Origin of the sequence: Lentzea sp. NBRC 105346, from assembly GCF_030269605.1 — a bacterium.
GTDB lineage: Bacteria > Actinomycetota > Actinomycetes > Mycobacteriales > Pseudonocardiaceae > Lentzea.
In genome coordinates, this window is sequence record NZ_BSTQ01000023.1 from 1 (window position 1) to 115,343 (window position 115,343).

Genomic DNA, 115,343 nt, shown 5'->3' on the forward strand with positions numbered 1-115,343 from the left:
GGCAGACTATGAGCCACGGCCACCACTTGTCATGATCGAGTTCTTTGGACGGAACCCGAAAATGATCAAGCGGTGGCCGTGCCCATGTCAAAGATCAGGAGCTTCCCGGTTAAAACACCAGCAAGCGCTGGGCGCTTGGAAAGCTCCCCCCATAGCAACAGCACTATCCGAAAAGGACTAATCCTCGAAGTCGCCGGCCGCGCGCCGGACCTTCGACAGCAGGTCGGTGAGCTGCTCGGTCTGCCGGTCGGTCAACCCCTTCAACCCGAGGTTGACGGAGATGACGGCCTCGGTGGCCGCTTCCCGGCGTTCCCGCCCCGCGTCGGTGATCTCGACGAGCGTCGTGCGCCGGTCGGTCGGATGCGGGATGCGCTTGACCAGCCCGTCGGACTCCAGCCGGTCGACGATGTTGGTCACGCTCGTGGGGTGCAGCTGCAACCGTTCGCCCATGACGCGCATGGGCAGGCTCCCAGCCCGTGAGAAGTACAGCAGCACCAACGCCTCGAAGCGGGCGAACGTCAGGCCGTGCGGTTTGAGGGCGGCGTCGACAGCGGACTGGATGATCTGCTGGACTCGCATCACGCTCGTGACGGCGGCCATGGCGCCGGAGGGGCCGACGCGCTCGTCCCACAGCTCCGCCGCGCGGGCGATGGGGTCGAACGGCAGCGGCTGTGACGTCATGAGGCCCAAAGCTACCAGTGGGTACCAGGGAGGCAGTTGTGCTCGTCGCGTTCAGTGTCAGCCCGCTCGGCGGGGAGTCCGACGGGGTGGCCGAGGCGGTCGCGGAAGCGGTGCGGGTGGTCCGGGAGTCCGGGCTGCCGAATGAGACGAACGCGATGTTCACTTTGATCGAGGGTGAGTGGGACGAGGTGATGGCCGTCGTGAAGCGCGCGACCGAGGTTGTGCAGGCCACGGCCCCGCGGGTGGCCCTCGTGCTCAAGGCGGACATCCGTCCCGGCCACACCGGACAGATCAAGGCGAAGGTGGAACGACTTGAGGCGCACCTGAACGACACGCCATAGTGCTGTGCCGTACTTTTAGGCCAGCCGCCGCCGTCGGGAACGTTGACGTGCGGAGGTCCCCGTGAGACTCGTGGCAGCCCTGCTGCTCACCCTGCTGGTCATCGCGCCGAAGGCGCAGGCGGCGCCCAAGTGGGAGAACATCGGTCCCAATGGGACGGGTGGGCGCCTGGCGTTCAGCAAGTCCCGTGTGTACGTCCTGCCGGGGGCGGGACAGCACGTCTTCCGGTCCGACGACCGCGGCCGGTCGTGGAGCCAGGGCGGCTACTTCCCCGGTGACGGGCTGCGTGGCAACGCGATCACGGCCGATCCGAACCAGCCGGACATCGTCTTCGTGGCCGGGTACGTCGGTGGCGGTGGCGCGGGGGCGATCCTGCGCAGCGCGGACGGCGGCCGGACGTTCAAGTCCGTGTTGGACACGCCGTCCGGTGTGGAGGACGTCGCCGTCGGGGCGGTGTCGTACGCGTCGGCCGAGGAGGGCGTGTACCGCAGCACGGACGGCGTGAAGTGGGAGCTGATGCCCGGTTCGCCGCCGAAGTCGGGCGACCTGCAGCTCGTCGGCGCCGACCTGTTCGTGGCGGCCGGTGACCTGTACGTGCTGCGCGACGGGGTGTGGGCGAAGTCCACGACCGCGACCGACTACGTGAGCGCGCAGAAGGACAACGTGCTCGCGCGCGACTTCAGTGCGGGCGTGCAGCTGTCGACGGACCGCGGGCGCACGTGGCGGGACGTCAAGGGCCCGTGGTCGGGCTGGACGATCTTCGCGGGGCTGACCGCGAACGGGCAGATCCAGGTGCAGACGCTCGACGGGCACTTCGTCAGCCGTGACCTCGGCAAGACGTGGCTGCGCACGACCGCGCTGGAGACCGTCGACGTCTACGACGACCTCGGCAGCTTCACCGACGACCCGTCGATCCAGGTCGTCGCGGCCGCGGGTGGCGTCTACACCACGCGCGACGCGTTCACGTTCACCCGCATCGGCGTGCCCGGCACCGACGTGTTGTCGCTGGCCGCCACCGGCTCGAAGCTGATCGCGGGCACGACTGTCGGGTCGTTCCAGACGACGCTGCCCGGCTCGCGGCAGGAGTGGGGTTTCGACGGCAAGGCGCCCGCGGTGATCGGCAACAAGATCGGTGCGCTCGCGGTACAGGCGCCCGGTGTGGTGCTGCGCGGCCGCAATGCCTACAAGGGCTCGCAGGACTACATCTACCTGGAGAAGTCGGTCGACTCGGGCAAGACGTGGACCACGCTGACCTCGGTCGCCGGCAACACGCGATCCATCTCCATCGACCCGGTCAAGCCGAACCGCGTGTACGTCGGTGCCTATCTCGTCGACTGCTTCTACGTCTCCGAGGACGGCGGGCTGACCCTGCTGCCGCGCATCCACCGGTTCCTGCGCGGCGTGAAGTCCGTCGCGGCGGACTCCGGCGGCGTGTGGGTCGGTGACGTCGGCGGGCTCTACCGGAGCACCGACGGCGGCGTCACGTTGACGAAGGTCCTCGACGCAGGAGTCAACGCCGTGCTGGTCGACCCGCGCGACGCGCACCACGTCGTCGTGCTCGGCAACACGTCGGTCTTCACGTCGTTCGACGGCAAGACGTTCACCGAGACGCGCGACGTGACCAAGGAGCGGCTTGCGGCGGTCGCGATCGCCTCGAACGGCGTGCTGTACGCGGCGTCGCGGACGTTCTCCGGCACGACCGGGCCCGGCGTGCTGCGTTCGGTGAACGGCGGGCGCACGTGGTCGTCGCTCGGCGGCCCGAACGAGGGCATCGACTCGCTGCTCGTGTCGCCGGACGGCCGGTGGCTGTTCGCGGGAACCCAGTCCGGAAGCGTGCATCGGCGTGCGTTGAGGTGAATCATCGCGGGGGTGGATCCCCGTCAGATGTGGTTTCGCTACGAGCCTTATCACGACGTCACGTACTTCACGCCCGAGTCGCGTGCCGCGACCGACGAGCTGGGGTGCAAGGGCGGATGGATGGGCTATTTCGGGATGCGGGCCGCACCCCTGGGTGCGGCCTCGCCCGAGCTCGTGACCGCGGTCTTCTACAACTTCGCGCCGCGCATGGTGCACCGTGCGCTACCTGACGCCTGGGCGGTCGCGTCTCCCGACGAGTTCCTGGAGACGCGGCTGCTCGGCGCCGACCGCGCGTTGCGACGGATGCTGGGTGACGTGTCGGGCCTCGAGGAGGCGGCCTCGCTCGCGCGTGAGGCCGCGCTGCTCGCCCCGATCGCCGGACGGCCGCTGGCCGCGGCGAACCGGGCCCTGCCGTGGCCGTCCGAGCCGCACCTCGTGCTGTGGCACGCGTGCACGATCCTGCGCGAGTCGCGCGGCGACGGTCACGTGGCCGCACTGGTCGCCGCCGGCATCGGCCCGCTGCAGGCGTTGGTGCTGTACGCGGCCGCGCACGGCCTCGATCCCGCGTACATGCGCGCGGCCCGTGGTTGGACGGAGGAGGAGTGGGACGCGACTTCTTCTTCGGGTGACCTGGCGGTCGTGGAACGTGCCACGGACCTGGCCGCCCGCGAGCCGTGGGACACCTTCGGCCACGACAGGACCGTGCGGCTGGCGAAGCTCCTGGAGCCGCTGGCACTGCGAATCGCGTCGCAGAACGAGGCGATGCGGGTTAACCCGATGGCCCTGGACCCGGTCCGGGAACTGGCCGTGCCAGGATGGAACACGTGACAAGGCCTGACCCTCGCAAGACCGCAGCTCTGTCCGCCGCGCTCTCCGGTGCCGTCGACCTGGGCGCACTGAAGGCCCGCGCCGAGGCCGCCGCGCGCCAACCGGCCGCCTCCGCCTCTGCCTCGAACGGTGCCGCCGCCGGCCAGGTGCCGTGGATCGTCGACGTCACCGAGGCCACGTTCCAGGCCGTGGTGGAACAGTCGTTGCAGGTCCCGGTAGTCGTGCACCTGGGTGCGTCGTACAGCCCCGAGTCGCAGCAGCTGGCCACCTCGCTCGAGAAGCTCGCGCAGGTCAGCGGTGGCGCGTGGATCTTCGCGCGCGTCGACCTGGAGCAGGCGCCGCGCATCGGCCAGGCGTTCGGCGTCCAGTCGGTGCCGACCGTGGTCGCCATCGCCGCCGGTCAGCCCATCGACGCCTTCGCGGGCCCGCTCGGCGACCCCGAGCTCAAGCAGTGGATCGCCCGCCTGCTCGACGCCCTGCGCGACCGCCTGCCGGGCATCCGTGCCGGTGAGGCCAACGCGGGCGCCGTCCCGGCCGACGAGGAGCCGCCGGAGGACCCGCGTTTCGTGGCCGCCGAGGAGGCGTTCGAGCAGGGCGACTACGCCGGTGCGCAGGCCGCCTACGAGCAGATCCTCGCCTCGGAGCCGTCCAACGAGCTCGCCAAGGCAGGCCTCGCCCAGGTCAAGTTCGCGGCCCGCGCCGAGGCCGTCGACCCGTCCGTGGTCGCGTGCGCCGACGCCGCCCCGGACGACATCGACGCGCAGCTCGCGGCCGCCGACGCGCAGATCGCCGCGCAGCAGGTGGAGGAGGCGTTCAAGCGTCTCGTGGACACCGTGCGGCGCGTGTTCGGCGATGATCGTGACCGCGTGCGCGAGCACCTGGTCGGGCTGTTCGAGCTGTTCCCGTCGGACGACCCACGCGTCGCGGCGGCCCGGCGCAACCTGGCGAGCGCCCTGTTCTGAGTTCCGGCCGATGCGGTCCAGGTCGACTCCGTTGACCTGGACCCTTTGGGCTGCGCCCCCCGGTTTCCAGCCTACCGATGGGGTCTGACAGTTCCGCGAGTCGTACGTTCCCGCCCCGTGTGTCGTACGTTCCCGCCCCCTGAGTTGTACGTTCCCGCCCCCCGATCGTGAGCTCCCAAGTCCCGATCGTGCGTTCCCACCCAGACCCGCGGGCCCGAACGGACAGTTCAGAGGTGTCGAGTGGGCAACTCACCAGGGCTGAATGTCCCACTCGCGCCAGGTGGGACCCGCCGGACAAGTAGGGTTCGGCCCCATGGGGTTCGTTCGTCTCACCGCGGCGGTGGCCGCGCTCTCGATGCTCTGCGCGTGCAGCTCGGTCGTCGAGGGCACACCGAGAGGCGAGCGGCCCGACCCGACGAAGGTCGCCGGACTGGACATCACCACGGGCGACAGCGGACCGAAGAAGGGCGTGCCCGACGCCGACCTGCACGTCGAGAACGGCGACGGCGGCGAGATGGACCGGCTGGCGATCAACACGCTCGCCGACGTGCAGGAGTTCTGGACCGCGGAGCTGCCCGCGCAGTTCGGGGGTAAGGCGTTCGAGCCGGTGAAGCGGCTGGTGTCGTACGACTCGACGGGTAAGGGCGTCGAAGTCTGCAAGATCGACACCGCGGGCGTCGCGAACGCGTTCTACTGCTCGCTCGACGACAGCATCACGTGGGATCGCGGCGATCTGCTGCCGATGTTGAACGACTCGTTCGGCCCGCTCGCCGTGGTGACCGTGCTGGCGCACGAGATGGGCCACGCCGTTCAGTACAAGCTCGGGTCCGCCTCCGGCATCACGCAGAACACGCCGTCGATCGTGAAGGAACAGCAGGCCGACTGCTACGCGGGCACGTTCTTCCGGTGGATGGCGGAGGACAAGGCCAAGCACTTCCAGATCTCGACCGGGCCGGGGCTGAACAAGGTCCTGCAGACGATGTTCTTCATCCGCGACTCGGCCGGCCAGTCGTTCGAGAAGCAGGGGGCGCACGGCAGCGCCTTCGACCGCGTGTCGGCGTTCCAGTTCGGGTTCGCGCGCGGCGCCAAGAGGTGTGCCGACATCGACGAGGCCGAGATCCAGCAGCGCATCACCGAGCGAAAGTTCGACCCCAAGGACACCGACACCGGGCAGGGGCGCGGCAACGCCAAGGTCGACAGCGAGCAGTACCTGCAGGCGCTGGAACGGAGTCTGCGCGAGGCCTACAAGTCGTCCGGCGCCACGTTCCCCGCCCTCGACCGGGCCGGCACCAACGAGTGCAACGACGCCAAGACGACGAACCCCGCGTCCTTCTGCCCGGCCAGCAACCAGGTGGGGCTCGACCTTCCCGGACTGGTGCGCGTCGGCACGCCACCGAAGAAGGGACAGAAGGGCGGCATCGGCGACTTCGCCGCGTTCGCCGTCATCGCGTCACGCTTTTCGCTGTCCATTCAGAAGGCGACCGGGTTCCGGCTCGACGACGAGGCCGCCGGGCAGCGGACCGCGTGCCTCACCGGGGCGTGGGCGGGCGAGACGAACAAGCCGACCGCGGAGCTCAAGCTGTCGCCGGGTGATCTGGACGAGGCGGTCGCGGAGTTGCTGGCGGACAACAGTTTGATCGCTGCGGACGTCAACGGGCAGACCGTCCCGTCGGGCTTCGCCCGGGTCGAGGCCTTCGGGGACGGGTTCTTCGGCGGGTCCAGCACCTGCGTGCGGAAGTACTCGAACTAGGACACACCGCACTTCTTGGCGCCCTCGAAGACGCCCACGCGGAACACGGCCACGCGCTGGAACCCCGGCTCCAGCGCCGAACCACCGGAGCTGTCCCGCGCCGCGAAGTTGTACTCCAGCAACACGTTCACGGCCTCGTCCATGTCACCGGGTGACAACCCGAAGCCGTCCTTACGCGCCAGCACCGTGCCCGTGTAGGCGCCGGCCAGGCACAACGCCGAACGAGCGGCCTCGTCTCCGGAGACCGGCTTGCCCAGCACGGCCAGCTCGGCCATGCCGTAGCGGGACGCGAGCAGCACGCCGGTCGCGTAGTCGCCCAGTTCCTTGTGCAGCTCGGGCAACGTCTGCTTCACGTCGACCTTGATGGTCTTGTCGGACGGGCAGTACGCGACCGGTCCTTGATCACCGGAACAGGTCGGCTCCTCCTGCGACGCCTCCGCCTTCGGTGCGGTGTAAGTCTTTCCGAGCTGCTGGGCCAGCGCTTCGTAGAACTTGTTGAGGTCCGGCGTGATCGACTCGAGCATGTCGGAGAACGGCAGGTTGCCGCCGCGCGCGCGGTCGTCGATGTTGGTGAACGCCGCCTGCGTGAAGACCCGGTTCTGCACGGTCATCGCGGCGCAGAACTTCGAGCCCTGCTGGTAGCCGTCCTGGAACGCGGCCACGCGGTCGAACGCGCTGCCGTGCGCCTGCGCGTCCGTGGGCGAGGTGCCGACCGGGTCGCGGAACGTGATCAGCGCGCCGAGCGCCGAGTCGAGGGTGTCGCTGCCGATGTCCAGGTGCGGCGCCTGGCCGTCGTTGACCCACTTGATGAACGAGCCGGCGAAGCAGTCGGCCATGGCCTCGGTGAGGATCGTCGGGAACCGGTCCGGCTCGCGGCGTTCCGCCTCGGGCGTGATGCCCATGCGGCGCTGCACGGCGTGGCCCATCTCGTGCGCCAGCACGATCACGACCGCGGCCTGGCCGAACTTGTCCTCCAGTACCGGCAGCAGCGCCGTGCGGTCCCACGCGATCGCGTCCGCGGCGGGACAGTAGAAAGCGTTGCCTTCGACGTCCGAGGCTTTCTCCGTACACGGTGGGGGTTTCGCCGAATTGTCCGAAGTGTCGACCGAGTAGTAACCGCCGGTCAGCTTCTGCCACGGTTTGCCGAAGGTCGACTTGAAGGCGTCCGTCCAGTACTGCTCGATGTCCGTGAGCGCCGTCGCGGCCAGCTGGTCGATCCGGCCGCCGTCGGTGCCGCGCACCTCGGTCGTGCTCGAGCCCTCGTTGCGCACGACCTTCGCGGCGGTCGGCCGCCCTGGTATCGCGGTGGAGCATCCCGCGACGACGAGTGCCAGCACGACCAGCAACGCGATCTTCGACTGCCGCATCACCCTATTGTGCAGTGTGCGGCCCGGCCTGGCTGGTGTGTTCGGCGGCATGTTAGGGCCAACGTGTCCGGCGTCGCTCCGGTTCACCGCCACGGGTGATGACGATCGTCGGAACCTCACTCAGTGCGTTGTCTGAACCTTTGCGCGGTCTTGACGCGATAAATCCGATCGCAGGCGCGGTCGACGAACGAATTCACTCGGCTGGGTATCACCCGTAACGGGGATGAACGCGCGGGTAATGCGCTCACTTCAAATATATGTTTCACGTCCCATTTTCGTTGTTCCCACCGGAGCAGGGAGTCCTCCTGTGAAGAGATTGCTGTCCACAGTGGTCACGACCGCGCTCGTCGCCGGAGTAGCCCTGTTCGGTGCCGCCGCGACAGCGGTCGCCGCACAAGATCCGCCGGCCGGCTGTGTCGGCGGCGTCCTGTCCAATCCGAGCGTCGACCAGACGACGACGGGATCCGAGGGCGGCGCGCCGACCGGTTACACCTTCGTCCCCGCGGCCAACGTGCCGAGCGGGACGCCGAACAGCAAGAAGCCTCGGCTGTACACGGACGACACCTACACCCAGGACGGCTCCTTCTACGCGCTGATCGCCACGCCGGACAACCAGGTGTCCATGGCGTACGAGGAGGCGCCCGCGATCCCCGGCGGCGTCTACGACCTCTCGGTGTGGACCGGCACGCACGACACCGGCCAGGACAACATCACCGGCATCAAGTTCTACGACGCCAACGGTGTCCAGGTTGGACAGACCTACAGCCAGCAGGTCACCCACGACGTCGACGACGACCGGAAGCTCGGCCGGCAGAACCTGTACGGCATGGTGGCGCCCGCGAACGCCGCCAAGGTCCGGTTCTACGCCCAGACCAACTTCAACTGGATCAAGTGGGACTGCGTGTACCTCCGCGTCTCCGCCTACACCATCCTGAAGGAGGTGCAGGACCCCGCGACCGGCAACTGGCTGGACGCCGACGCCGTCGCGGGTTCGCCGGGCAGCAACAACCCGGCGCCGGCCGCGATCCCGGCCGGTGGCACGGCCAACTACCGGATCACGGTGAAGAACGTCGGCACCGAACAGCTGACCGGAATCACCGTCAACGATCCGTGGTGCACCGCGGGACTCGACACAGCCGCGTTCTCGTTGAACGGCGGCGCGAGCAAGGTGCTCACCTGCAGCCACGCAGGGGTACAGGTAGCGGACAGCGGGCACATCAACACGGCGACCGCGTCGAACGTGAAGTACTGGAACGGAAATCTGCCCAACAAGTCCGAGACCGCCGCGATCACGGTGACCCCGCCGCCCGCGAACAACAAGGTCGGCGACTACGTCTGGGTGGACACCAACAACAACGGTCTGCAGGACGATGGCGAGCCCGGCGTCCCGAACGTCACGGTGAAGCTGAGCGACGGCAAGACCACGACCACGGACGCGAACGGCAAGTACCTGTTCGACCAGCTGCCGGACGGCAAGTACTCCGTCTGCTTCGACCTCGGCACTCTGTCCGGCCAGTACGCCGGGTACGTGCCGACCAAGCCGGACGCGGGTGACGACGCCAAGGACTCCGACGCGGACGCGAAGGGCTGCACGCCGGAGACGACGCTGGGGCCGGACAAGCGCGAGGACCTGACGCTCGACCTGGGCATCGTGCCGCCGGTCAACAACAAGGTCGGCGACTACGTCTGGGTCGACAACAACCGCAACGGTCTGCAGGACGCCGACGAGCCGGGTGTCGACGGCGTGCCGGTGAAGCTGAGCACCGGCGCGACCACGACGACCGCGCAGGGCGGCAAGTACCTGTTCGACAAGCTGCCCGACGGCAAGTACTCCGTCTGCTTCGACCTGAAGAACCTTCCGGCGCAGTACGCGGGTTACCTCGCGACGAAGCCTGATGCGGGCGACGACACCAAGGACTCCGATGCGAATGCCGACGGCTGCACGCCGGAGACGACGCTCGGACCGGACAAGCGCGAGGACATGACCCTCGACGCCGGTATCCGCCCGCCGAACCGCCTCGGTGACTTCGTGTGGGTGGACAACAACCGCAACGGTCTGCAGGACGCGGACGAGCCCGGCGTTCCCGATGTGACCGTCAAGCTGAACACCGGCGCGACGACGAAGACGGACGCGAACGGCAAGTACATCTTCGAGAAGCTGCCGGACGCGACCTACACGGTCTGCTTCGACCTGGCCAACCTGCCCGCGCAGTACGCGGGTTACCTGGCCACGAAGCCGGACGCGGGATCCGACGACGCAAAGGACTCGGACGCCGGAGCCGACGGCTGCGCGCCCGCGACGTCGCTCGGCCCGGAGAAGCCCGAGGACCTGACGCTCGACGCGGGTATCCGGCCGCCGAACAAGCTCGGCGACTACGTGTGGATCGACACCAACAAGAACGGTCTGCAGGACGACGGCGAACCGCCGGTGCCCGGCGTGACCGTGAAGCTCGGTGACAAGACCACGACCACCGACGCGCAGGGCAAGTACGTCTTCGACAAGCTGCCCGACGGCGACTACACGGTCTGCTTCGACCTGAAGGCGTTGCCGCAGCAGTACGCGGACTACGTTGCCACGAAGACGAATGCGGGAGATGACGCCAAGGACTCCGACGCCGACCCGGCCACGGGTTGCGCGCCGAAGACCACGCTCGGCATCGACAACCCGGAGGACCTGACCATCGACCTCGGTCTGGTTCCGCCGGTGAACCGCCTCGGCGACTACGTGTGGGTGGATGTCAACAAGGACGGCTTGCAGGACGCCTCTGACATCCCGGTCGAGGGTGTCACGGTCAAGCTGAACACCGGCGCGACCACGACGACCGACGCACAGGGCAAGTACCTGTTCGACAACCTGCCCGACGGCTCGTACTCGGTGTGCTTCGACATCAAGAACCTGCCCGCGAAGTACGCGGACTACGTGGTGACGAAGCAGAACGCCGGTGACGACGCCAAGGACAGTGACGCGGACCCGGCCACGGGCTGCACGGCGACCACGACGCTGGGCGTCGGCAAGCGTGAGGACCTGACGCTCGACCTGGGTCTCGTCGCGCCGCCGAACAAGCTCGGCGACTACGTGTGGGTCGACCTCAACAAGAACGGTGTGCAGGACAACGGCGAACCCGGTGTCCCGAACGTGCCGGTCAAGCTGAGCGACGGCAAGACCACGACCACCGACGCCAACGGCAAGTACGTGTTCGACAACCTGCCGGACGGCAAGTACTCGGTGTGCTTCGGACCGATGCCCGCGCAGTACGCGGACTTCCAGTTCACCAAGCCCAATGCGGGTGACGACGGGGTGGACTCGGACGCCGACCCGGCGACCGGGTGCACGCCGGAGGTCGAGTTGGGTGTCGGCAAGCGGGAGAACCTGACGCTCGACGCGGGTATCTCGGCCCCGGTGAACCGCCTCGGCGACTACGTGTGGGTGGACAGCAACAAGAACGGCCTGCAGGACGCCGGCGAGAAGCCGGTGCCCGGTATGCCGGTCAAGCTGAACACCGGCCAGTCGACGACGACGGACGCCGGCGGCAAGTACCTCTTCGAGGACCTGCCGGACGGCACGTACACCGTCTGCTTCGGACCGATGCCAAAGGACTACGCCGACTACGCGTTCACCAAGCCGAACGCGGGCGATGACACCAAGGACTCCGACGCCGACGACAAGGGTTGCGCGGAGCCGGTCACGCTGGGCGTGGGCAAGCGGGAGAACCTGACCGTCGACGCCGGCATCGTGGCGCCGCCGAACAGGATCGGTGACCTGGTGTGGTTCGACAAGAACCGCAACGGGCTCCAGGACGACGGCGAGCCCGGCGTCCCCGGTGTCACCGTGAAGCTCAGCGACGGCACCACCACGAAGACCGACGCCGACGGCCGGTACCTGTTCCCGGACATCCCGGACGGCACCTACAAGGTGTGCTTCGACATGAACGCACTGCCAGGTGAGTACGCCGGGTACCTCGCGACGAAGCCCAACGCCGGCGACGACGCCAGGGACTCCGATGTGGACGGTGCGACCGGGTGCACGCCGCCGGTGACGGTCGGTGTGGGCAAGCGGGAGAACCTGACCCTGGATCTCGGCATCGTGCCGCCGACGAACCGCCTCGGCGACTTCGTCTGGTACGACGACAACTCCAACGGGATCCAGGACCCGAAGGAGCCCGGTGTGCCGAACCTGCCGGTGTACCTGCAGGACGGCAACGGCAAGCCGGTTGCGTCCACCAAGACCGACTCCGACGGCAAGTACCTGTTCACCGACCTGCCCGACGGTGAGTACAAGGTCTGCTTCAACGCCGACCCGAGGTCGGGCCTGGTGGCCGGTCGCAAGCTGACCAAGGCCAACGTGGGCGAGGACGGCCGCGACTCCGACGCCGACCCAGCGACCGGATGCACGCCGGTCGTCAAGCTCGGCAAGGACAAGCGGGTGGACCTGACGCTCGACGCGGGTCTGCTGCCCAAGCCGCTCGCCGCCACGGGCGCGTCGGTCTGGGGCCTCCTCGCGGCGGGGCTCGCCCTGCTGCTGGGTGGTGCGGCTCTGGTCCTGACGGGACGTCGCCGCCGCGAGTCCTGATGTAGGTGCCGTCATGGCCACCTTCACGGACCTCAGGTCCGTGAAGGTGGCCATAACGGTCTTCTCACCCGAACGGTGGGCACCGGCGTGGGTGAGTGTCCACTGTGTACTCGCGGGTTGGCGACTCTCCGTTGATGACGACGCCGCTAATGTGTGGCGTGTCGATCGGACATATCGCACTCTCATTTACGGAATGTGGTTATTGCTTGTGGTAAACGGGTGGGTTTGAGGCAGTTAATTCACCCGTTGTAGTGACAATGCGTTATCCCTCAGTGATCGCGAACCTTCGATAGTGCAAATAAAGTGTCGTTTTGCGAAATTCCCGCAGTGAGTCCCCGTCCTGCTGCACAAGGAGCGTCTTCTCGTGAAACGACCACTTGCCGCCGCGCTGGCAGCCTTGGTGGCCGCCTCGTCCGCGGTGGCGATGCCCGTCCAAGCGAACGCCGGACCAGGCGACGGCACGCTGACTGTCAAAGTCGTGCGTGACGTCAACGGCAACGGGACGTACGAGCAGGCGCTCGAGGTGGGTGTCGCCGGCGCGAGCGTGCTCGTGACAGACCCCGCGGGCGCCACCGCGGCCGGCACCACCGACGCCGCCGGTTCGGTGGCCGTCGGCCTCGGCTCGGTCACCGGCGGCAAGTACCGGGTGCAGGTCAGCCCGCCCGCCGGCAGTGTCCTGCAGCCCGCCCCCGCGGGCGCGGGGCTCGAGAGCAACACGATGTTCGTGGACGTCTCCGGCGGCAAGAACGTCACCGTCACCACGGGCCTGTGGAACCCCGCCGATTACTGCCAGGCCAACCCGACCCTGGTCACCGCCTGCCAGCGCGCCACCCGCAAGCGCGACGGCAGCAGCAACGTGGACAACGGTTCGCGCTCGCTGGTGAGCTTCCCGTTCACCCAGCGCGGCGACGCCGACGCGACGCAGATCGCGAACCAGGGCCAGACCGGCTCGGTCTACGGCATCGGCTACCGCAAGCAGGACAAGCGGATCTTCTCCGCCGCGTTGGCCAAGCGGCTCACCAACTACGGTCCCGCCGGACCGGGTGGCATCTACGTGACCCCTGCGGGCGGTGGTGCCACGACGACGTTCGCCACCGTGCCCAACGCGGGCACCGGTGCGCATAACCACGGCACCAACTTCGACGGGCCGTTCTTCCCGTTCGTCGGCAAGCAGGCGCTCGGTGACCTCGACGTCACCGAGGACGGCAGCGAGCTCTACGTCGTCAACCTGAACGACAAGAAGCTCTACGCCTACGACGCGACCGGCGCGACCGCCAGTGCCCCCAAGGGTTCCTGGGCGATCCCCGGCACCGCGTGCGCCAACGCCGCCGACTGGCGGCCGGGCGCGCTCGGCATCCGCGACGGCAAGATCTACGTCGGTGGTGTCTGCTCGGCGCAGTCGTCCCGCAACGTCGCCGACCTCAAGGCGGTCGTGATGACGTTCGCCGGTGGCACGTTCAGCGCGCCGGTGCTCGCCAAGACGCTGAACTTCCAGCGCGGCATGGCCAAGGAAACCCGGCCGAACAGCAACAAGTGGTACCCCTGGACGGACAACTGGGACCAGACCGAGGTCGACGACAAGCACGAGACCTACCCGTCGCCGTTCCTGACCGACATCGGCATCGAGAACGACGGCGACCTGGTCCTCGACTTCCGCGACCGGTTCGGCGACCAGGGTGGCTACAAGATCCCCGCGCCGGACGGCTCCGGCGGCGAGCACGAGACCATGACCGGCGGTGACCTCAACCGGGCGTGCCTCGTCAACGGCGCCTTCGTCTGGGAGGGCACCTCTGCGGCCTGCCCGGACAACCAGACCGCCTCCAACGGCGGCAGCGAGCCCGCCAGCGTGGTCGAGTACTACCCCGGTGAGTTCTACGCGAACTCGGAAGGCCTCGGTCAGCACCAGGAGACCTCGCAGGGTGGTCTCGCGCTGGTCTACGGCCAGCAGCGGATGCCCGCGATCGTTCTCGACCCGGTGGCCGTGCGGTCCGGCGGTGTCGGCTGGTTCGATCGCACCACGGGTGACATGCAGAACCCGCAGCACAGCAACAGCTACCAGATCTCCAAGCTGGAGAACGACCCCGAGGGCTGGGGCAAGGCGAACGGCCTCGGCGACCTCGAGGCGCTGTGCGACCTGGCCCCGGTGCAGATCGGTAACCGCGTCTGGTTCGACACCGACGGCGACGGCATCCAGGACGGCGACGAGCCCGCGGTCGCGGGTGTGAAGGTCACCGCCACGCCGTGTGCCGGTGGTGCCGCACTGGGCACGAAGACCACGAACGCCAAGGGTGAGTACTACTTCGGCGCCGCGGACGGTCTGAAGGCCGAGACCTGTTACAACCTCGCCTTCGACTACAGCGCGGTGAACACGGCGACACTGCCGGGCGCTCCGGCCGCGGCCGATCTCAAGTGGACGGTCAAGGAGGCCGGGCCCGACCGGGTTCCGGACTCCAATGTGGACGCCGCGGGCAAGGCCTCGGTGACCACCGGCAAGGCCGGCACCGCCGACCACACCATCGACGCCGGCATCGTCGCGAAGATCACCAACAAGCTCGGTGACTTCGTGTGGATCGACACGAACCGCAACGACGTGCAGGACTCCGGTGAGCCGGGCGTCCAGGGCGTGACCGTGGTGCTCAAGGACGGCAGCGGCAACCCGATCGGATCGCCGAAGCAGACCGACGCCTCCGGCAAGTACCTGTTCGACCAGCTCGCGGACGGCACCTACAAGGTGTGCTTCGACCTGTCGACGCTGCCCGCGCAGTACGCCGGGTACGTCTACACGACGAAGGACGCACCGAGCGACGACGCCAAGGACTCCGACGCCGATCCGGCGGACGGCTGTACGCCGCCGACGACGCTCGGGCCGCAGAAGCGCGAGGACCTGACGCTCGACGCGGGTCTCGTGCCGCCGAACAACAAGCTCGGCGACTACACGTGGGTCGACAACAACCGCAACGGCCTGCAGGACGACGGCGAACCGCCGGTGCCCGGCGTGACCGTCACGCTGAAGGACGGCACGGGCGCCACGGTCGGCTCGCCGAAGACGACGGACGCGCAAGGCAAGTACCTGTTCGACCAGCTGCCGGACGGCACCTACCAGGTGTGCTTCGACTTCTCGACCGCACCGGCCGAGTTCCAGGACTACCTGCTGACGAAGCCGAACGCCGGCGATGACGCGAAGGACTCCGACGCCGATCCGGCGACGAAGTGCAGCGCCACCACCACACTCGGCCCGAACAAGCGTGAGGACCTCACGCTCGACGCGGGCATCCGGCCGCCGAACAAGCTCGGCGACTACGTGTGGATCGACACCAACAAGAACGGTCTGCAGGACGACGGCGAACCGCCGGTGCCCGGTGTGACCGTGAAGCTGAGCGACGGCAAGACCACGACCACCGACGCGCAGGGCAAGTACGTCTTCGACAAGCTGCCCGACGGTGACTACACGGTCTGCTTCGACATCGCGAACATGCCGGCCCCGGTGGCCGACTACCAGGTGACGAAGCCCGCCGCCGGCGACCCGGCCAAGGACTCCGACGCGGACCCGGCCACGGGCTGCGCGCCGAAGACCACGCTGGGCATCGACAAGCCGGAGGATCTGACCATCGACATGGGTCTGATCCCGCCGGTGAACCGCCTCGGCGACTACGTGTGGATCGACGTCAACAAGGATGGTCTGCAGGACGGCTCGGACATCCCGGTCGAGGGCGTGACGGTGAAGCTGAACACCGGCGCGACCACGAAGACGGATGCCCAGGGCAAGTACCTGTTCACCGACCTGCCGGACGGCACCTACACGGTGTGCTTCGACATCGCGAACCTGCCGGACGCGGTGAAGGACTACAAGGTCACCACGAAGGATGCCGGTGACGACGCCAAGGACTCCGACGCCGATCCGGCGACGGGTTGTGTGCCGCCCACGACGCTGGGCACCGGGAAGCGTGAGGACCTGACCCTCGACATGGGTCTGGTCTCCCCGCCGAACAAGCTCGGTGACTTCGTGTGGGTCGACGCCAACCGCAACGGTGTCCAGGACGCCGGCGAAGCGCCGGTGCCGGGTGTCTCGGTGACGTTGAAGGACGGCAGCGGCAACCCGGTCGGCCAGCCGGTCGTGACGGACGCGCAGGGCAAGTACCTGTTCGACAACCTGCCGGACGGCACGTACTCGGTCTGCTTCGACATGGCGAAGCTGCCCGCGCCGTACACGGCGTACCTGCCGACGCGTCCGGACGCCGGTGGCGACGACGCGAAGGACTCGGACGCGGGTGCCGACGGCTGCACGCCGCCGACCTCGCTCGGGTCGGCCAAGCGTGAGGACATCACGCTGGACGCGGGTATCCGGCCGCCGAACAAGCTGGGCGACTTCGTGTGGGTCGACACCAACAAGAACGGCATCCAGGATCCGGGCGAGCCGGGTGTGCCGGGTGTGACCGTGAAGGTGGGCGACAAGACCACCACCACGGACCCGAACGGCAAGTACGAGTTCCCGGACCTGCCGGACGGCGAGTACCAGGTGTGCTTCGACATCGCCAACATGCCCGCGCAGTACGCGGACTACCAGGTGACGAAGCCGAACGCCGGTGACGACGGTGTGGATTCGGACGCGGACCCGGCCACGGGCTGCGCGCCGAAGGTCACGTTGAACGTGGACAAGCCGGAGGATCCGACGATCGACATGGGTCTGATCTCGCCGGTGAACCGCCTCGGTGACTACGTGTGGATCGACGTCAACAACGACGGTCTGCAGGACGCCACCGACAAGCCGGTCGAGGGCGTGACCGCCAAGCTGCTCGACGGGACGGGCAAGGAGCTCGGTACCACCAAGACCGACGCTTCGGGCAAGTACCTGTTCGACAACCTGGCGGACGGCACCTACAAGGTCTGCTTCGACCTCAAGGCGTTGCCGGCCGCGGTCGCCGACTACAAGGTGACCAAGCAGGACGCCGGTGACGACGCCAAGGACTCGGACGCGGGTGCGGACGGTTGCACGGCGACGACCACGCTCGGGACGGGCAAGCGTGAGGACCTGACGCTGGACATGGGTCTGGTCTCCCCGCCGAACCGCCTCGGTGACTACGTGTGGGTCGACACCAACAAGAACGGTGTGCAGGACTCCGGCGAGCCCGGTGTGCCCGGTGTTCCGGTCAAGTTGAGTGACGGCAAGACGACGGTTACCGACCCGCAGGGCAAGTACATCTTCGAGAACCTGCCCGACGGCAAGTACTCCGTGTGCTTCGGTCCGATGCCGGCGCAGTACGCCGACTACCAGTACACGAAGCCCAACGCGGGCGACGACGGTGTGGACTCGGACGCCGATCCGGCGACCGGCTGCACGCCGGAGGTCGAGCTGGGCACCGGCAAGCGCGAGAACCTGACGCTCGACGCGGGTATCTCGGCCCCGGTGAACCGCCTCGGTGACTACGTGTGGATCGACGCCAACAAGAACGGGCTGCAGGACGCCGGTGAGAAGCCGGTGCCCGACGTGCCCGTGAAGCTGAGCAACGGCGCCACGACGAAGACGGACGCTTCCGGTAAGTACCTGTTCTCGGATCTTCCGGACGGGACTTACTCGGTCTGCTTCGGCCCGATGCCGGCGGCGGTCGCCGACTACACGTTCACCAAGCCGAACGCGGGCGCCGACGCGACCGACTCGGATGCCGATCCGGCCACCGGGTGCACGCTGACCACGACCCTCGGTGTGGGCAAGCGTGAGGACCTGACGCTGGACGCGGGCATTTTCGCGCCGGAGAACTACATCGGCGACCTGGTGTGGTCGGACAAGAACCGCAACGGTCTGCAGGATCCGGACGAGCCCGGCCTGCCGGGTGTGCCGGTGCGCCTGTACGACCCGTCCGGCAAGCCGGTCGGCGACCCGGTGAAGACCGGGCCGGACGGCAAGTACGCGTTCGACGACATCCCGGACGGCACCTACAAGGTGTGCTTCGAGATGGGCGCGCTGCCTGGTGACTACGCCGGTTACCTCGCGACCAAGCCGAACGCGGGTGACGACGCGAAGGACTCCGATGTGGATCCGGCTTCCGGGTGCACGCCGCCGGTGACGGTCGGCGTGGGCAAGCGGGTCGACCACACCGTGGACCTGGGCATCGTCTCGCCGATGAACCGCGTTGGTGACTTCGTCTGGTACGACGACAACTCCAACGGTCTGCAGGACCCCAACGAGCCGGGCGTGCCTGGTCTCCCGGTGTACCTGCAGGACGGCAACGGCAAGCCGGTGGCGTCCACCAAGACCGACAAGGACGGCAAGTACCTGTTCACCGACCTGCCCGACGGTGAGTACAAGGTCTGCTTCAACGCCGATCCGAAGACGGGCCTGGTGGCCGGCCGCAAGCTGACCAAGCCGAACGCCGGTGACGACGGTAAGGACTCCGACGCCGATCCCGTCTCGGGCTGCACGCACGTCGTGAAGCTCGGCCGGGACAAGCGGGTGGACCTGACGCTCGACGCGGGTCTGCTGCCCAAGCCGGTCACGGCCCAGCCGCCGCTCGCCTCCACGGGTGCGACGATCTGGGGCTTCCTCGGGGCCGCGCTCAGCTTGTTGCTGGCCGGTGCGTTCCTGCTCCTGATGGGCAGGCGCCGCCGGGAGTCCTGATTTAGTGCCGTTAAGGCCACCATCACTGCGCTCAACGCAGTGATGGTGGCCTTAACGGTGTTTCAGCCGAGCGGTTGTGAGTTGAGGGCCAGGTCGAAGTCCTCGGAACCGGGGTTCGACTTGACCACGCACGCGTGGAACAGGAAGTTGCCCGACGGCGGCACCGTCTGGCTGACGTTGCGCCCGGTCGTCTGGAAGACGAGCTGTGGCGCGCTCTGTGAGGACACCGAGAAGACCTGCCAGGTCAGGTCGGCGTTGCCGTTGGTGAAGCCGGAGATCTGCACGCCCTCCGCACTGCTCGGGGAGAGTGGGCCCACACACGTGGTGGCGCCCCGCACGATGGTGCCGAAAGCGCGTTTCTGGTCGATGGACGTAGTGGTCTGCGCGGAGGCGACCGCGGCGCTGCCGGTGAGCACGACGCCGACGACCGCCAGCCAGCTGGCCAGTCGTTTCACCGTTACCCCCTCGGGGAGTTCGTGTCGGCGCCTCGACGCTAGACCCGCGCGATTGGGCTGTTGGTGGGACGTTCGGCCGATCTCCAGGCACCCGTTGGCCTTTCGGTGCGACTCTGATTGGAGGGAGCGCAAACGGAGGGGGAATCCACATGCGTTATCGACCGATGGACACCGACCCTGCTGACCCGCGTCTTGGCCGGTATGTGCCGGACGACTGGCGTCACGTCGACAGCTATCCGCTGAGTGCCCTGGAGGCGCCGCCGACCCGCGTGCCCGTGGTGATCGGCGTCAACTGGTACGCCGAGATGGACAAGCCGGCGAAGGACGAGCGGTCCGGTGAGCTGTTCCTCGCGCGGGACAAGAAGCTGAGCCGCATCCGGGGCGGGCACTGCGTGTGCCTCGAGCCCGGCGAGGGACCGGACCAGACGGAGTGGCAGAAGTTCTACGACCAGGGGCAGGAGGGCGCCTGCGTCGGGTTCGGGTGGTCGCGCGCCATGTCGATCCTCAACGGCGGGAAGTACGCCGCGCGCTGGTTGTGGTCGCGGGCAAAGGAGAAGGACGAGTGGCCGGAGACCAAGCCCGGTGACAACGAGGGCACGTCGGTGCGCGCGGCCGGCGAGCAGCTGGTGGCGCTCGGGCACGTGCCGTGGCAGGAGTCGTATGCGGCGGACGACTACCAGAAGCGGTTCGGGTACAAAGCCGAGGCACAGCACGGGATCGCGGCGTTCCGGTGGGCCAAGACCGTGGACGAGGTGCACGCCGTGCTCGGCAACAAGCGGGCTGACGAACTCGGTGCCGTGCCGATCCTCAACTCGTGGGGCACCGGTTACCCGATCCGGGTGTGGCTGCCCGACGAGGTGTTCGCGCGGTTGATCAGCGAGGACGGCGAGATCGCCGTCCCCACCGACCGCTAGCGAACGTGACGTTCGGGGACATAGAAGTCCCTGAACGTCACGTTCGCTGGTCGGTCAGATCGCTTCGGTGGGTTTGTCGGTGGCGGACCGAGGTGGCTCGGGGCGGGCGATTTCGGAAGGGGCGGGCCGCTCGGCGCCGGTGCCCAGTGGCTCGGCCTCGGCGATCTCCGAGGGGTCGGGCCACTCGGCCGCCAGGGCCTCCTCGGCCGCCGCCGGGGTTGCCTCGACCGTGGGCGTGGGCTCGTGCTCCGGCATCAGGTAGAGCACGCCGGCCGGCGGGAGCTGCAGGACCGCCGACGCCGGGCGGCCGTGCCACGGCTTCTCCTCGGCGACCACGCCGCCCATGTTGCCGACCCCGGAACCGCCGTACACCGCGGCATCGGTGTTCACGACCTCGCGCCAGCGTCCGGCGAGCGGCAGACCCACGCGGTAGTCGTGGTGTGGCATGCCGGAGAAGTTGGCGACACAGGCGAGCACGGAGCCGTCCTCGCCGATCCGCAGGAACGACAACACGTTGCCGCCGGAGTCGTTGGCGTCGATCCACGAGAACCCGTGCGGCGTCACGTCCGCGGAGTACAGCGCGGGCGACGAGCGGTACACGGAGTTCAGGTCGCGCATCAGGGACTGAATTCCGGCGTGCAAAGGCTGATCCGTGAGGTGCCAGTCCAGCGAACGCGACTCGGACCACTCCTGCTGCTGACCGAACTCGCCGCCCATGAACAGCAGCTGCTTGCCGGGGTGCGCCCACATGAACGCCAGCAACGAGCGCACGCCGGCGGCCTTGTTCCAGTCGTCGCCGGGCATCCGGCCCCATAGCGAGCCCTTGCCGTGCACTACCTCGTCGTGCGACAGCGGCAGCACGAAGTTCTCGCTCCACGCGTACACCAGCGAGAACGTCATCTCGTTGTGGTGGTACGACCGGTGAATGGGTTCGCGCGACAGGTAGTGCAGCGTGTCGTGCATCCAGCCCATGTTCCACTTGAAGCCGAACCCGAGGCCGCCCAGGTGCGTCGGCCGCGTCACGCCGGGCCACGCGGTGGACTCCTCGGCGACCATCACGACACCGGGGTGGCGCCGGTAGACGGTCGCGTTGAGCTCCTGCAGGAACCGCACCGCGTCGAGGTTCTCGCGGCCGCCGAACTCGTTGGGCAGCCAACCGCCGTCCGGGCGGGAGTAGTCGAGGTAGAGCATCGACGCGACGGCGTCCACGCGCAGGCCGTCGAGGTGGAACTCCTCGATCCAGTACAGGGCGTTGGCCACGAGGAAGTTGCGGACCTCGTTGCGGCCGAAGTCGAAGACGTACGTGCCCCAGTCGAGCTGCTCGCCGCGGCGCGGGTCCGCGTGCTCGTAGAGCGGCGTGCCGTCGAACCGCGCCAGGGCCCACTCGTCCTTCGGGAAGTGCGCGGGCACCCAGTCGACGATCACGCCGATTCCGGCCTGGTGCAACGTGTCCACGAAGTGCCGGAAGTCGTCCGGCGAGCCGAAGCGGGACGTCGGCGCGTAGTACGACGTCACCTGGTAGCCCCACGAACCGCCGAACGGGTGCTCGGCGACGGGCAGTAGCTCCACGTGCGTGAAGCCCAGGTCCTTCACGTACTCGGCGAGCTGAACGGCCAGCTCCCGGTACCCGAGACCGGGCCGCCACGAGCCGAGGTGCACCTCGTAGATCGACATCGCCGCGCCCGCCCACTGCGTGGCCTCGCGCCGCGTCTCCCACTCCGCGTCGCGCCAGCGGTAGGTCGACTGCGTCACGACCGACGCGGTCGCCGGGGGAGTCTCGGTGGCGAACGCCAGCGGGTCGGCCTTCTCGTGCCAGCGGCCGTCCTTGCCGAGAATCCGGAACTTGTAACGGGATCCGACCGGCACGTTCGGGATGAAGATCTCCCAGACGCCCGAGGAACCCATGGAGCGCAACGGGTTCGCGCGGCCGTCCCAGCCGTCGAAGTCACCGGTGACGCGCACGCCGTTCGCGTTCGGCGCCCACACGGAGAACGAGACGCCCGAGACCGCACCGGTCGGTGTGTCGTACGTGCGCACGTGCGCGCCCAGTACGTCCCAGAGCCGCTCGTGACGGCCCTCGCCGATCAGGTGCAGGTCCAGCTCGCCGACGGTGGGCAGCCAGCGGTACGGGTCGTCGACCTCGACGAGGTTGCCGTGGTAGTCGATCTCCAGTCGGTAGTCGCCGGGATGTTCGGGCAGCTCGCCCTCGAACAGGCCCTCGCGCAACCGGGAGAGCTCGATGCGCTTGTCGCCGGCCAGCACGGCGACCGACGCGGCCCCCGGCCGGAACGCGCGGGCGACGACCTTGTCGCCGACGTGGTGCACACCCAGCACCGAGTGCGGGTCGTGGTGCGATCCCGCCAGGATCCGATCCAGGTCGTTCACGTCACTCGCCTCCACTGGTGATCCGGGCGATCGACGACAGCGGGATCGTCAACCACTCCGGCCGGTTCGCGTGCTCGTACGCGACCTCGTATACCGCCTTGTCCAGCTCGAACGCCTTCAACAGGTACTCGTTCGCGCGCGGGTCGGCGGCCACCTCCGCGTAGCCGTCGCAGAACGCCGTGCGGTTGCGCTTCGCCCACTCCAGCGCGCGGTAGGCGAGCTGGTCGTCGTCCTGGCCCACCAGCATCTGGTGTGCCGCGTAGTCGAAGGATCGCAGCATTCCGGCCACGTCGCGCAACGGCGAGCGCATCGCCAGGCGTTCGGACATCGGCGCCGCGGGCTCGCCCTCGAAGTCGATCAGCAGCCAGCCCTGCACGGTCCGCAGCACCTGACCCAGGTGCAGGTCGCCGTGGATGTGCTGGATCGGCACGTCGCCGATGTGCTCGCGGGCCTGTTCGAACGTCGCCCGCAACGCGGCCTCGTGCTCGCCCAGCTCCGGCACCGACCGCAGCACACTGTCCAAACGGGACTGCATGCCCGCGATGGCAGCCGCGATCTCCTCGGCCCCCGCGGTCTGGGTGCCGAGCGCGCGTGCCAGGTCGGCGTGCACGGACGCGACCGCGTTGCCGAGGCGGCAGGCCTCGGCGGCGAAGTCGCCGCCGACCTCGTCGGCGTGCAGGTCGGCCTCGGCCATCAGGTCGCGCACGCTCGTGGTGGCCATGGCCCAGCCCTCGACGGCGTCCGGCATGTACTCCTGCAGCATGCCCAGCGTCACCGGCGTGCCGTCGAGATCGGTGCTGATCGACCCGAGCGGCTGCGCGATGTGCGTGCTGCCCGCCTGCCGCAACGCGCGGTGCAGCACCAGGTCCGGGTTCTCGCCCGGCGACAGCTTGCGGAACAGCTTCAGGATGTACTGCTGGCCGTAGATCACCGAGGTGTTGGACTGCTCGACGCCGATCGGCCGGCCGCGCAGTTCCGTGCGCAGCTCGGTGTCCGGCTCGTGCGCGAACACGAGGTCGCCGACGCGCTCGCCGCGCGCCATCAGGTCGAGCAGCACGCCGTTGAGCTCCGGGTCGGCCGCCGAGTCGAACTGCTCGGCGTGCTCGGACACCAGCAGCTGGTACGGCGAGGACCGGTCGTCCTGCTCGACCTCGACGATCACGTGCACCAGGTCGTCGCTCAGCACCGTCGTCCGAAGTGGACGGACGGCGGTGACGTGCCGGTCCTTGCCCCCGAACCAGCGCAGGTTCGGCAACAGGTCGGGCAGCGCGGTGACCAGCTTCTCCACGAGTTCCGTCGGTTCGATCATCCGCATCACCTAGACCTCGGTTCGGCGTCGTCTCCCGCTTCGACCAGCTGGAACCAGTAGAAGCCGTGGCCGGGCAGGGTGAGCAGGTAGGGCAGCTCGCCGACGGTCGGGAACCGTACGCCACCGGTCAGCTCCAGCGGCGTGCTCTCCCGGTGCTCGGACAGGTCCAGCTCGACCGGTTGCGGGAACCGGGACAGGTTGTTCACGCACAACACGATGTCCTCGCGCCCGTCGGGCCGCTTCCACCGGCGTTTGTACGCGAGCACGCTCGGGTTCGAGCCGCCCAGCTCACTGAAGTCGCCCTCGGCGAACGCATGGTGCTGCTTGCGGATCCCGATCATGTGCCGGGTCCAGTTCAGCAGCGACGACGTGTTGTTCAGTTGCGCCTCGACGTTGAGGCCCTGGTACCCGTACACCGGGTCCATGATCACCGGCAGGTAGATGCGGCCGGGGTCGCAGTTGGAGAAACCGGCGTTGCGGTCCGGTGTCCACTGCATCGGTGTGCGCACCGCGTCGCGGTCACCGAGCCAGATGTTGTCGCCCATGCCGATCTCGTCGCCGTAGTACAGGACGGGCGAGCCCGGCAGTGACAACAGCAGCGCGGTGAACAGCTCCTGCTGGTTGCGGTCGTTCTCCAGCAGCGGGGCGAGCCTTCGGCGGATGCCGATGTTCGCCTTCATCCGCGGGTCCTTGGCGTACTCCGCGTACATGTAGTCGCGCTCTTCGTCCGTGACCATCTCGAGCGTCAGCTCGTCGTGGTTGCGCAGGAAGATGCCCCACTGGCAGTTCTCCGGGATGGCCGGCGTCTGCGCCAGGATCTCCGAGATCGGGAACCGCGACTCGCGCCGCACCGCCATGAAGATGCGCGGCATCAACGGGAAGTGGAACGCCATGTGGCACTCGTCGCCGCCGACCTCCGCGTCACCGAAGTACTCGACGACGTCGGACGGCCACTGGTTCGCCTCGGCGAGCAGCACGCGGCCGGGGTACTCGTCGTCGACGACCTTGCGGCAGCGCTTGAGGAACTCGTGCGTGCGCGGCAGGTTCTCGCAGTTCGTGCCCTCCTGTTCGAACAGGTAGGGCACGGCGTCGAGCCGGAAGCCGTCGATGCCGAGGTCCAGCCAGAACCGCAGCACGTCCAGCATCGCCTCCTGCACGTGCTGGTTCTCGAAGTTGAGGTCCGGCTGGTGGCTGAAGAACCGGTGCCAGAAGAACTGGCCGCGCACCGGGTCGTAGGTCCAGTTCGACGTCTCGGTGTCGACGAAGATGATCCGCGCGTCGGCATAGCGCGAGTCGTCGTCGCTCCACACGTAGTAGTCGCCGTAGGGCCCGTCCGGGTCCTGCCGCGACTGCTGGAACCACGGGTGCGCGTCGCTGGTGTGGTTGAGCACCAGGTCGGTGATCACGCGGATGCCCCGGCGGTGCGCCTCCTCCAGCAGGTACACGAAGTCGTCGACGGTGCCGAACTCCGGCAGCACCGCGCGGAAGTCGCTGATGTCGTACCCGCCGTCGCGCAGCGGCGAGGCGTAGAACGGCGGCAGCCACAGGCAGTCCACGCCGAGCCACTCGAGGTAGTCCAAGCGGCTGGCGAGCCCTCTGAGGTCGCCGGTGCCGTCACCGTTCGAGTCGCTGAACGCGCGGACCAGCACCTCGTAGAAAACGGCGCCCTTGTACCAGCTCAGGTCGCGCGGGACGGCCTTCGCGGACTGGAAGTCCTCCGCCTGCGGCTCGGTCAGCAGACCGCCGGCCGTGATCGCCTCGCCGGTGTGCGGGATCCCCTCCAGGCCGAGGGCAGCGTCGGGACGGGTTTCATCGACCATTGTGTTCCCACCTCGTCGGGGGCGGTTTGTACACCTAGCTGAATCGGCGCTGCAGGCTCACGACATGTGCCACGGCGCGCCACGGTTCGAGGCGGATGTAGTTGGCCTGGCCCCAGTCCCACGCCTCACCGGTGACCTCGTCGTGCGCGATCAGGCGTTCATGCCAGTCGAAGCCGAGGTCGGGCAGGTCGAGCCACAGGGTGCCCTCCTGTGGTCCATGGGGGTCGAGGCTGACCACGACGACGACGGTGTCGCCGGTCTCGGGGTCGCGTTTGGAGTACGCGATCAGCGCGTCGTTCTCGACGTGCTGGAACTTGAGCGTGCGCATCTGCTGCAACGCCGGGTGCGCGCGCCGGACGTGGTTGAGCTTGCGCAGCCACGGTTCCAGCGACCGCCCGTCGTGCAACGCCCGCGCGAAGTCCCGCGGCCGCAGCTGGTACTTCTCGGAGTTGAGGTACTCCTCGCTGCCCGGCTTGACGGCCTCGTGCTCGAACAGCTCGTAGCCGGAGTACACACCCCATGACGGCGCCATCGTCGCGGCGAGCGCGGCGCGGATCGCGAACATGCCCGGCCCGCCGTGCTGCAGCGACTCGTGCAGGATGTCCGGCGTGTTCACGAAGAGGTTCGGCCGCGCCTCGTCCCAGTGGTCGCGGTGGTCCTCACCGAACTCGATCAGCTCCTGCTTGCCCGTCCGCCACGTGAAGTACGTGTAGCTCTGGGTGAAGCCGAGCTTCGCGAGGCCGTAGAGCCGCGCCGGCCGGGTGAACGCCTCGCTGAGGAACAGCACGTCCGGGTAGGCGTCCTTGACCGTCCAGATGAGCCACTGCCAGAAGTCCGGCGGCTTGGTGTGCGGGTTGTCGACCCGGAAGATCCGCACCCCGAGCTCGACCCAGTGCAACACCACGCGGAGGATCTCGTTGTAGAGGCCCTGCGGGTCGTTGTCGAAGTTGATCGGGTAGATGTCCTGGTACTTCTTCGGCGGGTTCTCCGCGTACATGATCGTGCCGTCGGGCCGCGTGGTGAACCACTCCGGGTGCTTGAGCACCCACGGGTGGTCCGGCGCGCACTGCAGCGCGAAGTCCAGCGCCACCTCGAGCCCGAGTTCGGTGGCCTTCGCGACGAACGCCTCGAAGTCCTCCTGCGTGCCGAGGTCCGGGTGGATCGCGTCGTGCCCGCCCTCGTCCGCGCCGATCGCCCACGGCGACCCGACGTCGTCCGGCCCGGCGACGAGCGTGTTGTTGGGCCCCTTGCGGTTCACCCGGCCGACCGGATGGATCGGCGGCAGGTACGCGACGTCGAACCCCATCGCCGCGACGCGCTCGAGCTCCTTGGCGGCCGTGGCGAACGTGCCGTGGATGGCCTGCCCGGTCTCGTCGATGCCGCCGGTGCTGCGCGGGAAGAACTCGTACCAGGACCCGAACGCCGCGCGCTTGCGGTCGCACCAGATCTTGTGCGTCTTGCCCTTGGTGATGAGCTCCCTGACGGGGTGCTCGAACATGATCTTCTGCACGTCGTCGGCGAGGGCCGGGGCGACGCGCTCGTTGAGCGGACGATCTTCGTCCCGCAGTGCCGTCGCCGCGTTCGTGAGCAGTGCTCGTTCCTTGCGGCGGTCGGGCCTGCGAGCGACACGGTCGAGCAGCCGCGCGCCGATCTCCAGGTCGTTGGCGAGCTCACCGGGCCCCTGCCCGGCCGCGATCTTGACCTCGACGGCGTGCCGCCACGTGCCCCACGGGTCGCTCCACGCGTCCACGCGGAACGTCCACGGCCCCTCGGCGTCCGGAACGATCACCGCGCCCCAGCGGTCCAGCCCGATCCCGACCTCGCTCATCCGGGTCTGTCTCGCGACCCGGTCGTCCGGCCCGCGCCACGTGACCGTCGCGGCGAGCTTGTCGTGCCCCTCGCGCCAGACCGTCGCCTGAACCGGAACGTGTTCCCCGACAACGGCTTTGGCCGGATACCGGCCTCCGCTGACCGCGGGGGAGACGTCGTCGATGCCGAGCCGTCCGCTCATGCGCAGCGCCCCTCTCGCCGTGTTTGTGCCAATCCTGCCTTGCTCGATCCAGCAGGCCTTCATCGGGGGAGGCCGTCTTCTGTTCGTACCCCGTCCTAGTCGATCGCACACCCTTGGTCGTCACGTGTCCAGGGGAGGTCTCGAAAACTGGTGACGACGATTCCGGAGGAGGGGCGGAACGTGCGAGATCCTCATGTCAGGCGTGCGGCCGAAGATCGCCCCGGAGCAGGCGTGGGGGCGGTACCGTGCCGGTGTGGACGAGTCGCGGGACGTTGATCGACGGCGCCTTCAGCGCGACGAGCTGCTCGCGTCGATCGTGGCCGAGGACGCGGACCTCCTCGAACGCCTGGCCCGGTGATCGATCCGCCCCTCAGAGGCGGCGTGCGGCGCGCAGCACCAGCCCCGTGTCGTCGGTCAACGCCGGCCCAGCCGTCTTCTTCCGGCTGGCGATCAAACTCGGCCGCCCGGCCCGATCGAGCCCGGTGAAGATCCCGACCAGGTCAGCCTCCCCCTGCCCCCGCACGGACACCCCGAAAAACAGCAGGTCACCGGGCTGCAGCACGAGCCGCTCGGGCGCCACAGCCGTCCCGAGCGAGGCCATCTCCTTGAGCGACCGAGGCAGCCCCGGCCCGGACGAACCGCGCAACGGATACCCGAGCCGATACCCGTAGACGAGCCGCACGAACCCGGCCGGATCGACCGTCCCGTACTGGTCCGGCGCAGGAGTGGCGGTCGTCCCGTCCGGGAAGGTCCAGTTCACCCCGAGGTAGTCGGTGAAGTCGCCCTTGCCGAACGCCGCGTCGCCGCGGAACCGCACGGCCTTGCCGTCGGTGGCAGAAACCGCGCCCTCGAGGTACTGGGCCGCGACGGCGAGTACGTCGTCGGAGCGGTCGGCGAGCGCGCGGTCCAGCCAGGGGCGGAACCAGTCCTGTTTGTCCAGGTCACGCTGCCACGGCTGGGGCAGTAGCCGGACCCACGACGGGGTCGTGGCGACCGCGCGGGGGCGGGCCGGTTCGGCGAAGGTGCGCGCCGGTCCGATGAGGACGGCCGTGCGGGCGCCGTCGGTGAACGTCGCCACGATCGCGCCGCGGTCGTCGCGGACGACTGTGCGTGCGGGGGCGGTCAGGCGTTCGTAGCGGTAGGCCCTGGCCGGTTCGGGCAGGCTGCGGATGCGGGCGACGGCCTCGTGCCCCGACCGTTCCTGGTCGTGGGTGACGGCGAGGTAGCCGACGGCCGCGCCGGATGAAGCGATCACCACAGAGACGACGGCCAGGTGCAGCAGACGCATGATGAAACCCCTCAGACCGTCGGGACCATGCCGACGAGCACACCGCTCACCAGCACGCCGTAGGTGACGAGGCTGACCGCCCCGGTCGCGATCACGGTCGCGGCGGGCGGTTGCCGCACCAGTTGGTAGGCGATCAGGCCCGGCACCACGAACCCGAGCGTCTCGTGCACGTAGAGCAGCGGGTAGTCGTTCTGGATGAGGATGAACAACGAGGTCTGCAGCAGCACGCTCAACAGCACCACGGCCGCGAACAGGCGCTTGCCGTAGAGGATCACGGCGCGCTGCAGCCCCTTCGTGCCGACGTAGGTCAGCGCGGTCATCAGCACCACGATCGCCGCGCGCCGGTAGTCCTCGACCATCGTCAGCGCCAGCCAGCCCGGGGTGATCATGCCGCCGGGCGAGAGGTTGGACGTGAGGTAGCACGTCAGCGAGAACAGCAGGCCCAGCGCCAGGCCGAGTGCCGCCACCTCGGGCTGCAGGCTGCCACTGATCATCGGGTACTCCCCAGTCGGTCGAGCTCCGCCAGCAGCACTTCGCCCTGGCCGTGGATGTTGCCGATGGCGGCGAGCGACACGTCGGTGCCGCCTTCCAGCACCCCGCGTAGCAGCTCAGCAGGTGGACGCCGGCCGCCCAGATCGAGCACGCGGTCCTGCCACTCGCCGGGGATCGCGGCGAACGCGCTGCGCGTCGGCTCGCCGATGAGGATCACGCGGGCGGGGTCGAGTCGCGGGATCAGCGCGCCCATCTGGCCGTTGCGTTCCACCCGGTCCGGGCGGCAGTTGATCACCACGTGCAGCGGCTGGCGGATGGCGCCGCGGGAGAGTAGGAGCTCGATGTTCATCAGCGTCGACTCGGGGTCGTTGGCCGCGAACACGTTCGCGAACCGCACCTGCCGGTCCTCGACGGCGTACCGGTGCACCCGCAGCACGCCGGGGTCCGGCGGCGCGGCCCACATGCCCGCGATCGCGTCCGCCCGCGACACCCCGCACAGCGAGGCCACGGCGATCGCGATCGCCACGTTCTCCTTGAACGTGATCCAGCTGAACCCGCTCATCTCCTCGTCGGTCACGGTCGAGGGGTCCACCGCGATCAGCTCGCACCGCCGCGCGCGCGCCTCCGCGCGCAGGATGTCCAGGCGCTCAACCTCCGCTGTGACGCACACGCCGCCGACCGGCATGGACCGGCACAGCGACCGCGCCACGTCGTCGAGTGTCGGGCCCATCTCCGCGAGGTGGTCCTCGCGCACGTTGCACAGCACGCCGATGGTCGAGTGGATCAGCTTGGTCTGGTTGATCTCCTGCAGGTCCGGCGCGACGGCCATGCACTCCATGACCAGCGCGTCCGGCTCGTACGCGGCCGCGCGTCGCACGATGCCGATCTGCTCGACGATGTTGGCGATGCCGAACTTGCGGTACACCGGTTCCTCGGTGGCGTCGGGGTGGATGAACCGGGCCGCGGTGCCGGTGGTCTTCGCGACCGTGACCAGCCCGCCGCCGCGCAGCGCGCCCGCGCACAACCGTGTGATCGAGCTCTTGCCCCGGATGCCGTTGACCAGGATGCGGAACCGGATGCGCCGGATGTTCACGTAGTGCCTGCGCTGCTCGACGAGCCCCGAGACCAGCAACACCAGGCACGTGACCAGGTAGACCGCGTGCAGGAAGCGCATTCACTGCCCCTTAGCGTTCCGGAGGGTGCCGTTATGGCCACCATCACGGACCTCAGGTCCGTGATGGTGGCCATAACGGTCTTTCGCTTGCCGGTGGAGTTCGAGGCAGCGGGCGACGGTGCCGATCTCGTCGGGGCGCTGCGGGTAGATGACCGTGCGGGTGTCACCGGCGGCGAAGCGGTCCGCGACCGACGCGAGCCGGCGCAGCGGCAGCACCAGGACCAGCAGGTGCCAGCCGAGCATCCCGAGCGCGACGACGGCCGCCACCAGCGCGGCCAGCCACGCGCCGCGCCGGATGTGGTTGCCGGGCAACGGGAGCTGGCTCACCGGCTGCTCGATGACGACCGTCCACTGCAGCTCGTTGGTCGCCTGCGAGCCGTAGATCGCGGCGGCCGCGACCACGGACAGCCGGCCGTCGACCTCGTGCACGGCGGGCTCGGCGGCGCCGTGCATGGCGCTGGTCACGCTGCGCCGCAACGGTTCCGCGGTCAACTCCTCGTACGCGCGGAAACCGACGGTCGCGGCGACCGTGCGCAGACCCGAGTCGACGAGCCGGCCCACGCCACCCGGCTTGCGGGCCAGGGCGGACAGCTTCACCACGTCCAGTTCGCCGATCACCACGTGCTTGCCGTCGGCGAGCTGGGCCGCGGCGTAGATGATCGGCACCCGGCCCGCGGTGTCCTGCTGGTGCAGGCCGAACCCGTCGGGCGGCGGTTGCTCGGCGCGCAAAGGCTTGCGGCCCGCCCGCGCCAGTATCACGCCCTGCGGGTCGATGACGTACACGCTGCGGTAGCGCGGGTGGCGCGCGGACATCTCCTGCAGCACCGGGTCGAGCTCGTCGGTGTCGGTGATCCGCGCGGCCATCGCCCGCAGGTCGGTCAGGCTCTGCTGCAGGCTGCGGCGCAACGTGTGCGCGGTGTTCGCGGCGAGGCTCTGGGTGATCTCCACCGCCTGTTGCGGTACGCGCACCTCCTGCCTGCCCAGCGTCCACAGCACCCCGCCGGACCAGCCGATCAGGACGAGGAACGCGAGGACGACCGCGACCAGTGCCGAACACCGGCCGGGCGGGCCCGTCGCGCCGAACGCGCCCGCGATGCGGCGGGTCTCCGAGATCCGGTACCGGCGGCCCGGCCAGGACTGTCCGGATGCGACGGTCATCGCGTCGCGGCGCAACCGCCGGACCGGCCGCACCAGGCCTCCGCCGATCAGCAACGCGACCACGAGCGTCACTCCGAGCAGCGAAAGAGCGGGCCACAGGCCGCCCACCGTGACCGCGTCGTCGTCCGGTGGCGTGGCGCCGGACAGCAGCACGGAGATGCCAAGCCGGGCCTTGGCCGTGCCCGTCGTCACCGGCGAGTAGGCGACGATCGGCACGACGGCGCGCCCATCCGCCAGCGCCTGCTCGGCGCCGACCAGGTGGCCGCCTGTTCCGGACGTGGCGGCAGCGGCGGCCCGCGTGATCAGCTCATCGCCGGCGCTGGAACCGATCACCTCACCGCCGTCGGTCGCCAGCAGCACCGTGGACGGCAGCCGCAGGCTGTCCACGGCGGGCGCGGGGACGGCGAGGTCCATCGACATGATCACGAGCCGGTCGGTGCCGGTCAGCACGTCGGCGATCACCGTCTGCACGCCACCGTCGTGATCGGCCACCACGCGCACCGCGGACCCGGTGACCTCGCCGATGGCCAGCGACTCGATCGGCACGGCCTCACCGGCGGACGCCAGCAGCTTCCCCGACGACCGGTTGACCACGGCCAGCCCACGCGACCGCGGGGTGTTCTTCGCGAAGAACTCGATGGTCTGGTCCGTGCCGTAGTCGGGCCGGACGCCGTAGCGCCGCACGGCCGCCGCCAGGTCGCCCGCGGCCTCCCGCACCGACTCGCCGACCGAGCGCGCGAGGTTCTCCGCGAACCACTGGTGCGAGCTGGCGACGACCTCCACCGACGAGCCGTCCTGGTGACCACCGAGCCGGACCCCGCAGAACACCGCGAGCGACAGCAGCGCCACCACGGTCACGGCCAGCGGAACCCTTGCGCCCGAAGGAAAACCAGCTTCGGTGAGTGGCCGGCTCATAGCTCGGTGCTCCTCCACATCGCAGTGACGGGACGACTACGCACTGTGGTTGCGCGAGTGCATGGCACAACCGTTGACAGAATTGGAGATCCGTCTCAGGACGCCTGGCGCACGAGCGCCGAGAGGGTTCTCGGTCGCACGTCGTTGTTGCGCGCCAGCGTGAAATCGCCGAACGAGCCGGTCATCCCGTCGGCGCCGCGCCATTCCACGAACCGCACGTCGTCGAGGTCCAGCGACGCGCTCTGCCGGTCCGGCCGCTCCTGCAGCCCGGCGTACAGCATGATCATGTTCCCGTCACCCTCGGCGGTGTCCAGGTCGGCTGTGGACAGGTCGATGCTCACCTGGTGCCAGCCGCCGTCCGGCGGCACCTCGACCGCACGCGTGATCGTCGTGAGCAACGTCGACGTCGGATCCTCGGTCGGGTTGCTGTCGTCGAAGTGGTAGACGCCGAACCGGAAGTACGCGGTGCTCGCCGCCGAACCGCGCACGACCGCCCGCATCGAGTAGGAGGGCGCCGGATCCAGCGGCCGGGTGTCGGCGCCGAACAGCCGGTGCCTGGGCAACGCGATCCGCGCCACCGCACGCGTCTGCACGGACTTGCCGGGCGCCGCGGTGAGGTGCAGGAACCGGCGGCCCTGCGGGGTGGGGCCGGTCTGCGCGCTCTCGGCGCTGCTGTCGGTCGTCCAGTGCGTCGCCGAGTCGACCTGCCCGTCGGCGGTCTCGTCCTCGAACCGGCCCCACCCGAACAGGTCACGGCCCAGCTCGACGCCGGCGCCACCGGTCGGGCGGGTCAGCGCGCCGGGCGGTGTGCCGAGATCGAGCACACCCGGTGGCACGACGAGGTCTTTGGCCGTGTCCGCGGGCGCCGTCGCCGTGATCCGGCCGGTGTTGTGCTCGAACACCACCTGGCCCGGCACGGTGTCCTCGGGCTGCGGCCGGGGGAACGCGCGGACCGCGCCGGTGCGGTCCCGGTCGGTCGCGGCCGGGCGCATGCCGCGCTCCCAGATCCGGCCGAGCACCTGCCGCGCCGCGTCACCGGTCAGCGGGACCGGCCGGTACCCGACGAGCTCCAGCGGCAGCAGCCTCGCCTCGAGCAGCCGGGGGCCGTCCCACACGGTCCGCAGGATCGCGCTGGAGAACGTGGCGAGGAAGTTCTGGTCGAACACGAAGTTGCCGAGGCTGTAGACGATCAGCCTGCCCTTGTACCACTCGACGCCCTGCAGGACGTGCGGGTGATGGCCGACCACGATGCTCGCTCCGGCGTCGATCGCCGCGTGCGCGATCGCGCGCACGTTGTCCGAAGCGGAGTCCTGGAACTGAAAGCCCGCGTGCAGCTGGACGACGACGACCTGGTGTTGTTTGGACAGTTCCGCGACCTGCGCCGGTGAGGACACCGCGTCCCACGCGGCGGCGCCGCCGTGCCCGCGCCGGGCGACCCAGTCCTGCAGCTCGGGGTACACCTGCACCAGCGACCCCCAGAGCGCCGCGCGGTCGGCTTTCGGCTCGGCGCGCTGGAACTCCTGCCACGCCTGGCCGATGCGTCTGGGCTTCGTCGGCACGTGGACGCCGGCGCCGCTGAACCCCCAGGTGCGCTGCTCGTACTGCCAGGCGTTGTCGGGCGACGCGGGCGTCCCGCTCGTCGGGTAGGCGCGGTTGACGAAGTCACCGTCCACACTGGTGAAACCGGCGACCGCGAGGCTCGTGCCGTTGACCGTCGTGCGGAACGGCACCGCGGCGCCCTCCGCGGTCACGTCGGCGCCGACCATGCCGATCCCGGCCTTGGTCAGCGCGGCCCTGGTGTCGGTGATGCCCTGCTCCAGGAAGTCGCGCGAGTGGTTGTTCGCCAGCACCGCGCAGTCGACGCCGAGCTTGCGCAACCCGGCCGTCGTCGCCGTGGCGGACTTGAGGATGAACCGCTTCTGCGGGTAGGCCGCGTTCGCGGGCAGGTCGCTGACGACGCTCTCCAGGTTGACCGTGCGCAGGTCGGCGGCCGAGAACATGGGCGCCACGGCCGACACCACCTGCTCGGCACCCCGCTCGGGCGCGGACTCCGGGATCAGCGGCGAGCCCTGCTCCGGTGCCGCGTACCGGCGTCCGAACATCACGTCGCCCGCCGAGTGCATCGCGAACCGGGTCCGGTCGAAGAGCCGCACCTCGACCGTGCGGCCGGCGTCGGCCCAGCCCAGCGGCACCGGTTCGGCGAGGTGGCCCGGTGCGCGCACCACGGCGAGCACGGGTCCGCGCAGCACCGGCGTGCGCATGGTCGCGCCGCTGACCTGGACCGGTGTGCTGTCCGCGCCGAGTCCGTGCAGCTCGGCCGAAGCGCCGGTGACCTCGGCGCCGTTCTCACCGACGGCGTGCAGCGCGACCGAGAAACCGGCCGCCGGTCCGGCCGGGCAGCCGGCGCAGCCACCGCCGGCGTTGAGGACACGGAAGGCCACGACCAGGCCGAAGATCAGGCAGACCACCAGGCCGACGACGAGCAGTACCGGCCGGGCGAACCCCAGACGCCTCATCTCACCCACCAAGACTCGACTCTCAGTTCGGGCGACGGACTTTCATTCGTACTCGCATGATCTTGATGACGGATCAGCCTGGAGTAGGTACTCCACAGGCCACCCGGCGAGACCATTGCCGACGGCTGGCGGGGGTCGCTTTGTGTAGGCTCGCGCACACCCGCGAAGGTTTTCGCAGGTCGCGGGCTTCGTCGTCTTGATCGGTTCTGCAATTCGTTGCAGGCTTGGCCGGGAATCTTGTCGGGCCCGCATAGGTGGGAGATAAGGTCGCTCGCCATGCGAGCACTTCGCCGGTTCACCGTCCGAGCCAGCCTGCCCGAGTCCCTCTCCGCGCTGGCCACGCTCGCCACCAACCTGCGCTGGACGTGGCATCCACCGACGCAGGACCTCTTCTCCTCGATCGACCCGAAGGTCTGGTCCGAGACTGGTGGCGATCCGCTGCGCCTGCTGTCCGTGGTCGACGCGGGGCGGCTCGAGACACTGGCTCGGGACGAACAGTTCCTCCTCCGCGTCCGGGCGCTGGCCGACGACCTCGACCGGTACGTCACCGGGCCACGCTGGTACCAGCGGCGCCAGGACGAGATCCAGCAACGGCGGGAGCACGGCGTCGGCGACGACAAGCCGTTGCCCACGGCCGTCGCGTACTTCTCGATGGAGTTCGGCGTGCACGAGGCGCTGCCGAACTACTCCGGCGGCCTCGGCATCCTCGCCGGTGACCACCTCAAGGCGGCGAGCGACCTCGGCGTGCCGCTGATCGCGGTCGGCCTGCTCTACCGGTCCGGCTACTTCCGGCAGTCGCTGTCGCTGGACGGCTGGCAGATCGAGCACTACCCGGTCCTCGACCCGCGCGGCCTGCCGCTGGAGCTGCTCACCGAGCCCTCCGGCCTGCCGCTGCTCGTGCACGTCAACATGCCCGGCGGCCGCGTCCTGCGGGCGAAGGTGTGGAAGGCCCAGGTGGGCCGCATCCCGTTGCTGCTGCTGGACTCCGACGTCGAGACGAACGACGAGGACCTGCGCGGCGTCACCGACCGGCTCTACGGCGGCGACCAGGGCCACCGCATCCGCCAGGAGATCCTGGCCGGCATCGGCGGTGTGCGTGCCGTGCGCACGTTCTGCGAGCTCACCGGGCACGCGCAGCCCGAGGTGTTCCACACCAACGAGGGCCACGCCGGGTTCCTCGGCCTGGAGCGGATCCGCGAGTACATCACCAACGACGGCCTCGACTTCGACCAGGCGCTGGCCGCATCGCGGGCCGGTGCCGTCTTCACCACGCACACCCCGGTGCCCGCCGGCATCGACCGCTTCCCGGTCGACCTGGTGCAGCACTACTTCGGCGACGAGCAGCTCGTCCCCGGCGTGAACACGCAGCGGATCCTCGCGCTCGGCGCCGAGGACAACCCCGGCATGTTCAACATGGCGCACATGGGCCTGCGGCTCGCACAGCGCGCGAACGGCGTGTCCAGGCTGCACGGTGAGGTCAGCCGCGACATGTTCCGCGGCCTGTGGCCGGGCTTCGACACGACCGAGGTGCCGATTGGCTCGGTGACCAACGGCGTGCACGGGCCGACGTGGGCGGCGACCGAGATCAGCAAGCTGCTCGGCGGGTCCGATGCGGACACCGCGTCGACCAACACCGGCTTCGGCTCGTTCGAGCCGGTCACCGACAAGCTGCTGTGGGAGCTGCGCTGCCAGCTGCGCGAGCGGCTCGTCAACGAGGTCCGGCGGCGGCTGCGCGAGTCGTGGCTGCAGCGCGGCGCGTCGGCGCTGGAGCTCGGCTGGACCGGCTCGGTGTTCGACCCCGAGGTGCTGACCGTCGGCTTCGCCCGGCGCGTGCCGACGTACAAGCGGCTCACGCTGATGCTGCGCGACCCGGAGCGGCTGCGGTCGTTGCTGCTGCACCCCGAGCGGCCCGTGCAGCTGGTCGTCGCCGGCAAGTCGCACCCCGCCGACGACGGCGGCAAGGCGCTGATCCAGCAGATCGTCCGCTACGCCGACGAGGCGGGTGTGCGGCACCGGATCGTGTTCCTGCCCGACTACGACATGTCCATGGCCCGGTACCTGTACTGGGGCTGCGACGTGTGGCTGAACAACCCGATGCGCCCGCTGGAGGCGTGCGGCACGTCCGGCATGAAGGCCGCGCTGAACGGCGGGCTCAACCTGTCCATTCGCGACGGCTGGTGGGACGAGCTGTACGACGGCAGCAACGGCTGGGCCATCCCGACCGCCGACGGCGTCGCCGACCCGATCCGCCGCGACGACCTGGAGGCCAACGCGCTCTACGAGCTGCTCGGCTCCCAGGTGGCGCCACTGTTCTACGACCGCGGCGAGGACGGCGTGCCGACCCGCTGGATGTCGATGGTGCGGCACACGCTCGCCTCGCTCGGCCCGGTGGTCCAGGCGTCGCGCATGGTCCGCGAGTACGTCGAGACCTACTACGCGCCCGCGGCCGCGTCCGCGCGGACCGTGGTGGGCGAGGGCTACCGCGGCGCCAAGGAGCTGTCGGCGTACCGGCACCGCCTGCGCGCGTCGTGGACCCGCGTGCGCGTGCTCGACAGCGACCTCGCCATCACCGGGCCCGCCGTTCCGGTGCTCGGCGCGCCCGTGCACGTCACCGCGCGGGTCGAGCTGGCCGGCCTGGAGCCGTCCGAAGTGGACGTCCAGGTGGTGCTGGGCAAGGTCGGCGACAGTGACGAGCTGTACGACCTCGTGTCGCACCCGATGCACTACGCGGGCAACGGCAACTACGAGGTCGACGTGCCGTTGCCGCACGCCGGAACCCTCGGCTACACCGTGCGCGTGCTGCCCCGGCACAACCTGCTGGCCACGCCCGCGGAACTCGGTCGCGTCGTACTGGCGTCTTGAGATCAACTCAGGGCATCCGGTTCGCTGGTTTGAAGCGGACTGGATGCCCTGATCCGTCTATCTTGCGGGTTGTGCGGTAACCGCAAGTTACCTGGCTCGTGCTTGCGTGCTCTTTCGTGCCCTTCCCTCATTCGCATGAAACCGATTCGTTCGGGTGATTTCTCTATCTCCGCTGGTAGACATGGGTATGCGGGCATACGCTCTGTCGCATGGAATGAGCAGATACCGGCATTTAAGGTCGGTTTATCTGAAATGCGCACGGATGAAAGCAGGTAGCCGTGAAGAAAACAGTTACCGTAATCTCGCTCGTCGCAGTGATGTTTACCGCCTCGGTTGTCCCCGCCGCCTCGACGCCTGACCGCGATGATCCACCCGCTGCCTGCGCCGGACTGGTGACCCAGCTCGTCGACACCTTGAAGAAAGTGATCGGCTCGCTCACGGCGATCCCGCCGAATCCGGGCAACGCTGCTGCGCCGCTTGGGGACATCCTCGGGGTGTTGACCGCGTTGCAGGGCGCCAAGTGTTTGCCTACGCCGCCGGTTAGTGCTCCTGCCGGGTTGCCCGTGCCTGCTGGTGCGTCCTCGGACGTTGCTTGGCAGGGGCCGGAGGAGTGCCTGCCCGTTGTCATGAGTCTGTTCTCCAACGTCTTCGGGCTGCTCGGCAAGGTGTTGCCGGGGGCTGGGCTGCCGGATCCGACCAAGCTGTTGTCGCTGGTTACGGATTTGTTGAAGACGCTTACCGACGCACTGCAGAAGTGCGGTCTGCCTGCGCCGCCGGGTGGTCTCCCGACGGTGCCGGGCTTGCCTGGTCTGCCTACCTGACGCGGGGTAGGGAAAGGGGTCGCTCTCTCTCGTGGGGGCGGCCCCTTTCTCTTTGGGGGCGTGGCTGCCGGTTTGTGTTGACGCGGCGGCTTTCGTGGGTGGTCCGGTTTGTGTTGACGCGCTGACTTTCCTTGGCTGCCGGTTGGGTGCGTGGTTGCGCCTTGGCTGCCGGTTTCGTGCGTGGTGCGTTTCCTGCTCGGGGCTCCGCCCCGGACCCCGGCTCAGCTCAAAGAGGGGCCCACCACCTGGTGGTTGTGTGCGCTGGCGCGCGGTTAGCTGATCGACAGCCTTGCGTTTGTGGTTGCCACGCGCGGTAGCCAGCCTGCCAGGGCGTGCGCTTCCGCCATGATTTCGCGGGCTTTCTTGTTGTTCCCGGCCGCCATGTGCGCTTTCGCGACTGTGGTCAGGTCGTCGGCGCGGTCCACTGCCTGGTGGCTCGACTCCGCAGCGCGGTTGCCCAGTTCGATCGCCGTGTCCGTGTCGCCTTCCAGCAACGCGATCAGGGCCAGCGTGCCGTGTGCGCGGTAGGTGGGATAACCGGCTTCCAGCGCGCCCGTGAGCGTGCTGCGGGCCGTGGCGATGCCGATCTCCGCCGGAAGCTGGCCGGACTCGACCGCCAGCGCGGCCAGCCCAGCCGTCGTCGCCATTACGAATGCGATCTCCCTCGGGGTGAGACCGTCCCTGCCCGCGAGGGTTGTGATCAGGCCCAGTGCCTCGGCGTGGCGGCCGCTGACGGACATCGTCGTGACCTTGAGCCCGATGACCGTCACCAGTTCGGGGTGCGTGGTGGCCAGCTCGTCCGCGATCCGTCCGGCGGTGTCCAAGTCCCCGGCGTTGAACGCCTCGATGGCCCGCGTGACGTGCGGCGCCGCTTCCAGCTCTGCCAGTTCGCGCCCGGCCAGCCGGGGCAGCGCGAAGACGTACCAGCCCGCGGAGGTGTTGCCCGGACGGCGAACGGGGATCAGCTCGTTGAGCAGTGTGGCGGTGGCACCCAGGGCTAGCCCCTTGCCGACGTCGGCGCCGGTGGTGAGCCACAGGGTGCCCGCGGTCGCGGTCGCGATCACCGCCGAGAAGATGCCCGCGCCCACCATTCGGCCGCGCACCGGAGTTCGTTCGCCGGTGATGCCGACCGCGGTGAGGATCGGGATCGAGCGCAGGACTACGCGGCGCCTGGCCGAGGTCCACTCCTTGATCACGCCGCCTACGCCGATGATCACGTGGTTCACCCGGAGTCCGAAGAGGACGGCTCCGATGAACAACCCCAGCTGGAACGCCGCCAGCTCCACCAGCAGTCCGGCCAGCGCGCCGGCGAGACTTGCGAAACCCGGCGCCCACACGAGCGACCCTACGACGACCAGCGCCGCCGACCCCCACCTCACATACCTCACGGCAACGAGACGCTACCGGCCCGCGTCCGGTTCCGTGGTGCGGTTGGGGCCACCTTCACCGGGGTGAAGGTGGCCCGGACTTCACCGGATGGCGGGGACCGTGTCGACCGAGGCCTGGAGGGAGCGCATCAGGTTCGGCACGGTGTCCGGCAGGCGCTTGCCCATGATCTGGGCGGTCTGCTCCCAGCCGTCCAGCACGCGCAGGAAGAACCGGGGTGACTTGCGGGCCAGTTCCATCACGCTGTCCGGCACTGAGGTGAAACCGGCCCACTCCGCCGCCTGCACCTCCTGCAGGAACCTGACCGCCTCCGTGGTGCTCGGGTCGCTGCCGCAGCCGGCGAACGTGCAGCCCTCCGGCGCGCCCGGACCCAGTTGCAGCGCGGCCAGGTTGTCCTCGGGGTTGACGATCAGGCCTACGTCCACCGAGGTCGGTGTGGGCGCGACGTAGTCGCCGGCGGGCTGGCCCGCGGCGTGCATGATCAGCTTGAAGAACTCGTACTCGATGCGGCCCGGCTGGCTGGAGGTCGCGGCCGTCGTCAGGTCGCCCACGTCGGTGCGGCTCGGTGTCCACATCAGACTGCCGGACGAGCGCGTGACCACCATGTGCAGTTTCGGCAGGACGAACACGAACTGGCCGTGGAAACCGGCCGAGAAGTACATGTCCGGGGGTGCGCTGCTGATCATGTGGCCCTCGTTGGTGGCTTCGGCGAAGCCTGAGGCGTTGACCCAGTACGCACCCGAGTTGACCCACGTCAGGTAGCCGTAGGCGGGGTTGGCCTTCGTGCCGGTGTGCAGCTTGCGGAGGTAGCCGCTGGAGATCAGGCGTTTGCCGGCTACGACGCCGTCGTTGGTGAAGAGCTCGCCGAAGCGGCGGAACTGGTCGCCGGGCAGGAACAGGTGCGCCCAGCCCTCGGTGTGGCCCGCGCGGTCGCGCAGCCAGAACCACTTGTCGCGCGGGATGCCCAGTGGGGTGAAGAACTCCCGTTGCGCGAACTCCTGCAGGTCCTCACCGACCGCCTGCTCCACGACGTACGCGAGGACCGTCGGCCCGGTCTGGTCGTAGCGGAAGTACGTGCCGGGCTCGTGGTCGATCGGCAGCGACATGAACTCCGCGATGCGGTCGGGCATCTCCGGGTTGAGCTCGCGGGACCAGTTCATGTGCACGCCGCTGGTCTGGGTCAGCAGGTGCTCGATCGTGATCGCGCGGTGCGCCTCGTCGCCGAGACCGGGCGGCAGGTACTTGCCGATGGGGTCGCTGACCTGCAGCTTCCCCAGCGTGACGGCCCGGCCGGTGAGCAGCGCGGTGACCGTCTTCGTCTGGCTCCAGTTGTTGCCCGCGAGGTCGCCCAGCACCGGGTCGTAGACGCCCTTCCCGACCTGGCAGCCGTCCCGGTACACCTGGACGGTCTCGGACCCGTTGACGCTCAACAGGTTCAGGGCGTGGTCCAGGAGAACGGAATCGAGCCCCGCCTGCGCGGGAGTGCAGACGGGGCTCGAGGTTTCGGCGGTGGCGGCGGTATTGCTCGCGGCGACGAGCGCGGTGAGGGTGATCGCCAGCATCGTGAGCTTCATGGCGGCAGAGTTAAGACGCCGTTCGGCTCACCACCCTGTAGTGCTTTCTCAGCAACTTAGGTGACAGCCTGGGAACCGCCCTCGCGAATCGGCAGACCGGCCGCCCGCCACGCGCGGAAGCCGCCGATGAGGTCGGTCGCCTGCTTCAGCCCGATGCGCTTCAGGTCGCGCGCGGCGAGGCTGGACGAGTACCCCTCGTTGCACACGACGACGACGGGCGTGTCGGCGGTGAAACCGGGCAGCCGCCAGTTGCCGGTCGGGTCGAGCCGCCACTCCAGCACGATCCGCTCGACGATCACGGACCCCTCGATCTCACCCTCGGCGAGCCGGTTGTGGTGCGGCCGGATGTCGACGATCAGGCCGCCCTCGCGGCGCAGTTCGTCCGCTTGTTCGGGGGTGACCCGGTCGATCTCGGCACGGGCATCCTCGAGGAACTCTTCGACGCTCACGGACCCTCCAGGTCAGCCAGAATGCGCAGCTCGGACAACGGTAGGCGCTGCGCGGGCAGCGGGGGGATCTCCGCGGGGATGTCCAGCAGACTGCGGTACTCGCGGGTCGGCACCAGCGGCGGCGAGTAGGCGTGCACGGTCGCCGCGCCGCGCGTGCCGAGGTTGCGCACCTGGTGCGCGCGCCCGGAGCCGAACCCGATCGCGTCGCCGGTGACTCGCGTGACCGTGCGCACCGGGCCCGAGGGGTAGCGGTAGTCCTCGGTGAGCTCGCCGGTGAGGACGGTGAAGCTGCCGGCCGCGCCGCCGTGGTCGTGCGGCTCGGTGCCCTGGCCGGGCAGCCAGCTCAGCAGCCACAGCTCGACGCCCTCGGTGAGCCCGAGGCGTTGCCACCATCGTTGTTCGGGCACGTAGTCGAGGATCTCGAGCAGCGGTGTGGTCAGTTCGGTCGCGACGGTGGCCGTGAGCTCACGCAGCTCACGCGGCGTCCAGAGGTCGCGTTCCGGGTGGATGATGTCGCGCAGGAGCTGGACGTCCAGCGCGGGATGCAGGTCGGCTCCGAGCAAAGTGGTCACGGGTGCGCTCCATGATGGCTACGACTGCTGGGGTAGCGATCGGCGGCGCGAGAAGTCAGCGCCGCGGGCGGCTACACGCGCTCGACGCGACCAGGAGCAGGTCGATCGGGCGGTTGGACCAGAGAAGAGCCACGAGCGCATGGTGGCACGGGTGTGTCCGCCTCGGCCAGCGCTCCCATGGGATGGACACAAACGTTGCGCTGTCCGGTGGATGTGCACCTCAATCGGTGTCTCGATTGGAGAATACGTCTTCGGATTCACCCCACCGCGGTGAATCCGAAGACGTAGTGGTCGTCCTCCCGTTCGATCACCCACAGCCGCACGATGCCCCGGCACCCGGCGGTCCGCGAGATCACCCGGCCGTTGAGCATCGCGACCCGGCTGACCACCACCGGTGGGTCGAACCGCACGTGCGCGTCCTCCGGCCAGGTGCGTTCCACCAACTCCGTCGCGAGCCGTTGCGCCTCCGCCAGTGGGTCAGCTCCCCTCGGGATCATCCACTGGAGCGGCACGGCCTGGATCGTGCTGGTCGCCGGGGACTCCCGTGGTGCGGTCTCCCGCCCGCGGGCGAGCGTCACCACGACCAGACTGATCGTCACGAAGACCAGTGCCACGCCGATCACGGTCTGGTTGTTGACGTGGATGCCGCCGTGGACGGTGCGCGCCTGTGCGGCGACCTCCGCGCTGCCGCTGAGGTCGTTGTGGCAGGCCGGGCCTGCCGCTTCGCGCTCCGCCATCCCGTCCCCTCGATGCCGTTCCACATCCGTGAATACGCCCGGATGCTGAGACCAACGGCAGGGAATCCTGAGACGTTCCTGAGCTGGTCATGAGGTGCCGCAGGGGTGCGGGATCGTGTCTCAGCGCGGCATCCGCAACAGGACAAGCGACCGCGACTCCAGCGTGAGCTTGGCGCCGGGCCGCAGCGGCGTCGGGTCCACGGGCGTGCCGTCGAGCGTGGTCGTGTCGAGGTACGGCTCGAACGCCGAGCCGTACTGCGCGGCGGGCAGCGTGACCACGACCGGCTCGGCCCCGGAGTGCATGAGCAGCAGCCACGAGTGGTCGGAGATCAGCTCACCGTCGCGCGTGCGGGACAGACAGTTCGAGCCGTCGATGAACATCCCGAGGGTGCGGCGGCCCTCGTCGAACCAGTCGGTCTCGGCCATCTCCTCGCCGTCCGGGCGGAACCACACCAGGTCCGGGTTGCCCGACGGCGTGGTGCGGCCCTCGAAGAACTCCGGCTGGCGCAGCGCGGGGGACGTGGCGCGCACGTCGATCACCCGGCGGGCGAACGCGAGCAGTTCGCCGGGATCGCCCCACCGCACCCAGGACACCTCGTCGTCCAGGCAGTACGGGTTGTTGTTGCCGCCCTGCGTGCGCCACATCTCGTCGCCGCCGACGAGCATCGGCGTGCCGGTCGACAGGACCAGCGTCGCCAGCAGGTTGCGGGCCTGGCGGGCCCGCAGCGTCAGCACGGCGGGATCGGTCGTGTCGCCCTCGGCGCCGCAGTTCCAGGAGCGGTTGTCGTCCGTGCCGTCGCGGTTGTCCTCGCCGTTGCCGAGGTTGTGCTTCGTGTTGTACGACACGAGATCGCGCAGCGTGAACCCGTCGTGCGCGGTGATGAAGTTGATCGACTGCCACGGCCGGCGCAGGTCGTCGGCGTAGAGGTCGGAAGACCCGGAGAGGCGGTAGGCGAGGTCGCGCACGCCGGTGTGGCCGCGCCAGTAGTCGCGCACGGTGTCGCGGTACCGGCCGTTCCACTCGGCCCACTGCACCCCGAAGTCGCCTACGCGGTAGCCGTCGCCGGTCGCGTCCCACGGCTCGGCGATCAGCTTGGCGCGGCACAGCACCGGGTCGGTGGTGATGGCCGTGAGCAACGCCGAGTCGCGGTCGAAGAACCCGCCGCGCGGCCGGCCCATCGTGGACGCCAGGTCGAACCGGAAACCGTCCACGCCGAGCTCGGTGACCCAGTACCGCAGCGAGTCCGTCACCAGCCGCACCACCTGCGGCGACCCCGCGTCGAGAGTGTTGCCGCACCCGGTGATGTCGACCGTGCTGCCGCCACCGGCGTGCAGGTAGTAGCCGGGCGCGTCGAACCCGCGGTAGCACAGCGTCGGGCCGTCCGGCCCGCCTTCGCAGGTGTGGTTGTAGACGACGTCGATGATCACCTCGATGCCCGCGGCGTGCAGGGCCGCGACCATCGTGCGGAACTCCTGGATCTCCCGCCCCGGCTCGGAGGCGTACGCCGCGTGCGGCGCGAAGTACCCGAGCGGCGAGTACCCCCAGAAGTTCGACCGGCCGCGCCGCAGCAGCGAAGGCTCGTCCTGGAACGCCTGCACGGGCAGCAGCTCGACCGACGTCACGCCGAGCCGCACCAGGTGCTCAATCACCGCCGGATGCGCCAGCCCGAGGTACGTCCCCCGCAGCCGCGCGGGCACGTCCGGGTGCAGTCGCGTGAACCCGCGCACGTGCAGCTCGTAGATCACCGCCTCTTCGAACGGCACCTCCGGCTTCACCCCGGTGTCCGCCCCGCCCGGCGACGACACGACGGACAACGGCACGCTGCCCAGCGAGTCGGCACTCGACGCCGGCCCGTGCATCGGGTCGCCGACGTACCCGAGCGCCGCGTCGAGGTCCGTCACCTTGCCGGTGATCTGCGTCGCATACGGGTCCACCAGGAGCTTCGCCGGGTTGCACCGCAGCCCGCGCCGCGGGTCGTACGGCCCGTGCACCCGGTACCCGTACCGCTGACCCGGCGTGACGCCGGGCACGAGCCCGTGCCACACCCCGAACGTCCGCTCGGTGAGCTCGATCCGCTTCTCCGACCCGTCGTCCGAGATCAGGCACACCTCGACCGCGTCGGCCACCGACGATGTGACCGCGAACCGCACGCCACCGTCCTCGGCGTGGGCGCCCAGCGGGAACGGGCGGCCTGCGAGGACTTCGGACGGTGAGTCGGCCATACCTCCGATCTTGTCATCCCGCACCGACAATCTGGGCGTTGATAACCCCACTGGACGGTCGGTCGAAGGGCTTCGGAAACAATGGGGCCGTGGCGGACGTCGACGTGACAGATCTGGTCGTGCACATGGCGGGCGTAGCGGTCCGCCGGGGAAAGAACACCCTGGTCGGCAACATCGACTGGGCGGTGGAGCTGGACGAGCGCTGGGTGGTCCTGGGCCCCAACGGCGCGGGCAAGACGACCCTGCTCAGGCTGGCCAGCGCGGAGCTGCACCCGACCAAGGGCAAGGTGCACCTGCTGGGCGAACGCCTGGGCAAGACGGACGTCCAGGAGCTCAAGCCGCGCATCGGCCTGTGCTCGGCCGCTTTGAACGGCCGCATCCCCGGTGACGAGACGGTCGTCGACCTGGTGGTCAGCGCCGGGTACGCGGTGCTCGGCCGCTGGCGCGAGGAGTACGGCAAGCTCGACACGGACCGGGCCAGGGAGCTGCTCGGCTCGCTCGGCATCGCGCACCTCGCCGACCGCACGTTCGGCACCCTGTCCGAAGGCGAGCGCAAGCGCACGCTCATCGCCCGCGCCCTGATGACCGACCCCGAGATGCTGCTGCTCGACGAGCCGGCCGCGGGTCTCGACCTGGGTGGCCGCGAGGACCTCGTCGCCAAGCTGTCGGAGCTGGCCATGGATCCCGACGCGCCCGCGACCGTGCTGGTCACGCACCATGTCGAGGAGATCCCGCCGGGTTACACGCACGCCCTGCTGCTGCGTGAGGGCAGCATCGTCGCGCAGGGCCTGCTGGACGACGTCCTGACCGAGGACAACCTGTCGAAAACCTTCGCCCAGGACCTGGAGCTGACCCGTTCCGGGGACCGATTCTTCGCCCGCCGCCGCCCCTGACCCGCGCGAGTCTTACGTTCCGGACCCCCGTGTCTTACCTTCCCGCACTTTGACGGGGTCGGAACGTAAGACACGAGGGGCCGGACGGTAAGACTCGCGCGCTCCCCGGCCTCGAACGGCCGGGGTTACCGGCGGGTAGTGTGCACGCGGAAGCTCAACGAGGAGGACACGCCGTGGCTGAGTTCGTGAGGCTCGAGGTCGAGGACGGGATCGGCACGATCCGCCTGGATCGCCCCCCGATGAACGCCCTGAACCGCCAGGTGCAGACCGAGCTCGCGGCCGCCGCCAAGGAGGCGACCGACCGTGCCGACGTGTACGCGGTGATCGTCTACGGCGGCGAGAAGGTGTTCGCGGCCGGCGCCGACGTCAAGGAGTTCGCGACCATCTCGCACGCCGAGATGACCTTGCGGGCCAAGGGACTCAGCGACGCGCTGGGTGCCCTCGCGAACGTGCCGAAGCCGACGGTCGCGGCCATCACCGGCTACGCGCTGGGCGGCGGGTTCGAGGTCGCGCTCGGCTGTGACCGGCGGATCGCGGGCGACAACGCCAAGCTGGGCCAGCCCGAGATGCTGCTGGGCCTGATCCCGGGCGGTGGCGGCACGCAGCGGCTCGCCCGGCTGATCGGCCCGTCGAAGACCAAGGACCTGATCTACACCGGCCGGTTCGTCACCGCCGAGGAAGCCCTCAAGATCGGCATGATCGACGAGGTCGTGGCGCCGGACGACGTGTATGAGGCCGCGAAGCGGTGGGCCAAGCAGTTCGTCAACGGCCCGGTGCTCGCGCTGGCCGCCGCCAAGGCCGCCATCGACGGCGGGCTGGACACGGACCTCGAGAGCGGTCTGAAGCTGGAGAGTCACCTGTTCGCGATGCTCTTCGCCACCGAGGACAAGAAGTCCGGTGTCGAGTCGTTCATCGCCAACGGTCCCGGAAAGGCCAAGTTCAGTGGCAACTGACCCCGCACCTCACCCGCACGCCAGCGCCGAGGAAGTCGAAGCGGCGTACAAGGACCCCAAGCTCGCCAACGTGCTGTACCACGACTGGGAAGCCGGCACGTACGACGAGAAGTGGTCGATCTCCTACGACGACCGCTGCATCACGTACGCGGTGGACCGCTTCAAGGCCGTCGCGGGCGACACCGGCCCGTACGAGCACGCGCTGGAACTGGGCTGCGGCACGGGTTTCTTCCTGCTGAACCTGATGCAGGGTGACGTGATCAAGAAGGGCAGCGTCACCGACCTCTCGCCCGGCATGGTCGAGGTCGCACTGCGCAACGCCCAGCACCTCGGCCTGGACGTCGACGGCCGGGTCGCGGACGCCGAGCGGATCCCGTACGACGACAACACCTTCGACCTCGTCGTCGGGCACGCCGTGCTGCACCACATCCCGGACGTCGAGGCGGCGATGCGCGAGGTGCAGCGGGTGCTCAAGCCGGGCGGCAAGTTCGTGTTCGCGGGCGACCCGACGAACATCGGCAACTTCTACGCGCGCAAGCTCGGCCAGGCGACCTGGTGGCTGACCACCAACGTCACCAAGGCCATCCCGGCGCTCAACGACTGGCGCCGCCCGCAGGAGGAGCTCGACGAGTCGTCCCGCGCCGCCGCGCTGGAGGCCGTCGTCGACCTGCACACGTTCGATCCGGGTGACCTGGAGAAGACGGCCCGCAGGGCGGGCGCGGTCGAGGTCAGGGCCGTCACCGACGAGCTCACCGCCGCGCTGTTCGGCTGGCCGGTGCGCACGTTCGAGGCCGCGGTGCCGCGCGAGAAGCTCGGCTTCAGCTGGGCGATGTTCGCCTACCGCACGTGGCAGAACCTGTCCTGGGTGGACCAGAACGTGTTCGCCAAGGTGCTGCCGCGCGAGGTCTTCTACAACGTCTCGGTGACGGGCAAGAAGCCTGCCAAGAGGGACTAACACAGCGTGGGCTACAGCTTCACTTTGGACGACGTGGCGTACCTGCGCTCCGAAGCCGGGTGCGCCGCGTTGTCCGAGGTCGCCGCGCTGCCGCTGACCCCGCGGACGCGGCTGCACGACATCGAACGGGCGCGGAAGATCACCGACCGGTTCGCCGCGGTCGTCGAGACCGTGCTGCTGCGCCGCAAAGCCGAGTCCAAAGTGGACAGCGCGGGCGACTGGCTGTTCACCGACGACGCCCTCCAGCAGGCGACGGCGACGCCGGTGGCGAAACACCGCGCGCGACGGTTCGCCGGACGCGACGTGCACGACGTGACGTGCTCGATCGGCGCGGACCTGAAACAGCTCGGCGAGGTCGCGAACCGCTGCATCGGTTCGGACCTCGATCCCGTCCGATTGGCCATGGCGCGCAACAACTGTGATCTGCCGCTGGTGCGGGCGGACGCACTGCGGCCGGTCACGAGGGGCACGGCCGTCACGGCGGACCCCGCGCGCCGCGACTCGGCGGGCCGCCGCACGTGGCACCCAGCGGACTTCGTGCCGCCGTTGGACGAACTGGCTGACACGTATCAGAACTCCGATCTCGCGGTGAAGTGCGCGCCGGGCATCGACTTCGCCGTCGCGCCCTGGGCGGACGAGATCGAGCTCGTGTCGCTCGACGGGCAGGTCCGCGAGGCGTGCCTGTGGACGAGAGGCCTTGCGACACAAGGGGTTTCGCGCCGCGCGACCGTCTTGCACGGACAGCGCGAGTGGACGATCACCGACGCCGAACCGGACGACTGCCCGGTGCGCGAGCCCGGTCAGTGGATCATCGACCCGGACGGTGCGGTCGTGCGCGCGGGCCTAGTACGGCACTACGCGGCGCGCCACGGGCTGTGGCAGCTCGACGAACGCATCGCCTATCTCACCGGCGACGCGCCGCCGCCGGGCATCCGCGCCTTCAAGGTCGTCGAGCACGGCCACTACGCGGAGAAGGCTCTGCGCGCGCTGCTGCGGAAGCACGACGTCGGCCGCCTCGAGATTCTGGTGCGTGGGCTCGACGTCGACCCCAACACGCTGCGCAAACGTCTCAAGCTCGCCGGCTCGGACGAAGCGACCGTGGTGCTGACCCGCATCGGACACCGGCCAACCGCCTTCCTGTGCGAAGCCGTACGAGTGCATGAGAGCGCTCTCTGACCCCGGAATACTACGTAGTGGATACGCGCTGGCACCAGGCGTAATCTTCGAGCCAGCCCCCAGTGCCGCCGCCTCGCTGTGAGCAAGAGGCGCCATGCCCAAATGCATGCGGTCAACGAGGATCGCAGTGCTGTGTTGGGACCGTTTGACGGGCGACGCGATCGCCAGCTGGCTCGACGCGTTGCCCGGCTGGCTCGTCGTGGGCTCGACCGTCACCGTCGACGACCTGATCCTGCTGTGCCGTCTGCGTCCACCGGATGTCGCGCTGTGCCAGCTCGAACCGGTCGAGGTCGGCCTGCCGCGGTTGCTCAGCCGCAAGCTCCCCGAGCTGCACGTGATCGCGCTGAGCCCGGCGTCGCGCGACGAGGACGTGGTGCGGCTGCGCGAAGCCGGTGCGCACCAGGTGGTCTGTCTGCGCGGTGGCCTGGCTTCGTTGCGCGGCGCGCTGGACCGCGCGTGGTGCGGGCGGGCGCCCCGGTCGGCTTCCGGCGCCCTGACCGATCGCGAACTGGAGGTGCTGGCACTGGTGTGCGCGGGCCTCACCGCGTCGCAACTCGGCGAAACACTGCGGCTCAGCCCGCACACGGTCGTCAACTACAAGCGCCGGATCTTCGGCAAGCTGGGCGTGCAGAGCCGCGCGCAGGCCGCCGCCGAGGTCGCGCGGCTCGGGCTGGTGCGGCCGAACGGCCGGGTCGTGGGAGCGCGGACAAGCCCGGACGGACTACCGGAACTGACGCATCGCGACGCGGACATCCTCGAATCCATCGCTCGCGGCGACTCCGTCCGGCAGACCGCGCAAGCGCTTGGTATAGCGGTGAAAACGGTTGAGGCCGAACAAAGACAGCTCTTCTTCAAGCTGCGCGTGCACAATCGCGCGCAGGCGCTGGCCGAGGCGCGTCGGCTCGGACTCGTGGACACCTAAGAGTTTCGTGTCCCCCTAGGACTTCTTCGTCCGTGCCGGACCGGTCATTGGTCTGAACAATCCCGGCCATGGGACATCTGAATAGGAGGAATTTCCTGGGCGGCGTCGGCGCTGGTGCCATCGCGCTGCACGCCACTCCAGCCGTAGCGGATCCGCCGGCCGCTCCGACCTCGCCGCGGTTCTTCGGCCGGATGTTCAAGCTCGCCCCGTTCGCCGACAACACCCCGCGCGTGCAGGAGGCACTGCGGGCGATGGGCGCGCCGGGTGGGCTGCTGGACGCGAAGGATCCGTTGCACGAAGGGCCGATCCGGCTCATCACCAACCCCGAACTGAGCCCGAACAACCGGGACAACCCGTTCCACACCGCGGGCACGACGTTCCTCGGCCAGTTCATCGACCACGACTTCACGTTCGACATGCACTCGAAGCTGGCCGTGCCCGCCACGCCCGAGCAGTCGCCGAACACGAGAAACCCCACCCTGTCACTGGATTCCGTGTACGGCGCCGGCCCCATCGGAAGTCCGCAGCTGTACGAAACGAGCGACCGCGCCAAGTTGCGCGTGGAGAGCGGCGGCGCGTTCGAGGACGTGCCGCGCCGGTCCGACGGCGTCGCGATCATCGCCGATCCGCGCAACGATGAGAACATGATCATCTCGGGGCTGCAGGCCGCGTTCATCAAGTTCCACAACAACGTCGTGGACCGGCTGCGGTCGCAGGCCGTGCCGAACGACCGCGTGTTCGCCGAGGCGCAACGGCTCGTCGTGTGGCACTACCAGTGGATCGTGCGGCACGAGTTCATGCCGCAGGTGGTCGGCCACGGCATCACCGAGGACATCTTCGCCAACGGCCGGAGGTTCTTCAAACCCCGGCCAGGACAGCACTTCATGCCCGTCGAGTTCCAGGGCGCGTGCTACCGGTTCGGGCACAGCATGGTGCGTCCCTCCTACCGGGCGAACCTCAAGGGCGATGCGAACGGCCAGCCGTTCTTCGGGTTCATCTTCGACCCGGCGGGCGAGGGCCAGGCCGACCCGGTCGACCTGCGCGGCGGACGGAGGGCGCGCAGGCGGTTCATCGGGTGGCAGACGTTCTTCGACTTCGGCGACGGCCAGGTGAAGCCGAACAAGCGGATCGACACGAAGATCTCCACGCCGCTGTTCAAGCTGCCGCTCGGCGCGATCGCGGACGGCAGCCCGCCGACCGCGTTGCCGCAGCGGAACCTGTTGCGGCACTTGACGTGGTCGCTGCCGTCGGGTCAGTCGATCGCCAAGGCGATGGGGATTCCCGTGCTCACCGCGGACATCTTCCCCGAGCTGAAGCAGTTCGGCGTCGGCCTCGACGCCAGCACTCCGCTTTGGTACTACACGTTGAAGGAAGCCGAGTTCCTCGGCGACGGCATCTCGCTGGCCGGCATGGGCGCCCGGCTGGTCGGTGAGGTCTTCGCCGGCATGCTGCAGCTGGACCCTGACTCGTACCTCTCCCAGAACCCGAACTGGAAACCGACCCTGCCCAGCCGCACCCCCGGCACCTTCAAGATGGTCGACCTCCTCACGTTCGCCAAGGTCGACCCCACCAGCCGCGGCCAGTAAGACCGTTAAGGCCACCTTCACTGCGTTGAGCGCAGTGAAGGTGGCCTTAACGGCACACCGTGCTAGGCGGTGGCTACCGCGAAGACGTGCAGGTCCTCGTCGGTGGGCAGCGTGATGCTCTTGAGCTGCTTGCCGTCGGGGACGACGAACGTCTTCGTGGCGAAGATGTGCGTCGCCACCTTCTCGTTGCCGCCGCCGGACTCGTTGCGGTACGGCGTGTTCGCGATGATCACGTTGCCGTACGACGGGGCCTGCCCGCCGCCGCCGAGCGTCCAGTCGCTGAACCCGATGTCGACGGTCGCCGTGGTGCCGTCGGTGAACGTCACCGTGGCCGTCTTCGTGCGGGCACCGTTCGTGGCCGCACCGATGAACGACAGCTTCGTGCCGGTCAGGGCGAGCACCTGACCGTTGGCGGTCGCGTTGTCGGGCCGGCCCGCGGGCGAGTTCGGCCACGCGAACGACAGGCCGTCCACCGTCGACGTCTCACCCGGCTTCAGGCCGGCCGCGGCGAGCGCCTGCTTCGAGTAGCTGTAGCCGCCGCCGTCGAAGTCCGCGTCACCGGTCTCGTCGTCGGAGATGCCGACGTTGTTGACCGCCGCGAGGAGGCTGCCCACGGGAGCGACCTTGACGACCCACGGGATCACGACGGGCTTCGCGCCCTCGACGTTCACCGTCACGGTCACCGGGTAGAAGCCCTGTGCCGTCCCGGCGGACGCGGTGATCGTGATGTCCGACGGCACCGGCCCGGTCGCCGGGCTGAACGTCAGCGCCTCCGGCCCGGAGATCGTGTACGTGGCCTTCGGGTCACCGTCGTACAGCTTGGTCTTCGTGATCTTCGCGGTCAGCGACGACCCCGGCGCGACCGACGGGCTGTTCGGCTGCACCTCCAGGAAGTACGGCTGGTCGTGCTTGATCGGCTGCTCGCCCTCGCGGAACGACGGCGGCGCGTCCGACGCCCCCGCGCCCCACGACTTGTTCGGCGTGGTCCCGAGCGCGAAGTCCAGCCTGCCGCCGTTCTCCACAAAGGACTCCGGCAGCCAGGTCTTCGTCGTGGCGCGGCCGTTGACCTTCAACGACTGCACGTACTTCGCGTTCGCCGACGCCTGCGGCGCGTTGATGACGATGTCCTTGCCGCGCCCGCGGTTGACCTTCACCGACGTGAACAGCGGGCTGCCGACCACCAGCTCGGCGCGCGCGGGCACCTGCGGGTACAGGCCGATCGCGGCGAACACGAACCACGACGACATGGCGCCGAGGTCGTCGTTGCCGGGGATGCCGCCGGACTGCGTGTTCCACAACGTGTTGACGACCTCGCGCACGGTCTCCTGCGCCTTGTACGGCTGGCCGGTGTAGTTGTAGATCCACGGCACGTTCAGCGACGGCTCGTTGTCCAGTTCGGACTTCTCGCCGCCCTTCTTCGACAACGCCCAGCTGCCGTCGGCGTTGTGGAAGAAGTCGTCCAGCCGCTTGTTCACCCGTTCCGGGCCGCCCATCTCCGCGACGAGCCCGGCGATGTTGTGCGGCACCATCCAGGTGTACTGCGCGCTGCTGCCCTCGACGAACCCGTTACCGGTGCCGGGCGTGAAGTTCGGCGCCCACGTGCCGTCGGCGTTGCGGTTGCGGATGTAGCCACCCGTCGAGTGCGCGACCGGGTCGTAGTTGTTCTGCCACCACTGGGCCCGCTCCTGGAACTCCTTGGCGGTCCTGCGATCGCCGGTCCGTGCGGCGAGCTGGCTGATCGCGAAGTCGGCGCCGGACATCTCCAGCGTCTCCGCCGCGCCGCCCCACGCGTTGGAGATCGACGGCATGTAGTGCAGCTTCAGGTACTTGTCGAGCGACGGCCGCTGCCCGACGGACATGACCGCCCAGCCGTCCTTGCTGAGGTCGAGCTTGGTCGGGTTCTTGGCCGCCTTCACCAGTGACTGCAACGAGGTCCGCACGTCGAACCGGTCGCCGCCGAACGCGAGGATGCCCGCAAGCGATTGCGTGGACGGGTCGCCGTTCATCACGTGCGTGGTGCCGCTGTTGTGCGTCCAGCGGTCCCACACGCCCTCGTTCTGCTCGGCCTGGTTCAGCAGCGACTGCGCGATGTCCGAGCCGATCTCCGGTTCGAGCAGCGTCACGAGCTGCAGCTGCGAGCGGTACACGTCCCAGCCGGAGAACGTGCCGTACTGCGCCTTCTGCCGATACCTGTTGATCCGGTGGACCTTGCCGTCCATGCCCCAGTACTGGCCGTTGACGTCGCTGAACAGGTTCGGGTGCAGCAACGCGTGGTACAGCGCGGTGTAGAACTTGGTGCGCTCGTCATCGGAGCCGCCGCCGACCTCGATGCGCCTGAGCTGCTTCTGCCACGCGATGTAGGCGTTGTCGCGCAGGTCCTCGAACGCCTTGCCGGTGTTCTCCGCCTTGAGATTGGCTTTGGCGTTCTCCTGGCTCACATAGGAGATGCCGACCCGCATCCCGACCTTTGAGCCGGGCGCGAAGCCGAGGTACGCGCCGGATCCCTTGCCCAGCACGGGCCAGCCGTTGGTGCCGTAGGTCGTGCCGCCCTTCGACGACGTGCCACCGGGGGTGACAACGTTGTCCTCGTACGTGCCGACCTCGGTGAACGGCTGGTCGAACTCCGCCACGAAGTGCAGCGTGTAGTAGGACTTGCGGCCGACCTGGTTGATGTAGCCGCAGAAGTTGCCGGCGGTGACGCTGCCGCTCACGGTGCGGTTCGCCTGGTCGATCGTCGTCTGCGCGTCGCTCGACCCGACCTGCGACTTGGACGTGTTGATCAGCACGGTGGCCGGCTTGTCCGCGGGGAACGTGAACCTGCCCGCACCGGTGCGTTCGGTGGCGGTGAGCTCGACTTGGGCGCCGGACTTGAGCTTCACGTCGTAACGGCCGGGCTTGCCGACCTCGTCGGCGTGGGCGAAGTCGCTGGCGTAGACCTCGTCCTTCGCGTCGGTGGTCGGCGACGTGGTGACCGTGCCGACGTGCGGGAAGATCGGGATGTCGCCGGATCCGCCCGCACAGCCCGTGCCGGACATGTGCGTGAGGCTGAAGCCCCTCGTGCGGGTGGCGTCGTACCGATACCCGCCGGGTGCCGCGGCGCGCAGGGTGTTGCCGCGGGTGCCTTCGGGGCTGAACGAGAACATGCCGAACGGCAGGACCGCGCCGGGGAAGACGTTGCCCAGGTTCGTGGTCCCGATGAACGGGTTGACGTGTGCCGCGGGATCCGGCACCACCTGGACCTGCGGTTGCGCCATGGCAGGGACCGCGCCGCTCAACGCGAGCGCGGCTGTCACAGTTGTGATCAGGACGCTTCTTCGCTGCATGGCGCGGACCCTACTTAGCGTCGCCGCCCAACCCCAGACCGTGAGTCGATCCTGTCGTCAACCGGACAACCGCTTTCCGAGAAGCGCCTTCAAAGCTTCCCAATCCGTGGACTCCGCGACCTCCACCTGGTGTTTCCCGTCGACCAGGGCACCCGTGTCCTCGACGTCGAGCAGGTGCGTTCGCGTGGTGAGCGTGCCCGGCCAGATCGCCTCGGCGACGGCCACCGCGTCGTGGATCAGGATTCCGTCCTGGCCTGTGCGGCCGTGCAGATGCCGCCGGTATTGGGGTGTGAACGAGTTCAGCACCGGGTCGAGCGTGTCCAGCCACGGGCCGTCGGCCAGGCACTGCCGGGTGAGGTTGATCGGCACGACCAGCGGGTTGGTTCGGAGGACCCGGCTCGCGGATTGTGGGTCGCTCCAGAAGTTGAACTCCGCCGTCTCTGTGACGTTGCCCTGGCCGATGCCGCCGCCCATGACGATCAGCCGCTTGATGTGGGTGCCGGTGTCGAGGAGGCGGGCGATGTTGGTCAGTGGGCCGATGGCCGCGACCGTGGCGTCCGGGTATTCCTTCAGCTTGGTTTTCAGGAAGGTCACGGCATCGCGTTCGTCCAGCTCATCGTGCTCGGGCAACGTGTGCGCCAGGCCCGACAGGCCGTCCTCGCCGTGTACCTCCCTGGCGTCCCGTGCCGGTCCGGCCGCGCCCTTGGCCACCGGGACGTCGGTGCGGCCCAGGTGGGCGAGCAGGCGCTGGGCGTTGCGGGTCGTCTGCTCGACGTCGACGTTGCCGAACACCGTGGTGACGCCGATCAGGTCGACCTCGGGGGAGCGGGCGGCCAGGGCCAGCGCGAAGGCGTCGTCCACGCCGGGGTCGGTGTCGATGAGAAGCGGAATCGCCATGAAGTTAGGGTGCCCGCATGACCAGCATGTGGGGCGCTCCCGTGTGGACCAGATGGCGGAGATCACGCCGCGACCCGATGCAAGCGCGCTTCCTGACCCTGGCGTCACTGCGCTGGGTGCTGCGCCACCGCGCGTACACGCCGTGGTACCTCGTCCGCTACTGGAGGCTGCTCAAGTTCCGCCTGCTCAACCCGCACGTGGTGCTCAAGGGCATGGTCTTCTTCGGGAAGAACGTGGACATCATGTGCCGCCCCGGCTACGGCCGCCTGGAGATCGGGCGCTGGGTGCACATCGGCGACGGCAACGCCATCCGGTGCCACGAGGGAAGCCTGCGGATCGGTGACAAGGCCGTGTTCGGCAAGGACAACACGGTCAACTGCTACCTCGACATCGAGATCGGCGCGGCCACGCTCGTCGCGGACTGGGTCTACATCTGCGACTTCGACCACGTCACCGCGGACATCAACCTGCCGATCAAGGACCAGGGGATCGTCAAGTCACCCGTGCGGATCGGTCCCGACTGCTGGCTCGGCGCCAAGGTCACCGTGCTCAAGGGCACGCGCGTGGGGCGCGGGTGCGTCCTCGGGGCGCACGCGGTCGTGCGCGGGGACGTGCCGGACTTCAAGATCGCGGTCGGCGCGCCTGCCCGCGTGGTGCGGGATCGGCGCGCCGACTACGAGGCCGACGCTCAGCGGCGGGCCGACATCGCGGACATGGCGCGCAAGGCCAAGGAGGCGCTCGCCAAGTCGCTCAACGGACAGGCAGCAGATCGGGGCGCTTCGGCTTGAAGCCGTCGCCCGGCGAGCGGCCGATCAGGCGGTTGCGCAGCCGCGTGTAGGCGACCGGCAGGACCTGCGTGCGCAGCCAGTCCCAGTGATCCAGCAGCGAAGCCGGCGCGGCCTGGCCGGGCAGCGGCGCCAGCCACTCCGCCGGGAACGGCACGTCCAGCGCGGACAGCAGGTGGCCGGCCAGGCGCAGGTGGCCGAGCGTCGACAGGTGCAGGCGGTCCGGGCCGAAGTAGCGCGAGTCGTGCACGCAGTCGTCGGCCCACACGTCGACCAGCACCGCGTCGTAGCGCGCGGCGGCGTCGCGGACCGCGTCGTTCAAAGCCTGGATCCGCGGGCGCATGCGCCAGCCGAACGGCATGCGGCGCGAGATGTCGCTCAACGTGAAGACCGCGACCGTGGGCGCCAGCTCGGTGGCCTTGCGCACGGCCACGTCGACGCGCCGGGTCACCTCAAGCGTGTTGTACCCGTGCGACATCAGGTCGTTGCCGCCGCCGAACAGCGCGATCAGGTCGGGCCGCAACGTCGCGGCGACCGGCATCTGCTCGGCGGTGATCTGGTCGAGGCGGCGTCCGCGCACGCCGAGGTTGGCGTACTGCTCGGCCATCAGCTCGGCCGCGAAGTCCGCCCACCCGCGGTAGACGCCATCAGGCTGCAAGTCGTCCAGACCCTCGGTGCAGCTGTCCCCGAGGGCCACGAAGCGTTGGTATCTCATTCAGTTCCCAGTAACCCGGCGTTCACGTAGCCGGGCACTGTAGCGGGTCTAGATGAACAACCATGGGTGCCGTTATGGCCACCTTTACTGCGTTCAGCGCAGTGAAGGTGGCCATAACGGCACCTCTTAGATGAACGCGTTGCCCGTCGCGATCTTGGGGCGGCCCAGCGGCGGGTGCTCCATCACCGACGCGCGCGCGTACACCTCAGCGGTGTCCGCGGCGATCTTCGCCCAGTCGAAGTCCGTCGCCAGCCGGGCCTTCGCGGCCTTGGCGCGACGCAGGGCGGCCGGTCGGTCCGACAACACTTTGCGCACGGCACGGGCCAGGCCGTCGATGTCACCGGGTGCGAAGGACAGACCGGTCTCACCGTCCAGCACGACCTCGCCGAGCCCACCCGCGGTCGACGCGACCAACGGCGTGCCGGCCGCGGCCGCCTCCAGGGCCACGATCCCGAACGGCTCGTACTTCGACGGCAGGACAACGGCGTCGGCTGCGGACAGCAACGCAGCCAGCGACCGGTCCGGCAGGTGCCCGGCGAAGTGCACCGCCCGCAGCACCTTGTGCTTGCGCGCCTGCTCGGTCAGCCACTGCTTCTGCGACCCGTCACCGGCCACGACGACGCGCGCGCCACGGTGGTGCCGCCGCACGCGGGGCAGCGCGGCGATCAGGTCCTGCACGCCCTTCTCCCACTCCAGCCGGCCGAAGAACAGCAGCAGCGGGTCGCCGTGCGGGCTGTACTCCTTGCGGGCGGCGGCGACGTCACGCGGCCGCACGCGCCAGCCGTGCGGCTCGATCCCGTTGTGCAGCACGGTGATCGTCGAACTGTCCACTTCGAACAGATGCGCGACCTCGAGACGCATCGCCGAGGAGCACGTGATCAGTGAGTCGGCGCGGTTCGCCAGCCACCACTCCACCGAGTGCACCTGCTGGTTCAACGGATGCGACAGCCAGCCGCTGTGCCGCCCGGCCTCGGTCGCGTGGATCGTCGCCACCAGCGGCACGCCGTAGGCCTCGGACAGCGCCACGGCCGGGTGCGTGACCAGCCAGTCGTGCGCGTGCACCACGTCGGGCCGCCAGTTCAGCGCCAGGCCCGCGCGGGTCATCGCGTGGCCCATGGCGAGCGTCCACGCGACGAGGTCCTTCTCGAACACCAGGTGCGCCGGGTCCTCCGCGACGCGCACGAGCCGCACGCCTTCGGACACCAGGTCCGTCGTCGGGTGCGTGATCGCGTCACTGCCCGACGGCTGACGGCACAGCACGACGACCTCGTGCCCCTGAGACGCCAGTTGTGTCGCGAGTGCATGCACGTGCCGACCGAGCCCGCCGACGACCACGGGCGGGTATTCCCAAGACAGCATCAGGATGCGCATGCAAGTCCTCTCGCGTCGAGGTGGCCGAACGGCCCGTCGGCGGCGCGCAGTTCAACTGCTCGCTGGTGGCCGCGCCCCGCCCGCACCAGCGCCGCCAGCTCGCTGAACCGGTCGCTGTGGATCTTCGCGCGGTACCGGGCGTAGTCCGCGGCCGAGTCCTTCGTGACCATGAACGCCCAGTCGCTCGACAGCGCCAGCAACGCCTCGCGCACCGCCTGGTCGAGCACCGGATCCCTGGTGTCACCGTCGAACGACAGCTCCAGGAGTTCCCGCTGCACCTGAGTGTTCAGAGAAACGATGTCCGCGACCTGCGCGCCGTCCCAGACGCGCCAGTCCTTGCCACTGCCCCACGACGAGGCGGGCAGCTCGATCGGCGTGCCGACGTGCCCGGCCTCGATCGCACCGCGCAACGTGGTCACGTGCACGCCGGCCAAAGGCAGGGCGCGCAGCACGGCTTCGAGCCACTGCGGACCCTCGTGCCACCAGTGCCCGTACAGCTCGGTGTCGTACGCCGCGACGACGAGCCCGCCGTCGATGGCGCGCAGCCGGCGCACGACGGTGTCGACGAAGTCGGCGACGTGGCGTTCCAAAGCCTCCGCGGCCAAAGCGGGTTCGTAGGGCCGCTTCTCGTGCGGCGCCACGTGTTTGCCGGTCACCCGCGCGGGCTTCAGACCGGTGGGGTGGTCGTAGGTGTGGAAGTCGCGGTACGCGGCGTCGCCGGGATAGCCGACCTTGGGCGACCACACGCGGTAGGACACCTCGAGGTCACGCGCGAAGGCGAGCACATCGGAAGAACCGACGGGTCGCGCCGCCGAGGTGTCGCCGTGCATCGCGGGTCCGTCGACCATGAACCGCTGGACGCCTGCCCGCGCGTAGTCGTGCTCCATGCCGGGCGAGTAACCGCATTCCGGCGCCCAGATCCCCTCGGGCGCCCGGCCGACCCGTAACGCGGTGTCCGCCAGGCCGGTGTCTAACGCGAACGCGCGGACGCGCGGGTCGAGCAACGGCTGGAAAGGGTGCGTCGCCGGCCCGCCGAGCAGCTCGATGGTGCCGGTGTCCACCAAGGACCGCAGCAGCGGCGAGAACCCGTGCCGCCAGTGCGTTTCGAACTGCGATAGCGCCCACGTCGACGCGCGGTGCTCGTAGGCGGACAGCTCGCGCAGCCGGGAACCGGCGTACTGGGCGCGCAGGTGCCAGTTGCCCAGCCAGTCGTGCACGCCGCGCAGGCAGTACGGGTCGTCGAGCTGCGCGGCCAGCACCGGCGTGACGCCCAGCGTCAGCACGTCGGTGCGGCCCTCGTCGGCGAACCGCCGCAGCATGTCCACGACCGGAAGGTAGGAGTGCGCCCACGCCTGGTACAGCCACTCCTCACCGACCGGCCACGTGCCGTGGTGCGCCAGCCACGGGAGATGGCTGTGCAGCACCAGGCAGAACGTCCCCTCCGACTTCACGGGCGCACCGCCACGGAGACCAGGTCCAAAGAGGTGTCGAGGTCGCGCGTCGTGATCTCGAAGTCGGCGCACGTCACCGACTCGACTGCGGCCAGCAGTTCCGCGGGCCACGGTTCACCGGACACGGCGACCTCCACCTGCCGTTCGATGATCTCTCCGTCCAGCAGGGACTCCAGCCGCGGACCGTGCCGCAGCCCGGCGAGCAGTTCGACGGTGAAGCCCGCCTCGACGAGGAGATCGTTGAGCTCGGAGGGTGCCAGCTCGCGCGTGTGGAACGGGTTCAGCGGCTTGTCCAGACCGGGCGAGAACGTCAGCCGGTTCGGCGTCGTGACGATCAGCCGGCCGCCGGGGCGCAGCACGCGGAAGCACTCGGCGAGGAAACCCTCCTGATCCCACAGGTGCTCGATGACCTGCAGGTTCGCCACGACGTCCACACTGGAGCCCGCGATCGGGAGCGACGCCAGGTTGCCGCGCAGCACGTCGAGCGACGGGTACTTCCCAGCAACGTGTGCCGCCGTCAGCTCGTCGTAGTCGAGAGCGATGACCCGCCGCGCCGCGCGGCGGATGAGCTGAGCCCCGTAGCCCTCGCCGCAGCCCGCCTCCAGAACGACCGCGTCCGTGCAGTGGCCGAGCAGGTCGAGGTACGCCACCTCGTGGCGGCGGAACCAATAATTTTCCTCGGCGATCCCGGGGACGGTCCGCTCGCCGGTCAGTGGCAAAGTCACTCGCGCAGGTTACTCGTCGGTAGTGTCCGGTCAGAAGGGGGAGACGGTCACGGCCAGCGCGCCGGGACCGAGGTTGGCGCCCAGCGTGGCGCTCACCTGGGTGAGCACGAACTCGCGTGCGTGCGGGATGCGGGTGCGCAGCTCGGCCAGCGCCTGCTCCGACCGTTCCTCGGCGGCGAAGTGCTCGACCGCGATGTCGACCTGCTTGTCCTTCGCGAGCTCGACGGCCTGGTCGACGAGCCGGGACAACGCGCGGTCCGGGCCGAAGACCCGGCCGAACGGCGCCAGCTCCCCGTCGTTGACCGTGAAGAGCGACTTGCGCGGCAGTGCCTTGCCGATCATCTTGGCCGTGCCGCTGACCTGGCCGATCCGGTGCAGGTAGGCGAGGTCGTCCACGTAGATCAGCACCTTGGCGTTGCGTCCCCGCTGCTCGGCGACGCCCCGGACGTGGTTGACGTTGCCACCTGTCTGAGCGATGCGCGCGGCCGCCATCGCCGCGAAACCGAGCGTCATGCCGGACGAGTGCGAGTCGACGATGTGCACCGGCACGCGGGCCTTCGCGGCGGCCGCCTTCGCCGAGTCGGCCGCGGGGGACAGGTGCGGGGTGACGTGCACCGAGACGATCGTGTCCGCGCCCTTGGCCCACGCGTCCTGGTACGCCCAGAAGAAGGCGTCGGGTGCCGGCGGCTGGGTGGTGATCGGCACCTCCGCACGCATCGCCGCGAGGAGGCGCTCGGTGGGAACGTAGGCCTCGTCGATCAGGTCCTTGCCGATCTGCAGCTGCATCGGCACGGTGATGATCTCGAACCGCTCCGCCAGTGAGGCGGGTAGTGACGCTGTGGAGTCGGTGACTACGGCGACGCGTGGGGACACAGGCAAGAAGGTTAACGATGTGTGATCGTCATGGCCACCAACGAACGATGGCAATTCGTGTGATGTTTGGCGGAGTGGTCGCAATGCGTGAACAGCGAACGCGGCGAGTGTTCAACCCGAAATTGCCGAGAGCTTGACACAATCGGGTGACCGCCGGTCGCGTTCTGTTGATCTTCTTGATCGGTGTTTCTGCTGGAAACACTGGACATTCGCCGTGTTACGCACTTGCGAAGGCAACGATTCGGCCGTTGGTTGGTGCTAGATCACGTCGGTATCCTCGCCCAATCTTCTCCAGGGTGAGGTGGCCATGGGTGCAAAAGAGCAGGAGATAGTTCCGCTGCACGCTGGTTTCGACGTTGTCTACCGAGGATTTCACCGACGTCAGGTCATCGACCACATCGAGAATCTCGAAGAGCAGCTCCGGTTCACCAGCATGGACCGCGCCGAGGCGCTGGCCCAGTCGGCGGATCTGCGCAAGCTGCTCGAGTCGACCCGCAGTGAGCTCGACGAGGCCCGGACCCGCATCGGGCGGCTCGAGGCCTCACCGGTCACGCACGCCGGCGCCACCGAGCGCATGCATCGCATGCTGCGACTCGCCGAGGACGAGGCCGCCGAGCTGCGCCTGCAGGCCGATCGCGACGTCGCGGACCTGCGGCAGCGCGTCGAGGCCGAGCTCACCGAGCTGCGTGCGCGGGCCGTGCGCGAGGCGACCGAGATCCGCGGTGAGGCCGAGGCCGAGGCGCATCGGCTGCACCAGGCGTGTGCCAGTCGCGCGGCGCAACTCGACCAGCGTGAGGTCGACCTGGAACGCCGCAGTTCCGATCTCGAGGCGCAGCACGCCCAGCGCGCGACGCAGGTCGAGGAGGAATGTGCGGCGGCGATGAAGCAGGCGCAGGACGACGCGAACCGATTGCTGCGGGAGACCGCGGAACAGTGCAACCGGCTCGAACTCGAATCGGAGCACAAGCGCGAGAAGGCGCAGCAGATCTTCGACGAGACCATCACGCGCCGGACCAATGAGATCACCGCGCATCTGGCCGAGCAGGAAAAGCTCGCGAAGGCGCGCGCGGAGTTCGTCGTGAAGCTCGCCTGCCGCGAGGCCCAACGCCGTATTGCGGAGATCCAGGAGAAATCCGAGGAGCTCAAGGAACTGCGGCGCACGGTGCAGTCTCAGCTCGCGTCCGCGCGGGCCGCGTTGTCGATGGCCGCGGAACGCGTCGGGCCGATGATCCCCGAACAAGTGACCGCGCAGGAACAAGTGGCCGCTTCGTGAACAGATCGTGGATTCCGCTCGCCGTCGGGGTCGTGCTGGTTCCGGCGGCGCTGACGGCGTTCGGTTTCACCGTCTACGGCGATGAGCTGACGCACTACGACGGAGCCACGATCACCGCGCCACGCATCGCCGTCGCTCCGGCGGTGGTGCTGGAGGAGAAGCCGCCCGCGGCGCTGCCGCCGTCACCGCAGGCGGTGCAGCGCAGCGTGTCGGGTGTGTTCGCCGCGCACGCGGTCAAGGGCATCACGTTCGCACCGGGTACGACGGAGTTCGTGGGTCGCGGTGGAGATGTGCAGCGTGCGGTCGGTGCCGCGCTGCGGCCGGTGACGACCGCGGCGGTCACGCTGGTCGCGCACGCCTGGAACGGCGAGACCGCGTCGCATCGCTGCGACGTGCTCGCGATGGAACGTGCCGGTCTGGTGCGCGACTACCTGCTGCGGCAGGGCGTGCCGCCCGGATCGATAAGAACGAGAGTCGTCGTCGACCCCGTCTGGGGCCCACCGTCGGAAGGCGGACCCCAGGTCGACGTCATCGTGTCGTAGGAGCCGCAATGGGTGGGGCTGTCGGGATCGTCTTCGGGTTGTGCGTCCTGTCGTTCACCGCGGGCGCCGCGTTGATGTACGTGGTGATGCGGCGCAGGGAGGAACCGCAGGCCGGGTTATCGCAACCGGTCGCGGAGCCCGCGCCACCGGCCGAGGAACAGCTGGAGCTGCGGTGGCAGGACGTCGAGATCGAGTACGACTCGAAGCCGATCCACCGCAACCCGGTCGTGGGCATGCAGCCCGAGCCGGATGTCGAGGCCGAGCCGGTCGAGCCCGAGGTCGAGGTCGAGCCTGAGGTCGTGGCCGAGGTCGAACCGGAGCCCGAACCCGAGCCGGAGCCGCAGCCGGTCGAGGAGGCGAAGCCGGTCCTCCCCGTGCAGCACGAGTTCCGTGAGCGCTACCTGCGCACGTTCGAGGCGGCGCGCCGCCGGGCCTCGGCGAGCGACAACTAGACCGGTGAGACGGTGATGCCGAGCGCGCCCGGTCCCACGTGCGCGCCGATCGCCGAGCTGACCTGGGTGAGCATGAACTGCCGCACGTTCGGCACGCTGCGCCGCAACCGGCTCAGCAGCTTCGCCGCGGGTTCCGCCGAGTCGAAGTGCTCGACCGCGATGTCGACGGGGTCGTTGCCCGCCTTCTTCACCGCGATGTCGAGCATCTTGTTCAGCGCGCGTTCCGAGCCGCGGGCCCGGTCCAGCGGGGTGATCTGCGAGCCGGACATGGTGAGCAGCGGCTTGACCGAGAGCGCGGATCCGACCAGGTGCGCGGCAGCGCCGATGCGCCCGCCGCGGCGCAGGAACTCCAGCGTGTCGACGTAGATCAGCTCGGTGGACCGGTCCGACCGGCGGGTCGCGGTCTCGAGCACTCGTTCCACGCCGAGGCCGGCCTCGGCGATCTTCGCGGCGGCGATCACGGCGTAGCCGATGCTCATGCCACACGTGTGGGTGTCCACCACATGGACGGGCACGCCGACCTTCGCGGCGGCCGCACGTGCCGCGTTGCACGTCTCGGACAGCGCCGACGACAGGTGGATCGAGATGATCGTGCGGGCGCCGTACGCGACCAGCTCGCGGTAGGTCTGATAGAACGCCATCGGGTCCGGCGGGCTCGTGGCGACCGGCAGGTTCGCGCGCATGGCCGAGACCAGTTGCGGCACCGGGATTCTCGCCTCGTCGTCGATGTGGTCGCCGATTCTGACCTGAAGCTGCACCACTTCGATGCCGAACCGATCAGCGAGATCGGCCGGGATGCAAGAGGTGGAGTCGGTCACAATAGCTACCCGCCGGTACATAACCTGGGACTGTAGTCGCCCGATTGGCGTACGTCTTGATTGGCCTTGCACGATGGGTGAGAACCGTCACGCTAGCTATGTGCTTGCTGGCGTTTGCGCCGCTGCTACTGGCGGGTAACATCCGGGTGATGGCAGGGTCATGAATACCCGGTGATGCGGCTACATACAGTCCTTCCAAACGAAGATGGCTGCACAGTGCATCGCCGCCCGTCCGCAGGAGGTCGAAGAGGACCTATGAACATTGTTGTCCTGGTCAAGCAGGTGCCTGACACCTGGTCCGAGCGCAAGCTCACCGACGCCGACCACACCCTTGACCGCGAGTCCGCGGACGCCGTGCTCGACGAGATCAACGAGCGTGCCGTCGAAGAGGCGCTGCAGCTGCAGGAAGCCCACGGCGGCGAGGTGACCGTCATCGCGATGGGCCCGGACCGTGCCACCGACGCCATCCGCAAGGCGCTGTCCATGGGCGCCGACAAGGCGATCCACGTCTCCGACGAGGCGCTGCACGGTTCCGACGTGCTGACCACCGCGAAGGTGCTCGCCAAGGCGATCGGCACCGTCGAGGGTGTCGACCTGGTCATCGCGGGTAACGAGGCCACCGACGGCCGCGCCGGCGCCGTCCCGGCGATCCTGGCCGAGCTGCTCGGCCTGCCGCAGGTCACCCAGCTGCGCAAGGTCACGGTCGAGGGTGGCGTCGTCAAGGGCGAGCGCGAGACCGACGAGGGTGTCGCCTTCCTCGAGGCGTCGCTCCCCGCGGTCGTCAGCGTCACGGAGAAGATCAACGAGCCGCGGTACCCGTCGTTCAAGGGCATCATGGCCGCGAAGAAGAAGCCGGTGACCACCCTGACCGTGGCCGACCTCGGGGTCGACGCCGCTTCGGTGGGTCTGTCCGGCGCTTGGTCGAACGTGCTGGAGGCGGCCCCGAAGCCGCCGCGCAGTGCGGGTCAGCGGGTCGAGGACTCGGGTGACGGTGGTCAGAAGATCGCCGAGTACCTGGTCGGCCAGAAGCTCATCTGAAGGCGAGGAGGGAACAAATGTCTGAAGTCCTGGTCCTCGTCGACCACGTCGACGGTGACGTCAAGAAGGTCACCTTTGAGCTGCTATCCGCCGCGCGCCGTCTCGGCGAGCCGTCCGCGGTGGTGGTCGGTCAGCCCGGCACCGCGGCCAAGGTGAGGGAGTCCCTCGGCCGCTTCGGCGCCGCGAAGGTCTACGCCGTCGAGTCCGACGACGCGGTCAACTTCCTGGTGACCCCGAAGGTCGACGCCCTCGCGGCGCTCGCCTCGGGTGCGGCCGCCGTCCTGGTCTCCGCGACCGTGGAGGGCAAGGAGGTCGCCGGCCGGCTGGCCGCGCGCATCGGCTCCGGTCTGCTCGTCGACGTCGTCGACATTCTCGAAGATGGTGTCGGCGTCCAGTCGATCTTCGGTGGCTCGTTCATCGTGAAGTCGAAGGTCGGCACCGGCACTCCGGTCATCACCGTGCGCCCCGGTGGCGTGGAGGCCTCCGAGGCCCCCGGCGATGCCGTGCTCGACGAGTCCGTGTCCGTCACCGTGGACCCTGCCAAGTCCGCACGCGTGACCGGTCGCGAGGCCGTCGTCGGTGGCGACCGCCCGGAGCTCACCGAGGCGTCGGTCGTCGTCTCCGGTGGCCGTGGCGTCGGCTCGGCCGAGCAGTTCTCGGTCGTGGAGGCGCTGGCGGACTCGCTGGGTGCCGCGGTCGGTGCCTCGCGTGCCGCCGTCGACTCCGGCTACTACCCGCACCAGTTCCAGGTCGGCCAGACCGGTAAGACGGTCTCGCCGCAGCTGTACATCGCGCTGGGCATCTCGGGCGCGATCCAGCACCGGGCGGGCATGCAGACCTCGAAGACGATCGTCGCGGTCAACAAGGACCCCGAGGCGCCGATCTTCGAGATCGCCGACTTCGGTGTGGTGGGCGACCTGTTCAACGTCGCCCCGCAGCTCACCGAGGAAGTCAGCAAGCGCAAGGGCTGAGCCCGGCTGCTTGGATGAAGGCCACCCCGGCGCACGCCGGGGTGGCCTTCGCGTTCGGGGGGACAAGTGAGCTTCACCGTGCGGGACTTCGGGGTGGACGACGACGACATCTACACCGTCGGCGTCGCTGAACTGCCGGACGGCGGCGGCAGGCAGCTGCTGTTCATGACCAGCGAGGACGACGTCGATGACGCCGACCAGGGCATGGACACGTACTGCATCACCGATGAACGCGGCGCGTGTGTCTACGGCGGCGTACGACGAGCGGACCTCAGCGGGAACGTGCTGCGGCTGGAACTCACCGACCAGGCCGCTCGAGACCTCCAAGTGGACCCGGTGGTGGAACTCGTGCTGGAGCTCGAACCCGTGCGCCGGGAGGCGTTGCGCGCCGCGTTGCCGCGTGTGCTCTCGTTCGGCAGGCAGGCGTTTCGCCCGGAGCTGACTGGCGACTTCGGCTAGCGCCCGCATCGAATAAGCCAGCAAGCGCAAGGGCTGACCCCCAGGTTCGACCGTTATGGCCACCATCGCGGACTTGAGGTCCGTGATGGTGGCCATAACGGCTTTTCAGACCACCGCGGGTTCCTCGTCTTCCGTTAGGAACCCGCCCGACTGGTGGTGCCAGAGCCGGGCGTAGGTGCCCTGGCGCGCCAGCAGCTCGTCGTGCGTGCCCTGCTCGACGATCTCACCGCGGTCGAGCACGACCAGCCGGTCCATCCGCACGACCGTGCTGAGCCGGTGCGCGACCACGATCGCGGTGCGTCCGTCCATCAGCTGCCACAACGCTTCCTGCACCAGGATCTCGCTCTCCGAGTCCAATGCGCTGGTGGCCTCGTCGAGCAACAGGATCGGCGCGTCCCGCAGGATCGCGCGGGCCAGGGCGACGCGCTGCCGCTGACCGCCGGACAGCTTGATGCCGCGCTCGCCGACCAGCGTGCCGAACCCGTCCGGCAGCCCCTCGGCGAACTCCGTGACGTGCGCGGCGCGGGCGGCGGCGAGCACCTCGGCCTCGGTGGCGCCGGGCCGGGCGAACGCGATGTTGTCGTGCAGGGTCCGGTGGAACATGGCCGGCTCCTGCGGCACGTACGCGATCAGGCCGCGCAGGTCCTTCTGTCGCAGCCGGGCAATGTCCTGGCCGCCCACGAGGATCCGGCCGCCGTCGATGTCCATGAGCCGCAACAACAACCGGGTCAGGGTCGTCTTGCCGCCGCCGGACCGGCCGACGAGGCCGATCTTCGTGCCGGACGGGATGTCCAGGTCCAGACCGCGGAACAACGCGTTCCCGCCGTCGTGCGTGAAGTTCACCCGCTCGAACCGGACGTGCGCGCCCGACACCCGCAACGGTTCCGGCGAAGAAACATCCACCACGGTCGGCGGGTCGAGCAGCAGCTCGGTGAACTGCGCCGCCTCGGTCAGCGAGCTCTCCATGCGGCGGTAGATCTGGTTGAACTCGAACATGATCCGCGTCGCGCTGGTGTAGTAGGTGAACGCGACCATGATCGCCTCCACGCCTAGCCCGCCGCTGAGCCACACCGCCAGCAGGAGGCCCAGCGAGTTGGTCAGCACGGACAGCGGCGCCACCACGGCGTCGATGCGCAGGTTGCCGTAGTCCCACGACCGCATCGCGAGCCGGCGCTGCTCGGCGACCCGCTTCCGGTGCTCGGCGGCCTCACGCTCCTCCGCGGCGAACGCCCGCACGGTGTCCATGTTCGACAACGTGTCCGCGACGTGCCCGGACACCCGAGCGATCGCGGCCTCGCGCTCGTCGACCAGCTCCTGCCGGCGGCGGATCAGCGGCGCGATGACCAGACCCGTGAGCGCGATGAGGCCTACCAGGACCAGCACGAGCACCGGCGAGTAGCCCCAGAGGATCACGCACGCGAAGCCGAGCGGCACCAGGTTCGCCAGCACCGAGAACGCCAGCGTGTCCACGAACTCCTCGAACCGCGACGCGAAGCTCAGCACCCGCTTGGTGAGCGAGCCCGCGAAGTTGTCGTGGAAGAACGCCGCGTCCTTCGCCAGCAGCTCGTCCATGCCGGTGATGGCCAGCTGCTCGATGCCGCGGCCGTCCGTGCGGTTCAGGCAGTGGATGCCGATCCGCCACAGGATCTCCGCCAGCAGCATCAGGCCGGCGAACCCGAGCACGTACGGCAGGACGGTGTCGAAGCCCGTGTCCCCGCCGTTGGCGAGGTGGCCGACCAGCGACGCGACCACGAGCGGAGCCAGGTAGTTCAGACAGGTGTTGCCCAGCGCGGGCATCAGCAACGCGGGTACGGCTACGATTCGTTGCCGCTTGAGTTCACGGCCGTAGTAACGCAGTGCCAGTAGTAGTGATCTTTTCCGGGCATGCGACGTCCCGGTATCCACGGTCAACCCACCCCTCCCGAGCGATCCCGGGGTCCATGGTGGCGCAGGCGGGCGGCCGTCAGCGAGCGAATATCGGGCGGGGTCCACTGTGGACCATTCCGTATCGGATGGAATGGGTCTTCACTCGCTTGCCGTAGCAGCGTTACCGGCACGGGTTGCGTGATCTCTGCTATGCCGCAGTGGTTCCGGGGGATCCGGTCGTACTCGATCGAAGGATGGTGGTTGCTCCGGCACCGTCCGTACGTTCGGCGAGTGTGTGGGACGTCGTACTGGTAGTCGGAGGGACCGCGCTGGCGGTCACCATCGCCGTGCTCGTGATCGACCGCGTCGTACCGGTGTCGCGGCGGTTGCCCTACAACGAGCTGTCGGGCCACTTCTTCGCGGCCGTCGGCGCGTTCTACGCCGTGTTGCTCGCGTTCGTCGTCGTGGCCGTGTGGGAGGACATGAACGCGGCCAAGGACAACACCTACGTCGAGGCGAACGCGTTGCCGGGCCTGTACTTCAGCTCGACGCAGTTCGAACCGGCGCAGCGCGCGGAGTTCCAGGGCGCCGCCGTCACGTACGCGCGAGCCGTGATCGCCGACGAATGGCCGCGGCTGGCCCATGGCGAGCCGAGCCCGCAGGTCGAGGACGCGGCCAAGCGCATGCGCAAGGCGCTGCTGCAGCTCGATCCCCAGACCCCCAAGCAGGAGGCGCTGTACGGCGCGATGATCGAACGCGTCAACGTGATCAACAGTGCCCGGCGGGACCGGCTCAACGAGGCCAGGCCGTCGATCCCCGGCTACCTGTGGTTCGGGTTGATCATCGGTGGTGTGCTGGTCATCGGGATCGCCTTGTTCTTCGGTGCGCCCAAACCACTGCCGCACGCGCTCATGGTGATCACGCTCGCGATGCTCGTCGCCGGATCCCTGTACTACGCGCACCTGATGGACCACCCGTTCGCGGGGACCACGACCGTCACACCGGACGCGTTCCGCGTGGCGTTGAAACAGATGGGTCAGCCGGTCGAGTAGTAGGAGGATTGCGATGTCGTTGCGCGCGTTGCTGATCGTGGCCCTGCTGGCATTCGGGCTGCCCGTCTCCGCATCCGCCGAACCGTCCACACTGGAGCTGTTCGCCAAACGCAGCTTCCTGTCGCTGCCCGCGGTGCCCGCCGTCGGCGCGGGCTTCGTCGGCGGCGGTGAGCTGCTCGACGCGGCCGGCGCCAAGGTCGGCGACGGCGACACCTACTGCGGGATCGTCCGCGTCACCACGGACATCCCGCCCGCCGTCATCGCGCAGTGCACCTCGGTGTACCGGCTCAAGGACGGCGAGCTGCACCTGTCCAGCCTGCGCACCTACCGGCCGGTCGCACTCGCCTTCGACGACTGTGTGGTCGCGGTGATCGGCGGCACCGGGGCGTACTCGACCGCCCGCGGTGACGGGAAGTTCACCAAACTCACCGACCCGGACCGGGCCTACAAGGTGTCGTTGACGATCAGCTGACCGGTGACCGGGGCGTACCGGGTGCGCTGGTTCGACACGATCATCAGCTCCGGGCCCGCTCGCCACTGCCCGCCCGCGAGGGCGACGGTGGCGACGCCCGGAGCCGGTCCGTTCGTCCAGTCCAGCCGGCCCGCGACCGTCTCCAGGTTGGTGTGCCGCAGGTTGTGCGCGATCTCGGCCTTGTCCGTGCTCATGACATGGCTTGCCACCTCGAAGAGCGCGCGGGCGAGGCCGAGCGGCTGTAACCACGGCCGGTTGGTCGCCTTCTCGTAGGACGCCGCCAGCTCGTGACCACCGGTCGTGTGGTGCGGCGTCCAGGAAACGATCGTCGCCACGTTGACGAGACCGTGCTTCGCGACCCCGAACGGGTAGGTCAGCCAGCGCGAGCACGTGATCAGCTTCGGCTTGACCCTGAGCCGCGCCAGGTCCTCGGCGGTCGGCGCGCCGGTGATCACGTCCACGCCGGAGAAGTCCGGGACCGCGCCGGTGTCCTCGCGGTAGCCGGGGTCGACGAGGTGGTGGCCGCGCTCCCGTGCGACCGGGGCGAACCACCGGCGGGACGCCTCGCCCTGCGGACCGTCGTTCCACAGACAGCCGACCGTGCACGCCGGCGCCACCTGTTCCCACATGTCCGCGAAGACCGTGGCGATGTCGTCGAGACCCCAGCAGAAGTGGAACGACCAGCGCGGGTCGCGGTCGCCGAGCCACACCTGCCACGGCAGCACCGTCGACAGGCACGGGGTGCGCAGCCGTTCGCACGTCTCCGCGACCGCGGGAACCGTGTCGGTGCCGCCCAGGGTGAGGATCAGGGATGCCTTGTCCTGCAAGATGAGTTGCGACGCTGCACGTCGCGCACCGGCGGCGGTGGAGTGACTGTCCCGTAAGACCATCTCGTGTTCACCGAACGTTCGCGCCACGTACTCCAGGGGGCTGCCGAGCAGAGCCAGCCGTCCAGTGTGCGCGAGTACCACACCGATTCGCATCGCGGCATTGTCCCGGTAACCGGACGGGCGACGAGAGCGCCCGCCCTTAACCCATCTGCCACTGAGGCGTCATCGGTTTGACCTGCTGGGCTTTGCCGGATTCAAGTCAACCTCAAGTCATGACGCAGCCGGAACTGCTAGTCAGCACCCCGCACCAGCAGGGGACGGACGCACCCCGCTACTCCCTTCTCGTCGCCCGTGACAGCGAAGAGGTCGTCGCCGCGCAGAGACTGCGCCACGACGTGTTCGCCGGTGAGATGGGCGCGACGCTGCACTCGAGCGTGCCCGGCCTGGACGTCGACGAGTTCGACGAGCACTGCGACCACCTCGTCGTCCGCGACGACCGCAACGGTGACATCGTCGGCACGTACCGGATGCTGCCGCCCGAGCGGGCGCAGGAGGCCGGAAAGCTCTACTCGGAGACCGAGTTCGACCTGACGAACCTCGCCGCGCTGCGGCCCGCGATGGTCGAGACCGGACGGTCGTGCGTCCACCCCGACCACCGCAACGGTGCCGTCGTCAGCCTCGTGTGGGCGGGTCTCGCGCGGTACATGCTGCTGTCCGGGCACGCGCACCTCGTCGGCTGCGCGTCGGTGCCGCTGACCGACGGCGGCAGCTTCGCCGCGGGCGTGTGGGACACGGTGCACGCCAAGCACTACGCGCCCGAGGAGTTCCGGGTCCACCCGCTGAACCCCTGGCAGGTGGACCAGGTCGAACGTCCCGAGCGGACGGTGCTGCCCCCGCTGCTCAAGGGCTATTTGCGCCTCGGTGCGCAGGTGTGCGGCCGGCCGGCGCTGGACGCGGACTTCGGCGTGGCGGACCTGTTCATCCTGCTCAGCATGGACCGCATCGACCAGCGGTACCTGAAGTTCTTCCTGGGTGAGACATCGTGAGCCACGCCTGGATGCCCACTTCGCCGTGCGGCGACGGGTGTGTGGGCGGGCAGGTGCCGCAGGTCGGCAAGGTCCGGCAGGTGTGGCGCGCGTTCGCCGCGGTGACGATGATCCTGTGCGGTGTCTTCCTGCTGCTCGGCATCGCCGTCACCCGCGGGCGCACGCGGGAAACGTTGGTGCGCAACTGGTTCCACGCCGTGCTGCGCGGCTTCGGCGCGCGGTTGAAGGTGCACGGGCCCAAGCGGTTCCAGGAGACGCGCGGCCGCGGTGTGCTCGTGGTGGCCAACCACGTGTCCTGGTTGGACGAGCTGGCGATCGACGCGGTGCAGCCGATCCGGATCGTCGCCAAGCGCGACATCAAGGACTGGCCGGTCCTCGGGCCGATCATCACGTCCGCGCGCACGGTGTACCTCGACCGCGAGCGGCTGCGGCTGCTGCCGGGGACCGTGCGCGAACTGTCGGACGCGCTGCGCGAAGGCGCCGCCGTCGGCATCCACGCCGAGGGCACCACGTGGTGCGGGCTGGCCGGTGGGCGGTACAAGCCGGCGCTGTTCCAGGCCGCGCTGGACGCCGGTGTGCCGGTGCGGCCGATCGTGCTGCGCTACCGGGTCGGCGAGCGGACCACGACCCACCCGGCGTTCGTGGGCAGCGACACCCTGGTCGACTCGATCAAACGGGTGCTGAGCCTGAAAGGCCTGGTCGTCGAGGTGCACGTGCTCGACGAGATCGCGCCCGGACGTGCGTCGACCCGGCGTGAGCTGGCCGCGCTCGCCGAATCACAGGCAAATCGCTTGACCTCCAGCGGGCTTGAGGTTGAACGATCTGAGCGTGACTCTCACCGCGCAGCAACCAGCACGCCTTTGGGCGCCTGAGAAACGCTGGCCCACGACGGGGCTCGTCCTGCTCGTCACCCTGCTGGCCTTCGAGGCCATGGGCGTCGGCACGGCGATGCCCCGCATGGTCATGGAACTGCACGGCGAGAGCCTGTACGCCTGGCCGTTCATCACGTTCATGGCGTCATCGCTGGTCGGCACGGTGTTCTCCGGCCGGCTCTCGGACCTGCGCGGACCGCGGCCCGCGGTGCTGATCGGTGTCGGCCTGTTCCTCGCCGGCCTGGTCGTCGCGGGCACCGCCGACTCGATGACGCTGCTGCTCATCGGCCGCGTGCTGCAGGGGCTCGGTGCCGGAACGCAGGTAGTCGCGATCTACGTGCTGATCGCCGCCGTCTACCCCGACTCCGACCATCCCGCCGCGTTCGGCGCGCTCGCGGCCGCCTGGGTCGTGCCGGGACTCGTCGGCCCGACGCTGGCCGGGTGGCTCACCGAGCACCTGACGTGGCGCCTGGTGTTCCTCGGCCTGGTGCCACTCGTGCTGCTCGGGTTCCTGCTGTTGCTGCCCGTTCTGCGGAGGTTGCCGCTCCACACGGCCAGCCCGCCCGCTCGCCGGTTCCTGCCGCTGGCCGCCGTGTCGGCCGCCGCCGGTGTGGCCGGTCTTTCGTGGGCCATGCAGCACCGCGTGTGGTGGTTGGGGCTGCTGTCGCTGGTGATGTTGGGTGCGGCTGTGCGGGTGTTGCTGCCCGCCGGCACCCTGCAGGCCCGGCGCGGGTTGCCGGTGACCGTCCTCGCCCGCGGGTTGCTCGGCGGCACGTTCTTCGCGGTCGAGGCGTTCGTCCCGCTGACGCTGACGGTCGTGCACGGGTACTCGCCGTTCGCGGCGGGCATTCCGCTCACCATGGGTGCCGTCGGCTGGTCCCTCTCCGCGATGTGGCAGGGGCGGCACACCGAGATCCCGCGGCAGACGCTCGTGCGGTGGGGGTTCGTGCTGGTCAGCATCGGGCTCGCGGCTGTGACGCTCATCGCGCCCGCCTGGGGACCGGCGTGGGCGACCGCGCTGATCTGGGGCGTCACCGGCATGGGCATGGGCATCGGGATGTCGAGCGTCAGCGTGCTCGTGCTGGGTGCGTCGACCGAGGCCGACCGGGGGTTCAACTCGGCCGCGGTGCAGATCAGCGACCAGATGGGCGCCGCTTTGTTCGCCGGAGTGGGCGGCGTGCTGGTGGTCGCTACCGCACCAACGGTGGGTGTGATCGTTCTTTCGCTGCTCATGGCGGGTATCGCGCTGATGGGAGCGATTCTGACCGGACCCAGGTGTCGAGATACCCTTGTTACCTGATGGCTTATCTCGACCACGCTGCAACGACGCCGATGCTGCCCGAAGCGGTGGCGGCGATGACCGAGGCGTTGTCCAATCCGGGCAACGCCTCGTCGCTGCACACCTCCGGGCGCAAGGCGCGGCGCGCGGTCGAAGAAGCGCGTGAGGACATCGCCGACGCGCTGGGCGCACGGCCGTCCGAGGTGATCTTCACCGGCGGCGGCACCGAGTCCGACAACCTCGCGGTCAAGGGCATCTACTGGGCGCGCGGCCGGAAGCGGATCCTCGCCTCGGCCGTCGAGCACCACGCCGTGCTGGACGCCGTCGAGTGGCTGGGCGCGCAGGGCGCCGAGGTAACCTGGCTGGAGACCGACCGGCACGGGCGGGTGCACCCCGAGGTGCTCGCGGACGCGATCGACGACGACGTCGCGCTGGTCACGGCGATGTGGGCGAACAACGAGGTCGGCACGATCAACCCGGTGTTCGACCTGGCCGCGGTCGCGCTGGAGCACGGCGTGCCGTTCCACACCGACGCGGTGCAGGCGGTCGGCGCGGTGCCGGTGGACTTCGCCTCGTCCGGCGCCTCGGCGCTGACGATGACCGGCCACAAGGTCGGCGGCCCCTACGGCGTCGGCGTGCTGCTGCTGGCGCGTGACGTGCCGTGCACGCCGTTGCTGCACGGCGGTGGCCAGGAGCGCGACGTGCGGTCCGGCACCCTGGACGTGCCCTCGATCATCGGCCTCGCGACCGCCGTCCGGCACGCCGTCGACGAGCAGGAGACGCGTGCCCGGGAACTGAGCGACCTGCGCGACGAGCTGATCCGCTCGGTGCGGGCCGTCGTCCCGGACGTGATCGTCAACGGCGACCCGGTGGACCGGCTGCCCGGCAACGCGCACCTGACGTTCCCCGGCTGCGAGGGCGACAGCCTGTTGATGTTGCTGGACGCGCGCGGCATCGAGTGCTCGACCGGCTCGGCGTGCACCGCCGGTGTCGCCCAGCCGAGCCACGTGCTGCTCGCGATGGGGGTCGAACCCGAACTGGCCCGCGGATCGCTGCGGTTCTCGCTGGGCCACACCTCGACGATCAACGACGTGCGCGAGCTCGCCGAGGCCATCGGCCCGGTCGTGGAGCGCGCGCGCAATGCCGGCCTCGCGGGGATGCGGCGTTCTCGGAAGGTGGTGTCACCGTGAGGGTCCTCGCGGCGATGAGCGGCGGCGTCGACAGCGCCGTCGCGGCAGCCCGCGCGGTCGACGCGGGACACGACGTCACGGGCGTGCACCTCGCACTGTCCGCCAAGCCCGGCACTCTGCGCACGGGCGCCCGCGGCTGCTGCACGATCGAGGATGCCCACGACGCGCGCCGCGCCGCCGACCTGATGGGCATCCCGTTCTACGTCTGGGACTTCGCCGAGCGCTTCACCGAGGACGTCGTCGAGGACTTCGTCGCCGAGTACGCCGCCGGCCGCACCCCGAACCCGTGCCTGCGCTGCAACGAGCGCATCAAGTTCGAGGCGTTGCTGGACAAGGCGATCGCGCTCGGGTTCGACGCGGTCTGCACCGGCCACTACGCCCGGCTGGCCACTGTGGACGGACGGCTGGAGCTGCGCCGGTCCGCGGACATCGGGAAGGACCAGTCCTACGTGCTCGCGTCGCTGACGCACGAGCAGCTGTCGCACGCGATGTTCCCGTTGGGGGACACCACGAAGGATCTCGTCCGGGTCGAGGCGCAGTCCCGTGGCCTGTCGGTGGCGAAGAAGCCGGACAGCCACGACATCTGCTTCATCCCGGACGGCGACACGCAGAAGTTCCTCGCGAATCGCCTGGAGACCAAGCCGGGTCTGCTGATCGACGACGAGACGGGTGCCGTGCTCGGCAGGCACGCGGGCGTGCACGAGTTCACCGTCGGCCAGCGCAAGGGCCTCGGCATCGACGCTCCCGCCCCGGACGGCCGGCCGCGGTACGTGCTGTCGCTGGAGCCCGTGTCCGGCAACGTGCGCGTCGGCGCCGCGGAGAAGCTGGCGGTCTCGGAGATCGTCGCTGAGACCCCGGTGTCACATGTCGAACTCGATGGGCCCGTGGAGTGTGTCGCGCAGGTGCGCGCGCACGGCGGCACCGCGCCCGCGGTCGCCGAGCTGGTGAACGATGAACTGCTGGTGCACCTGCGGGAGCCGCTGCGCGGTGTCGCACCGGGGCAGGCGGTCGCGATCTACCGGCCGGACGATGCGGGTGACCTGGTCCTGGCGAGCGCCACGATCTCCTCGACCGGCTGACGTTCGCGGCGGAGCTGAAACGTTCGCCGACGAAGCTGCGATGCAGCTTGTGTGCCCCATCACAACCAAAGCGGTCACCCGGACGTAGCCCGTCGCGTTACGACCTTGGCGGCCAAGCTGGTTCATCCGTCCGCTCAGGTGCTCTCGGCCGAGCAGCACGCGCGGCTCAAGGCCGAGGCCAGGACCTGCTACTGGTTGACCATCGACCACTGCGCGGAAAGCACCGCGTGGCAGGAACTTCACCTGCGCGTCCTCGACCTGGTGCGCCAGATCGACGAGCTCGACCCGCGACGCGAGGTGCACATCCCGGGCCAGCTCACTCCACAACGGATGATCGACATCAGCCCGTTCTACCCGGCGTGACGACGTCCGCTCGGCGGTGGTGGGGGCGGGGGCGGCTCACTGCTGGCCGTGGACGTGGCGGCCGAAGCCGTTGTGGTGACGGGTGGCGCCACGGTCGTGGTCGGTTCGGCGCGGGGCGCCACGGTCGTCGTCGGCGCGGCCGAAGAGACCGGTACACCAGCGGCGGGTGCGGCTCCGGAGCGGCTCGCGGACGTCGTCGGCCTGCCTGCCGTTGAGTGATGAGGCGCGGTGGTGCCCTCGATCCGGCGCTCCTGCGGGGCGTGCGGCGCGGCCGGGGTGGGCGTCGGTGAGGTAGGAGCGTCGCCCGGTGACCCGGACGACCGATCGGGCCACGACGTGGCCGCCAGCGCCGCGGCACCCAGGACCACCAGGCCCGCGGCACCGAGCAGAATGCGCGGCCGCTTACGCCGCCGCACGGACGTGGTGGTCAGCGGAGCCGTCAAGACAACCGGGCGCGTCGGTGGTGCGGCCCGCCCGGCCGGTGGCTGGGCGGCGAGCGCGGCGCCGGTCGCGACCGAGGTGTGCTGGTCGGTGTCGACGGCGACGGGCCGGCCGAGTTCCTCGGAGATCAGTTGCGTGACCAGCGGAATCCGGGACGAGCCGCCGACGAGCAGCACCGCGGCGAGGTCGTCGGCGTCGAGCCCGGAGGAACGGACGGTGCGGCGCAACGCCTCCAGCGTGTCGGTCAGCGCCGGGCGGATCATGTGCTCGAACTCGGACCGCGTGAGCCGGACCTGGCTGCGTGCCGAGGGAAGCAGCACCGGGATCTGGACCTCGGTGTCGGACGACAGCGCCTCCTTCGCCTCGGTGCACTCGCGGCGCAGCCGGGCGACGGTGGAGAGCGTGACCGGGTCCTCGGGGTCGAGCGAGTCCAGGTCGGCGCAGGCGCGGACGTGTTCGAAGACCAGCTCGTCGAAGTCGATGCCGCCGAGCCGTTCGATGCCCTCCGGCCGGCCGAGCAGCTCGAAGCCCTCGGACTCGGTGCGCCGGAGCACGGCGGCGTCGAAGGTGCCGCCGCCCAGGTCGTAGACGGCGACCGCGCGACCTGGCTCGATCCGTTGTGCCGACGCGTAGTTGAGCGCGGCGGCCTCGGGTTCGGTCAGGAACACCACGTCGTCGAGGCCGACCTCCGCGAGGCCCTCGGCGAGCAGCGCCCGCTTGTGCGGGCCCCAGCCGGCGGGGTGGGTGATCGCGACCCGGCCGGGCGGCTCGCCCTCGCGTTCGGTCACCCGGTCCACCACCCAGCTCGCCAGCTCGGCGGTGAGTTCGTGGGCATGCCACGCCTGGTCACGGAACATCATCGGGGTCGGGTCGCCGATGCGGCGTTTGAACTCCCGCGCGACCCGCTCGGGGTCGGTGACCGCCCGGCGTTCGGCGGCCTCACCGACCAGGACGTTGCCCTCGGCGGCGAGGTAGAGCACCGAGGCGACCGACGCCGACCGGGTTCCGAGCGCCACCACCTCGGCGGGCCGATCCGGCCGGTGCACGGCGGCGGCGGTGAACGTCGTGCCCAGGTCGACACCCAGCTGATAGACCACGGCGCGCACATTAGCAACAATTCACCGCAAAACAGCAATCCCCTAGTGCCCCTATTGCGCACCCGCGATCCCCGTCACTCAATCGAGTGGTGAGGTATGTTGCTCAGCCCTGAGCGACAACCCGTGGAATTCGGAGCGATCACCGATGGCTAGGCTTCGCCGCGGTCCTAGCGTTCCTACCGCCGGACTTGGTGTCCGGCGTGCATTAACGACGCTGAGCGACCTAGAGGAGAAGACAAGCGCCATGACCAGCCTGCTGGAATTCATTCTCAACCTGCTGCGCGATCCCGTGATGCAGGAGCAGTTCAAAGCAAACCCCCAGCAGGCTCTGCGGGATCACGGGTTCGACGAGGTCTGTGCCCAGGACGTGCACGACGCGTTGCCGCTGGTGGTGGACAACGTGCAGGTCAGTGGGCCGGGCGGTGGACTCCCGGCGGCGCAGCCGGGCGAGGACCACCTCGAGGTCGCGATCCGGCAGATCGACCACATCGTCAACAACTATTCCTATACCGACAGTCACGACACTTACGCGGACTATTCGGTGAACCAGACCATCTGGACGCAGGGCGACGTCAACCAGTCGTTCGACAACGACATGGACAGTGACACGATCGTGGTATCCGACAGCACGGTGGTCAACGGCGACGAGAACGTCGTCGGCGACGACTCGACGCAGGTGGACGTTCACTCGTTCGGTCGCGGTGACGTGTCGGTCAACACCGGAAGCAATTCCGAAACCGATTCGCACAACACGGTCGACGAGGTCAGTACGACCGATTCCCACGATGTCACTCACCAGGCGCCGGTCCACAACATCGAGCACGACGTGGTCCACGAGAACGTGCACGAGGTGACGATCGACCACACCCACCAGCACGGCCTGGTCAACGTGGACGACGCCCTGAACGACCTCGACGTGCTGAGCGACAACGACGTCGACGTGCTCAACGGCCTGCACCTGTAGTCAGCCCGCATCACCCGGTCCCCTACCCGGTCCGGCGCTGTCGCGCGCCGGGCCGGGCGACCGAACCCAAAGGGAGTCGCATTGTCGGTATCCGCTGCGATCGAGGTCGTCGACGTCGCGTTCCAGGCGGCCGTTGCCTACGGGCGCGCCGACTTCGGCGACCGGCTGCGCCAGACCAGGTGCAGGCTGACCGAGGACGGCGTCCGGGTGCTCGTCGTCGGCGAGTTCAAGCAGGGCAAGAGCCACCTGGTCAACGCGCTGATCAACGCCTCGGTGTGCCCGGTCGACGACGACATCGCCACGTGCGTGCCGACCGTGGTGCGGTTCGCCGAGGAACCGTCCGCGATGCTGGTCCGCACCACCACCGGTGAAGCGCCGGCCGAGGGCAAGGCGGTCCCGGTCGACCGGATCGCCGACTACGTCTGCGATCCCGCGAACCGGCAGGGCGCCAGCCACGCAGAGGTGGGCGTGCCGCGCACCCTGCTCGCCGGCGGGCTGATCCTGGTGGACACGCCGGGAGTCGCCGGCCTCGCGTCGTTGCACGGCGCCGCTACGCTCGCCGCGCTGCCGCTGGCGGACGCCGTCGTGTTCGTGTCCGACGCCGGCTCGGAGTACACCGCGGCGGAGATCGAGTTCCTGACGCACGCGGCGCAGGTGTGCCCGAACATCGTGTGCGCGTTGACGAAGACCGACCTGCACCCGCACTGGCGGCGGATCGCCGACCTCGACCGCGCGCACCTCGCGGACGCCGGGCTGGACGCCGACGTCGTGCCCGTCTCGTCGACGCTGCGCATGCACGCCGTGCGCACCAACGACCACATGCTCAACACGGAGTCCGGTTTCCCGGTCCTGATCGGACATCTGCGCGACCGCATCGGCGGCGAGGCGGGGCAGCTCGCGTGCCGCTCGGCCGCACACGACGTGCTGACGATCACCGAGCAGCTGACGGCGACGATGCGCGCGCAGCTGTCCGCGTACCAGGGCGGCGGCGCGTCGGACGGGCTGATCCGCGAGCTCGAATGCGCGCAGCTGCGGGCGGACCGGCTGCGGCAGCGGTCGTCACGCTGGCAGCAGACGCTCAGCGACGGCATCGCCGACCTGATCTCCGACGTCGAGTACGACCTGCGGGACCGGATGCGCCAGATCGGCCGCGACGCCGAACGTGAGATCGACGAGGCGGACCCGGCGGCGGTCGAGGACCGGTTCGCCGCGTGGCTGCAGCAACAGGTCTCCGGCGCGGCGTCGGCGAACTTCGTGTGGGCGATGGACCGCGCCCAGTGGCTGGCCGGCCAGGTCGCCGAGCACTTCGCCGAGGACGGCGGGAAGGTGCTGCCGGACCTGTCCGACATCGACTTCATGACCATGACCGGCTCCATCGACGCGATCGAGCTGCCGCGCGACGAGAAACTCAAGCTGGGCAACAAGTTGCTCCTCGGCATGCGCGGCGGGTACGGCGGCACGCTGATGTTCGGCATGGCGGGCACCCTGGTCGGGATGGCGCTGCTGAACCCGTTGTCCATCGCCGCCGGTCTGCTGCTAGGTGGCCGAACCGTCCGCGACGAACGCAAACGCCTCATGCAGCGCAAGCAGATGGAGGCCAAGAGCGCCGTCCGCCGCCATCTAGACGACGTGATCTTCCAGTTGGGCAAGGAATCCAGGGACATGCTCCGCGAGGTGCAACGCAGGTTGCGCGACCACTTCACCACCCAGGCCGAGGAGCTGCAGCGCTCGGTCAACGACTCGCTGCAGGCGGCGCAGAACGCCTTGCGCACCAACGAGGAGGAGAGCCGGCGCGCCATTCTTGACTTGAAGGCGGAGCTGGAACGGATCGCCGCGCTGGAGGAGATGGCGCGCGAACTGACGTCCTCCCGGGAGCTGGTGGCGCGATGAACACCAAGACCGGACTGGGCGCCGCCGTCCGCGCCGTGATGCGCCGCGCGATCAGGGAATACCGCGACAGCCCAGACACCGTCGCGTACCTGGAACGACACCTGGAGCGGATGGACGAACCGCTGCGAGTCGCCATCGCCGGCCGGGTGAAGGCGGGCAAGTCGACGTTGCTCAACGCGTTGGTGGGCGAGGAGATCGCCGCGACGGACGCAGGCGAGTGCACGCGTGCCGTCACGTGGTACCGCGACGCGAAGAGCCCGAAGATCACCGCGCACCTGGTGGACGCGCCCTCGCGGGACCTGCCGATCCAGCGCCGCGAAGGCGCGCTGCGCATCGACCTGAGCGGCACGTGGGCGGACCGCGTAGACCGCGTGGTCGTCGACTGGCCGTCGCAACACCTGCGCACCATGACCCTCATCGACACGCCGGGCCTGGAATCTTTGTCCACGGAGATCTCGGCGCGCACGGCCGACTTCCTCTCCGGCGACGAGGAACCGGCCGAGGCCGACGCGGTCATCTACCTGATGCGGCACCTGCACTCGGCGAACGTGCGGTTCCTGGAGTCGTTCTACGACCAGGGCATCGCGCGGGCGACGCCGGTGAACACCATCGCGGTGCTGTCGCGGGCCGACGAGATCGGCGCGGGCCGCATGGACGCCCTGATGTCCGCCCGCCGCATCGCCCGCCGGTACTGCGCGGACGAGAAGCTGCGCGCCCTGTGCCAGACCGTCGTGCCCGTCGCGGGCCTATTGGCCCAGGCGGCCAGGACCATGCGCCAGGCCGAGTTCAACACTTTCGTGGAACTCGTGGCGTCTCGTCGTGCCGATGTCGAGGCTGCCTTGTTGTCCGCGGACCGGTTCAAGCGGTACGACGGCCTGCAGCCGTGGGAGAGCGAGGACCTGCTCAACCGGTTCGGAATGTGCGGCGTCCGGCTGGCCGTGACCCTGGTGCGGCAGGGGTTCGACGACCCGCAGCGGTTGTCCGAGGAGCTCGTGCGGCGCAGCGGGCTCGGCACGTTGACCGAGGTGCTCAACGCCCAGTTCACCGAGCGCACCGAGCTGCTGAAGGCGCGATCCGCGTTGCTGGCTTTGGACGTGGTGCTCTCGCGTGTGCCGCGTCCGGAGACCCAGTCGCTGGTCGTCGAGGTGGAGCGGATCATCGCCGGGGCGCACGAGTTCGCCGAGCTCCGGCTGCTCAGCTCGTTGCGGCTGGGCACGTTGAAGCTGCCGGCCGAGTCGCTGGCCGAGGCCGAGCGGCTGCTCGGCGGACTGGGCGCGGGTCCGTCGACGCGGCTCGGCCTCGGCGTGCACGCGAGTACGGGGGAGCAGCGCAACGCTGCGCTGGATGCGGTGAGCCGGTGGCGGCGCCGGCTGGAGAACCCCTTGTCCAGCCTGGCGATGGCGGACGCTTCGCGGGTGATCATCCGGTCCTGCGAGGGTGTGCTGGCGGACCTGGAGGACTGAACTCAGAGGTCCCCCGGCTCGGGGGACCCCCGGTTTTTACTCTGCCACAAGGGTCTGACAATTCCGGCCCCGGCCGCGGCGAACGGGCCGTTCACGACATCAGCAGCGTCCGCAGGTGCGTGAAGAGTTCCGACCGCGTCGCACATCCGAGCCGCCGGCGCATCTTCGCCACATGATGCTCAACGGTCTTCGCCGAAATGAACAGCCGCTCCCCGATCTGCTTGTAGGTCAACCCGGTCACAACCAGCTCGGCCACCTCCCGCTCCCGCCCACTGAGCGGAGTCCCAAGCAGTTCCCCAGGCGAAGCCTCCGCAGGCGGATCGGGCGTCAAACTCCGCGCACACCCGAGCAGCGAACTCATGGTCGCCCGATCCCGACACCGGATCGCAGCCTGCCCAGCCAGCCGCGCCCCGTCCCACCCACGCCCCGACGACCACAGACCACGTGCAGCCTGTGAGACGGCGACCGGGTCGATGTCACAGGCCAGCACGCGCAGCCACACGCGGGCCGCGTCAGCGAGCACGGGGTCCGTCAGCAACGCGGCGTACCGGTTCGCATCCGCCGGGGACTCGGCAACGATGGCGGCCTGCAGCAGCGACCAGTGCAGCGGCCCAGCCCAGAACGCCGGCCGACCTAGGTCGTCAAGCAGCCGTTCGGCATCAACCACGTGCGCCGCGGTCCAAGCCCGCTCTCCAACGCGAGCCGCACCAATCGCCAGCTCTCCCAACGCGAACAACATGTACAGATCCACGCTGTGGTGCAGCACGGCCTCACGGGCCCGGCCCCAAGCGGTGGCCAGCGCCGCCGCGTCACCCGCCCGCCGCGCGATGGCGACACCGAGGGCCCCGGCGATCAGTTCGTCGCGGGGTTCGAGTGGACCGGACAGGAGCATCGCCCGCGACCGAGCGAGATCGCCCTTGAGCATGACGATCCACGCCCGCAGCAGCCGGTGTCGAAAAAGATCGTTGCCCAGCACGGACTCCGCCACGGCCAGCTCTCCACAGTGGAGCGCGGCGATCGCAGCCAGCGAAGCCGGGTCGTCGGTGAGCAACGCGGTGTCACCGGCCGGTCCGAGCAACGCGGCCGCGCGCGTGAGCCGGGACAGGGCCGCGGCCGGCGCACCTGTCACCGTGTCGAGAAGCCCTTCCGCCACCAACTGTGCGGCGCCGCCCAGCAACGTCGGGCCACAGCGGCCGGCCAGAAATACGTCCTGTGCTTCCCCGAGAGCGCCCGTCCCGAGCAACGCCGGCACGGCCACGAAAGCGTGCTCTCCCAACGCGGGCACACCGAGCCACCGGTAGAGGTCGGCGCCACGGCCCAGCATGCCGCGCCGCGCCAGCACGGCGGCCGCCACCATGACCGCGCGCGGGCGGTCCGGCGCGTCCGGCGTGCGGATCACCTGGTCCGCGAACCGCAGGGCGGCGTCGAGATCCCCGTCGAGCGCGGCCGTCTCGGCGCGGCGGGCCAGCATCGGGCGGGTCTGCGTGGCCGGCGTGAGCTGGAGCACCGCCGAGCGTGCCAACGGGATCAGCGCGCCGGTGTCGGTGAGCAGACCGGTCGCGAGCGCGCCCTCGCACGCGGGTGCGTCGACGCCGACCGCCTTGGCCACCAGCACCTCCCGCACCGCCGGTTCCAGGCAGTCCAGCGTGTGCCGGAACTGCTCCACCAGGCTGGGCGGGATCACCGCGGGACCCGTCAGGTCGCCGTCGCGCACCTGTCCGCTGTCGTGCAGTGCGGCGATGAACCGGTCCACCAGCGTCGGCATGCCGTCCGTCTGCTCGAACAGGAAGGCCACGAGCGACTCGGACGGCGTGCCGAGCACCGCTTCCGCGCGAGCCGCCACACCGAGACGATCGAGCCGGCCCAGCACTACCGGTGGGCGGCACCGGCCGAGCACCGCTCCCAACGCGCTCAGCGCGGACGGGCGGGGCCATGGGCGGTAGGCGACCACCAGCCGGTGTTCCCGCGTCACGGCCAGCCTGCGCAGGTTGTCCAGCGTCGGGTCGTCCAGCTCGTGGGCATCGTCCACCAGGAGCACGGCCGAGGTGTCCTCTGTGTACTCACGTGCCACCTGGACGCCCGCTGAACGGTAGAGCGTGGCCAAGGCGTCCAGCATCGCGGACTTGCCGGTGCCACCCTGGCCCACCACCGCGGCTACCAGCGGGGCGTGCGGATCGGCTGAGACGTCACGACAAAGCCGGTGCGCCGGCAATCGGTCCTCCTGAGGTTGATCGTCTCCCCGACGCTCTAGGAGGTATCGGCGGCTGCCGCGGAATCTTTAGCTCAACCCACTGATCACCGCGGAAACGACGACCGCCACCACGTACACACCGGACACAGCCGCCACGACGCGCGTACGTCGCGCCTCCGTCAACGGCGTGAACGTCAGCACCCACGCCAGCAACGGCAACAGCAGCACGCCGTGCATCGCGACGCCGTGCGCGAGCTTCCACGTCCCGGCCGTCGCGTAGGCGATGTCATGCCCCTCGGTCAGCGTCAGCACCACACCACGGGCGATCATCACCGCGCCGAACACCATGGCGGCCAGGAACGTCAGCGACCCCACCCGCACGGCGAGCGTCATGGACGGCGTCAGGTGCCGCGCCCGCAACGCCGCCACCACGATCCACACCACCGTGAAGATGATCAGCCCGCCGCCGACGGCGAGGCTGCGCGCCACGAGCGCGTCGAACGGCGTCTCGTCGTTGAAATGCGACGGCACCTTCCGCCACGCCTGCAGGGTGATCAGGAGCACCTCCATCACCGAGGCGAACGTGAAGATCCCCAGCACCCACGACTTGACGCGCAGCAGCCCGCTGACCCACGCGACGGTCGCCAGCGTGATGCCGAACGACACGCCGAACGTCACGGCCTTTCGCCACGACACCGGGCCCTCCCACGGCCCACCGTCCACGAAGAACACGACGAGGTGGAACAACCCGCTCACGAAGAGCACCACGCTGATCCAGTACGCGACTTTCCTCATGCACCACAGCGTTGAGCCGAACACCCAAAAAAGCGTCAGCGTCAGACGGGCACCCGCGTACGCAATCTGACGTACGGCCTAGGCAGGCACCCATTCGCTGTTGGCGCCGCAGAGGATCACGCACGGCAGGTCGCCCGGCACGTCCCCCTTCAGGAACGCGGCGAACGCCACGGCCGACGCGGGCTCGACGGCCAGCCGGAACTCCTCCCACAGCCGGTCGCGCGCGGCCAGCAGCTCGTCATCGGTCACGAGCACCGACCGCACGTTGTGCGACTGCAGGATCCGCAGCGGAACCTCGCCCGCCTGGGTCGCACCCAGTGCCGACGCGGCGACCGAGTCCACCGGTGACGCGACCGGTTTACCTGCGGCCAAGGCGTTGTGCATCGCGCAGCAACCCGAAGGTTCCACGGCCACGATGAGCCGTCCGCCGGACGCCAGGGCGGCACCGGCGACCAGGCCGCCACCACCGACGGCGACCGCGATCGCGTCCACGGCGGGCACGTCGGCGACGATCTCTTCGGTGACCGTGCGCTGGCCGGCGATCACGTCCGGGTCGTTGTAGGCCTCCAGGAACACCGGCCCGAACTCGCGCGCGGCGGCTGCGGCCTCCGCGTAGGTGGCGCCGTGCCGGATCAGCTTCGCGCCGGCCGCCTCGATGCGGCGCGTCTTCGACTCGGGCGCGGTGACCGGCACGAACACGGTCGCGTGCACGCCGAGCAGTTGCGCGGCGCGGGCGACGCCCAGGCCGTGGTTGCCGCCGGACGCCGTGACGACCTCGGCCGGGTTGTCGAGCGACAGCAGCTTGTTCAGGGCGCCGCGGATCTTGAACGAGCCGGTGAGCTGGAGGTGCTCCAGCTTGAACACGAGCGGGCGGCCGTCGACGACGGCATGCATGACCGGCGTGCGGCGGATGTAGGGGCGGATGCTCATGCCACCAGCTTCCACACGAACTGCGCCAGCGTCACCAGACCGAGCAGGAAACACACCACGACGAGCGTGCCGCCCAACATCACCAGCACGCACGTCAGCCACGACGTCTCCTCGCGCGGGGTGGCGTCGAGCTCGTGCTGCAGCTGGATCTGCGCCTCCAGATGTAACGCGGCGAGCCGCGAGCGCGCAGTGTCCGTCGGCGCGTCCTCGAGCGTGCCGAACCAGCCCAGCGAGTTCAGCCGCACCGCGGGCTTGCGGTAGGCGCGCTCGAACGCGATGGCCTCCTCGGGATCGCGTTCGTCGGACAGGTAGTCCCATCGGCCGGCCTGCGCCGGTTGGCCGAGCACCCGGTACACCTCGGCGAGCCGGCGGCGCAGATCCAGCCGGTGCGGATACGTCCCGACCAGGCCGGCCAGGCGCTGCCGGGCGCGCAGAACGCTCGCGAGGTCACCCCGCCGCAGCTCTTCCGCGGCCCTGTCGAGCGTCTGCTCTACCGGCATGGGCAACAGTGTCGCAAACGCGACTACGGTCCACCCTGTGATCGTCCTATACCTGCTGGTGTTCGGTCTCGCTTGGTGGCTCGGCCTCTATCTGGTCGTACGCGACTGGACGAAACCGTTGCTGTGGTGGGCGGGTGGCGGGCTCGTCGCGTTCGCCGCGGCCGTCGTGTGGCCCGTGCCCGCACTGGTCTGCGTGCCCGCGCTCGCGTGGACCGGCGTGATCCTGTGCCTGCTGGGCGCCAGGTGGTGGATTTACGCCGTGGTGCCCGTGTTCGCGCTGGCGCTCTGGGTGCCGTGGATCGTGCTCGTCCCGCTGGCGATCGCGTTCGCGCTCGCGCTGCGTTCCAAGGTGTTCCTGTCACTCGTCACGGTGATGTTCGGTCTCGGTGCGGGTGCATTCCTGCTCCAACTGTTGCCACCCGTGTGGTCGCTCCCCCTGATCGGGGTTGACCTGATCGTGCTCGGTGTAGTCGTCGCGGTGACCGACGCCGTCGAGGCGGGCGAGGCGATCCGCGCGGACATGGTTCGTTCGCTCGTCGTCTCGGTGCTCACGGCGGCGCTGTTCGGCGGTCAGGTCGCGCTGTTCCTCCGGCCGGGCATGGAACCGCTCTTGTACGGAACCGTGGCGGCGGCGATCGCCGTGCAGGTGCTCGCGTCGCCGATCGCGAGCGCGGTCGACCGGCTCGCGGTGCCGCGTGTCGCCGCCGAACGCGCCGAGCTGCGCGAGGCCGCGGACGCGTTGCCCCGCCGCGCCCCGAGCACGCTCGACGGCATCGGCGCGGACGAGTTCGCCCGCCTCACCCGGCGCGCGCTGACCCACTACGGCGACCTCGGCAAGCTCGTCGCGTCACCGCTGACCGCGCTGCCGTCGATCGACCAGGCGTTGCCGCCGCTGGAACGCGCGGCCGAGTTGAAAAGACTGCTGCTGAAAAGCATTCTCCGGCTCAAACCGCGCACCGGTGACTTCGGCACGAGCGATGAATGGCGGCACTACAACGCGCTCTACTTCTACTACGTCGCCGGAATCCGCCCGTATTCGGTACGGACGAAACGCGCGGACCTCGATCCGGTCGCGAAGCAGGCGTTGTCGTGGTTCGTCACGCAGGTGCCCGAGCGGACGCTGCACAACTGGCAGAACGCCGCCGCACGCCTGGTCGCGGCCGATCTGATGGCAGGTGTTGGCAGCGTTTGACGTGGTGCTGGCAGTGATCGGCGGCCCATCGTCGAGCCATGTTGAAATTCGCACTGAAACTCGATGGCATCGCTTCCGGCGCACTGGGCCTGCTCGCCCTGCTGATCCGTCCCGCGGTCGGTTATCCGCAGGCTTTCCTGATCGGGATCGGCGCATTCCTCGTCTGCTACGGCACGTTCGCGTTCTGGCTCGGCACGCGTCCTTCGCCGGACCGCAGGCTCGTCCTGCTGGTCATTGTCGGCAACGCGTTGTGGGTGGCCGACAGCGTCGTCGCCCTGGAGTGGTTCCCGCTGAACGGGTGGGGCGTCGCGCTGACGATCGCTCAGGCGCTCGCGGTCGCCGGCTTCATCACGCTGCAGATCATCGGCCTGCGCCGATTCAACTCTTCAGCGTCCGGCTCCGCCCGCGGAACTCGGCCACGATCTCCGCACCCCGCCGCACCGTGATGTCGTAGATCCCGCTGCGGCCGAACAGGGTCCGCTCGACGGCCTCGGCCTCCAGCAGGTCCCCGGTGTGCACGGGCAGGATGAAGTCGATCTCGGCGGTCGCCGCGACGGTGACCGCCCCCGGCTTGTTGCACGCGCAGGCGAACGCCGTGTCCGCCAACAGGAAGACGTACCCGCCGTGCGCGATGCCGTGGCCGTTGATCATCAGGTCGGTGACGGGCATGGTGAGCTTCGCGTAGCCGTCGCGCAGCTCCACCGGCGTGATGCCGAGGGCGTTGGACGCCACGTCCGCGGCCAGCATCTCAGCAGGTCCATCCATTCCGGTAACTGTAATCACCCTGAAGGTGGTGTCACCCAGCGTGGTAGCCGACTTACCGTCCGAGGTGATTGCTTGCTCAACCCACGTGGAGGTCGTCGTCATGGGTGGTTGCTCGTGCTGTAGTTCCTGCACCGGTCCTAGCTGCGGCTGCTGCGGGGCTTGCTAGACGGTTGAACGAAGGACCGGCCGGTGCCAGCCAGGCGCCGGCCGTTGTCGTGTGTCGTGGAAGTGGAACGACGTGCAACCCGCTCGCGCTGCGGCCCCGTCCTGTGGCCGGAACCGAGGGGGAAGCATGACGACCAAGATCGTGGCCGCGCTGGCGTGCGGTGTCCTGATGACGGCGTGTGGTGCTCCTGAACGTGCCCAACCGCAACCAGAGGCGCCCGCCGCAGCCCCACAGCAAATCGACGTGCTCACCCACTGCGGGCTCGAGTACGTCCGGTTCGACGGCCGGGTCTGGCGCGCCGAGACACCGCAGCCGGAGCCGAAGGTCCGGCCGGACGAGCAGGGCGTGACCGCGTACACCGGATACACCCACGGCACGATCACCGTGGTCGACCAGGACACGGCGCGCTTCACGTTCGACGAGAAGCGCTACGACGCACTCGTGCACGAGCTCGTGCTGCGGCCGGCGGCTCAGGAACCGCCGCTCTGCGACTAGACGAAGGCCCAGCCGTGGGACGGAAGATCCGCGGCTGGGCCTTCATCGGCAGGGGCGATCAGCCCGTGTAGGCCTTGAAAATGTTGGTGAACTCCCATGTCGACTGCGAGATCCCGCTGCACGACGGGGAAACCGACCCGTTCGGGCAACCGCCGTTGTCCCGCCCGACCGACCAGAAGCCGATCCGGTTGACGTGGTTGGTCTGCGCGTAGGCGAGCACCTTGCGCGCGTCGGCCTGCGTGGTGGTCATCCCCGTGTCGTTCTTGCCGATCATCGGGGTGAGACCGAGGCGGGCCTTGAGTTGCGCGTCCGACTGGGACGGCCAGATCTGCTTCATCTGCCCGACCGTGGCGTTCGCGGCCGCGACCATCGCGTCACCCCAGTTGCCGGTGTAACCGAAGTTCATCAGCATCGGGTTCACGATCACGTTGACCCCGCGCGCGGCGGCGTCCTGGATGATCTGCACCGAGAACGGGTCCATGCCGTAGTCCTGGCCCTGGATCCGCATCGTGTAGCTGACCGTGGTGCCGCGGGTGTCCTGCAGCTTCTTCAACGCCGTGTTGACGGTCGCCGTGGGGATCGACGCCTCTACGTCCACGTCCAGGCTGTTGCTGCCGACCGCGTCCAGCACCGCGGCGTAGGCGTTGTAGAGCGCGTCGGACGTGCCGCAGACGTTCTCCAGGTACGGCCCCATCGCGCCGCCGGTCGCGACGATCACGCTGCCGCCCTTGGCGCGCAACGCGTTGACGTCGTTGATGATCCGCGAGTCCTTGAGGTCGACCGTGCCGCCCCACTTCGGGTCGCAGCCCAGGCTGCTGCCGAGCGCGAACGCCAGCGTGAACACCTTCTGCCCGGTCGCGTCGGCGGTCGACGCCAGCGACGGCGTGGGCATCGTGATGTCGATGTACGGCGCCACGCGAGCGCTCCCACCGGACGGTGGCGGCACGGAAGTCGTTGTCGTGGTTGACGTCGTGGTGCTGGGCGGCGTCGTGTCAGTGCACGCGACGCCGTTCAGCTTGCAGTTCGACGGCAGGCCCGACCCGTTGACGATGAAACCGAAGCTCGCCGACGCGCCGGCCGCGACGTTGCCGTTGTACTCGCGGTTGGTGAACGTGTGGTGGTTGCCGCTGCTGGACAGCAGGGCGTCCCAGTACGAGCCGGGCGTGCTGCCCGCGGGCAGGTCGAACTCGAGCTTCCAGCCCGACAGCGCGGACGTGCCCGCGGTGATCGTGTACTTGCCCTGGTAGGCGCCACTCCACGTGGCGTCCTGGCTGAACGTCGCCGTCGGGCCGGCGGCCGCACCCGCGGGAGCGATCACCACGAGTGCGGTGACCAGGGCGGCGGCGGCAGCACTCGCGGCGAGGAGTGCGGATCGGGACATGAGCCCTCCGAAGTGCAGGGGAGTTCGTGGTGTGAGAACGCGGGGCGCGTCGCGTTCCCACACCACGTGCAGGGGGTGCCAACACTCAGCACCTGCTCAGTCACGGTAAGTGGCCTAGACCACATCGTCAATGGGTCTAGACCTTTTCTGTCTTCCGGACAGTGCGAGACTTTCCGGGTGCATGGAGCAACTGGCATCGGTTCACTGCCCGGAACGGACCCCGACGAGGCGGCGCGGATCGTCGTCGGGGAGCTGCCAGATCTGCCGCACCTGGCGGAGCTGCCGGCGAGGGGCGTCGGCGCGGACCTGATCGGGCGCACGGCGGGGTTGCTCGTCGACCTCGCGGTCGAGGTCGTCACGTCCGGCTACCGCGTCACCGCGAAGCCCGGCAAGGACCACCGGCGGGCCGTCGACCTGCTGCGCCGCGACCTCGACGCGTTCGAGGAGGCGCTGGAACGCGCGGGTGCGCAGCCCTCGGTGGTGAAGGTGCAGGCCGCCGGGCCGTGGACGCTCACCGCGGGCATCGAGCTGATGCGCGGCCACCGCGTGCTCACCGACCGTGGCGCGCTCAAGGAGTTCGCCGAGTCGCTCACCGAGGGGCTGCGGCAGCACGTGCGGGAGGTCGCCAAGCGGACCGGCGCGAAGGTCGTGGTGCAGCTGGACGAACCGGGCCTGCCCGCGGTGCTGAACGGCCTGCTGCCGACGCCGTCGAAGCTCGGCACCGTGCCGCCGGTGCCCGAACCCGAGGCGAGGGCGTTGCTCGCGGGCGTGATCGACGGGTTCGAGGACGTCATCGTGCACTGCTGCGCGCCCAAGCCGCCGCTGACGTTGCTGCGCGAGGCGGGTGCCTCCGCGATCGCGTTCGACGCGACGTTGATCAAGGGCACGGACAGTCTCGACGAGCTCGGTGAAACTTTCGAGGCCGGTACGCGGCTGCTGCTCGGGCTGGTGCCGAGCACCGATCCCGGACGGCCGGTGACGCTCAAGGAGGTCGCGGCGCCCGCGTTCGAGCTGGTCGACCGGCTGGGTTTCCCCAGGTCAACGCTGGCCGAGCAGGCGATCCCGACGCCGACGTGTGGCCTGGCGGGCGCGAAGCAGTCCTGGGTTATGCGTGCTTTGTCGCTTTCCCGTGACCTGGCCTCCGCCTTTTCGGAACCTCCCGAGGGCTGGTGATGTCCGATTCCGGCGGCTAATCTCCCTGCCACTATTAGGTAAGTTTCTTAACCGTAGGCCTGCCGCCGGGGCCGGAAACGGGGAGATTCCATGCGCTTCAGACGAACGGCCTTCGCCGTCGTGCTCGCCGCCATGGTCGTCACGTCCGCGCCCGCGGGTGCGGCTCCGGCCGGACACATCCGGCTGGATCAGGTCGGCTACGGCATCGGCGAGTCGAAGCAGGCGTACCTGCTCGGAGGCCAGGCCGGAGCCAAGTTCTCGGTGGTCGACTCCGCGGGTCGGACGGTGTTGTCGGGCAAGGTCGGCGCGAGCCTCGGCGGGTGGAGCGAGAAGTTCTCCGCCGTGTACCCGATCGACTTCAGCAAGGTCAGCGTGCCCGGCACGTACCGCGTGAAGGTCGGCGCCACGACGTCGCCCGCGTTCAAGATCGACACTCAGAACCGGCTGCTCTCGCCGGTCGCGCACAACACCGTCGAGTTCTTCCAGGCGCAGCGCGACGGCCGCGACGTCATCCCCGGCCGCCTGAACCGGCAGAAGTCGCACCTCACCGATGCCCAGGCGTCCGTCTACGAGACGCCGATCTTCAAGGGCGAGGGCGGCGACGAGATCGCGGCGCCGCTCAAGGCGACCGGCACGAAGATCGACGTCGAGGGCGGCTGGTTCGACGCGGGCGACTTCGTGAAGTTCACGCACGCCAGCTCGTACTCCGTCGCGTCGCTCTTCCTCGCCGAGCGCGGCCGCGCGAACGCCGCGGTGGACGCCGAGGCGAAGTTCGGGCTCAAGTGGCTCGACAAGGTGTGGGACGAGCGCGCCGGCGTGCTCTACGCCCAGGTCGGCATCGGCACCGGCAGTGAGGAGTTCGGGTTCGTCGGCGACCACGACGTGTGGCGCCTGCCCGAGGCCGACGACAAGCTGAACGTGAAGCCGGGCGACAGCGAGTACTTCATCAAGTACCGGCCGGTCTTCGCGGCGAACAAGGCGGGCGAGAAGATCAGCCCGAACCTGGTCGGCCGCGTCACCGCGTCGTTCGCGCTGGCCGCGCAGCTGGAGGCATCGCGCAATCCGGGTCTGGCCTGCCAGTACCTGGAGAAGGCGGCGAAGCTGTTCGCCCTGGCGAAGACCACGGATGTGGGCGAGCTCGTGACGGCGTTCCCGCACGCCTACTACCCCGAGGACTCGTGGGCCGACGACATGGAGTTCGGTGCCACCCAGCTCGCGCTGGCCGCGAAGGCGCTGAAGGACTCGCGCGCCACCAAGTGGGCTCGCGAGGCCACGCACTGGGCGTCGGTGTACCTGGCCAGCGGGGACAAGGACACGCTGAACGTCTACAACACCAGCGCGCTGGGGCACTACGACCTGGCCCGGCTGGTGCGCGCGGGCGTTCCCGGCGCCGAGGTGACCGAGGCGCAGCTCGTCGGTGACCTGCGCCGGCAGCTGCAGCAGGGACTGGACGCGTCGGCCGCGTCGCCGTTCCGCACCGCGGCGAAGGTCGACGACTTCGACGCCGCGTCGCGTTCGTTCGGCTTCGTCGCGACCGCCGAGCTGTACCAGAAGCTCACCGGTGACAAGAAGTTCGACGCGTTCGGCACGCAGCAGCGTGGCTTCACGCTGGGCTCCAACGCGTGGGGCACGACGCTGATCGTGGGCGTCGGCTCGAAGTTCCCGGAGTGCCCGCACCACCAGGCCGCGAACCTGGCCGGCTCGCCCAACGGCGGGCAGAAGGTGCTGGTGGGTGCCGTGATCAACGGACCGAACAACGCCGAGTACTTCGAGGACCTCGGCGAGATGCCCGCGGGTTCGGTGCCGTGCACCAAGCCGTACACCAAGGAGTTCGACTCGAAGACCTCGGTGTTCGCCGACGACCTCCGGTCGTGGCCGAGCTCCGAGCCCGCGATCGACTTCACGGCGACCGCGGTGCTGGGCTTCTCGTTGACGGCTCAGAACTAGAGCCGGTTGAACGGCTCCGCGTAACGGAACGCGCCGCTGGGCACCTCGTCGGAGGTGCCCAGCGGTCGTACCTGGAAGTGCGGGTCCCACTCCGCGACCGGCGGCGTGATGCCGAACTCGCGGGCGAGCCTGAAGCCGTAGCGGGAGTAGTAGTCCGGGCTGCCGAGCAGCACGATGACCTTCTCGTTCATCGCCTCCGCGGCGCCGATCACGCTGTGCATCAACGCCTTGCCCACGCCCTGCCGCTGGTGGTCCGGGTGCACGCTCAGCGGTCCCAGCCCGAGCGCCGGAACGTCGCCGACGTACCCGCGCGTGCAGACGACGTGGCCGATCACTCCGTCGGCGACGAGCGAGAGCTCCGGGATCCAGCCCTCGTCGGCGCGTAGCCACTCGATCAGTTGAACTTCGGGACCCGCTTTGAAAGCAGCCGAGGTCACGGCCGTGATGGCGTCGATGTCGGACGGGCGTTCCCGGCGGATCAGCATCCGCGCATTTAACCTCCGGACCGTGCGGGAGGGCATCAGAAATACGGCGGCCGCCGCCGTCGTCGGGGTGGTCGTCGTCGGGGTGTACAGCCTGGTCAGCAGGCCTGCGGAGGATCCCGTGCCGCGGGCGGCGGACTCGTTGATCCTCACCGACTACTCGAAGGGGCGCGCGGGCGACTGCGTGCGGTTCTCCGGGCCGGGGGAGGACGACCTCGGGGTGTCGGTGATCGACTGCGCGGGTGAGCGCGCGTCGTTGCGGATCGGGGCGGTGCTGTCCACTTCGGCCGGTGAGTGCCCGTCGGGCCGGTACAAGTTGTTGCGGGACACGAGGCACGACGCGTCGCTGTGCCTGTTGCCCAACGCGCGTGAGGGTGACTGCTTCAAGCTCGACGTGCGCAACGTGCAGAGGTCGGTGGTGGCGAAGGTCGACTGCGCGCTCGCGGACGTGCGCGTACTGCCCTTCCAGGAGAACTGCGCGCCCGCGTTGCGGTACGCGGAGCCTAAGGTGGTGTTGTGCCTGGGGAAGCCGTGATGCCGTTCGAGAGCGCCGCCGAGTGGGAGGCGTGGCTCGCGGAGCACCACGCTTCGGCACGGGAGCTCTGGATCAAGTTCGCGCGCAAGGGTTCCGGCATCCCGTCGGTCACCTACGACGAGGTGATCGAGATCGCGCTCTGCTACGGGTGGATCGACGGGCAGGTGCGGTCGTTCGACGAGCGCTACTTCCTGCAGCGCTACACGCCGCGGACCGCGCGCAGCAAGTGGTCGAAGATCAACTGTGGGCGCGCCGAGGAGCTGATCGCCGCGGGCCGGATGCGGCCCGCCGGCCTGGAGCAGGTCGAGCGCGCCAAGGCCGACGGCAGGTGGGACGCCGCCTACTCGGGGCCCGCGACGATCGAGGTTCACCCCGATCTGCAGGCGGCACTGGACGCGAACCCGGCCGCCGCGTCGTTCTTCGCCACGTTGGACAGTCGCAACCGGTACGCGATCCTGTTCCGCACACAGGACGCGAAGAAGCCGGAAACGCGGGCGCGGAGGATCGCGAAGTTCGTTCTCATGCTGGAGAAGGGTGAGAAGCTCTACCCATGAGTTGGTTCCGTCGTCGGCGTTCTCCGGAAGTGCCCGCTGTTCACCTGCCCAACCCCGCGGAGGCCGCGGAGCGGTTCTGGGAGCGGTGGCAGGACCTGCTGCCGGTGCTCAGCGCGTCGCTGGGCGAGGGCGAGACGCACCGCGTCGAGGAGGACATCCGCGCGTTGGTCGCGGAGCTGCACCCGGACCTGACGTGCTCGCTGGAGCAGGGCCACATCTCGATGTACGCGCTGGTCGTGACCGGTCAGGAGGACCCGCGGCTGCGGCCGTACACCGACGCGTGGATCTCGCTCGCGCCGCCTTCGGACATGGTGTGGGAGTTCCACGACTCGGTCCCGCCGGTGCCGGACCCGATGCTCGTGACGATCAACCTTGGTGAGCGCAAGATCGCGCTGGCGGACTTCCGGATCGTGGCGCAGGTGGACGGTGACGTCGTGGACGTGGCCGTGTACCACCCGGCGCTGGCCTCACTCGACGAGGCCGCGCGGCGCACGATGACGTTCCTGCCGCTGGACGTGACGCTCGGTGAGCGGCTGGCCGGTGAGCGGCTGCGGCGCGTGGAGACGGCTGATTTGGAACCGGCTGAAACGATCAGCCTGCTCGAGTTGCGCTCACTCGTCCGTGAGCTGGGCTCTTAGCCGAAAACTGTCAGACCCCCTCACTAAACTGACCCCCGTGAGCACCGAAAGCGTCGAAGACGTCCCCGCCGCAGTGCGTGACCGGCATGCCGCGCTGGCCGAGGAGGTCCGGGGGCACCAGTTCCGCTACTACGTCCTCGACTCGCCGACCGTCACGGACGGCGAGTTCGATGTGCTGCTGCGCGAGCTGCAGGCGTTGGAGGACGAGCATCCGGGGCTCGCGACGCCCGACTCGCCGACGCAGAAGGTGGGCGGCACGTTCTCGACCGAGTTCCGCGCGGTCGACCACCTGGAGCGGATGCTCAGCCTGGACAACGTGTTCTCGCTGGACGAGCTGCGGACGTGGTTCGAACGGGTGGAGAAGGAGGTCGGCGCGGGCACGCACTACCTGTGCGAGCTGAAGATCGACGGCCTGGCGATCAACCTGCTGTACGAGAACGGGCGGCTCACCCGTGCGCTGACCAGGGGCGACGGCCGCACCGGTGAGGACGTGACGCTGAACGTCCGCACGCTGCGGGACGTGCCTGAGGTGCTGACCGCGTCTCCGGAGTTCCCGATCCCCGCGGTGGTCGAGGTGCGCGGTGAGGTGTTCTTCGCGGTAGAGGACTTCCTCGCCCTGAACGCGTCCCTGGTGGAGGCGGGCAAGCCGCCGTTCGCGAACCCGCGCAACACGGCGGCGGGATCGTTGCGCCAGAAGGACCCCAAGGTCACCGCGTCACGCAAGCTGCGCATGATCTGCCACGGCATCGGCAAGCGCGAGGGCTTCGAGCTGGACCGGCAGTCTTCCGCCTACGAGGCCCTTCGGGCCTGGGGCCTGCCGGTGTCGTCGCACACGAAGGTGCTGACGTCGTACGAAGAGGTCAGCAAGCATGTCGAGTACTGGGGCGGCCACCGCCACGACGCGGTGCACGAGATCGACGGCGTAGTGATCAAGGTCGACGAGGTGTCGCTGCAACGCCGCCTGGGCACGACGTCGCGCGCCCCGCGCTGGGCCATCGCCTACAAGTACCCGCCGGAAGAGGCGACCACGACGTTGCTGGACATCCAGGTCCAGGTGGGCCGCACGGGCCGCGTCACTCCGTTCGCCGTCATGGAACCCGTGAAGGTCGCGGGCTCCACGGTCGCGCGGGCGACTTTGCACAACGCATCGGAGGTCAAGCGCAAGGGCGTGCTGATCGGCGACCGCATCGTGATCCGCAAGGCGGGTGACGTGATCCCCGAGGTGCTCGGCCCGGTGATGGAGCTGCGTCCCGCTGATGCTCGTGAGTTCGTGATGCCGCTGGTGTGCCCGTCCTGTGGTCACCAGCTGCGCCCGATGAAGGAGGGCGACGTCGACATCCGTTGCCCGAACGCGGCCGGGTGTCCGGGACAGCTGAAGGAGCGGCTCGCGTACCTGGGCAGCCGGTCGGCGCTGGACATCGAGGTGCTCGGCTACGAGGCCGCGGCCGCGATCGTCGAGTCCCCCGTGTACTCCGACGAGGGTGACCTGTTCTCTCTCGATGCGGATTCGTTGAAGCAGATCGAGCTGTTCCGCACCAAGGCGGGGGAGCTGTCGGCCAACGCGGTCAAGTTCCTGGAGAACCTGGAGACCGTCAAGTCACGTCCTCTGTGGAGGGTTCTGGTCGCCCTCTCCATCCGTCATGTCGGCCCGACCGCGGCCCGTGCCCTGGCCCTCGAGTTCGGTTCGATGGACGCGATCCTGTCGGCTTCGGAGGAGTCTCTGGCCGCGGCCGAAGGGGTTGGTCCGACGATCGCTGCCGCAGTGATGGAGTGGCGCGAAACCCCGTGGCGTCAGGAGATCGTCGCCAAGTGGCGTGCTGCTGGGGTGCGGATGGAGGACGAGCGTGACTCGTCCATCACCCGGAACCTCGAGGGCCTGTCGATTGTGGTCACCGGCTCGTTGCAGGAGTTCTCGCGCGATTCGGCGAAGGAGGCGATCCTGGCTCGCGGGGGGAAGGCGGCCGGGTCGGTCTCCAAGAAGACCGCCTTCGTCGTGGTCGGGGACGCTCCTGGGTCCAAGTACGACAAGGCTGTTCAGCTGAAGGTGCCGGTGTTGGACGAGGCGGGCTTCCAGGTCCTGCTGTCGGATGGCCCTGACGCGGCGCTCGCGGTAGCCGTGGTGGGGGAGTCGTAGTTTTCGCTTGCCCGGCTGCCGGTTTCGTGCGCGGTCTTTGGCTGCCGGTTGCGTGCGTGGTTGCTTGTTTGGCTGCCGGTTCCGTACGTGCCCACCTTCGGCGCGGTCGCCGATCCCGGAGCTGTCGGTCCCCCTCGCTAGCCTGGATACGGGGGCAGCTCACAACCCTCGCGCGCCGACACACCCCCAGCCGACCGTAGCGCCAGCCCCCGACAATCCGGGCTTCGCACCACATCCCCGCTCCGGCGCGAGTCTTACGTTCTCGCCCCCCGCGTCTTACGCTCCCGCCCCGTCCGCGCGAGTCGTACGTTCCCGCCCCGTCCGCGCGAGTCGTACGTTCCCCCGCGAGCCGTACCCTCCCTCACCGCACCCCACGTTCCCGCGCGAGTCCTCAACTCACCCCGGCGAGTCCTCAACTCACGCGATTCCACACCCCAGCCCGGCGCGCCCCTCAACCCTCGCGTGTTGCCCCCTCAACCCCGCCGAGTTGCCCATCCACGCTCCCCAAACGGGAGCCCCCGGCCTCCACAATCCGAGCCCGCAGCACCCGATCCCGCCCAGCGTGCTCATACAACAACTCGACCAGCGCCTCAGCCGACAGCGACCCCAAAACCGACCGCAACTCGACGTCCTCGGCATCGGGAGGCGGAACCGACCCACCCCGGTCAAGCAACACGAGCCCAACAGCCACGCAGTGCTTGCAGAAGAACCCCTCAACCCCATGCGGGCACGAGCACTCCCCAACCAACTGCGTCGAGCTCCACGAAAGAGACACGGTGTAGTCCCGCACGCAAGCGGCCACGTGCCGGCTGTGTACGTGCAGGTCACGCACGGCGTCGCGGTAGGTCAGGCCGCGCCAGTACGACTTGGCACCCGCGCGGTGCAGCAGGAGGTCGGTGGTGAGCGTCGACATGCCGTCATCCAACCGGGTGACGGCATGTCGGCAAAAAACAGAGCTCAGCCCGCGTGCTTCTCCATGTCCAGGAGCATCACGGCCGCGCGGTAGTGCTTGTTCGTGGCCAGGTCGCGGACCGTCTTGATGTTGAACGCGGCCTTGAGGTGTTCCGCGTCGCCCGCGCTGACGCCTGCCAGGGCGTCTACGGGGGCGTCGAGGATCTCCTTCAGGGGCTTGTCCTCGTAGGCCTTGTCGAGCAGGGCGTCCAGGTTCACCGAGAGTGCCATGATCACTTCTTCCGTGAGGAACAAAGGACCTACCCGATTGTGGTGCCGACGGGCGACCCTCGCAGGTTCACCCTGCCGCAACCCCGCAACCTGTGGTTTCGTAAAACGTGTGCTGCAAGCCTGCCTGAACGGCGCGCGCCGGCCCGGCGCGCACCCCTCGCTTCCGGTCACGCCGGAGCGGCTGGCCGAGGACGCGGTCGCCGTTGCCGAGCTTGGTGTGACGAGTGTTCACCTGCACCCGCGCGACGTCGTGGGGGCCGAGGTGCTGGCTGGGCCGGAGGTGGCGACCACGGTCGCGACCGTGAGAGCCGCGGCGCCCGCGTTGGAGATCGGGGTGACGACCGCGGCGGCGATCGAGCCGAACCCGTATCGGCGCACCGAGCTGATCAGGAGCTGGGCGCCGCTTGCGGCTGGGCGGCCGGACATCGCCAGCGTCAACGTGCACGAAGGCGGCTGGCTGGACGTCGCGAAGATCCTTTACGACGCCGGGATCGGCATTGAGCTGGGGGTGTTCCACCTGCAGGCCGCGCGCAGGCTCCAGCACTCCGAGCTGCCGCCTGGGACGGTCCGCATTCTGGCCGAGGTGCGGCCGGACAAGGCCGACCCGATCAGCGAGGCTGAGGCGTTGCTGTGCGAGTTGGAGCCGTTCGGGCTGCCGATTCTGCTGCACGGCGAGGGCGACAGCGCGTGGCCCGTGCTGACGTACGCGGCACGGCTGGAGCTCGACACCCGCATCGGGTTGGAGGACACGCTGACGCTGCCGGACGGCACGCCGGCCAAGGACAACTCGGCGCTCGTCGCCCAGGCCCGCCGCACCCAGCGGGCCCTGGCACCGAGCTGAACTACCCTCGGAGATCGATTCCATGGGGGTGGTGACCGATGACGGCCGTGTTGGCCGCACGACAGCACTGGTGCCGCCAGGGCGAGCGCATTCTGTGGATGCGTGAGCACAGCAGCTACCAGACGAAATACGACGTCGACGGGCTCGACGAGAAGGGCAACCCGCGGAAGAGCATGGTGTCGCGGGCCTTGCGCGCGACCGCCATCGGCGTCGTTGGCACGGTCGCCGCGATCGACTATCTCGCGAGCGACGACGATGCCGGCTCTGAAGGTGGCGCGACCACGGCCCCGATCCGGACGTGGATCTTCGGCAGCGGGCCGGACTGCCTGGCCGCACGGGCCGCGCGGCCGTGGACGCACCGGAACCTGCCCGGCTGGGTGGGCGTGCCCGGTTGGTGGACGCTCACGCCCGGCCGGTTCGCGTTCCTGACCACCGCCGAGGCGGTCGCCGAGCTGGCCAAGGGCGAGAAGGGCCTGCTGGGCAACGCCGCGCACCTCACGGCTGGCGTGGCGATGGCGTTCGTCGAAGTGGCGAAGGGTGAGTACCCGGCGGGGAAACCGGTCGAGTTTCCCGAGATGGTGCCCGCGTTCGAGTTCGACCGGAACCAGATCTCGGGGATCGGCCCGGTGGTGCGGGAGGAGTCGAGGAAGGACAAGCCCACCGTGCTGCGAGTCTCCCTTGTGGACGGTTCGGGGTTCGATCTCGAGGCGCGGGGCGACATCCTGCGGTTCACCAGCGGAGGGTGACCGGTGCTCGAAGAGTGGATGAGGGACCGGCCCGAGGAGCGGTTCCAGCACATCTGGCGGCACGAAGGGCACCTGCTGGGCCTGGTCGGCGGCACGCTGAGCGCGCCGTTCGAGCCCAAGGGCGAGGTGCCCGTGTGCACGGCGAAACCGCCCAAGTGGCCGTTGCCGAGCACGCTGGTGAGCGAAGGTCGTTTCCTCGACGACGAGTGGGTGTACGACCCGTCGCTGGCCGGCCGGGTGATCGCCAACGACTACGAGGCGCTCGCGGTGAAAGTCGCCGAGCACCTGATCACGGGCAACGGCAAGACCGTGCTGATCGTGACCGGCCAGCGGATCGCGGTGATCATCCAGGAGCGCTACACGCGCGAGGAGAAGTCGCTGCTCAACCGGTTCCGCAAGACCGACGACGAGGACACCGGCAAGAAGCCCGTCGTGTGGTGGCAGGCCGGCCGCTCCGTGATCAGAGACCTGCCCGAGGTGCGCTACGGCCGGGAGCTGGGCAGGCCCAAGCGGTTCCGGACCGTCGTGTTCACCGACGGGTCCGCGCTCGAACTGGCGAAAGGCGACGACTGGTAAGTCAGTCGGGTAGCACGACCGCGACGATCCCGGCCAGGTGCGCCAGGCGCGCCACCTCGGCGGCACGGAACATCGGGCCGCCGGGACGGCCGACGACCAGCACCCGGTCGGGCTTACCCAAAGGAGTGGCGGCCAGCTCGGTCCCGAGCTCGCGCCACGGCTCCGGCACCCACTCCTCCTCGCCATCGAGCACGGTGGCGCGTTCGAGCGGGAACCACGGCGGGTTGACCATGCGCGTCTCCGGCGCTGCCGAGGACGACGACAGGCGCGTCAGCCCGCCGCCCGACGACGCCACGACGACCGCCCAGCCCGCCCGGATGATCTTCGGAACGCCCTCGGTGAAGACCTCGAGGCCCTTCTGCGGCTCCTCGGCGATGTCCTCCACCAGCTCCAGCTCGCGGTGGGTGTCGAGGATGCCCGCGTAGGGGCGCACGGCGTCCACCTCGACGCCGTCGATCGACTCCGCAGCGGTGATCAGGGTGTCCGGCAGCCGGCCCGACGGCAGCTCGACGACCAGGTCGTCTATGGCGACACCGGCGCCCCGTTCCACGACGTCGACGCTCAATATGTCCGCCCCGATCGCTCCGAGTGCCGTCGCGACCGCGCCGAGGGTGCCTGGACGGTCCGGGAGCTGGACCCGGATCAGGAACGACAAGGTGAACGCCTCCTGGTCAGCCATGTGGGCGTGGTCGTGAGTCCACAACCGGCCGCTGATTGTCGCAGACGCAGCATGCCTTTTTGACCCGCTGTCCGCGTTGCGGAACGGTTAAGTTGACCGCCCGCTCGGTAACCCGTTCGAAGAGCATCCTGACCTGCCAATAGACTCGCGGGGTCCCCAATCCGATACCCGACCCACGGGGGTTGACAGGAGTGCCCAGCATCTCCCGCGACGAGGTCGCGCACCTGGCCAAGCTGGCCAGGCTGGCCGTAACCGAGGACGAGCTCGACTTGTTCGCCGGCCAGCTCGACGTGATCCTCCAGTCGGTCGCGACCGTCGGCGACATCGCCACCGCCGACATCCCGCCGACGTCGCACGCCGTTCCGCTGACCAACGTCTTCCGCGAGGACGTGGTCCGTCCGAGCCTCGGTCAGCAGCAGGCGCTCTCCGGCGCTCCTGAGGCCGAAGACGGCCGGTTCCGCGTTCCCCGCATCCTGGGTGAGGAAGCATGATTCGCCACACTGCCGCCGAGCTGGCCCAGAAGATCCACAGCGGCGAGGTCACCGCGGTCGAGGTCGCGCAGGCGCACCTGGGCCGCATCGCCGAGGTCGACGGCAAGGTGAACGCCTTCCTGCACGTCGACACCGAGGGCGCGCTGGCCGCGGCCCAGAAGGTCGACGACGACGTCAAGGCCGGTCGCCCGGTCGCGTCGCCGCTCGCCGGTGTGCCGCTCGCGCTGAAGGACGTCCTCACCACCGAAGGCATCCCGACCACGGTCGGGTCCAAGATCCTCGAGGGGTGGATCCCGCCGTACGACGCGACGGTCACCCGCAAGCTCAAGGAGGCCGGGGTCGTCATCCTCGGCAAGACGAACATGGACGAGTTCGCGATGGGCTCGTCCACCGAGAACTCCGCCTACGGCCCCACGCACAACCCGTGGGACCTCGACCGGATCCCCGGCGGCTCCGGTGGTGGCTCGTCCGCCGCGCTCGCCGCGTACGAGGCGCCGCTCGCGATCGGCACCGACACCGGTGGCTCGATCCGCCAGCCCGGCGCCGTCACCGGCACGGTCGGAGTGAAGCCGACCTACGGCGGCGTGTCGCGCTACGGCCTGGTGGCGTTCTCCAGCTCGCTCGACCAGGCCGGTCCGTGCACGCGCTCGGTGCTCGACGCCGCGTTGCTGCACGAGATCATCGGCGGCTACGACGAGATGGACTCCACCTCGATCAACGCGCCGGTCCCGCCGGTCGTCGCGGCCGCGCGCGAAGGTGCGAAGGGCGACCTGAGCGGCGTGCGCATCGGTGTCGTCACGCAGTTCAGCGGCGAGGGCTACCAGCAGGGCGTGCTGCGCAGCTTCGAGGCGGCCGTGTCGCAGCTCAAGGAGCTCGGCGCGGAGATCGCCGACGTGTCGTGCCCGAGCTTCGACTACGCGCTGCCCGCGTACTACCTCATCGCGCCGAGCGAGTGCTCGTCGAACCTCGCCCGGTTCGACGCGATGCGCTACGGCCTGCGCGTCGGCGACGACGGCACGCGCAGCACCGAGGAGGTCATGTCGCTGACCCGCGAGGCCGGCTTCGGCCCGGAGGTCAAGCGCCGCATCATGATCGGCACGTACGCGCTCTCGTCCGGTTACTACGACGCGTACTACGGCTCGGCGCAGAAGGTCCGCACGCTCATCTCGCGGGACTTCGAGAAGGCGTTCGGGCAGTTCGACGTGCTGATCTCGCCGACGACGCCGACCACGGCGTTCAAGATCGGCGAGCGCGCGAACGACCCGATGGCGATGTACAAGGCCGACCTGTGCACGATCCCGGCCAACCTCGCCGGAAACGCCGCCATGAGCGTCCCCAGTGGACTGTCCGATGAGGACGGCCTGCCGGTGGGTCTGCAGATCATGGCCCCGGCGCTGCAGGACCACCGCATGTACCGCGTCGCGGCGGCGTACGAGGCGGCGCGCGGTCCGATCGGGGGTGCGTCGCTGTGAGGAAGGCGAAGGGGCTGTTCGGCATCGTGAGCTCCGTGGCCGCGGGTGCGGGCGCGTTCTCGAGCTTCAAGGCAGCCCGTGAGGACAAGGACAAGCTGGCGCTGGCAAACGCGATCGCGAGCCTCGCCGTGGCGATCACCGGTGCGGCGCTGGCCGTGCGCGGTCTGCGGAAGGACTCGGAATGACTGCGCTGACCGAGCTGATGGACTACGACGAGGTCGTCGAGAAGTACGACCCGGTGCTGGGCCTCGAGGTCCACGTCGAGCTGCACACCAACACGAAGATGTTCTGCGGCTGCGCGAACCTCTTCGGCGGTGAGCCGAACACGCACACCTGCCCGACGTGCCTGGGCCTGCCGGGCTCGCTGCCGGTCGTCAACGGCAAGGCGGTCGAGTCCGCGATCCGCATCGGCCTCGCGCTGAACTGCGAGATCGCCGAGTGGTGCCGGTTCGCCCGGAAGAACTACTTCTACCCGGACATGCCGAAGAACTTCCAGACGTCGCAGTACGACGAGCCGATCGCCTTCAACGGCTGGCTCGACGTGACGCTGGACGACGGCGAGGTCATCCGGGTCGAGATCGAGCGCGCGCACATGGAGGAGGACACGGGCAAGTCGCTGCACGTCGGCGGCGCGACCGGTCGCATCCACGGCGCGGAGCACTCGCTGCTCGACTACAACCGCGCGGGCGTGCCGCTGATCGAGATCGTCACGAAGATGATCCCGAACACCGGCCGGCGTGCCCCCGAGGTGGCCCGCGCATACGTCACCGCGCTGCGCGACCTGCTCAAGGCGCTCGACGTGTCCGACGTCCGCATGGACCAGGGCTCGCTGCGCTGCGACGCGAACGTGTCGCTGTCGCCCAAGACCACGGGCGAGCTCGGCACGCGCACGGAGACGAAGAACGTCAACTCCCTGCGCAGCGTCGAGCGCGCCGTGCGGTTCGAGATGACGCGTCAGGCGGCGGTTCTGGAAGCCGGTGGCAAGGTCACCCAGGAGACCCGGCATTTCGACGAGTCCTCCGGTTCGACCTCTTCCGGTCGTACCAAGGAGACCGCCGAGGACTACCGGTACTTCCCGGAGCCCGACCTCGTCCCGATCGCGCCGTCGCGCGAGTGGGTCGAGGAGCTGCGCGGCACGCTGCCGGAGCTGCCGTGGGAGCGCCGCGCGCGCATCCAGAAGGAGTGGAACCTCACCGACGAGGTGCTGCGCGACCTGGTCAACGCCGGTGCGCTGGACCTGATCGCGGCGACCGTCGAGGCCGGTTCCTCGCCCGACGAGGCCCGCTCGTGGTGGGTGTCCTACCTGGCGCAGCAGGCCAACACGCGCGGTATCGAGCTGTCCGAGCTGCCGATCACGCCCGCGCAGGTCGCGCGCGTGATCGAGCTGGTCAACTCGGGTGCGCTGACGAACAAGCTCGCCCGTGAGGCCGTGAACGGCGTGCTTGAAGGCGAGGGTTCGCCCGACGAGGTCGTCGCCTCACGCGGCCTGCAGGTCGTGTCCGACGACTCCGCGCTGGAGAAGGCGGTCGACGACGCGCTGGCGGCGCAGCCGGACGTCGCGCAGAAGATCCGCGACGGCAAGGTCCAGGCCGCGGGCGCGATCATCGGTGCGGTCATGAAGGCCATGAAGGGCCAGGCGGACGCCGCGCGCGTCCGTGAGATCGTCATCGCCCGCTGCTCGTAGCGCTCGGCCCGGCTGGTGCTACGTGCACCAGCCGGGCTCGGCGATGTCTCGCAACGGGAGCGTGCCTCCGGACCGGGTCCGGGCATGGTCCGGCGCTGACCTCCCAGCGCAGCTCCTGTGCGTCGAACCCCCCCGGCTAGGCCGATCGGGCGATGCTGTTCCGATTTGTGAAGCCTGGGTGCGTCCACCTGTGTAACGCTTGCCCCTGTTGGCGGATATGGGGGTAGACGTCAACCACCCAAGGTGATCAACAGTAGTCCAAAAGAGGGGGGAATCTCAGATGACTACGACTGAGCGCAAGGGCACCGGCGACGAGCCGGAGGACCGCAGCATCCTCGACGTGGTGAAGGACGTGATCGAGGACGTCTTCCACCACGACCACAAGCACGATCACGAGGCCGAGGACGAGCAGAAGAACCCGGCTGACCCAAAGAAGGACCCGGATCAGCCCGAACCGGACCCGTGCTGCGGGCCACCCATCCATTACTGAGCGCCGCGCGCCCAGTGATCACGGTCCGTCAACCAGGCGACGTCGGGTTGGCGGACCGCATTTCGTTGTGTGTATGTGGTGAGATGCACCCATGCGTGCCTCTGTCGTCGATCGAGCACGCGAGTTGCTCAACCGAGGCTCGGCCGCGACTGCTGCCTACCGGTATCCGACAGCGATTCGCACGCTCCGCCGCGGATTGAGCCTGCTCGATCGCGAGCAGACTGATCCCGCGCGGCACGAGGTACGCGCACAGTTGCTGAGGTTCCTGGCCGCCTGTGTCGGTGAGACCGTCGGCCTGAGCGCCGCGGTCGTCCACCTCGACGAGGCCAGGACGGAAGCCAAGGCTGTCCCCGACCGCGAGGCCAGCGCACTGCTCACCGCATTGATCGACTACAGCCACGGTGTGCTCGTGATGCGGTCCGGTCAACCCGAGCGGTCCGTGGCGATGATCAGTGCCCTGGTCGATCACCTCGAGGCGCGCTCCGATGTGGAGGAAGACCCACGCCTCATTCACCTGCTCATGATGGCGCTGACCAGCCGGAGCTACGCGACCGGCGCGATTCGGCGGCGCGACGAGGCCACCCGCGACCTGGAGCGCGTTATCACGGTCGCGCAGCAACGCGATCTTCCACTGTGGCACGGCTGGGGCATGTACGGGCTCGGCAATCTGCACAAACAGTGCGGCGAGCTGGTCGAGGCGTTGCGCTGCTACGACGAAACCGAACGCGTCTTCCCCGACATGGACTTTGGCCTTCTGGCCCGCCTTCGGTTCGACCAGGCCGAAGCCATGCTGATGATCGGCCTATCCGACGAGGCGGCCAAGTACCTGGACGAAGCGTTGCCCGTCATGCGGCAGCAGCGTTTCGGACAGGAGCTGGCCGAGGTCGAGATGCTGCGCGCGACGGCGGCGCTGCAGGACGGCGAGCTGGACCTCGCCAGGAGGATGGCGCGGGCGTCATACCGGAAGCTGTTGCGCCGCAAGAGCACCTGGGCCTTGATGGCCGCGCTGATCATGTTGTGGGCCGATGGCAGGCACGCGCTGGAAACCGGCCGGATCCCGGTGTCGCTGGTGGAGCGGGCGTTGCAGCTCAGCGACCAGCTGGGCGACAACCACCTGGTCGACGAGTCCCGCTTGGCGCGTCTGTTCGCCGCCCGGCTGCAGATCCGCCGTCGACGGTTGGCCGAGGCGGAGGAATTGCTGGCTCAGATGCCTGGCCCGCGCGCCGTCACGCCCATCGACCACCGCATGCAGCGCCGGCTGTGCTTGGCGGAACTCGCGGTGGCGAAGGGAAACCTGCGCAGTGCGTTGATCCACGCGAAGCTGGGACTGGGTGAGCTGGGCCGGGTCCGCGACCGCATGGGCGGTCTCGAACTGGTGTCCGCGACCGCCGTGCACGGGCGCGAGCTGGGTGAGCTGGCGATCAGGTTGGTGTTGCAGGGCAACAACGCGCGCCGTCTGTTCAACTGGCTGGAGCTGACCCGTGCGCAGAGCTACCGGTATGAGCCTCTGGAGTCCATTGAGGACTCAGAGATCGCGCAACGCCTGTCCGACGTACGGCAGCTGAGCCGAATCCTGTTGCGCGCCAGGCTGAACGGCGAGCCGAGCGCGGACCTCCAAGCGCAGCTGACCAGGGCCCTGCGCGAAATGAACCGCCTCGGCTGGCGCGAACACAAATGGGGCAAGCCGCGCCCGATCGCGGGAGTCGCCGAGGTCCTCGCAGCACTGGGCGACCGAGCGATGGTCAACTTCGTCGCGTCCGACGGCGAGATGATCGCCGTGGTGCTGGCCGGTGGCGTCGTGCGCATGCGCAGGCTGGGGTCGGCGCAGGACGCGTTCGACGCCGCGCAGAAACTGCACTTCGACCTCAACGCACTAGCCCCGGATCACCTGCCCGCGCCGCTGGCCGAGGTGATCGGCGCGTCGGCCCGTCGTGAGGCGGGCAAGCTCGACGCTCAACTGATCCAGCCGCTGGCCGACCTGGTTGGCTCGCGCGAGCTCGTGTTCGTCCCGACCGGCGCTTTGTACGCGGTGCCTTGGGGTGTGCTGCCGTCGTTGCACGGCAGGCCCACGGTGACTGTCCCGTCCGCGACGACGTGGCTCGCGGCGGCCGGCAGCGGTCAGGCCGCGGCCCGGACCGTGCTGCTGGTGCACGGGCCGGGCCTGGACTTCGCGGAGGGCGAGATCGATCGCCTGGCCGCGCACCACGAAACGGCCACGGTCCTGAAGGGCGATGCGGCGACCACGGCGGCGGTGCTCTACCGCCTCGACGGCGCCGACCTGGTGCACATCGCCGCCCACGGCGAGCACGAGCCGGAGAACGCCCTCTTCTCCCGCCTGGAACTCGTCGACGGGCCGATCTTCGCGCACGAACTGGGCCGCCTGCGCAAACCTCCCGCGCGTGTGGTGCTCGCCGCGTGCGAGTTGGCGCTGAACCGGATCCGGCCGGGTGACGAGGCCCTCGGGTTCGCGGGCGCCATGCTCGCCGGCGGGACACGGACCGTGGTCGCCGTGACCAGCAAGGTCGGGGATGAGGCTTCCGCGGCTGCGATGGGTGACTACCACCGGGCGCTCGCGGCGGGGGCGGCGCCCGCGGTGGCGCTGGCGGAGGCGATGGCGAAGGACCCCTACCGGCGGCCGTTCGTGTGCCTCGGGTTCGGGTAGGCCTGCCCGGCTTTGCCTGCCTGTGCTGAAGGCACGCTGCCCCCGCGCGCTTCCTATTTCGCTCAAGCGTACCGCCGGGGTCTGACAATTCCGCGGCTCCGTGCCTGGTCGCCGCTCGCCTGTGGACAACTTTTCGCGGGGTTCACCGAGGGCGGAAACCGGTAGCGCTCCCATACCACGGCAGGAAGGCGTAGGCCGATCGGCGGCCCCATAAAGGGCTAGGCCGTTCGAGTGGTTGTACGTCTTTCATCCATGTGAACACACTGCTCACGCGTGATTTGCGTCCAAACCGCGATCGCGGTTAGTGAACTTCTCTCGCTTGCGAGAGCCGTTCTGTGCCACTCTTGGTCTAGACCCAGTTGACAGTTTGTCAGCGGGCCAATTTCTTGACCGAGGGGAATTGGCCACGGTCTCCGCGGCCGCTCAGGGGGTGAGGCCGGGGTTGCCGTGTCCATGCCGATGGCCCGCTGGCCGGCGACGAGCCGACCGGCGGGCCATCGTGCGATTCGCGGGGCCGTGAAGGCGTCGCGAGGGGGTTCGAACAGCACCCGCGTAACGAAAAGTGTGAACGCCAAGGGCCATTCGCTCGCTAGACGATAGTTGACTGACCGATTAGTCAGATGCCATGCGTAGCACCCTGTTGGCCACGCTGGTCGCGATGACAGCCGCGCTGGTCGTGCCGGCGTCCGGAACCGCCCAGCCAGCCCCGCCGCACCACGGCCGCGGCGAGGAGCCCGGCAACGGCATCGAGCGCAACGAGATCGCCGCACTCGATCCGCCGACCGCTCTGCAAACCGCCAGCCAGAACAAGCCCGGTAAGTACCAGGGCTATCCGCGCAAGACCGACCTGCGCGTGTACCCGACGGACCCCGCCGACAAGTCGATCAAGCTCGGACTCGCGCCGTACCACGCGATCGCGCCGAAGCTGAACGCGTTGCAACAGCAGAGCGACCGGGTGAGCGTCGAGGTCGTCGGGCAGTCCGGACTCGGGCGCGACCTCTACCTCGTCACCCTCACCGCACCCGAGAGCCCGGCGCAGACCCGGCAGCAGGAGCGTTGGCGCGCCCGGATCGAAGAAGGACACAAAGCGCCGAGTCTGTACAAGGCGCCGATCTGGATCAACAACAACATCCACGGCAACGAGTGGGAGGGCACCGACGGCGCGCTGCGCGTGATCGAGTACCTGGCGACCTCACAACAACAGAACGTCAAAGATCTCCTGCGCCGCAGCAGGATCTACTTCAACGTCACCGCGAACCCGGACGGCCGCGTCGCCGGGCAGCGGCAGAACGCGAGCGGGTTCGACCTCAACCGGGACTTCGCCACCAGTTCGCAGACCGAGAACCGGGTCATGCGCGACATTGTCGAACGCACGCAGCCGCTGATGATGCTCGACGAGCACGGGTACGTGGAGAACACGCTCATCGAGCCGACCACGCCGCCGCACGGGCAGAACTACGACTTCGACCTCTACATCAAGCACGGCTACGCCAACGGCCTCGCGATGGAGGCGAAGGTCAAGGCGCTGGGCCACCCCGAGACCGCGAAGCCGGAGATCCCGTTCCGCGACTACGAGCCCGGCGTGTGGGACGGCTGGGCGCCGATCTACACCGCGCAGTACGCGATGTACCACGGCGCGATCTCGTACACGATCGAGATTCCGCAGAACGTCAACGGATCCGACTACGACAACCTGCCGAAGGAGGAACTGCAGCGGCGCAGCCGGATCAACACCGACGTCGTCGAGTCGACGATCAAGACGACCATCGGCTACGTCGACGACCACCGCAACGAGCTGATCGCCAACCAGGCCGAGATGTTCCGGCGCGGCGCCGCGGGCGAGCCGCAGCGGGAGATTCCGGACGGGTTCGTGCCCGGCTTCGGGCCGGAGGACCGCTACCGCACGGAGTTCCCGCGCGCGTATGTGCTCACGCCCGAGCGATCGCCCGCCGCTACGGCTCGGCTCGTCGACCACCTGATCGCCCACGACGTCCGGGTGAAACGGGCCGACGCGCCGTTCTCGTTGGGCGGCAAGCGATACGACGCCGGGACGTACGTCGTCGACATGCATCAACCCAAGCGCGCGCTGGCGAACGTCATGCTCGAGGCGGGTAGCGACATCTCGGCCAAGGTGCCGGTGATGTACGACATCTCGGGCTGGAGCCACCGGCTGCTCTGGGGTGCCTCGGTCGACATCGTCAAGTCCGGGCCGCTGTACTTCCGCGGCCGTGAGGTGGCCGCCGCGTCGCCGACCGGTGGTGTCGACGCGCCTCCTGGACGCGACCTCGCCCTCACGCTCAACGACCCCAAGGACGTCAGCGCCGTCAACGACCTGCTCGCCCGCGGCATCGAGCTGCGGCGCCAGGACGACGGCACGGTGGTCGTCCCGGCGAGTGCCCGCGTGCAGGCGATCGAGGTCGCCGACCGGTACGGCGTCCGGTTCACCGCGGCCGCACAGAACGGTGGCAAACCGTTGCAGCGCAAGGTGCTCGCGGCGGCGGTCAGCCCGGACGAGCTGAAGGCGTTGCGGGACCTCGGTTTCGAGGTGCGGCCGGTGTCCACCGCCGTGCTGAACGCCGGATTCGACTGGTCCCGGATCGACGTGCTCATGGTGTCGTCGGGCCTGCGGTACGAGCAGCTCAACGCGAACGCCAAGGCGTCGCTGGAGGCGTTCCTGCAACGTGGCGGTGTCGTCACGCGAGGCGCCACGGGCGGCCGGTTCAACGTCGAGGCCAAGCTGCTCGCCGCCAAGCCGGTGGCCGGCTGGGAGGACGCGAACGGTGTCATCAGCGTGGTCAACGGCACGGGTCCGGTCGGCACCGGCGCACTCGCCACCTCGTTCGTCTACGCCCCGCAGTGGTTCACCGACCTCGGCACCGGCGTGAACATCGAGCAGCGCTACGCCGACCACCCGCTGATCGCCGGGCACTGGCGGGCGCGCGCGGACGGCTCCGGTGGCCAGGCCGCCGCGGCCGGTCAGGCGGTCGTCGTCTCCGGCACGTCAGCCAACGGCACGCGCGCCGTGCTGTTCGGCACGGAACCGATGTTCCGCGACCACCCCAAGGGCCTGTACGCACAGGTCGCGCGCGCCATCTTCTGGTCGGGCTCGCGCTAGGCGATTGCTATGGGGGGAGCTTTCCAAGCGCTGACCGCTTGGAAAGCTCCCCCCATAGCGTTCAGTCCTTCTGGGCGCTGGGGTTGCTCGTCCGGACGATGATCGCGACGCGGTCGTCGGACGAGACGGTCTTGCCGCCGGTCTTGTTCACGGTCCCGACCAGCGACGCCTCGTCGTTGAGCATCTCCATCGGTCCGAGCATGCCGTACCCCGTGTCCGCCATGATGATCTCCGGCTTGCCGGTGAAGCTGCCGTCCGGACCCATCGGCAGCTGCACCACGCCGGGGGACTTGCTCATCGCCGCGGACATCATGTTCGACTGCGCGGAACAACCGGCGATGCCGGGCTTGTCCGGCCACGTCCACGCCGGGTTGCCGAGCGCCTTGCCCGCCTCGATCCGGTAGAGCACGTCGGCGGCCGGCGTCCAGTCGGTGACCCACACCTTGGTGGTGTCCGCGGACACGCACAGCCCGCCGGGCAGCCGCAAGCCGCTGGTGAGCACCCGCGAGCCCGCGGTCGGGTTGCCCTGGGCGGGGTTGCCCTGGCCGTCGATGCGCAACACCTTGCCCGCCAGCGAGTTCGGGTCCGCGGCGAGAGCGGGGTTGCCCGCGTCACCGGTCGCGACCAGCAGGGCGCCCTTGCGGTCGCTGGCCAGCACACCGCGGTTGCCGCTGGGGCCGCGCGGGATGCCGGTCAGGATCGGCTTCGGCTGGTCACCGGGCGCGAGGCGCAGCACGCGGTTGTCGGTCGGCGTCGTGACGTACACGTAGACCAGTTGGTCCTCCGCGAACGTCGCGGACAGCGCGAGCCCGGACAGGCCGCCGTCGGAGGAGGCGTCCACGGGAATCGTCGCGATGACCACCGGGTCCACGTTGCGCGCGACCTTGAGCAGCCGGCCCGTGGTGCGTTCCGTCGCGTACGCGGTGACCGTGCCCTGCGAGTCCGCGCCGATCATCGCGACACCGGACACCGGGCTGAGGCACGTCGCGATCACCATCGCGTCGAAGTCCTTGCAGCCCTGCGGCGGCGGCACGCTCTGCTGCGTCTGGCCGGGCTGGCGCTGGCCGGGCGCGGGCGTGAACTCGCCGGGCAGCTCCGGTTTCGGACCGGCCTGCGGCGTCAGCTGCTGCTGGGGAGTCCAGCTGGTGGGCGGCGGTTCCTCGGGCAGGTTCGTACATCCGGCTGCCAGAAGGCAGACGGCCAGCAACGCGATGAGACGAACCACGTGATCCAGGCTAGGTGTGATCCCGTGAGACGTGGGTGAACAGGTCCGAGACCGCCCAGTCCACCGCGTCGGCCCGCTGGTGGAGCAAGGCCAGCTCGTCCGCCACGACCTGCGGAGCCTCCAGCGGCAGGTAGTGGCTGCACGGCAGCAGCCGGAACCGGGCCTGCGGCAACGCGCCGACCGCCTCGGACA

General features: G+C 69.2%; 95 protein-coding genes (1 of these 95 running past the window's edge). 54 read left to right on the forward strand and 41 right to left on the reverse strand.

Going from position 1 to position 115,343, the window contains the following annotated elements; genetic code table 11:
- Positions 1-177: 177 nt before the first annotated feature.
- Entirely contained in the window at positions 178-681 is a 504-nt protein-coding gene (locus QSK35_RS37410; protein WP_285752466.1) for a MarR family winged helix-turn-helix transcriptional regulator, read from the reverse strand.
- A gap of 38 nt (positions 682-719) precedes the next feature.
- On the opposite strand from QSK35_RS37410, the gene QSK35_RS37415 reads away from it, so the two are divergent.
- The 5 genes from QSK35_RS37415 (at position 720) to QSK35_RS37435 (ending at position 6,417) form a co-directional block, all read left to right on the forward strand.
- The gene (locus tag QSK35_RS37415; RefSeq protein ID WP_285752468.1) at positions 720-1,022 is read left to right on the forward strand and encodes an MTH1187 family thiamine-binding protein; all 303 of its coding nucleotides are present in this window, start codon (positions 720-722) and stop codon (positions 1,020-1,022) included.
- Positions 1,023-1,083: 61 nt separating this feature from the next.
- A complete protein-coding gene (locus QSK35_RS37420; protein WP_285752470.1) occupies positions 1,084-2,877 on the forward strand; it encodes a sialidase family protein in 1,794 nt (597 codons plus the stop codon).
- A gap of 27 nt (positions 2,878-2,904) precedes the next feature.
- Positions 2,905-3,705 carry an SCO6745 family protein gene (locus tag QSK35_RS37425; protein ID WP_285752472.1) on the forward strand — a complete coding sequence of 267 codons (801 nt, stop codon included), beginning with the start codon at positions 2,905-2,907 and terminating at the stop codon, positions 3,703-3,705.
- Positions 3,702-4,667, forward strand: a complete 966-nt coding sequence (locus QSK35_RS37430; RefSeq protein WP_502881768.1) for a tetratricopeptide repeat protein — start codon at positions 3,702-3,704, stop codon at positions 4,665-4,667. The genes QSK35_RS37425 and QSK35_RS37430 overlap by 4 nt, the downstream gene beginning before the upstream one ends.
- A gap of 313 nt (positions 4,668-4,980) precedes the next feature.
- On the forward strand, positions 4,981-6,417 hold the full coding sequence (locus QSK35_RS37435) for a neutral zinc metallopeptidase (protein ID WP_285752475.1): 1,437 nt from the start codon (positions 4,981-4,983) through the stop codon (positions 6,415-6,417).
- Here the strand turns inward: QSK35_RS37435 and QSK35_RS37440 are convergent.
- Positions 6,414-7,784 carry a neutral zinc metallopeptidase gene (locus QSK35_RS37440; protein ID WP_285752478.1) on the reverse strand — a complete coding sequence of 457 codons (1,371 nt, stop codon included), beginning with the start codon at positions 7,782-7,784 and terminating at the stop codon, positions 6,414-6,416. The genes QSK35_RS37435 and QSK35_RS37440 overlap by 4 nt on opposite strands.
- A 307-nt stretch (positions 7,785-8,091) precedes the next feature.
- On the opposite strand from QSK35_RS37440, the gene QSK35_RS37445 reads away from it, so the two are divergent.
- Together QSK35_RS37445 and QSK35_RS37450 are read left to right on the forward strand one after the other, a co-directional pair.
- The gene (locus tag QSK35_RS37445; RefSeq protein ID WP_285752480.1) at positions 8,092-12,354 is read left to right on the forward strand and encodes an SdrD B-like domain-containing protein; all 4,263 of its coding nucleotides are present in this window, start codon (positions 8,092-8,094) and stop codon (positions 12,352-12,354) included.
- Between the two features lie 364 nt (positions 12,355-12,718).
- On the forward strand, positions 12,719-18,967 hold the full coding sequence (locus QSK35_RS37450) for an SdrD B-like domain-containing protein (RefSeq protein WP_285752482.1): 6,249 nt from the start codon (positions 12,719-12,721) through the stop codon (positions 18,965-18,967).
- Positions 18,968-19,029: 62 nt separating this feature from the next.
- On the opposite strand, the gene QSK35_RS37455 is transcribed toward QSK35_RS37450, so the two are convergent.
- On the reverse strand, positions 19,030-19,422 hold the full coding sequence (locus tag QSK35_RS37455) for a hypothetical protein (RefSeq protein WP_285752484.1): 393 nt from the start codon (positions 19,420-19,422) through the stop codon (positions 19,030-19,032).
- A gap of 149 nt (positions 19,423-19,571) precedes the next feature.
- Between QSK35_RS37455 and QSK35_RS37460 the strand changes: the two genes are divergently transcribed.
- Positions 19,572-20,336 (forward strand): hypothetical protein, encoded by a 765-nt coding sequence (locus QSK35_RS37460; RefSeq protein WP_285752485.1) that lies wholly within the window; start codon positions 19,572-19,574, stop codon positions 20,334-20,336.
- A 54-nt stretch (positions 20,337-20,390) separates the two neighbouring features.
- Here the strand turns inward: QSK35_RS37460 and glgB are convergent, their stop codons facing one another.
- The 4 genes from glgB to QSK35_RS37480 are packed head-to-tail and all read right to left on the reverse strand — an operon-like array spanning position 20,391 to position 27,861.
- Positions 20,391-22,721, reverse strand: a complete 2,331-nt coding sequence (glgB, locus tag QSK35_RS37465) for a 1,4-alpha-glucan branching protein GlgB (protein ID WP_285752487.1) — start codon at positions 22,719-22,721, stop codon at positions 20,391-20,393.
- Between the two features lies 1 nt (position 22,722).
- Positions 22,723-24,030, reverse strand: coding sequence for a maltokinase N-terminal cap-like domain-containing protein (locus tag QSK35_RS37470; RefSeq protein WP_285752490.1), 1,308 nt, complete (start codon positions 24,028-24,030; stop codon positions 22,723-22,725).
- Between the two features lie 5 nt (positions 24,031-24,035).
- On the reverse strand, positions 24,036-25,850 hold the full coding sequence (gene treS / locus QSK35_RS37475) for a maltose alpha-D-glucosyltransferase (RefSeq protein WP_285752492.1): 1,815 nt from the start codon (positions 25,848-25,850) through the stop codon (positions 24,036-24,038).
- 34 nt (positions 25,851-25,884) lie between these two features.
- Positions 25,885-27,861, reverse strand: coding sequence for an alpha-1,4-glucan--maltose-1-phosphate maltosyltransferase (locus tag QSK35_RS37480; RefSeq protein WP_285752494.1), 1,977 nt, complete (start codon positions 27,859-27,861; stop codon positions 25,885-25,887).
- A 193-nt stretch (positions 27,862-28,054) separates the two neighbouring features.
- On the opposite strand from QSK35_RS37480, the gene QSK35_RS37485 reads away from it, so the two are divergent.
- Complete coding sequence (locus QSK35_RS37485) at positions 28,055-28,219, forward strand: hypothetical protein (protein WP_285752495.1); 165 nt, start codon at positions 28,055-28,057, stop codon at positions 28,217-28,219.
- Between the two features lie 12 nt (positions 28,220-28,231).
- On the opposite strand, the gene QSK35_RS37490 is transcribed toward QSK35_RS37485, so the two are convergent.
- From QSK35_RS37490 to QSK35_RS37510, 5 genes are all read right to left on the reverse strand, one after another.
- Positions 28,232-29,149: an NlpC/P60 family protein gene (locus QSK35_RS37490; RefSeq protein ID WP_285752496.1), complete on the reverse strand. Its 918-nt coding sequence runs from the start codon at positions 29,147-29,149 to the stop codon at positions 28,232-28,234.
- An 11-nt stretch (positions 29,150-29,160) separates the two neighbouring features.
- Positions 29,161-29,643 (reverse strand): poly-gamma-glutamate biosynthesis protein PgsC/CapC, encoded by a 483-nt coding sequence (locus QSK35_RS37495; RefSeq protein ID WP_285752497.1) that lies wholly within the window; start codon positions 29,641-29,643, stop codon positions 29,161-29,163.
- Entirely contained in the window at positions 29,640-30,815 is a 1,176-nt protein-coding gene (gene pgsB / locus QSK35_RS37500) for a poly-gamma-glutamate synthase PgsB (protein WP_285752498.1), read from the reverse strand. Before pgsB ends, QSK35_RS37495 begins: the two co-directional genes overlap by 4 nt.
- Positions 30,816-32,888: a cache domain-containing protein gene (locus tag QSK35_RS37505; protein WP_285752499.1), complete on the reverse strand. Its 2,073-nt coding sequence runs from the start codon at positions 32,886-32,888 to the stop codon at positions 30,816-30,818.
- A gap of 95 nt (positions 32,889-32,983) precedes the next feature.
- Positions 32,984-35,404 carry a CapA family protein gene (locus QSK35_RS37510; RefSeq protein WP_285752501.1) on the reverse strand — a complete coding sequence of 807 codons (2,421 nt, stop codon included), beginning with the start codon at positions 35,402-35,404 and terminating at the stop codon, positions 32,984-32,986.
- A gap of 276 nt (positions 35,405-35,680) precedes the next feature.
- Here QSK35_RS37510 and glgP point away from each other — a divergent pair, with 276 nt between their 5' ends.
- Both glgP and QSK35_RS37520 read left to right on the forward strand, forming a co-directional pair.
- On the forward strand, positions 35,681-38,266 hold the full coding sequence (gene glgP / locus QSK35_RS37515; RefSeq protein WP_285752503.1) for an alpha-glucan family phosphorylase: 2,586 nt from the start codon (positions 35,681-35,683) through the stop codon (positions 38,264-38,266).
- 278 nt (positions 38,267-38,544) lie between these two features.
- The gene (locus QSK35_RS37520) at positions 38,545-39,087 is read left to right on the forward strand and encodes a hypothetical protein (RefSeq protein ID WP_285752505.1); all 543 of its coding nucleotides are present in this window, start codon (positions 38,545-38,547) and stop codon (positions 39,085-39,087) included.
- 272 nt (positions 39,088-39,359) lie between these two features.
- Here the strand turns inward: QSK35_RS37520 and QSK35_RS37525 are convergent, their stop codons facing one another.
- The 6 genes from QSK35_RS37525 to glgX all read right to left on the reverse strand — a co-directional run bounded on the left by QSK35_RS37525 (position 39,360) and on the right by glgX (position 46,028).
- Positions 39,360-40,475, reverse strand: coding sequence for a hypothetical protein (locus QSK35_RS37525; RefSeq protein WP_285752506.1), 1,116 nt, complete (start codon positions 40,473-40,475; stop codon positions 39,360-39,362).
- An 81-nt stretch (positions 40,476-40,556) separates the two neighbouring features.
- The gene (locus QSK35_RS37530) at positions 40,557-42,047 is read right to left on the reverse strand and encodes a serine hydrolase domain-containing protein (protein ID WP_285752507.1); all 1,491 of its coding nucleotides are present in this window, start codon (positions 42,045-42,047) and stop codon (positions 40,557-40,559) included.
- A gap of 56 nt (positions 42,048-42,103) precedes the next feature.
- Positions 42,104-42,496 carry a rhodanese-like domain-containing protein gene (locus tag QSK35_RS37535; protein ID WP_285752508.1) on the reverse strand — a complete coding sequence of 131 codons (393 nt, stop codon included), beginning with the start codon at positions 42,494-42,496 and terminating at the stop codon, positions 42,104-42,106.
- On the reverse strand, positions 42,493-43,068 hold the full coding sequence (locus QSK35_RS37540) for a cysteine dioxygenase (protein WP_285752510.1): 576 nt from the start codon (positions 43,066-43,068) through the stop codon (positions 42,493-42,495). Before QSK35_RS37540 ends, QSK35_RS37535 begins: the two co-directional genes overlap by 4 nt.
- A 257-nt stretch (positions 43,069-43,325) precedes the next feature.
- Positions 43,326-43,805: a hypothetical protein gene (locus tag QSK35_RS37545; protein ID WP_285752511.1), complete on the reverse strand. Its 480-nt coding sequence runs from the start codon at positions 43,803-43,805 to the stop codon at positions 43,326-43,328.
- A 120-nt stretch (positions 43,806-43,925) separates the two neighbouring features.
- Complete coding sequence (glgX, locus tag QSK35_RS37550) at positions 43,926-46,028, reverse strand: glycogen debranching protein GlgX (protein ID WP_285752513.1); 2,103 nt, start codon at positions 46,026-46,028, stop codon at positions 43,926-43,928.
- A gap of 125 nt (positions 46,029-46,153) precedes the next feature.
- Here glgX and QSK35_RS37555 point away from each other — a divergent pair, with 125 nt between their 5' ends.
- The 6 genes from QSK35_RS37555 (at position 46,154) to QSK35_RS37580 (ending at position 52,513) form a co-directional block, all read left to right on the forward strand.
- Positions 46,154-46,921 (forward strand): ABC transporter ATP-binding protein, encoded by a 768-nt coding sequence (locus QSK35_RS37555; protein WP_285752698.1) that lies wholly within the window; start codon positions 46,154-46,156, stop codon positions 46,919-46,921.
- A gap of 173 nt (positions 46,922-47,094) precedes the next feature.
- On the forward strand, positions 47,095-47,874 hold the full coding sequence (locus QSK35_RS37560; protein WP_285752515.1) for an enoyl-CoA hydratase/isomerase family protein: 780 nt from the start codon (positions 47,095-47,097) through the stop codon (positions 47,872-47,874).
- The gene (locus tag QSK35_RS37565) at positions 47,864-48,829 is read left to right on the forward strand and encodes a class I SAM-dependent methyltransferase (RefSeq protein ID WP_285752517.1); all 966 of its coding nucleotides are present in this window, start codon (positions 47,864-47,866) and stop codon (positions 48,827-48,829) included. The genes QSK35_RS37560 and QSK35_RS37565 overlap by 11 nt, the downstream gene beginning before the upstream one ends.
- Before the next feature lie 6 nt (positions 48,830-48,835).
- Positions 48,836-50,005: a THUMP-like domain-containing protein gene (locus tag QSK35_RS37570; protein WP_285752518.1), complete on the forward strand. Its 1,170-nt coding sequence runs from the start codon at positions 48,836-48,838 to the stop codon at positions 50,003-50,005.
- A 127-nt stretch (positions 50,006-50,132) separates the two neighbouring features.
- Complete coding sequence (locus QSK35_RS37575) at positions 50,133-50,927, forward strand: response regulator transcription factor (RefSeq protein WP_285752519.1); 795 nt, start codon at positions 50,133-50,135, stop codon at positions 50,925-50,927.
- A 68-nt stretch (positions 50,928-50,995) separates the two neighbouring features.
- On the forward strand, positions 50,996-52,513 hold the full coding sequence (locus QSK35_RS37580) for a peroxidase family protein (protein ID WP_285752520.1): 1,518 nt from the start codon (positions 50,996-50,998) through the stop codon (positions 52,511-52,513).
- A gap of 62 nt (positions 52,514-52,575) precedes the next feature.
- On the opposite strand, the gene QSK35_RS37585 is transcribed toward QSK35_RS37580, so the two are convergent.
- On the reverse strand, positions 52,576-55,836 hold the full coding sequence (locus tag QSK35_RS37585; protein WP_285752521.1) for a GH92 family glycosyl hydrolase: 3,261 nt from the start codon (positions 55,834-55,836) through the stop codon (positions 52,576-52,578).
- Positions 55,837-55,893: 57 nt separating this feature from the next.
- Entirely contained in the window at positions 55,894-56,733 is an 840-nt protein-coding gene (locus QSK35_RS37590; protein WP_285752522.1) for a nucleoside hydrolase, read from the reverse strand.
- Between the two features lie 17 nt (positions 56,734-56,750).
- On the opposite strand from QSK35_RS37590, the gene QSK35_RS37595 reads away from it, so the two are divergent.
- Positions 56,751-57,521 (forward strand): acyltransferase, encoded by a 771-nt coding sequence (locus QSK35_RS37595; RefSeq protein WP_285752524.1) that lies wholly within the window; start codon positions 56,751-56,753, stop codon positions 57,519-57,521.
- Here the strand turns inward: QSK35_RS37595 and QSK35_RS37600 are convergent.
- The 5 genes from QSK35_RS37600 to QSK35_RS37620 all read right to left on the reverse strand — a co-directional run bounded on the left by QSK35_RS37600 (position 57,484) and on the right by QSK35_RS37620 (position 62,653).
- Positions 57,484-58,233, reverse strand: a complete 750-nt coding sequence (locus tag QSK35_RS37600; protein WP_285752526.1) for an SGNH/GDSL hydrolase family protein — start codon at positions 58,231-58,233, stop codon at positions 57,484-57,486. The genes QSK35_RS37595 and QSK35_RS37600 overlap by 38 nt on opposite strands.
- A 126-nt stretch (positions 58,234-58,359) precedes the next feature.
- A complete protein-coding gene (locus QSK35_RS37605; RefSeq protein WP_285752528.1) occupies positions 58,360-59,604 on the reverse strand; it encodes a glycosyltransferase family 4 protein in 1,245 nt (414 codons plus the stop codon).
- Entirely contained in the window at positions 59,592-61,055 is a 1,464-nt protein-coding gene (locus QSK35_RS37610; RefSeq protein ID WP_285752529.1) for a 1,4-alpha-glucan branching protein domain-containing protein, read from the reverse strand. Before QSK35_RS37610 ends, QSK35_RS37605 begins: the two co-directional genes overlap by 13 nt.
- Positions 61,052-61,780 carry a class I SAM-dependent methyltransferase gene (locus QSK35_RS37615; protein ID WP_285752530.1) on the reverse strand — a complete coding sequence of 243 codons (729 nt, stop codon included), beginning with the start codon at positions 61,778-61,780 and terminating at the stop codon, positions 61,052-61,054. Before QSK35_RS37615 ends, QSK35_RS37610 begins: the two co-directional genes overlap by 4 nt.
- Positions 61,781-61,810: 30 nt before the next feature.
- Entirely contained in the window at positions 61,811-62,653 is an 843-nt protein-coding gene (locus QSK35_RS37620; protein WP_285752531.1) for a DegV family protein, read from the reverse strand.
- Between the two features lie 307 nt (positions 62,654-62,960).
- On the opposite strand from QSK35_RS37620, the gene QSK35_RS37625 reads away from it, so the two are divergent.
- From QSK35_RS37625 to QSK35_RS37635, 3 genes are read left to right on the forward strand one after another with little or no spacing between them, the layout of a single operon-like run.
- Complete coding sequence (locus QSK35_RS37625) at positions 62,961-63,926, forward strand: coiled-coil domain-containing protein (protein ID WP_285752532.1); 966 nt, start codon at positions 62,961-62,963, stop codon at positions 63,924-63,926.
- Positions 63,923-64,468, forward strand: a complete 546-nt coding sequence (locus tag QSK35_RS37630; RefSeq protein ID WP_285752533.1) for an OmpA family protein — start codon at positions 63,923-63,925, stop codon at positions 64,466-64,468. Before QSK35_RS37625 ends, QSK35_RS37630 begins: the two co-directional genes overlap by 4 nt.
- 8 nt (positions 64,469-64,476) lie before the next feature.
- Positions 64,477-64,920 (forward strand): hypothetical protein, encoded by a 444-nt coding sequence (locus tag QSK35_RS37635; RefSeq protein ID WP_285752535.1) that lies wholly within the window; start codon positions 64,477-64,479, stop codon positions 64,918-64,920.
- Here QSK35_RS37635 and QSK35_RS37640 read toward each other — a convergent pair.
- Positions 64,917-65,759: a DegV family protein gene (locus tag QSK35_RS37640; RefSeq protein WP_285752537.1), complete on the reverse strand. Its 843-nt coding sequence runs from the start codon at positions 65,757-65,759 to the stop codon at positions 64,917-64,919. The genes QSK35_RS37635 and QSK35_RS37640 overlap by 4 nt on opposite strands.
- A 234-nt stretch (positions 65,760-65,993) precedes the next feature.
- On the opposite strand from QSK35_RS37640, the gene QSK35_RS37645 reads away from it, so the two are divergent.
- The 3 genes from QSK35_RS37645 (at position 65,994) to QSK35_RS37655 (ending at position 68,206) form a co-directional block, all read left to right on the forward strand.
- Positions 65,994-66,776, forward strand: a complete 783-nt coding sequence (locus QSK35_RS37645) for an electron transfer flavoprotein subunit beta/FixA family protein (RefSeq protein WP_285752538.1) — start codon at positions 65,994-65,996, stop codon at positions 66,774-66,776.
- 17 nt (positions 66,777-66,793) lie between these two features.
- On the forward strand, positions 66,794-67,747 hold the full coding sequence (locus QSK35_RS37650) for an electron transfer flavoprotein subunit alpha/FixB family protein (RefSeq protein WP_285752540.1): 954 nt from the start codon (positions 66,794-66,796) through the stop codon (positions 67,745-67,747).
- A 66-nt stretch (positions 67,748-67,813) separates the two neighbouring features.
- Entirely contained in the window at positions 67,814-68,206 is a 393-nt protein-coding gene (locus tag QSK35_RS37655; protein WP_285752541.1) for an Imm10 family immunity protein, read from the forward strand.
- 105 nt (positions 68,207-68,311) lie between these two features.
- Here the strand turns inward: QSK35_RS37655 and QSK35_RS37660 are convergent, their stop codons facing one another.
- Complete coding sequence (locus QSK35_RS37660; RefSeq protein ID WP_285752543.1) at positions 68,312-70,111, reverse strand: ABC transporter ATP-binding protein; 1,800 nt, start codon at positions 70,109-70,111, stop codon at positions 68,312-68,314.
- A gap of 254 nt (positions 70,112-70,365) precedes the next feature.
- On the opposite strand from QSK35_RS37660, the gene QSK35_RS37665 reads away from it, so the two are divergent.
- Both QSK35_RS37665 and QSK35_RS37670 read left to right on the forward strand, forming a co-directional pair.
- Complete coding sequence (locus QSK35_RS37665) at positions 70,366-71,124, forward strand: bestrophin-like domain (RefSeq protein WP_285752545.1); 759 nt, start codon at positions 70,366-70,368, stop codon at positions 71,122-71,124.
- A gap of 13 nt (positions 71,125-71,137) precedes the next feature.
- A complete protein-coding gene (locus QSK35_RS37670; protein WP_285752547.1) occupies positions 71,138-71,596 on the forward strand; it encodes a hypothetical protein in 459 nt (152 codons plus the stop codon).
- Here QSK35_RS37670 and QSK35_RS37675 read toward each other — a convergent pair.
- A complete protein-coding gene (locus QSK35_RS37675; RefSeq protein WP_285752549.1) occupies positions 71,569-72,579 on the reverse strand; it encodes an ABC transporter substrate-binding protein in 1,011 nt (336 codons plus the stop codon). The genes QSK35_RS37670 and QSK35_RS37675 overlap by 28 nt on opposite strands.
- Before the next feature lie 119 nt (positions 72,580-72,698).
- On the opposite strand from QSK35_RS37675, the gene QSK35_RS37680 reads away from it, so the two are divergent.
- The 6 genes from QSK35_RS37680 to QSK35_RS37705 all read left to right on the forward strand — a co-directional run bounded on the left by QSK35_RS37680 (position 72,699) and on the right by QSK35_RS37705 (position 78,255).
- Complete coding sequence (locus QSK35_RS37680; RefSeq protein ID WP_285752551.1) at positions 72,699-73,472, forward strand: GNAT family N-acetyltransferase; 774 nt, start codon at positions 72,699-72,701, stop codon at positions 73,470-73,472.
- Positions 73,469-74,344 carry a lysophospholipid acyltransferase family protein gene (locus tag QSK35_RS37685; protein WP_285752553.1) on the forward strand — a complete coding sequence of 292 codons (876 nt, stop codon included), beginning with the start codon at positions 73,469-73,471 and terminating at the stop codon, positions 74,342-74,344. The genes QSK35_RS37680 and QSK35_RS37685 overlap by 4 nt, the downstream gene beginning before the upstream one ends.
- On the forward strand, positions 74,301-75,644 hold the full coding sequence (locus QSK35_RS37690; RefSeq protein ID WP_285752554.1) for an MFS transporter: 1,344 nt from the start codon (positions 74,301-74,303) through the stop codon (positions 75,642-75,644). The genes QSK35_RS37685 and QSK35_RS37690 overlap by 44 nt, the downstream gene beginning before the upstream one ends.
- Positions 75,644-76,813, forward strand: a complete 1,170-nt coding sequence (locus QSK35_RS37695) for a cysteine desulfurase family protein (protein WP_285752555.1) — start codon at positions 75,644-75,646, stop codon at positions 76,811-76,813. Before QSK35_RS37690 ends, QSK35_RS37695 begins: the two co-directional genes overlap by 1 nt.
- A complete protein-coding gene (gene mnmA / locus QSK35_RS37700; protein WP_285752556.1) occupies positions 76,810-77,892 on the forward strand; it encodes a tRNA 2-thiouridine(34) synthase MnmA in 1,083 nt (360 codons plus the stop codon). The genes QSK35_RS37695 and mnmA overlap by 4 nt, the downstream gene beginning before the upstream one ends.
- A gap of 105 nt (positions 77,893-77,997) precedes the next feature.
- Positions 77,998-78,255, forward strand: a complete 258-nt coding sequence (locus QSK35_RS37705) for a hypothetical protein (protein WP_285752557.1) — start codon at positions 77,998-78,000, stop codon at positions 78,253-78,255.
- Here QSK35_RS37705 and QSK35_RS37710 read toward each other — a convergent pair.
- Positions 78,243-79,793 (reverse strand): Hsp70 family protein, encoded by a 1,551-nt coding sequence (locus tag QSK35_RS37710; RefSeq protein ID WP_285752559.1) that lies wholly within the window; start codon positions 79,791-79,793, stop codon positions 78,243-78,245. The two genes, QSK35_RS37705 and QSK35_RS37710, sit on opposite strands and share 13 nt — an antisense overlap.
- A 244-nt stretch (positions 79,794-80,037) precedes the next feature.
- On the opposite strand from QSK35_RS37710, the gene QSK35_RS37715 reads away from it, so the two are divergent.
- From QSK35_RS37715 to QSK35_RS37725, 3 genes are all read left to right on the forward strand, one after another.
- Entirely contained in the window at positions 80,038-80,757 is a 720-nt protein-coding gene (locus tag QSK35_RS37715; RefSeq protein WP_285752561.1) for an IniB N-terminal domain-containing protein, read from the forward strand.
- Between the two features lie 81 nt (positions 80,758-80,838).
- Positions 80,839-82,647, forward strand: a complete 1,809-nt coding sequence (locus tag QSK35_RS37720; protein WP_285752562.1) for a dynamin family protein — start codon at positions 80,839-80,841, stop codon at positions 82,645-82,647.
- A complete protein-coding gene (locus QSK35_RS37725; RefSeq protein WP_285752564.1) occupies positions 82,644-84,110 on the forward strand; it encodes a dynamin family protein in 1,467 nt (488 codons plus the stop codon). Before QSK35_RS37720 ends, QSK35_RS37725 begins: the two co-directional genes overlap by 4 nt.
- A 91-nt stretch (positions 84,111-84,201) precedes the next feature.
- Here the strand turns inward: QSK35_RS37725 and QSK35_RS37730 are convergent, their stop codons facing one another.
- From QSK35_RS37730 to QSK35_RS37745, 4 genes are all read right to left on the reverse strand, one after another.
- Complete coding sequence (locus tag QSK35_RS37730; protein ID WP_285752567.1) at positions 84,202-86,322, reverse strand: helix-turn-helix transcriptional regulator; 2,121 nt, start codon at positions 86,320-86,322, stop codon at positions 84,202-84,204.
- A gap of 66 nt (positions 86,323-86,388) precedes the next feature.
- Positions 86,389-87,096 (reverse strand): hypothetical protein, encoded by a 708-nt coding sequence (locus QSK35_RS37735; protein ID WP_285752569.1) that lies wholly within the window; start codon positions 87,094-87,096, stop codon positions 86,389-86,391.
- A gap of 78 nt (positions 87,097-87,174) precedes the next feature.
- Positions 87,175-88,026, reverse strand: coding sequence for a serine/threonine dehydratase (locus QSK35_RS37740; RefSeq protein WP_285752571.1), 852 nt, complete (start codon positions 88,024-88,026; stop codon positions 87,175-87,177).
- Positions 88,023-88,526, reverse strand: coding sequence for a DUF6584 family protein (locus tag QSK35_RS37745; RefSeq protein ID WP_285752572.1), 504 nt, complete (start codon positions 88,524-88,526; stop codon positions 88,023-88,025). The genes QSK35_RS37740 and QSK35_RS37745 overlap by 4 nt, the downstream gene beginning before the upstream one ends.
- Positions 88,527-88,563: 37 nt before the next feature.
- On the opposite strand from QSK35_RS37745, the gene QSK35_RS37750 reads away from it, so the two are divergent.
- Both QSK35_RS37750 and QSK35_RS37755 read left to right on the forward strand, forming a co-directional pair.
- Positions 88,564-89,718, forward strand: a complete 1,155-nt coding sequence (locus QSK35_RS37750; protein ID WP_285752573.1) for a hypothetical protein — start codon at positions 88,564-88,566, stop codon at positions 89,716-89,718.
- Between the two features lie 38 nt (positions 89,719-89,756).
- The gene (locus QSK35_RS37755) at positions 89,757-90,164 is read left to right on the forward strand and encodes a hypothetical protein (protein WP_285752574.1); all 408 of its coding nucleotides are present in this window, start codon (positions 89,757-89,759) and stop codon (positions 90,162-90,164) included.
- On the opposite strand, the gene paaI is transcribed toward QSK35_RS37755, so the two are convergent.
- Complete coding sequence (paaI, locus tag QSK35_RS37760; protein WP_285752575.1) at positions 90,097-90,483, reverse strand: hydroxyphenylacetyl-CoA thioesterase PaaI; 387 nt, start codon at positions 90,481-90,483, stop codon at positions 90,097-90,099. The two genes, QSK35_RS37755 and paaI, sit on opposite strands and share 68 nt — an antisense overlap.
- Positions 90,484-90,775: 292 nt before the next feature.
- Between paaI and QSK35_RS37765 the strand changes: the two genes are divergently transcribed.
- Positions 90,776-91,144 carry a hypothetical protein gene (locus tag QSK35_RS37765; RefSeq protein ID WP_285752577.1) on the forward strand — a complete coding sequence of 123 codons (369 nt, stop codon included), beginning with the start codon at positions 90,776-90,778 and terminating at the stop codon, positions 91,142-91,144.
- A gap of 58 nt (positions 91,145-91,202) precedes the next feature.
- On the opposite strand, the gene QSK35_RS37770 is transcribed toward QSK35_RS37765, so the two are convergent.
- Entirely contained in the window at positions 91,203-92,525 is a 1,323-nt protein-coding gene (locus QSK35_RS37770; RefSeq protein WP_285752579.1) for a glycoside hydrolase family 18 protein, read from the reverse strand.
- A 177-nt stretch (positions 92,526-92,702) separates the two neighbouring features.
- Between QSK35_RS37770 and QSK35_RS37775 the strand changes: the two genes are divergently transcribed.
- Positions 92,703-93,698 carry a methionine synthase gene (locus QSK35_RS37775; protein ID WP_285752580.1) on the forward strand — a complete coding sequence of 332 codons (996 nt, stop codon included), beginning with the start codon at positions 92,703-92,705 and terminating at the stop codon, positions 93,696-93,698.
- Between the two features lie 90 nt (positions 93,699-93,788).
- On the forward strand, positions 93,789-95,645 hold the full coding sequence (locus QSK35_RS37780) for a glycoside hydrolase family 9 protein (RefSeq protein WP_285752581.1): 1,857 nt from the start codon (positions 93,789-93,791) through the stop codon (positions 95,643-95,645).
- Here the strand turns inward: QSK35_RS37780 and QSK35_RS37785 are convergent.
- Positions 95,642-96,130 (reverse strand): GNAT family N-acetyltransferase, encoded by a 489-nt coding sequence (locus QSK35_RS37785; RefSeq protein ID WP_285752582.1) that lies wholly within the window; start codon positions 96,128-96,130, stop codon positions 95,642-95,644. The genes QSK35_RS37780 and QSK35_RS37785 overlap by 4 nt on opposite strands.
- Before the next feature lie 22 nt (positions 96,131-96,152).
- Between QSK35_RS37785 and QSK35_RS37790 the strand changes: the two genes are divergently transcribed.
- The 4 genes from QSK35_RS37790 to ligA are packed head-to-tail and all read left to right on the forward strand — an operon-like array spanning position 96,153 to position 99,988.
- Positions 96,153-96,662, forward strand: a complete 510-nt coding sequence (locus tag QSK35_RS37790) for an LppU/SCO3897 family protein (RefSeq protein WP_285752583.1) — start codon at positions 96,153-96,155, stop codon at positions 96,660-96,662.
- Complete coding sequence (locus QSK35_RS37795; RefSeq protein ID WP_285752584.1) at positions 96,644-97,216, forward strand: YdeI/OmpD-associated family protein; 573 nt, start codon at positions 96,644-96,646, stop codon at positions 97,214-97,216. The genes QSK35_RS37790 and QSK35_RS37795 overlap by 19 nt, the downstream gene beginning before the upstream one ends.
- Entirely contained in the window at positions 97,213-97,854 is a 642-nt protein-coding gene (locus QSK35_RS37800) for a hypothetical protein (RefSeq protein WP_285752586.1), read from the forward strand. Before QSK35_RS37795 ends, QSK35_RS37800 begins: the two co-directional genes overlap by 4 nt.
- 37 nt (positions 97,855-97,891) lie before the next feature.
- Positions 97,892-99,988: an NAD-dependent DNA ligase LigA gene (ligA, locus tag QSK35_RS37805; RefSeq protein ID WP_285752587.1), complete on the forward strand. Its 2,097-nt coding sequence runs from the start codon at positions 97,892-97,894 to the stop codon at positions 99,986-99,988.
- A 451-nt stretch (positions 99,989-100,439) separates the two neighbouring features.
- Here ligA and QSK35_RS37810 read toward each other — a convergent pair whose 3' ends face one another.
- Both QSK35_RS37810 and QSK35_RS37815 read right to left on the reverse strand, forming a co-directional pair.
- The gene (locus QSK35_RS37810) at positions 100,440-100,901 is read right to left on the reverse strand and encodes an SWIM zinc finger family protein (protein WP_285752589.1); all 462 of its coding nucleotides are present in this window, start codon (positions 100,899-100,901) and stop codon (positions 100,440-100,442) included.
- Between the two features lie 44 nt (positions 100,902-100,945).
- Complete coding sequence (locus QSK35_RS37815; protein ID WP_285752590.1) at positions 100,946-101,170, reverse strand: hypothetical protein; 225 nt, start codon at positions 101,168-101,170, stop codon at positions 100,946-100,948.
- 109 nt (positions 101,171-101,279) lie between these two features.
- On the opposite strand from QSK35_RS37815, the gene QSK35_RS37820 reads away from it, so the two are divergent.
- From QSK35_RS37820 to QSK35_RS37830, 3 genes are read left to right on the forward strand one after another with little or no spacing between them, the layout of a single operon-like run.
- A complete protein-coding gene (locus QSK35_RS37820; protein WP_285752591.1) occupies positions 101,280-102,011 on the forward strand; it encodes a 3-keto-5-aminohexanoate cleavage protein in 732 nt (243 codons plus the stop codon).
- A gap of 38 nt (positions 102,012-102,049) precedes the next feature.
- Positions 102,050-102,757, forward strand: a complete 708-nt coding sequence (locus QSK35_RS37825; protein WP_285752592.1) for a hypothetical protein — start codon at positions 102,050-102,052, stop codon at positions 102,755-102,757.
- Positions 102,758-102,760: 3 nt separating this feature from the next.
- Positions 102,761-103,333, forward strand: coding sequence for a hypothetical protein (locus QSK35_RS37830; protein WP_285752593.1), 573 nt, complete (start codon positions 102,761-102,763; stop codon positions 103,331-103,333).
- Between the two features lies 1 nt (position 103,334).
- On the opposite strand, the gene QSK35_RS37835 is transcribed toward QSK35_RS37830, so the two are convergent.
- Entirely contained in the window at positions 103,335-103,988 is a 654-nt protein-coding gene (locus tag QSK35_RS37835; protein ID WP_285752699.1) for an ACT domain-containing protein, read from the reverse strand.
- A 215-nt stretch (positions 103,989-104,203) separates the two neighbouring features.
- Between QSK35_RS37835 and gatC the strand changes: the two genes are divergently transcribed.
- The 7 genes from gatC (at position 104,204) to QSK35_RS37870 (ending at position 113,926) form a co-directional block, all read left to right on the forward strand.
- Positions 104,204-104,503: an Asp-tRNA(Asn)/Glu-tRNA(Gln) amidotransferase subunit GatC gene (gatC, locus tag QSK35_RS37840; protein WP_086660690.1), complete on the forward strand. Its 300-nt coding sequence runs from the start codon at positions 104,204-104,206 to the stop codon at positions 104,501-104,503.
- The gene (gene gatA, locus QSK35_RS37845) at positions 104,500-105,975 is read left to right on the forward strand and encodes an Asp-tRNA(Asn)/Glu-tRNA(Gln) amidotransferase subunit GatA (protein WP_285752595.1); all 1,476 of its coding nucleotides are present in this window, start codon (positions 104,500-104,502) and stop codon (positions 105,973-105,975) included. Before gatC ends, gatA begins: the two co-directional genes overlap by 4 nt.
- Positions 105,972-106,160: a hypothetical protein gene (locus tag QSK35_RS37850; protein WP_285752597.1), complete on the forward strand. Its 189-nt coding sequence runs from the start codon at positions 105,972-105,974 to the stop codon at positions 106,158-106,160. The genes gatA and QSK35_RS37850 overlap by 4 nt, the downstream gene beginning before the upstream one ends.
- The gene (gene gatB, locus QSK35_RS37855) at positions 106,157-107,659 is read left to right on the forward strand and encodes an Asp-tRNA(Asn)/Glu-tRNA(Gln) amidotransferase subunit GatB (protein WP_285752599.1); all 1,503 of its coding nucleotides are present in this window, start codon (positions 106,157-106,159) and stop codon (positions 107,657-107,659) included. The genes QSK35_RS37850 and gatB overlap by 4 nt, the downstream gene beginning before the upstream one ends.
- Positions 107,660-107,939: 280 nt before the next feature.
- Entirely contained in the window at positions 107,940-108,149 is a 210-nt protein-coding gene (locus QSK35_RS37860) for a hypothetical protein (protein WP_285752601.1), read from the forward strand.
- Between the two features lie 196 nt (positions 108,150-108,345).
- The gene (locus tag QSK35_RS37865) at positions 108,346-110,811 is read left to right on the forward strand and encodes a CHAT domain-containing protein (protein ID WP_285752603.1); all 2,466 of its coding nucleotides are present in this window, start codon (positions 108,346-108,348) and stop codon (positions 110,809-110,811) included.
- 625 nt (positions 110,812-111,436) lie between these two features.
- Positions 111,437-113,926 (forward strand): M14 family zinc carboxypeptidase, encoded by a 2,490-nt coding sequence (locus QSK35_RS37870; protein WP_285752605.1) that lies wholly within the window; start codon positions 111,437-111,439, stop codon positions 113,924-113,926.
- A 61-nt stretch (positions 113,927-113,987) separates the two neighbouring features.
- Here QSK35_RS37870 and QSK35_RS37875 read toward each other — a convergent pair whose 3' ends face one another.
- Both QSK35_RS37875 and QSK35_RS37880 read right to left on the reverse strand, forming a co-directional pair.
- A complete protein-coding gene (locus tag QSK35_RS37875) occupies positions 113,988-115,151 on the reverse strand; it encodes a PQQ-dependent sugar dehydrogenase (RefSeq protein ID WP_285752607.1) in 1,164 nt (387 codons plus the stop codon).
- 10 nt (positions 115,152-115,161) lie between these two features.
- A protein-coding gene (locus QSK35_RS37880) for an alpha/beta fold hydrolase (RefSeq protein ID WP_285752609.1) crosses the window boundary here: on the reverse strand, positions 115,162-115,343 show its 3' end. It continues 721 nt past the right edge of the window; 182 of the gene's 903 nt are visible here — the last part of the coding sequence; its start codon lies off the right edge, out of view; its stop codon occupies positions 115,162-115,164.

What these genes read in the sequence shown, in the direction of transcription:
- QSK35_RS37495 (WP_285752497.1), bottom strand. Translation starts at nt 29,643, where the DNA reads ATGATCAGTGGCAGCCTGCAGCCCGAGGTGGCGGCACTCGGCCTGGCG.
- QSK35_RS37485 (WP_285752495.1), top strand. Translation starts at nt 28,055, where the DNA reads ATGTCAGGCGTGCGGCCGAAGATCGCCCCGGAGCAGGCGTGGGGGCGG.
- QSK35_RS37555 (WP_285752698.1), top strand. Translation starts at nt 46,154, where the DNA reads ATGGCGGGCGTAGCGGTCCGCCGGGGAAAGAACACCCTGGTCGGCAAC.
- paaI (WP_285752575.1), bottom strand. Translation starts at nt 90,483, where the DNA reads ATGGATGGACCTGCTGAGATGCTGGCCGCGGACGTGGCGTCCAACGCC.
- QSK35_RS37695 (WP_285752555.1), top strand. Translation starts at nt 75,644, where the DNA reads ATGGCTTATCTCGACCACGCTGCAACGACGCCGATGCTGCCCGAAGCG.
- QSK35_RS37670 (WP_285752547.1), top strand. Translation starts at nt 71,138, where the DNA reads ATGTCGTTGCGCGCGTTGCTGATCGTGGCCCTGCTGGCATTCGGGCTG.
- QSK35_RS37725 (WP_285752564.1), top strand. Translation starts at nt 82,644, where the DNA reads ATGAACACCAAGACCGGACTGGGCGCCGCCGTCCGCGCCGTGATGCGC.
- QSK35_RS37410 (WP_285752466.1), bottom strand. Translation starts at nt 681, where the DNA reads ATGACGTCACAGCCGCTGCCGTTCGACCCCATCGCCCGCGCGGCGGAG.
- QSK35_RS37800 (WP_285752586.1), top strand. Translation starts at nt 97,213, where the DNA reads ATGAGTTGGTTCCGTCGTCGGCGTTCTCCGGAAGTGCCCGCTGTTCAC.
- QSK35_RS37755 (WP_285752574.1), top strand. Translation starts at nt 89,757, where the DNA reads ATGTTGAAATTCGCACTGAAACTCGATGGCATCGCTTCCGGCGCACTG.
- QSK35_RS37825 (WP_285752592.1), top strand. Translation starts at nt 102,050, where the DNA reads ATGACGGCCGTGTTGGCCGCACGACAGCACTGGTGCCGCCAGGGCGAG.
- QSK35_RS37460 (WP_285752485.1), top strand. Translation starts at nt 19,572, where the DNA reads ATGCGTTATCGACCGATGGACACCGACCCTGCTGACCCGCGTCTTGGC.
- QSK35_RS37510 (WP_285752501.1), bottom strand. Translation starts at nt 35,404, where the DNA reads ATGAGGCGTCTGGGGTTCGCCCGGCCGGTACTGCTCGTCGTCGGCCTG.
- QSK35_RS37600 (WP_285752526.1), bottom strand. Translation starts at nt 58,233, where the DNA reads ATGAGATACCAACGCTTCGTGGCCCTCGGGGACAGCTGCACCGAGGGT.
- QSK35_RS37545 (WP_285752511.1), bottom strand. Translation starts at nt 43,805, where the DNA reads ATGGCGGAGCGCGAAGCGGCAGGCCCGGCCTGCCACAACGACCTCAGC.
- QSK35_RS37605 (WP_285752528.1), bottom strand. Translation starts at nt 59,604, where the DNA reads ATGCGCATCCTGATGCTGTCTTGGGAATACCCGCCCGTGGTCGTCGGC.
- QSK35_RS37675 (WP_285752549.1), bottom strand. Translation starts at nt 72,579, where the DNA reads ATGCGAATCGGTGTGGTACTCGCGCACACTGGACGGCTGGCTCTGCTC.
- QSK35_RS37435 (WP_285752475.1), top strand. Translation starts at nt 4,981, where the DNA reads ATGGGGTTCGTTCGTCTCACCGCGGCGGTGGCCGCGCTCTCGATGCTC.
- QSK35_RS37595 (WP_285752524.1), top strand. Translation starts at nt 56,751, where the DNA reads ATGACCAGCATGTGGGGCGCTCCCGTGTGGACCAGATGGCGGAGATCA.
- QSK35_RS37870 (WP_285752605.1), top strand. Translation starts at nt 111,437, where the DNA reads ATGCGTAGCACCCTGTTGGCCACGCTGGTCGCGATGACAGCCGCGCTG.
- QSK35_RS37735 (WP_285752569.1), bottom strand. Translation starts at nt 87,096, where the DNA reads ATGAGGAAAGTCGCGTACTGGATCAGCGTGGTGCTCTTCGTGAGCGGG.
- QSK35_RS37650 (WP_285752540.1), top strand. Translation starts at nt 66,794, where the DNA reads ATGTCTGAAGTCCTGGTCCTCGTCGACCACGTCGACGGTGACGTCAAG.
- QSK35_RS37860 (WP_285752601.1), top strand. Translation starts at nt 107,940, where the DNA reads ATGACTACGACTGAGCGCAAGGGCACCGGCGACGAGCCGGAGGACCGC.
- QSK35_RS37490 (WP_285752496.1), bottom strand. Translation starts at nt 29,149, where the DNA reads ATGCGTCTGCTGCACCTGGCCGTCGTCTCTGTGGTGATCGCTTCATCC.
- QSK35_RS37780 (WP_285752581.1), top strand. Translation starts at nt 93,789, where the DNA reads ATGCGCTTCAGACGAACGGCCTTCGCCGTCGTGCTCGCCGCCATGGTC.
- QSK35_RS37585 (WP_285752521.1), bottom strand. Translation starts at nt 55,836, where the DNA reads ATGCAGCGAAGAAGCGTCCTGATCACAACTGTGACAGCCGCGCTCGCG.
- QSK35_RS37440 (WP_285752478.1), bottom strand. Translation starts at nt 7,784, where the DNA reads ATGCGGCAGTCGAAGATCGCGTTGCTGGTCGTGCTGGCACTCGTCGTC.
- QSK35_RS37815 (WP_285752590.1), bottom strand. Translation starts at nt 101,170, where the DNA reads ATGGCACTCTCGGTGAACCTGGACGCCCTGCTCGACAAGGCCTACGAG.
- QSK35_RS37745 (WP_285752572.1), bottom strand. Translation starts at nt 88,526, where the DNA reads ATGCCGGTAGAGCAGACGCTCGACAGGGCCGCGGAAGAGCTGCGGCGG.
- QSK35_RS37470 (WP_285752490.1), bottom strand. Translation starts at nt 24,030, where the DNA reads ATGATCGAACCGACGGAACTCGTGGAGAAGCTGGTCACCGCGCTGCCC.
- QSK35_RS37480 (WP_285752494.1), bottom strand. Translation starts at nt 27,861, where the DNA reads ATGAGCGGACGGCTCGGCATCGACGACGTCTCCCCCGCGGTCAGCGGA.
- gatA (WP_285752595.1), top strand. Translation starts at nt 104,500, where the DNA reads ATGATTCGCCACACTGCCGCCGAGCTGGCCCAGAAGATCCACAGCGGC.
- QSK35_RS37645 (WP_285752538.1), top strand. Translation starts at nt 65,994, where the DNA reads ATGAACATTGTTGTCCTGGTCAAGCAGGTGCCTGACACCTGGTCCGAG.
- QSK35_RS37715 (WP_285752561.1), top strand. Translation starts at nt 80,038, where the DNA reads ATGACCAGCCTGCTGGAATTCATTCTCAACCTGCTGCGCGATCCCGTG.
- QSK35_RS37740 (WP_285752571.1), bottom strand. Translation starts at nt 88,026, where the DNA reads ATGAGCATCCGCCCCTACATCCGCCGCACGCCGGTCATGCATGCCGTC.
- QSK35_RS37425 (WP_285752472.1), top strand. Translation starts at nt 2,905, where the DNA reads ATGTGGTTTCGCTACGAGCCTTATCACGACGTCACGTACTTCACGCCC.
- glgX (WP_285752513.1), bottom strand. Translation starts at nt 46,028, where the DNA reads ATGGCCGACTCACCGTCCGAAGTCCTCGCAGGCCGCCCGTTCCCGCTG.
- treS (WP_285752492.1), bottom strand. Translation starts at nt 25,850, where the DNA reads ATGGTCGATGAAACCCGTCCCGACGCTGCCCTCGGCCTGGAGGGGATC.
- QSK35_RS37530 (WP_285752507.1), bottom strand. Translation starts at nt 42,047, where the DNA reads ATGAAGCTCACGATGCTGGCGATCACCCTCACCGCGCTCGTCGCCGCG.
- QSK35_RS37680 (WP_285752551.1), top strand. Translation starts at nt 72,699, where the DNA reads ATGACGCAGCCGGAACTGCTAGTCAGCACCCCGCACCAGCAGGGGACG.
- QSK35_RS37625 (WP_285752532.1), top strand. Translation starts at nt 62,961, where the DNA reads ATGGGTGCAAAAGAGCAGGAGATAGTTCCGCTGCACGCTGGTTTCGAC.
- QSK35_RS37505 (WP_285752499.1), bottom strand. Translation starts at nt 32,888, where the DNA reads ATGAGCCGGCCACTCACCGAAGCTGGTTTTCCTTCGGGCGCAAGGGTT.
- QSK35_RS37635 (WP_285752535.1), top strand. Translation starts at nt 64,477, where the DNA reads ATGGGTGGGGCTGTCGGGATCGTCTTCGGGTTGTGCGTCCTGTCGTTC.
- QSK35_RS37810 (WP_285752589.1), bottom strand. Translation starts at nt 100,901, where the DNA reads ATGTCGACGCTCACCACCGACCTCCTGCTGCACCGCGCGGGTGCCAAG.
- QSK35_RS37770 (WP_285752579.1), bottom strand. Translation starts at nt 92,525, where the DNA reads ATGTCCCGATCCGCACTCCTCGCCGCGAGTGCTGCCGCCGCCGCCCTG.
- gatB (WP_285752599.1), top strand. Translation starts at nt 106,157, where the DNA reads ATGACTGCGCTGACCGAGCTGATGGACTACGACGAGGTCGTCGAGAAG.
- pgsB (WP_285752498.1), bottom strand. Translation starts at nt 30,815, where the DNA reads ATGCGCTTCCTGCACGCGGTCTACCTGGTCACGTGCCTGGTGTTGCTG.
- QSK35_RS37640 (WP_285752537.1), bottom strand. Translation starts at nt 65,759, where the DNA reads ATGTACCGGCGGGTAGCTATTGTGACCGACTCCACCTCTTGCATCCCG.
- QSK35_RS37785 (WP_285752582.1), bottom strand. Translation starts at nt 96,130, where the DNA reads ATGCTGATCCGCCGGGAACGCCCGTCCGACATCGACGCCATCACGGCC.
- QSK35_RS37765 (WP_285752577.1), top strand. Translation starts at nt 90,776, where the DNA reads ATGACGACCAAGATCGTGGCCGCGCTGGCGTGCGGTGTCCTGATGACG.
- QSK35_RS37590 (WP_285752522.1), bottom strand. Translation starts at nt 56,733, where the DNA reads ATGGCGATTCCGCTTCTCATCGACACCGACCCCGGCGTGGACGACGCC.
- QSK35_RS37580 (WP_285752520.1), top strand. Translation starts at nt 50,996, where the DNA reads ATGGGACATCTGAATAGGAGGAATTTCCTGGGCGGCGTCGGCGCTGGT.
- glgP (WP_285752503.1), top strand. Translation starts at nt 35,681, where the DNA reads ATGCGAGCACTTCGCCGGTTCACCGTCCGAGCCAGCCTGCCCGAGTCC.